Annotated in this window: 101 protein-coding genes and 3 pseudogenes (1 of these 104 only partly in view); 69 read left to right on the top strand and 35 right to left on the bottom strand. The window is 69.3% G+C overall.

Annotated elements, in window-relative coordinates; translation table 11 throughout:
• Positions 1-466: 466 nt before the first annotated feature.
• Together WFG93_RS10370 and WFG93_RS10365 are read right to left on the bottom strand one after the other, a co-directional pair.
• A complete protein-coding gene (locus WFG93_RS10370; RefSeq protein WP_336646269.1) occupies positions 467-1,192 on the bottom strand; it encodes a hypothetical protein in 726 nt (241 codons plus the stop codon).
• Positions 1,193-1,230: 38 nt separating this feature from the next.
• Positions 1,231-1,797 carry a hypothetical protein gene (locus tag WFG93_RS10365; RefSeq protein ID WP_336646268.1) on the bottom strand — a complete coding sequence of 189 codons (567 nt, stop codon included), beginning with the start codon at positions 1,795-1,797 and terminating at the stop codon, positions 1,231-1,233.
• Between the two features lie 54 nt (positions 1,798-1,851).
• On the opposite strand from WFG93_RS10365, the gene WFG93_RS10360 reads away from it, so the two are divergent.
• Positions 1,852-3,104 (top strand): IS3 family transposase gene (locus tag WFG93_RS10360; RefSeq protein ID WP_336646267.1). Its coding sequence is split into 2 segments (ribosomal slippage): positions 1,852-2,134 and positions 2,134-3,104, totalling 1,254 coding nucleotides; the frame shifts between segments, so codons are not numbered across the junction.
• Positions 3,105-3,382: 278 nt separating this feature from the next.
• Here WFG93_RS10360 and WFG93_RS10355 read toward each other — a convergent pair.
• A complete protein-coding gene (locus WFG93_RS10355) occupies positions 3,383-4,636 on the bottom strand; it encodes a hypothetical protein (protein WP_336646266.1) in 1,254 nt (417 codons plus the stop codon).
• 464 nt (positions 4,637-5,100) lie between these two features.
• Here WFG93_RS10355 and WFG93_RS10350 point away from each other — a divergent pair, with 464 nt between their 5' ends.
• A complete protein-coding gene (locus tag WFG93_RS10350; RefSeq protein WP_336646265.1) occupies positions 5,101-5,673 on the top strand; it encodes a GIY-YIG nuclease family protein in 573 nt (190 codons plus the stop codon).
• A 1-nt stretch (position 5,674) separates the two neighbouring features.
• Here the strand turns inward: WFG93_RS10350 and WFG93_RS10345 are convergent, their stop codons facing one another.
• A complete protein-coding gene (locus WFG93_RS10345) occupies positions 5,675-6,427 on the bottom strand; it encodes a hypothetical protein (RefSeq protein ID WP_336646264.1) in 753 nt (250 codons plus the stop codon).
• A gap of 93 nt (positions 6,428-6,520) precedes the next feature.
• Here WFG93_RS10345 and WFG93_RS10340 point away from each other — a divergent pair, with 93 nt between their 5' ends.
• Together WFG93_RS10340 and tcmP are read left to right on the top strand one after the other, a co-directional pair.
• Positions 6,521-7,174, top strand: a complete 654-nt coding sequence (locus WFG93_RS10340; RefSeq protein WP_336646263.1) for a hypothetical protein — start codon at positions 6,521-6,523, stop codon at positions 7,172-7,174.
• A gap of 40 nt (positions 7,175-7,214) precedes the next feature.
• Positions 7,215-7,658: pseudogene (gene tcmP / locus WFG93_RS13990) on the top strand (three-Cys-motif partner protein TcmP); the annotation flags it as partial.
• A gap of 289 nt (positions 7,659-7,947) precedes the next feature.
• Here tcmP and WFG93_RS10335 read toward each other — a convergent pair.
• Positions 7,948-8,463: a hypothetical protein gene (locus WFG93_RS10335; RefSeq protein WP_336646262.1), complete on the bottom strand. Its 516-nt coding sequence runs from the start codon at positions 8,461-8,463 to the stop codon at positions 7,948-7,950.
• Positions 8,464-8,621: 158 nt separating this feature from the next.
• Between WFG93_RS10335 and WFG93_RS10330 the strand changes: the two genes are divergently transcribed.
• Positions 8,622-9,338, top strand: a complete 717-nt coding sequence (locus WFG93_RS10330; RefSeq protein WP_336646261.1) for a hypothetical protein — start codon at positions 8,622-8,624, stop codon at positions 9,336-9,338.
• A gap of 265 nt (positions 9,339-9,603) precedes the next feature.
• Here the strand turns inward: WFG93_RS10330 and WFG93_RS10325 are convergent, their stop codons facing one another.
• Both WFG93_RS10325 and WFG93_RS10320 read right to left on the bottom strand, forming a co-directional pair.
• Positions 9,604-10,860 carry a DUF2254 domain-containing protein gene (locus tag WFG93_RS10325; RefSeq protein ID WP_336646260.1) on the bottom strand — a complete coding sequence of 419 codons (1,257 nt, stop codon included), beginning with the start codon at positions 10,858-10,860 and terminating at the stop codon, positions 9,604-9,606.
• Positions 10,861-10,922: 62 nt separating this feature from the next.
• Positions 10,923-11,912 carry a TerC/Alx family metal homeostasis membrane protein gene (locus tag WFG93_RS10320; protein WP_336646259.1) on the bottom strand — a complete coding sequence of 330 codons (990 nt, stop codon included), beginning with the start codon at positions 11,910-11,912 and terminating at the stop codon, positions 10,923-10,925.
• A gap of 231 nt (positions 11,913-12,143) precedes the next feature.
• Between WFG93_RS10320 and WFG93_RS10315 the strand changes: the two genes are divergently transcribed.
• The 4 genes and pseudogenes from WFG93_RS10315 to WFG93_RS13985 form a co-directional block, all read left to right on the top strand.
• Positions 12,144-15,278, top strand: a complete 3,135-nt coding sequence (locus WFG93_RS10315) for a chondroitinase family polysaccharide lyase (RefSeq protein ID WP_336646258.1) — start codon at positions 12,144-12,146, stop codon at positions 15,276-15,278.
• Between the two features lie 86 nt (positions 15,279-15,364).
• Positions 15,365-15,958 carry a vitamin K epoxide reductase family protein gene (locus tag WFG93_RS10310; protein WP_336646257.1) on the top strand — a complete coding sequence of 198 codons (594 nt, stop codon included), beginning with the start codon at positions 15,365-15,367 and terminating at the stop codon, positions 15,956-15,958.
• A 49-nt stretch (positions 15,959-16,007) separates the two neighbouring features.
• Positions 16,008-16,523: a metallophosphoesterase family protein gene (locus WFG93_RS10305; protein WP_336646256.1), complete on the top strand. Its 516-nt coding sequence runs from the start codon at positions 16,008-16,010 to the stop codon at positions 16,521-16,523.
• Positions 16,524-16,750: 227 nt separating this feature from the next.
• Positions 16,751-17,338, top strand: a pseudogene (locus WFG93_RS13985) (DUF998 domain-containing protein); the annotation flags it as partial.
• Between the two features lie 185 nt (positions 17,339-17,523).
• Here the strand turns inward: WFG93_RS13985 and WFG93_RS10295 are convergent.
• The 5 genes from WFG93_RS10295 to WFG93_RS10275 form a co-directional block, all read right to left on the bottom strand.
• Positions 17,524-18,219, bottom strand: a complete 696-nt coding sequence (locus tag WFG93_RS10295) for an NADPH-dependent F420 reductase (RefSeq protein ID WP_336646254.1) — start codon at positions 18,217-18,219, stop codon at positions 17,524-17,526.
• A 52-nt stretch (positions 18,220-18,271) separates the two neighbouring features.
• A complete protein-coding gene (locus tag WFG93_RS10290) occupies positions 18,272-18,532 on the bottom strand; it encodes a DUF7218 family protein (RefSeq protein WP_336646253.1) in 261 nt (86 codons plus the stop codon).
• Positions 18,533-18,646: 114 nt separating this feature from the next.
• Positions 18,647-19,072 (bottom strand): pyridoxamine 5'-phosphate oxidase family protein, encoded by a 426-nt coding sequence (locus WFG93_RS10285; protein WP_336646252.1) that lies wholly within the window; start codon positions 19,070-19,072, stop codon positions 18,647-18,649.
• Between the two features lie 63 nt (positions 19,073-19,135).
• Entirely contained in the window at positions 19,136-19,579 is a 444-nt protein-coding gene (locus WFG93_RS10280) for a pyrimidine dimer DNA glycosylase/endonuclease V (protein WP_336646251.1), read from the bottom strand.
• Entirely contained in the window at positions 19,576-21,795 is a 2,220-nt protein-coding gene (locus WFG93_RS10275) for an MMPL family transporter (RefSeq protein WP_336646250.1), read from the bottom strand. The genes WFG93_RS10280 and WFG93_RS10275 overlap by 4 nt, the downstream gene beginning before the upstream one ends.
• 77 nt (positions 21,796-21,872) lie before the next feature.
• Between WFG93_RS10275 and WFG93_RS10270 the strand changes: the two genes are divergently transcribed.
• On the top strand, positions 21,873-22,238 hold the full coding sequence (locus WFG93_RS10270; RefSeq protein WP_336646249.1) for a hypothetical protein: 366 nt from the start codon (positions 21,873-21,875) through the stop codon (positions 22,236-22,238).
• Between the two features lie 48 nt (positions 22,239-22,286).
• On the opposite strand, the gene WFG93_RS10265 is transcribed toward WFG93_RS10270, so the two are convergent.
• The 3 genes from WFG93_RS10265 to WFG93_RS10255 are packed head-to-tail and all read right to left on the bottom strand — an operon-like array spanning position 22,287 to position 28,062.
• On the bottom strand, positions 22,287-25,769 hold the full coding sequence (locus tag WFG93_RS10265) for an error-prone DNA polymerase (RefSeq protein ID WP_336646248.1): 3,483 nt from the start codon (positions 25,767-25,769) through the stop codon (positions 22,287-22,289).
• The gene (locus WFG93_RS10260; RefSeq protein ID WP_336646247.1) at positions 25,769-27,334 is read right to left on the bottom strand and encodes a DNA polymerase Y family protein; all 1,566 of its coding nucleotides are present in this window, start codon (positions 27,332-27,334) and stop codon (positions 25,769-25,771) included. Before WFG93_RS10260 ends, WFG93_RS10265 begins: the two co-directional genes overlap by 1 nt.
• Positions 27,331-28,062 carry a hypothetical protein gene (locus tag WFG93_RS10255; protein ID WP_336646246.1) on the bottom strand — a complete coding sequence of 244 codons (732 nt, stop codon included), beginning with the start codon at positions 28,060-28,062 and terminating at the stop codon, positions 27,331-27,333. The genes WFG93_RS10260 and WFG93_RS10255 overlap by 4 nt, the downstream gene beginning before the upstream one ends.
• A 142-nt stretch (positions 28,063-28,204) precedes the next feature.
• On the opposite strand from WFG93_RS10255, the gene WFG93_RS10250 reads away from it, so the two are divergent.
• The 5 genes from WFG93_RS10250 to WFG93_RS10230 are packed head-to-tail and all read left to right on the top strand — an operon-like array spanning position 28,205 to position 31,479.
• Positions 28,205-28,675 carry an A24 family peptidase gene (locus WFG93_RS10250; protein WP_336646245.1) on the top strand — a complete coding sequence of 157 codons (471 nt, stop codon included), beginning with the start codon at positions 28,205-28,207 and terminating at the stop codon, positions 28,673-28,675.
• 55 nt (positions 28,676-28,730) lie between these two features.
• On the top strand, positions 28,731-28,946 hold the full coding sequence (locus WFG93_RS10245; RefSeq protein WP_336646244.1) for a response regulator: 216 nt from the start codon (positions 28,731-28,733) through the stop codon (positions 28,944-28,946).
• Positions 28,947-28,972: 26 nt separating this feature from the next.
• The gene (locus WFG93_RS10240; RefSeq protein ID WP_336646243.1) at positions 28,973-29,614 is read left to right on the top strand and encodes a CYTH domain-containing protein; all 642 of its coding nucleotides are present in this window, start codon (positions 28,973-28,975) and stop codon (positions 29,612-29,614) included.
• 1 nt (position 29,615) lies between these two features.
• On the top strand, positions 29,616-30,773 hold the full coding sequence (locus WFG93_RS10235) for a type III polyketide synthase (protein ID WP_336646242.1): 1,158 nt from the start codon (positions 29,616-29,618) through the stop codon (positions 30,771-30,773).
• The gene (locus tag WFG93_RS10230; protein WP_336646241.1) at positions 30,763-31,479 is read left to right on the top strand and encodes a methyltransferase domain-containing protein; all 717 of its coding nucleotides are present in this window, start codon (positions 30,763-30,765) and stop codon (positions 31,477-31,479) included. The genes WFG93_RS10235 and WFG93_RS10230 overlap by 11 nt, the downstream gene beginning before the upstream one ends.
• 66 nt (positions 31,480-31,545) lie before the next feature.
• On the opposite strand, the gene lpdA is transcribed toward WFG93_RS10230, so the two are convergent.
• Complete coding sequence (lpdA, locus tag WFG93_RS10225; RefSeq protein ID WP_336646240.1) at positions 31,546-32,943, bottom strand: dihydrolipoyl dehydrogenase; 1,398 nt, start codon at positions 32,941-32,943, stop codon at positions 31,546-31,548.
• A 151-nt stretch (positions 32,944-33,094) separates the two neighbouring features.
• Between lpdA and WFG93_RS10220 the strand changes: the two genes are divergently transcribed.
• From WFG93_RS10220 to WFG93_RS10210, 3 genes are all read left to right on the top strand, one after another.
• On the top strand, positions 33,095-33,562 hold the full coding sequence (locus WFG93_RS10220) for an FHA domain-containing protein (RefSeq protein WP_442928255.1): 468 nt from the start codon (positions 33,095-33,097) through the stop codon (positions 33,560-33,562).
• On the top strand, positions 33,562-34,251 hold the full coding sequence (gene ftsR, locus WFG93_RS10215) for a transcriptional regulator FtsR (protein WP_336646238.1): 690 nt from the start codon (positions 33,562-33,564) through the stop codon (positions 34,249-34,251). Before WFG93_RS10220 ends, ftsR begins: the two co-directional genes overlap by 1 nt.
• Positions 34,252-34,350: 99 nt before the next feature.
• Positions 34,351-34,896, top strand: a complete 546-nt coding sequence (locus WFG93_RS10210) for a MerR family transcriptional regulator (protein WP_336646237.1) — start codon at positions 34,351-34,353, stop codon at positions 34,894-34,896.
• Between the two features lie 63 nt (positions 34,897-34,959).
• Here the strand turns inward: WFG93_RS10210 and WFG93_RS10205 are convergent, their stop codons facing one another.
• A complete protein-coding gene (locus WFG93_RS10205) occupies positions 34,960-35,772 on the bottom strand; it encodes a ParA family protein (protein ID WP_336646236.1) in 813 nt (270 codons plus the stop codon).
• Positions 35,773-35,865: 93 nt separating this feature from the next.
• Between WFG93_RS10205 and WFG93_RS10200 the strand changes: the two genes are divergently transcribed.
• From WFG93_RS10200 to WFG93_RS10190, 3 genes are read left to right on the top strand one after another with little or no spacing between them, the layout of a single operon-like run.
• The gene (locus tag WFG93_RS10200; RefSeq protein ID WP_336646235.1) at positions 35,866-39,273 is read left to right on the top strand and encodes a pyruvate carboxylase; all 3,408 of its coding nucleotides are present in this window, start codon (positions 35,866-35,868) and stop codon (positions 39,271-39,273) included.
• Between the two features lie 41 nt (positions 39,274-39,314).
• Positions 39,315-41,063: a MinD/ParA family ATP-binding protein gene (locus tag WFG93_RS10195; RefSeq protein ID WP_336646234.1), complete on the top strand. Its 1,749-nt coding sequence runs from the start codon at positions 39,315-39,317 to the stop codon at positions 41,061-41,063.
• Positions 41,060-41,551 carry a peptide deformylase gene (locus tag WFG93_RS10190; RefSeq protein ID WP_336646233.1) on the top strand — a complete coding sequence of 164 codons (492 nt, stop codon included), beginning with the start codon at positions 41,060-41,062 and terminating at the stop codon, positions 41,549-41,551. The genes WFG93_RS10195 and WFG93_RS10190 overlap by 4 nt, the downstream gene beginning before the upstream one ends.
• A 49-nt stretch (positions 41,552-41,600) precedes the next feature.
• Here WFG93_RS10190 and WFG93_RS10185 read toward each other — a convergent pair whose 3' ends face one another.
• Positions 41,601-43,427 carry an AMP-dependent synthetase/ligase gene (locus tag WFG93_RS10185; protein ID WP_336646232.1) on the bottom strand — a complete coding sequence of 609 codons (1,827 nt, stop codon included), beginning with the start codon at positions 43,425-43,427 and terminating at the stop codon, positions 41,601-41,603.
• A gap of 115 nt (positions 43,428-43,542) precedes the next feature.
• On the opposite strand from WFG93_RS10185, the gene WFG93_RS10180 reads away from it, so the two are divergent.
• On the top strand, positions 43,543-44,241 hold the full coding sequence (locus WFG93_RS10180; protein ID WP_336646231.1) for a lysophospholipid acyltransferase family protein: 699 nt from the start codon (positions 43,543-43,545) through the stop codon (positions 44,239-44,241).
• Positions 44,242-44,293: 52 nt separating this feature from the next.
• Positions 44,294-45,634, top strand: a complete 1,341-nt coding sequence (locus WFG93_RS10175; RefSeq protein ID WP_336646230.1) for a class II 3-deoxy-7-phosphoheptulonate synthase — start codon at positions 44,294-44,296, stop codon at positions 45,632-45,634.
• 51 nt (positions 45,635-45,685) lie between these two features.
• On the opposite strand, the gene pknB is transcribed toward WFG93_RS10175, so the two are convergent.
• Complete coding sequence (gene pknB / locus WFG93_RS10170; RefSeq protein WP_336646229.1) at positions 45,686-47,644, bottom strand: Stk1 family PASTA domain-containing Ser/Thr kinase; 1,959 nt, start codon at positions 47,642-47,644, stop codon at positions 45,686-45,688.
• Between the two features lie 82 nt (positions 47,645-47,726).
• Entirely contained in the window at positions 47,727-48,929 is a 1,203-nt protein-coding gene (locus WFG93_RS10165; protein WP_336646228.1) for a muramidase family protein, read from the bottom strand.
• A gap of 174 nt (positions 48,930-49,103) precedes the next feature.
• On the opposite strand from WFG93_RS10165, the gene WFG93_RS10160 reads away from it, so the two are divergent.
• Complete coding sequence (locus WFG93_RS10160) at positions 49,104-49,448, top strand: Rv2175c family DNA-binding protein (RefSeq protein WP_336646227.1); 345 nt, start codon at positions 49,104-49,106, stop codon at positions 49,446-49,448.
• Positions 49,449-49,456: 8 nt separating this feature from the next.
• Here the strand turns inward: WFG93_RS10160 and WFG93_RS10155 are convergent, their stop codons facing one another.
• On the bottom strand, positions 49,457-50,533 hold the full coding sequence (locus WFG93_RS10155; RefSeq protein WP_336646226.1) for a polyprenyl synthetase family protein: 1,077 nt from the start codon (positions 50,531-50,533) through the stop codon (positions 49,457-49,459).
• Between the two features lie 96 nt (positions 50,534-50,629).
• Between WFG93_RS10155 and WFG93_RS10150 the strand changes: the two genes are divergently transcribed.
• From WFG93_RS10150 to WFG93_RS10060, 19 genes are all read left to right on the top strand, one after another.
• Complete coding sequence (locus WFG93_RS10150) at positions 50,630-51,016, top strand: DUF3040 domain-containing protein (RefSeq protein WP_336646225.1); 387 nt, start codon at positions 50,630-50,632, stop codon at positions 51,014-51,016.
• Between the two features lie 330 nt (positions 51,017-51,346).
• Positions 51,347-51,778: a division/cell wall cluster transcriptional repressor MraZ gene (gene mraZ / locus WFG93_RS10145; RefSeq protein WP_336646224.1), complete on the top strand. Its 432-nt coding sequence runs from the start codon at positions 51,347-51,349 to the stop codon at positions 51,776-51,778.
• 97 nt (positions 51,779-51,875) lie between these two features.
• Positions 51,876-52,814, top strand: coding sequence for a 16S rRNA (cytosine(1402)-N(4))-methyltransferase RsmH (gene rsmH, locus WFG93_RS10140; protein ID WP_336646223.1), 939 nt, complete (start codon positions 51,876-51,878; stop codon positions 52,812-52,814).
• Positions 52,811-53,407, top strand: coding sequence for a hypothetical protein (locus WFG93_RS10135; protein ID WP_336646222.1), 597 nt, complete (start codon positions 52,811-52,813; stop codon positions 53,405-53,407). Before rsmH ends, WFG93_RS10135 begins: the two co-directional genes overlap by 4 nt.
• A gap of 20 nt (positions 53,408-53,427) precedes the next feature.
• Positions 53,428-55,227 (top strand): peptidoglycan D,D-transpeptidase FtsI family protein, encoded by a 1,800-nt coding sequence (locus tag WFG93_RS10130; protein ID WP_336646221.1) that lies wholly within the window; start codon positions 53,428-53,430, stop codon positions 55,225-55,227.
• Between the two features lie 30 nt (positions 55,228-55,257).
• Entirely contained in the window at positions 55,258-56,670 is a 1,413-nt protein-coding gene (locus tag WFG93_RS10125; RefSeq protein WP_336646220.1) for a UDP-N-acetylmuramoyl-tripeptide--D-alanyl-D-alanine ligase, read from the top strand.
• Positions 56,667-57,767, top strand: coding sequence for a phospho-N-acetylmuramoyl-pentapeptide-transferase (gene mraY / locus WFG93_RS10120; RefSeq protein WP_336646219.1), 1,101 nt, complete (start codon positions 56,667-56,669; stop codon positions 57,765-57,767). Before WFG93_RS10125 ends, mraY begins: the two co-directional genes overlap by 4 nt.
• On the top strand, positions 57,764-59,263 hold the full coding sequence (gene murD / locus WFG93_RS10115) for a UDP-N-acetylmuramoyl-L-alanine--D-glutamate ligase (RefSeq protein WP_336646218.1): 1,500 nt from the start codon (positions 57,764-57,766) through the stop codon (positions 59,261-59,263). Before mraY ends, murD begins: the two co-directional genes overlap by 4 nt.
• Positions 59,264-59,279: 16 nt before the next feature.
• The gene (locus WFG93_RS10110) at positions 59,280-60,491 is read left to right on the top strand and encodes a peptidoglycan glycosyltransferase FtsW (protein ID WP_336646217.1); all 1,212 of its coding nucleotides are present in this window, start codon (positions 59,280-59,282) and stop codon (positions 60,489-60,491) included.
• On the top strand, positions 60,488-61,561 hold the full coding sequence (locus tag WFG93_RS10105) for a UDP-N-acetylglucosamine--N-acetylmuramyl-(pentapeptide) pyrophosphoryl-undecaprenol N-acetylglucosamine transferase (RefSeq protein WP_336646216.1): 1,074 nt from the start codon (positions 60,488-60,490) through the stop codon (positions 61,559-61,561). The genes WFG93_RS10110 and WFG93_RS10105 overlap by 4 nt, the downstream gene beginning before the upstream one ends.
• A 12-nt stretch (positions 61,562-61,573) precedes the next feature.
• Positions 61,574-62,974 carry a UDP-N-acetylmuramate--L-alanine ligase gene (gene murC / locus WFG93_RS10100; protein ID WP_336646215.1) on the top strand — a complete coding sequence of 467 codons (1,401 nt, stop codon included), beginning with the start codon at positions 61,574-61,576 and terminating at the stop codon, positions 62,972-62,974.
• Position 62,975: 1 nt separating this feature from the next.
• A complete protein-coding gene (locus WFG93_RS10095) occupies positions 62,976-64,016 on the top strand; it encodes an FtsQ-type POTRA domain-containing protein (RefSeq protein ID WP_336646214.1) in 1,041 nt (346 codons plus the stop codon).
• Between the two features lie 185 nt (positions 64,017-64,201).
• A complete protein-coding gene (ftsZ, locus tag WFG93_RS10090) occupies positions 64,202-65,347 on the top strand; it encodes a cell division protein FtsZ (RefSeq protein ID WP_336646213.1) in 1,146 nt (381 codons plus the stop codon).
• Positions 65,344-66,069, top strand: coding sequence for a YggS family pyridoxal phosphate-dependent enzyme (locus WFG93_RS10085; RefSeq protein WP_336646212.1), 726 nt, complete (start codon positions 65,344-65,346; stop codon positions 66,067-66,069). The genes ftsZ and WFG93_RS10085 overlap by 4 nt, the downstream gene beginning before the upstream one ends.
• 42 nt (positions 66,070-66,111) lie before the next feature.
• Entirely contained in the window at positions 66,112-66,585 is a 474-nt protein-coding gene (locus tag WFG93_RS10080; protein ID WP_336646211.1) for a cell division protein SepF, read from the top strand.
• A gap of 3 nt (positions 66,586-66,588) precedes the next feature.
• Entirely contained in the window at positions 66,589-66,888 is a 300-nt protein-coding gene (locus WFG93_RS10075) for a YggT family protein (RefSeq protein WP_336646210.1), read from the top strand.
• A 143-nt stretch (positions 66,889-67,031) separates the two neighbouring features.
• Positions 67,032-67,586 carry a DivIVA domain-containing protein gene (locus tag WFG93_RS10070; RefSeq protein ID WP_336646209.1) on the top strand — a complete coding sequence of 185 codons (555 nt, stop codon included), beginning with the start codon at positions 67,032-67,034 and terminating at the stop codon, positions 67,584-67,586.
• A gap of 7 nt (positions 67,587-67,593) precedes the next feature.
• Positions 67,594-68,187: a signal peptidase II gene (gene lspA / locus WFG93_RS10065; protein ID WP_336646208.1), complete on the top strand. Its 594-nt coding sequence runs from the start codon at positions 67,594-67,596 to the stop codon at positions 68,185-68,187.
• 2 nt (positions 68,188-68,189) lie between these two features.
• Positions 68,190-69,122, top strand: coding sequence for an RluA family pseudouridine synthase (locus WFG93_RS10060; protein ID WP_336646207.1), 933 nt, complete (start codon positions 68,190-68,192; stop codon positions 69,120-69,122).
• A 123-nt stretch (positions 69,123-69,245) separates the two neighbouring features.
• On the opposite strand, the gene WFG93_RS10055 is transcribed toward WFG93_RS10060, so the two are convergent.
• Positions 69,246-69,728, bottom strand: a complete 483-nt coding sequence (locus WFG93_RS10055; RefSeq protein ID WP_336646206.1) for an NUDIX hydrolase — start codon at positions 69,726-69,728, stop codon at positions 69,246-69,248.
• Between the two features lie 63 nt (positions 69,729-69,791).
• Between WFG93_RS10055 and dnaE the strand changes: the two genes are divergently transcribed.
• From dnaE to WFG93_RS10030, 5 genes are all read left to right on the top strand, one after another.
• Entirely contained in the window at positions 69,792-73,307 is a 3,516-nt protein-coding gene (gene dnaE / locus WFG93_RS10050; protein ID WP_336646205.1) for a DNA polymerase III subunit alpha, read from the top strand.
• Positions 73,308-73,411: 104 nt separating this feature from the next.
• Positions 73,412-74,608 (top strand): hypothetical protein, encoded by a 1,197-nt coding sequence (locus tag WFG93_RS10045; protein ID WP_336646204.1) that lies wholly within the window; start codon positions 73,412-73,414, stop codon positions 74,606-74,608.
• A 4-nt stretch (positions 74,609-74,612) separates the two neighbouring features.
• Complete coding sequence (hisD, locus tag WFG93_RS10040) at positions 74,613-75,926, top strand: histidinol dehydrogenase (RefSeq protein WP_336646203.1); 1,314 nt, start codon at positions 74,613-74,615, stop codon at positions 75,924-75,926.
• 30 nt (positions 75,927-75,956) lie between these two features.
• A complete protein-coding gene (gene nrdR / locus WFG93_RS10035; RefSeq protein ID WP_336646202.1) occupies positions 75,957-76,433 on the top strand; it encodes a transcriptional regulator NrdR in 477 nt (158 codons plus the stop codon).
• 12 nt (positions 76,434-76,445) lie between these two features.
• Positions 76,446-77,486 carry a quinone-dependent dihydroorotate dehydrogenase gene (locus WFG93_RS10030; RefSeq protein ID WP_336646310.1) on the top strand — a complete coding sequence of 347 codons (1,041 nt, stop codon included), beginning with the start codon at positions 76,446-76,448 and terminating at the stop codon, positions 77,484-77,486.
• On the opposite strand, the gene WFG93_RS10025 is transcribed toward WFG93_RS10030, so the two are convergent.
• On the bottom strand, positions 77,471-78,031 hold the full coding sequence (locus WFG93_RS10025) for a DUF3043 domain-containing protein (RefSeq protein WP_336646201.1): 561 nt from the start codon (positions 78,029-78,031) through the stop codon (positions 77,471-77,473). The two genes, WFG93_RS10030 and WFG93_RS10025, sit on opposite strands and share 16 nt — an antisense overlap.
• Before the next feature lie 44 nt (positions 78,032-78,075).
• Here WFG93_RS10025 and WFG93_RS10020 point away from each other — a divergent pair, with 44 nt between their 5' ends.
• The 5 genes from WFG93_RS10020 (at position 78,076) to WFG93_RS10000 (ending at position 83,092) form a co-directional block, all read left to right on the top strand.
• A complete protein-coding gene (locus WFG93_RS10020; protein ID WP_336646200.1) occupies positions 78,076-79,500 on the top strand; it encodes a dipeptidase in 1,425 nt (474 codons plus the stop codon).
• Between the two features lie 80 nt (positions 79,501-79,580).
• The gene (gene erpA, locus WFG93_RS10015) at positions 79,581-79,949 is read left to right on the top strand and encodes an iron-sulfur cluster insertion protein ErpA (protein ID WP_336646199.1); all 369 of its coding nucleotides are present in this window, start codon (positions 79,581-79,583) and stop codon (positions 79,947-79,949) included.
• An 89-nt stretch (positions 79,950-80,038) separates the two neighbouring features.
• Entirely contained in the window at positions 80,039-80,938 is a 900-nt protein-coding gene (ctaC, locus tag WFG93_RS10010; RefSeq protein ID WP_336646198.1) for an aa3-type cytochrome oxidase subunit II, read from the top strand.
• Between the two features lie 3 nt (positions 80,939-80,941).
• Positions 80,942-82,666: an aa3-type cytochrome oxidase subunit I gene (gene ctaD, locus WFG93_RS10005; RefSeq protein WP_336646197.1), complete on the top strand. Its 1,725-nt coding sequence runs from the start codon at positions 80,942-80,944 to the stop codon at positions 82,664-82,666.
• A 3-nt stretch (positions 82,667-82,669) separates the two neighbouring features.
• Positions 82,670-83,092: a cytochrome c oxidase subunit 4 gene (locus WFG93_RS10000; protein ID WP_336646196.1), complete on the top strand. Its 423-nt coding sequence runs from the start codon at positions 82,670-82,672 to the stop codon at positions 83,090-83,092.
• A gap of 140 nt (positions 83,093-83,232) precedes the next feature.
• On the opposite strand, the pseudogene WFG93_RS09995 reads toward WFG93_RS10000, so the two are convergent.
• The 5 genes and pseudogenes from WFG93_RS09995 to ctaE all read right to left on the bottom strand — a co-directional run bounded on the left by WFG93_RS09995 (position 83,233) and on the right by ctaE (position 88,269).
• Positions 83,233-83,651 (bottom strand): annotated as a pseudogene (locus tag WFG93_RS09995) (rhodanese-like domain-containing protein).
• Positions 83,652-83,828: 177 nt separating this feature from the next.
• Positions 83,829-85,649, bottom strand: a complete 1,821-nt coding sequence (qcrB, locus tag WFG93_RS09990) for a cytochrome bc1 complex cytochrome b subunit (RefSeq protein ID WP_336646195.1) — start codon at positions 85,647-85,649, stop codon at positions 83,829-83,831.
• Positions 85,646-86,722 (bottom strand): cytochrome bc1 complex Rieske iron-sulfur subunit, encoded by a 1,077-nt coding sequence (gene qcrA, locus WFG93_RS09985; protein ID WP_336646194.1) that lies wholly within the window; start codon positions 86,720-86,722, stop codon positions 85,646-85,648. Before qcrA ends, qcrB begins: the two co-directional genes overlap by 4 nt.
• A 36-nt stretch (positions 86,723-86,758) precedes the next feature.
• Positions 86,759-87,592 carry a cytochrome bc1 complex diheme cytochrome c subunit gene (gene qcrC / locus WFG93_RS09980; RefSeq protein WP_336646193.1) on the bottom strand — a complete coding sequence of 278 codons (834 nt, stop codon included), beginning with the start codon at positions 87,590-87,592 and terminating at the stop codon, positions 86,759-86,761.
• A 20-nt stretch (positions 87,593-87,612) separates the two neighbouring features.
• Complete coding sequence (gene ctaE, locus WFG93_RS09975) at positions 87,613-88,269, bottom strand: aa3-type cytochrome oxidase subunit III (protein WP_336646309.1); 657 nt, start codon at positions 88,267-88,269, stop codon at positions 87,613-87,615.
• Between the two features lie 199 nt (positions 88,270-88,468).
• Here ctaE and trpD point away from each other — a divergent pair, with 199 nt between their 5' ends.
• The gene (trpD, locus tag WFG93_RS09970; RefSeq protein WP_336646192.1) at positions 88,469-89,533 is read left to right on the top strand and encodes an anthranilate phosphoribosyltransferase; all 1,065 of its coding nucleotides are present in this window, start codon (positions 88,469-88,471) and stop codon (positions 89,531-89,533) included.
• A gap of 10 nt (positions 89,534-89,543) precedes the next feature.
• Positions 89,544-90,533, top strand: a complete 990-nt coding sequence (locus WFG93_RS09965) for a PHP domain-containing protein (RefSeq protein WP_336646191.1) — start codon at positions 89,544-89,546, stop codon at positions 90,531-90,533.
• Position 90,534: 1 nt separating this feature from the next.
• Here the strand turns inward: WFG93_RS09965 and WFG93_RS09960 are convergent, their stop codons facing one another.
• Positions 90,535-91,467: a 5'-3' exonuclease gene (locus tag WFG93_RS09960; RefSeq protein WP_336646190.1), complete on the bottom strand. Its 933-nt coding sequence runs from the start codon at positions 91,465-91,467 to the stop codon at positions 90,535-90,537.
• A gap of 180 nt (positions 91,468-91,647) precedes the next feature.
• On the opposite strand from WFG93_RS09960, the gene rpsA reads away from it, so the two are divergent.
• Both rpsA and coaE read left to right on the top strand, forming a co-directional pair.
• Entirely contained in the window at positions 91,648-93,102 is a 1,455-nt protein-coding gene (rpsA, locus tag WFG93_RS09955; protein WP_336646189.1) for a 30S ribosomal protein S1, read from the top strand.
• A 101-nt stretch (positions 93,103-93,203) separates the two neighbouring features.
• A complete protein-coding gene (gene coaE, locus WFG93_RS09950) occupies positions 93,204-93,803 on the top strand; it encodes a dephospho-CoA kinase (protein ID WP_336646188.1) in 600 nt (199 codons plus the stop codon).
• Positions 93,804-93,865: 62 nt separating this feature from the next.
• On the opposite strand, the gene WFG93_RS09945 is transcribed toward coaE, so the two are convergent.
• From WFG93_RS09945 to WFG93_RS09925, 5 genes are all read right to left on the bottom strand, one after another.
• Entirely contained in the window at positions 93,866-95,329 is a 1,464-nt protein-coding gene (locus WFG93_RS09945; RefSeq protein ID WP_336646187.1) for an arylsulfatase, read from the bottom strand.
• Entirely contained in the window at positions 95,326-96,510 is a 1,185-nt protein-coding gene (locus WFG93_RS09940; RefSeq protein WP_336646186.1) for an ROK family protein, read from the bottom strand. Before WFG93_RS09940 ends, WFG93_RS09945 begins: the two co-directional genes overlap by 4 nt.
• A 35-nt stretch (positions 96,511-96,545) precedes the next feature.
• Entirely contained in the window at positions 96,546-97,463 is a 918-nt protein-coding gene (locus WFG93_RS09935) for a carbohydrate ABC transporter permease (RefSeq protein ID WP_336646185.1), read from the bottom strand.
• Positions 97,460-98,440: a carbohydrate ABC transporter permease gene (locus tag WFG93_RS09930; protein ID WP_336646184.1), complete on the bottom strand. Its 981-nt coding sequence runs from the start codon at positions 98,438-98,440 to the stop codon at positions 97,460-97,462. Before WFG93_RS09930 ends, WFG93_RS09935 begins: the two co-directional genes overlap by 4 nt.
• An 82-nt stretch (positions 98,441-98,522) precedes the next feature.
• Positions 98,523-99,818, bottom strand: coding sequence for an ABC transporter substrate-binding protein (locus tag WFG93_RS09925; protein ID WP_336646183.1), 1,296 nt, complete (start codon positions 99,816-99,818; stop codon positions 98,523-98,525).
• Between the two features lie 139 nt (positions 99,819-99,957).
• Between WFG93_RS09925 and uvrB the strand changes: the two genes are divergently transcribed.
• Positions 99,958-102,027 carry an excinuclease ABC subunit UvrB gene (gene uvrB, locus WFG93_RS09920; protein WP_336646182.1) on the top strand — a complete coding sequence of 690 codons (2,070 nt, stop codon included), beginning with the start codon at positions 99,958-99,960 and terminating at the stop codon, positions 102,025-102,027.
• A 15-nt stretch (positions 102,028-102,042) separates the two neighbouring features.
• Here the strand turns inward: uvrB and WFG93_RS09915 are convergent, their stop codons facing one another.
• Positions 102,043-102,285: a hypothetical protein gene (locus WFG93_RS09915; RefSeq protein ID WP_336646181.1), complete on the bottom strand. Its 243-nt coding sequence runs from the start codon at positions 102,283-102,285 to the stop codon at positions 102,043-102,045.
• A gap of 145 nt (positions 102,286-102,430) precedes the next feature.
• Between WFG93_RS09915 and WFG93_RS09910 the strand changes: the two genes are divergently transcribed.
• From WFG93_RS09910 to gap, 11 genes are all read left to right on the top strand, one after another.
• Positions 102,431-103,132 (top strand): DUF4129 domain-containing protein, encoded by a 702-nt coding sequence (locus WFG93_RS09910; protein WP_336646180.1) that lies wholly within the window; start codon positions 102,431-102,433, stop codon positions 103,130-103,132.
• Positions 103,129-103,656: a hypothetical protein gene (locus WFG93_RS09905; protein ID WP_336646179.1), complete on the top strand. Its 528-nt coding sequence runs from the start codon at positions 103,129-103,131 to the stop codon at positions 103,654-103,656. Before WFG93_RS09910 ends, WFG93_RS09905 begins: the two co-directional genes overlap by 4 nt.
• Positions 103,653-104,618 carry an AAA family ATPase gene (locus WFG93_RS09900; protein WP_336646178.1) on the top strand — a complete coding sequence of 322 codons (966 nt, stop codon included), beginning with the start codon at positions 103,653-103,655 and terminating at the stop codon, positions 104,616-104,618. Before WFG93_RS09905 ends, WFG93_RS09900 begins: the two co-directional genes overlap by 4 nt.
• Before the next feature lies 1 nt (position 104,619).
• Positions 104,620-105,990 (top strand): DUF58 domain-containing protein, encoded by a 1,371-nt coding sequence (locus tag WFG93_RS09895; RefSeq protein ID WP_336646177.1) that lies wholly within the window; start codon positions 104,620-104,622, stop codon positions 105,988-105,990.
• Entirely contained in the window at positions 105,987-106,592 is a 606-nt protein-coding gene (locus WFG93_RS09890; protein ID WP_336646176.1) for a hypothetical protein, read from the top strand. Before WFG93_RS09895 ends, WFG93_RS09890 begins: the two co-directional genes overlap by 4 nt.
• A gap of 9 nt (positions 106,593-106,601) precedes the next feature.
• Positions 106,602-109,487, top strand: coding sequence for an excinuclease ABC subunit UvrA (uvrA, locus tag WFG93_RS09885; RefSeq protein ID WP_336646175.1), 2,886 nt, complete (start codon positions 106,602-106,604; stop codon positions 109,485-109,487).
• Complete coding sequence (uvrC, locus tag WFG93_RS09880) at positions 109,487-111,385, top strand: excinuclease ABC subunit UvrC (RefSeq protein WP_336646174.1); 1,899 nt, start codon at positions 109,487-109,489, stop codon at positions 111,383-111,385. Before uvrA ends, uvrC begins: the two co-directional genes overlap by 1 nt.
• A gap of 27 nt (positions 111,386-111,412) precedes the next feature.
• Positions 111,413-112,285 (top strand): RNase adapter RapZ, encoded by an 873-nt coding sequence (gene rapZ / locus WFG93_RS09875; protein WP_336646173.1) that lies wholly within the window; start codon positions 111,413-111,415, stop codon positions 112,283-112,285.
• A gap of 86 nt (positions 112,286-112,371) precedes the next feature.
• Positions 112,372-113,364, top strand: a complete 993-nt coding sequence (whiA, locus tag WFG93_RS09870; protein ID WP_336646172.1) for a DNA-binding protein WhiA — start codon at positions 112,372-112,374, stop codon at positions 113,362-113,364.
• Positions 113,365-113,509: 145 nt separating this feature from the next.
• Positions 113,510-114,136 carry a superoxide dismutase gene (locus tag WFG93_RS09865; RefSeq protein ID WP_336646171.1) on the top strand — a complete coding sequence of 209 codons (627 nt, stop codon included), beginning with the start codon at positions 113,510-113,512 and terminating at the stop codon, positions 114,134-114,136.
• A gap of 90 nt (positions 114,137-114,226) precedes the next feature.
• A protein-coding gene (gene gap / locus WFG93_RS09860; RefSeq protein WP_336646170.1) for a type I glyceraldehyde-3-phosphate dehydrogenase crosses the window boundary here: on the top strand, positions 114,227-114,577 show its 5' portion. It continues 660 nt past the right edge of the window; 351 of the gene's 1,011 nt are visible here — the first part of the coding sequence; it begins with the start codon at positions 114,227-114,229; its stop codon lies off the right edge, out of view.

Here is a 114,577-nt window from a genome sequence, read left to right as displayed (position 1 = left end):
TCGCAGGTTCAAATCCTGTCAGCCCGACGTAGACGCAAACAGAAGGGTCGGTCCGTGAGGACCGGCCCTTCTTTTTTGCGTCTACTCGCGTTCGTAAAGCGGGGCCACGCGGCGCCGACAGGCTCCGCGCGCCGCTTTCGTTTTCGATGGGACCCGCTTCGTGAACGAGCGGCGCGTGGAGGGCGCCGTGGGGATGCAGCCCGACGTAGGGGCTGTTGGCAATACTGTTTGCAGAACAGCTAGAAGTAATTGAAAATCACGAAGGCCCGCTGCGATTTGCAGCGGGCCTTCGTGATTTCTGTCTCTTGGGGGAGCGGTTCCGTCGTTCTTCGCCGCGGATGTCTATGAATGCGGGCGATCTGGCTGTTTCAGCGTGATTTCGGGGTCGCCGAACACCTCTTGGTGTTGCGGGTGAGTCTGCTGCAGGGTTCCGTGCAGCGACAGCGTCAGATGGTGTTCGCGTCCGTCATGTTCGCAGGGGCTGAGGATCGGCGGACCGCTTGAGGTCTTTCGTGTTGCGGACGCGGAGGTCACCGTCGCCGGTGGTTTTCGTGTACCTGTTCAGCCATGCACGGTCGCGGCGTCGCACGGTGGCTGGCCCGCTGGGCGTGTTCTTGCGCGCGCGTCGCAGTTCGTCATCGAGGAACGCTGCGATCTTGCGGATGTTGTGGTATACCAGCAGCACGGTGATGAGGATCTGTGCTGCGCTGATTCCCCGCACCCGGCGGCGGCTGGCGGTTTCGATGTCCTCATCGCCCGCGGCCTTCAGCTGCTGGTTCTCCGACTCGACCGTGTTGCGGGCGTGGTCGTGGAACTCTTCCCATTCCTCGGTGCCGTAGTCGAACGCCTGCGCCGGCTGTTGCATCTCGGTGAGGTCGAACGCGGCGGAATGCTTCGTGCAGATCGTGTCAAGGAACTCCTGCTCGAGGGTTTCCGGCTCGACATGCGGGCGTGCCTTTTTCGCGGCTGACTTCATCATCTCGCGGAGCGGACAGGTGACGGTCGGGCTCGGGCCCAGTGCGGGACAGCGCAAGATCGCCTTCCCGCCGGGGGTCTTCGCCTTTTCCTTGACGTGCAGAGCGAACGCTTTTCGGCTTTCGATGCGCGCGCGATAGGTCGCGATGTCGATGACGTCTTTCTGCACGTCCTCTGTCGCGGTGAGGAGCGGCTTGGGCGTGGACGGACAGTACATGTCGCCTTCGACGGCGAGCGCCCCGTGCTGCCCGCCCTTTACTCCGAGTCGGTCTTCTTGTAGTCGGTGGAGGGGGTGAACCCGGTCGCGAGTGCGGGCTTGAGGAGGCGAGACGGGACACTGTTCGCCCAGTACTGTTTGTCGGCGTCGGCCACACCGGGTGTCATCCCGAGGGTTGCGGCGTTTCGGAGGAGGTCGACGGCTTCTTCGGCGACTTCACGGTTGGGGATGCTGAGGCTGGCGGCGACGACGAGCGTGGGGAAGCGCTTCGTCCCTGGGGCTTCGGAGTCCACTCGGACGGCGAGGTTCGCGACCCATCCCCATTCGAAGATCTTGCCGGCGTTGGCTTTGTCCTTCGGGTTGGTCTGGTCGACTTCGCCGCGCTTGTAGTCGGTGCGCTGGCCATTGGCGATGTGCCAGCCGATGAACGCGTCAACGGGCCCGGGGGCAAGTTGGCCAAAGTTGCTGGTACGGCGTTCGACGGCAATCTTGTCCTTGATGGTGTTGTGGGAGTATCCGCGGGTTGTCGGGGTGCCTACGTAGGTCTGGTCGAATGACACGTCGAGTTTCTGAAACTGGCGGCGGATGGTGCGCGGCTGTTCCATGACTGACTCGCCCCGGCATGTCCGGAGACAGGATTCCTTGGAAGGATCTGTCTTATGGGACGTCCCAGTAAGTATCCGCGCGAGCTTCGTGAGCGCGCTGTCCGTATGGTCGCCGAGGTGCGGGCCGATTATCCGAGCGAGTATCAGGCGATGACCGCGGTCGCGCAGATGCTCGGCATCGGGTCGCCGGAAACGATTCGCACCTGGATCCGTCGGGAGCAGGTCGACGCGGGAGACCGGCCCGGTGTGACGACCGACGCGACAGTGGAGATCAAGCGCCTGAAGCGGGAGAACGCCGAGCTGCGGCGGGCGAACGAGATCTTGAAGGCGGCTTCGGCTTTCTTCGCGGCCGAACTCGACCGGCCACACAAGCGATAGTCGCCTTCATCGACGAACATAAGGACCGCACCGAGGGCGGGCTCCGATGGGGTGTCGAGTCGATCTGCGCTGTGCTCACCCAGCACGGTGTGAAGATCGCCCCATCGACCTACTACGACGCCCGCGGGCGCGGACCGTCATCCCAGGCCGTGTCGGATGAGCGGTGGAAGCCGATCATCCTGGCCGCGTGGCAGGCGCACCGCAAGGTGCTCGGGGCGCGAAAGCTCTGGTTGCGGCTCCGCCGTGACGGTCACGATATCGCCCGGTGCACGGTCGAGCGCCTCATGCGTGAGCTGGGGATCGCCGGCGTGCTCCGTGGGAAGCGGAAGCGTCCCGTTGACACGGATCCGCGCGAGACCAGGCCCGCGGACCTCGTCGACCGCCACTTCGCTCGGTTGCGCACGAACCAGCTCTGGGTCGCCGACTTCACATACGTGTGGACGTGGTCCGGATGGGTCTACGTCGCGTTCGTCTTCGACGCGCACTCCCGCCGCATCATCGGCTGGCGCGCCGCGACGAGCATGACCACCCCGCTCGTGCTCGACTGCCTCGACATGGCCCTCTTCACCCGACGCCGCGAAGGCGTCACCGGGTTCGAGGGGCTTACGCACCACACCGACGCGGGCAGCGTCTACACGTCAATCGCCTTCACCGACCGGCTCGTCGACGAAGGCATCGACCCGTCCGTCGGGTCCGTCGGCGACGCCTACGACAACTCTCTCGCGGAGTCGCAGATCGGGCTCTACAAGTCCGAACTCATCCACCACGAGGGTCCCTGGCGGGACGTCGACCAGGTCGAGGCGGCGACCGCGTCCTGGGTGCTCTGGTTCAACTCCGAACGCACCCCCGGCTCCATCGACGACCTCACACCTCTCGAGGTCGAGCAACTCGACTACGCTCGCAACGAACCGGTTGAAAAAGCCGGCTGACACCAGCAAACAGCTCTCCGGACATGCCGGGGCGAGTCACCATGCCCACCAGCCCAGGATGATGTTCATTGTCCACACGCCCGACGTTGTCCGCGCGCTTGAGGTCGCCCCCAGACGTTGGTCGGGAGCAACTGAGGACATTCTGTTGACGAATCTGATTGAAGCCGTTGCGAATGCACTCAAGGCGAAGCAACGCAAAACGATTCGCGCTGATGGCGACATCGTTCGACCACAGATCCACGAGCTTCACGTGACCGGTCGCTCCCGCATCGAGGTAGTCAGCTGCAACTCGCGGCTGCCCGTACTCGAGCAATGGCGCGTACGGACTCGTCGACGACGTCCCTGCGAAGCAGCAATGATGACTCCCGCGCTGGAGGCCGCTCGGGCAAGCGCGGGAGCAGCGCACGCAGGACGTCGTCAACTGAGCGGATCACCCACGGCAATACAAATTCGTAGAAGAGGTGTGGATCCACGAGGTGGCCGTCATCGAACCTCTGCTCAATTCCCAGTCTCCTATCGTCCCCGAGAGCGCTCAGCGACGCCACAACCCGCGTGCCGACATTGACGTGAAAACCCAGGCCCACGTGAGTGGATCCTCGCTTTGTCCGGAACGGGACAACGACGGGCGCCACATCATGGATCTCGTTCCGCAGGACACGGAGCGCGTCATTCAAATGTTTCGCATGCCCGACCTCCGACCAAGGTTCCCTGAGCGCAGGGAAGTCCCCGACAACGCGCGCGCGCCATTCACGGTTCTGCCACTTGATCTGCCGGGGGTTTGACTCCGGTGGCGTCAGGAACTCATTGATGATCCGTGAAAGAATGTCATGGAAGGCGACCATTTCGATCAGTGAGTGCGTGAACGTGCGCGAGATTTCGTCAGCGATATCCTCGGTCGCGGGCTCACTGGTAAGAAGGGCGATGCGGTCCCGAGCCTTGAACAAGGTGCGCGCGTGATTCTGCACCGTGAGGATCCGAGCCGTCGAGACACGATCTTCCGACCGGTGCACGAATTCTTTCAGCGATGGAATGTGCACTTCCGCGACATGCTGGTGGAACTGCGTCATCGGAGCGGTGACGGTCACGTTACGCACCTTTGCCAGGACGAACTGGTCATCGCTTCGGAGGTAAAGGGCGACGAGGGCGAGAGCGTCGCCCGGTGACGCCACCTGGCAATTGCCTGCGTCCAGCAGTTGAGTGCCTAAGAGCGACACCCGTTCGGTGATGAGCAGGTCGACTCGGACCTCTTGTGCCACGGCGATCAGCAGCGCATCGGCGTCATTCGCCGACCCTTGTTCTTGTTCGAGTATCATCCTCGCGACGAAGACCTGATCAGGGAAGAGCCCGTAGGAACCGACCGAGTCATCCGTGGCGGTCACGATCTCGTAGGGAGCCATCTTGTCTTCGGGTAGCGCCTCGCCTTCAGACACCGTGACCACTGTCCAGCCGATTGCTTCGTCGCCGCCCCAGAGCGCATCCGGAGGGAGCCGCGGGGTATCAGCTGGCGGACCTTCATCGGCATAGAGACTCATGGTGATTTGGTCTCCACTCAAGAGCTCCCGAAGAACAACCTCGTCAATCCTCTCGGTTGCCTGGAGCCGTCTCCAGATCGGCGCATCAACAAGCACACGCAGCGGTCGAGCTGCGCGGCCATGGCGAAGTAGCGGTGCACTGTCGTTGTGATGTGCTCGAAACTGAAAAGGCATGTCCCTATTTGCGCGAGCCTCTCGGTTGAACCTCTTGAAGGCAAGCATCGCACGAACAAAACGCGCCAAGCGCGAAGGTCGGTTCGGCCACCCGAGGAGGCCCACAGGACTTCGACCGGCGGGTGCTGGGTGGGGATGGCGATGCCGGCGTTGCTCGATATTCGCTCGGGGGCAAGAAGCTCCGTAGGCCCTGGATGAGCTCGCCCGCGCTCACGCGCTCAGAGAACAGCGGGGCTCGCGCACACGAAGCGCACGTGAAGCGCATGTGACCCCTCGATATCGTGGGCATCATGCCCGACCACTCGCTCACCGCTGAGCGCATCCTCAACCCGCTCATGCTCCACTCAGCTGCCGACGTTCGTAACGCCCCGGCCAGTCCCGGTATCTACGGATGGTGGATGAAGAGGGGTGCGCTGGATGTTCCGGAAGCGCCGTACCAAGAACAGAATGGGCACCAGCTCCTGTACGTCGGCATCTCGCCCCGGAAGCCAAGCGCAGCAGGACGGGCATCCAACGGCAACCTGCGCAAGCGTCTGGTCACGCACGCCACTAAGAACGCGTCGCAGTCCACGCTCCGGCGCACGCTCGGCGTGCTCCTCGCTAACGACCTCGGACTTACCCTCGGTGTGCACGGTGGTCGTGAACACTACGGCGCTCAGGGTGAAGCGCTCATCAGCCGCTGGCTCATCGAGAACGCCCGCGTTGCATGGGCAGTGAACCCGCAGCCCTGGGAAGCCGAGGATGAACTGCTCGAGCACGCGACGCTGGCTCTGAACCTGGACAGGCGCTCGGATGCGTTCGCGCGTTCCATCTCGGACCGGAGGAGGGCGGCTTTGGCCGCAACTCGTGCTGCCGCGCGCTGAATCAGACTGCGTTCCAGGCGGTGAACAGAATCGGCTGGACCGCCTTCTGCGGTAGGCCCGCTTCTTTCAGCAGTTCAGCGACCAGGGTTCCCACGAGGAACGTCACCATGTGATGCGTTTTGAGGTCACCGTGCTGAGTCGGTGGCTCGTCCCGGCCGACCCGGTCATCCTCGGTCTTCGGCGCGTACGCGACCGCCAGGTGACCCGTCGCATGCGTGTACTGCGTTTCCTCACGCCAGGCCGAGAACAAGCCGAGCGTGATGGGTGCGGCCTTCGCAGCGTCGGTGACGGCCTTCACTTGCTGGCGCAGTTCCTTGTCCTCCAGGATGTTGGCAACTACGTCATCCATCGCGCTGAGGTCTATGTCGTGCTCGTAGCCCATCTCCTTCAGAGTGTCGTAGAACCCTGTAGTCAGGTTTTTCTCCCTGACTATGAATCCTTCGAGCACCGGGCCGCGCTGCTCAGCATCCAGCGTGCGGAGCCACAGCAACCGGAACGCAATCTCGACGAAGGCGCGACGGTTCGGCGCAGCCGCATGCGCCAGCCCCTGCGCTGTCAGCGTGGCGATCACCTTCGACTGCTCGTAGGCCGCACGCATCCAGCCGATGATGAACTGCGAGTCGTACGCCGCTGGGATGTACGACAGGTCCAGAGCGAGCATCCGGTCAGCCGTCGCAATGATGCGCGCGGCCTGTTCCTGCAAAGGGGTCAGCCGTGTTGCTCGTCGCTCCGCCTTGGCTCGTCGTCCGCTCATACCCCGAAGATAGCGGCCTACTCCCTTACGTCTAGACTCGCGAGAAGTGGCTGCGCTGATGGAGTGGCAGAGCCTCATCTGATAAGGAAAAGAATGACTGAGTCAAGTCCTGCGCCGAAGGGCGTCACGGTTTCACGAGGTGCACTCATAGGCGGCGGGGTGGTCGTTCTCGCGCTTCTGGTCGGTGTCGCCGTCCTCGTAGGAATCATGATTGGCGGCAAGGACGTTCCCGCTGCCGAACCCAGCAACGCACCGACCGCTAGCCCCGAGCCTGTCGCTGCCGAGCCGAAGGAAACACAACCAGCGCCGCCTCCGGCCGAGCCAGAGCCTGAAGCCTTCCGCGTCGGCGAGACCTTCACGACGGGCAACGTCACGCTTACTATCCACTCAGTCGAGGTGACTGACTCAATCGCGACGACCGACGGTTCCCCGCTGACGCCGGACTCAGGTGGGCAGCTTCTCCTCATTAAGTCCACGTACTCCAACAGCAAGACGCAGGCGGACCTATCGTGCGGGAACACCGACCTGTACATCCAGGTGTTCGACACTGAAGAGCGTGAGATGGCCCCGGTCTTCGAGACCGCCAGCATCCCCGGAAACCCCGGCTGCAACGACCACCTCCTGCAAGACACTCCCCACGAGTGGAACTTCGCATTCCAGTCCGTCGCAGGCGCATCACCGCTCGCTATCGCGGTGACCGAGACTGAGAAGTGGCTTGATCCGGTCTGGGTGGACATTCAGCAGTAGTCCTCAGCGCAGTACGACCCCTCAGCGCAGTCCGCGGGATATGCCGATGACAAGCTTGAAGGAGCGCAAGAACACGACCTCGCGCTTCCTCAAAATTAAGCGATCTGACGCTCGAGTGCGAGAACGCTCCTCTTGCTCTCTAATCCCACGAGATGGAACTGTGACCGCAAACGAGAAGTTTTTCGACGACGACAAGAAGGCCGCTGCAGTCCTGAAGCACGGCGTGCTCCGTCGCTACCTCGCTAAGTTCTCGGGAGCGACGTCCTCGACGTCTTCCGGGAAGCGCGTGGCGTACCTCGACGGGTACGCCGGCGAAGGCGAGTATGTGAATCCTCGCACCGGAGTGACTTCCGAAGGCTCTCCGGCCGGCGCTCTTAGAATCGCTGGCGACCAGGCCGCAGTGGGGATCACGTTGGCCTGTACGTTCATCGAGAAGAATCCGGACGCATTCGCATCTTTGGAATCCTTTGTGTCAGCTCACTGCAAGCAGTCTCCAGCGACCAATCCATTCACTGGTGTCTTCCGGACTACTCGCGATGCTCCCAGCGGAGCCGTCGCGTTTTCGCTACCACCAGGCCAACCGGAGTGCCGCGTGGGACTGGGTCGGCGAGCTCAAGGAGCTTGCCCAGGCGCATGCGCTGGCGACGCCTGCGCCTGTGCGGCCCTAGCTAGCGGGGTAGCGATGCGCAGCCACGGGTCCGCCGGCGCTGCGCAAAAGTTGGGTCATCAACTCGCAGGTCTGGGCGCGTGCGCAGGTCGCGACGGGCGCGAAGCTAGGAGCGGCCCTTGCCGCTGCGTGACGGCGAGTCACGCTTCGGATGCGCTGCCCAGTGGTTGGTCATCCACTTCACAAGCCCGCGAACTCCTTCCGGATCATGCACGTCAGGGGCATCAGCCATCGCCGCGATGATTCGCTCAATTGTCTTCGTCCTGGCGAGCCCGTCGCAGTACAGCGCCCTCTTTGCGACGAACATCGGCGGAAGTTGGTCCTGATAGCAGGCCAGCAGATACAGGGTGCAACATCTAGTGAGGGGCAGCTCATCGAACTGCGCAATCTCGCCGTACCGGCCTCCGGTGGAGAATCGTCGATCCCCGTTGCCATTGCCATGGGTCATTACTGCGAGGGTGTCTTCCGGCTGGATTGTGTTGAGCGCGCGGGCGAACGAGGGCCCATCGGCGACCACGTCTGGTTCCGTTCCCATCGCGGCCCGCCACTTCGACACGACGCCCTCAGCATCCTTGGCGGCGTCGAACACGATGAACCGTACGTCCGTGCGAGTCAGAGTCACCTGCATACAGTAGCGAGCTGATCGGACTGGATGAGCGTGGTGCGGTGGGACGCCGCGCCGCACCCCGGCGAGGTGACGCGAAAAGGATGCGTCCCGTTCCTCACGCCCGCTCTTGAGCGCCGGGCAGGCTGGCGTTCCAAGGCAATAGAGTGCCTGACATGGGAACTGAAGCGGACGAACTTGCTGGGGAGCCGATAAGCACCTGGGCCCGGTGGGTTATGGGCGCCGCAGGAGCGGCGATGACGGTCATCGGCGCGGTCGCAGTATTCATATCAAGTACCAACGTCGCGGGCGTGCCGCTACTGATCGTGGTGGGCGCAGGTTTCCTCTACGTCGCGCTCACCGGTCAGCCCCTCCTCAATCTCAACAAGGACGGCGTTGCCTTCGCACAGACCCGGAGGAAGTTTGAGCGCGCTGCGAAAGCTGTTCTCAGTGTTCCCGAGCTCAAGGAGGAGGCCCGAGACCAAATTGAGGACATTTTTGAAGACAATGGTGTGCTGATACAAGCGATGTCGGGGCAAGACCTCGAGCGCGAGGTTCGAAAGGTTCTCGTTGCTTTGGGCGATGATCATGGCTTCGAGGTATCCAGCTCGCTTGAGCCGCGTGATAGCGGGGTGGACATGGTGCTATCAAACGGCAGCGGACTGAAGGTGGGCGTGGAAGTTAAGGCCAACCTGAGATTGAGAGGGTGGTCCGCTGCAGTGAGGCAGCTCCGCCAGGTTGATGCCGCGCATCGGATCCTCGTGTTGGACCGTGAGATGCCTGATGCGATTGCTCGCTCGATGGCGGTCGAGGGTATTTCCGTCGCCGGTTTCGGGCCTACATTCGCGCATGACATCATCGCGATCCTGCGGCGTGTCGACTTCATCAAATAGTTGCTCGGATGCTCCGTTCCTCGCGTGGTGCCTTCAGTTCCCAGCTGGCGGGCGCTGGTACCCAACCGTGTAGCTCAGCGTTTTCTGGCGTACCTCTGCGGGTGTCACAGGAAAATCGAGCGCCGGCCACAGGAAACGCAGGTGCGAAGCACTGCAGCGATCACCACCAGGGCAGGTTGTGCCAACAGCCCACGCGACGTAGACGCAAAAAGAAGGGTCGGTCCGTGAGGACCGGCCCTTCTTTTTTGCGTCTACTCGCGCTCGCCTAGAAGCTTGGCGTGGGCCCGGCAGCGTCCCTCACGGCGGCGACCTCCCGTCTCCGCAGGGCGCCGCGAGCGCGCGCCTGCACCTCGGCACTCAGCCGGTCCAACAGCGCTCGATGCTCAGGTGCGGTTTCCGCGAGTGCAACGAGGCACTTCTGAATACGGATCAGGACTTCGACGAACCCGGCGCCGTCTCGAGCGAGGGGACGGAACGCATCGGCGAGAAGATCCTCCACCTGCGTGCGGGGCACCCAGACGCGATCATGTTCGAGCTCAGCGACGTCGTCATCCGGGATCGTGAACGCCTGGCTGAATACGCGTTGCAGGGCGGCGGTGACCTCGATGGCGGTGCCGGGATCGTTGGTGCCCGGCGAGAGCGCGCGGCTTCCGATCTCTGCGAGAGCGATGACGCCGAGGCGGGGATCCTGGTCGTAATCGCGGTGGCGCCCGAGAGTGAAGGCGGCGCGAACCTGATCGCGCAACGCGGCGGAGGGCGAGACGGTCACGTGAGCCAGGGGGTGCAGGACGTCGGCGATCGTACCGGGCGTCGCTCCGACGTACACCTCGCAGTCATGCTCATGCGCCAGCGCGTCGAGTCGCGCGACATCGACGGCGATGACGTATCGAGCGTCGGTGACGGCGATGGGGAAGCTGCTTACCGGCAGACGCGTGAGTTCGCGGGCGCCGAGGGTGGGGCGGCGCATGTACGCGGTCAGCGCGGTGCTGGCAGCATCCTCCACTCGGTCGATGACATCGGCCATCCGCCCGAATCGGGCGAGGTGACCGATCCAGCGCAGCAGGGTGATCACGATGACGCCGATGACCACAAGAGTGCCGAAGAACAGGATGGTGCGACCCTGCTCGGTGTAGTAGCCGGTGGAGAGAGCGATGATCCCGACGAGTGCGAACACGAACGCACCCGTGAACGTGGACAGCGCGGTCTGCGAGGTCGGGTCGGCGATGAGCAGCTTGGTCGATCGTGGCGTCGCGATCGTAGTCGCCGACGAGTACGCGGTCACCATCGCGGTGATCGAGAAGGTCGTCGCGGTGAGCATCGCAGTCGCGACGATCTGCAGGATCGAGTCCACGGAGTTCTGCCCCAGCTCCACCGTGATCTCGAACGGGATCCAGGCCCCGACGAATCCGGCCGCCAACGCGAACAGGACCGCGGCGCCGGTGAACGCGATCGCTCTGGCCCAGACGGTGCGCAGCGCGCGCTGCACGTGGATCAGAAGACTCCCGCCCGAGGTGTTCGCCATACGCCTCATTCAACACGGTCAGCCGGGGTGCGGTCACGACACCGCGCGGCGAAGCCGCCGTGCTATCGCCGAACATCCTCCGACGAAAGCTTCTCGACACGGGTCCGGCGCAGGCTGGCGATCGTCGCCACGGCGATCGTCGCGGCGATGAACAGCAGCGAGAGCCAGATCGGGATCTCGGGGATCAGCGTGATCTGCTTCCCGCCGTTTATGAACGGCAGCTCGTTCTTGTGCAGGGCATGGATGAGCAGCTTCACCCCGATGAAGGCAAGGATGACGGCCAGGCCCTGCGCGAGGTAGACCAGCCGCTCGAGCAGACCGCCGATCAGGAAGAAGAGCTGACGCAGCCCCATCAGCGCGAACACGTTGGCCGTGAAGACGAGGTACGCCTGCTCCGTCAGCCCGTAGATCGCAGGGATGGAGTCCACCGCGAAGATGAGGTCGACGAATCCGATCGCGATAATGGTCAGCAGCATCGGCGTCACCCAGCGCCGGCCGTCCTCCCGCACGGTGAGCTTGTCGTCGTGGTACTCATCCGTCACCGGCAGATGCCGGCGGACGAAGCGCATGAACCTGCCGTCGACGACGTTCGAGTCGCCGTGCGAGAACGCCTGGTGCCAGGCGAGCACCAGCAGCAGTGCGCCGAACAGGTAGAAGACCCAGGTGAAGTTCTCGATCAGGGCCGCGCCGACGGCGATGAACACGCCGCGCAGGATGAGGGCGATGACGATGCCGATCATCAGCACCTTCTGCTGGAACATCTTGGGCACGGCGAAGCTCGACATCACGATGAGGAATACGAACAGGTTGTCGATCGACAGCGCCTTCTCGGTCAGATAGCCCGCGAAGTACTCGCCACCGTACGTCCAGCCCGACACCAGTCCGACGCCGATGCCGAACAGCACCGCGAGCGCGATGTAGAACGCCGACCAGCGCGCCGACTCGGCGATCGTCGGCTCGTGCGGTTTGCGCACGTGCGTGAAGAACTCGTAGACGAAGAAGGCGACGGTCACTGCGACCGTGATGATCCAGACGAGCGATGTGACTTCCAAGGGAGGCTCCTGACCTGAGGCGGACGAATCGACGCCAAGGTCTTCTCCATGCCCGAATCGGGAACCGCTGGCCCGGGATGCGAATGCATCCGTGGTGACGAGCCACCGCGCGGGAGTACTCCCCTTGTGGTGGTCAGTATATGCGCTCCCACAATGCATCTTGAATGCCCTCCTCGCCCGCTGCGATCCTCGCCTTCGAGACGACAGCGAAGTTCGATAAGAGGAGTGTCAATGGAGATCTCACGACGCGGGTTCCTGGTGGCGGGCGCGGCCTTCGGCAGCGCGGCGCTGATCGCGGGCAGTGCGCAGCCGGCCCTGGCATCCGTGCCGCACTCGGCGGCGGGTGCGCTCGCCGCAGCGGATGTCGAAGCGCGCGCCCTTGCGCTGTCGCCACCGGTCTTCCTGCTCGAGACGCGCGTGCCGCGGCAGTTCGCAGCAGGCAAGGGCAGCGCGATCTCGATCAGCGCTGAGCGCGCCAAGGTCGGCGCACACAGCCTGAGATGGGATCACGCCGCTCGCGGTGTGCTCACCATCAAGGAGCCGCTGCGGTATCAGGCCAGCCGCTACACCCCGGGCATGGATCAGGCGCTGATGGGCACCGTCGACACCTTCTCGATGTGGGTGTACAACGCCGACCCCACCACCGAGCGCCTGCGCGTCGAGTTCGGCCGCGGTGCGACCACCGACACCGTCTTCGAGTTCGGGCTGGACTTCACCGGCTGGCGCACCTGCTGGGTGCGTCTGGGCTACGACACCGAGGGCACCCCGCACCACGCGATGAATCGGGTGCGCTTCGTCGCGCCCGCACGGTCGGGCACGCTGTTCATCGACCAGGTGGTGCTGAACACCGAGATGCGTCCCGACCACCCGACCCCCGACCGGCAGGCCCCGTTCGTGCAGCCGGAGATCGCCGAGGCCGACAACCGGCACTGGCTCGACCTGGTGCGCTTCGATGACGACTTCGCCGCTGCATCCCTGCCGGCAGCAGACGGGGCCGGCGATCTCGCCGGCATTCGCGCGGCCCTGCTGAAGTCGGCGACGGTCGCCGCCGACGTGACCGCCGCCGGCCTCGCGAAGGCGAAGGAGCAGGTGGCCGAACTCGGCGTTCCCGAACGGGCATCCGGTGTGCCGGTCGGTCCCGGCTCGTACATCAACGGCTACCAGTCGGCGATCCTGCCCGCCGACATCCGCGCCGACGTCATGACGCTCGCGTCCGCAGTGGCGCTGCGCGCCTACGGCACGCGCATGCGCGCGGTCGCCGCCGCCTCGACGAAGGCCCGCAGCACCGGGGCCGCCACGGCCGCAGAGTTCGATGAGCTGTACCTGCGCATGTATGCCCACCTCGAAGACCAGGGCTTCGCGAAGGGCAGCGCGCAGGGCACGATCCACCACATCGGCTACCAGTACCGCGAAGCAGCCGACTCCTTCCTCGTCGCGCAGCCCCTGCTCACCGAAGCCGGACTGTGGCGGCGCGCGATGGACAACCTCGCCTGGTTCGTCGGACTGGGCCGGCTCACGCACGACTTCAGCGACCCGGCGGAGTACGGCGGCATCATCGACGTGCAGAACACGCTGCTCAAGCCGATGGCGATCTGCGCGGTCGGCGCCGAGACCGACGACGAGCAGTGCCGACTGCTGGCCGCCCTGACTCGCTTCACCGAGCGCTCCCTGAGCACCTCGCCCGGAATCGAGGGCGGGCTCAAGCCCGACGGCACGATCTTCCACCACATGGGCCCATACCCCGACTACGGCCGCGACGCGCTGGTCGGGATGGCGCCGGTGGTCGCCCTGCTGCACGGCACCGCCTTCGCCCTCGGCGCGCCCGCGCGCTCGTCGCTGCGCCGGGCGCTGCTCACCCAGCGCCTGCACGCCAACACCACGCAGTGGCCGATCGCCCTCACCGGTCGTCACCCCGACGGTGAGCAGGGGCTCTCACTGAATCCCTTCGCCGCGCTCGCCGCGACGCCCATGCCAGGCGAGGGCGGCCCTTACGACCCGGAGGTCGGCGCGGCGTTCCTGCGGCTGCTGCCGCAGAACGCGTCCGCCGCGCAGCGCAGCCTCGCCGCCGACCTGCGTGACGCCGGCATCGAGGCCGAGCCCGCACCGAACGGACACTGGGCGCTGGGCTATGCCGCCTGCGGGCTGCACCGCCGCGATGAATGGCTGGTCGCGTTGCGCGGACACAACCGCTACCTGTGGTCGAGCGAGATCTACGCCGCCGACAACCTCTACGGTCGCTACCTCTCCTACGCCTCGGTCGAGGTGCTCGCCCGGGCCGACGAGACCGGGCGGATCACGCACCCCGCGAACGGATACGTGCACCCCGGCTGGGACTGGAACCACATCCCCGGCGCCACCACCAAGCACCTGCCGTGGGAGCTGCTGAAGGGCGATCTGAGCGACACGATCGAGATCATGCCGCTGACGAGATCAGCCTTCGGCGGCGCCGGCTCGTTCCAGGGCGAGCAGGGCATCTTCGGCATGCACCTCATCGAGCATCCGAAGTTCGACGCCACTCACACCGCGAAGGTGTCGCGCTTCAGCTTCGACGACGTCATCGTGTGTTTGGGCAGCGACATCGCCAACGACGATTCGCAGCACACCACGCAGACCACGCTGTTCCAGGTCGCCGTCCCGGCGGCCGACGACACCGACGACACCTCGCAGCTGGCCGAGCCCATCGGCATCGTCGATCCGCTCGGAAACGGCTTCCACCTGCCCGCCGGCCAGCGACTGCGCCGCATCAGCGCGGTGCAGACCGCCCCTGACGAGAAGGACACCACGACGGCATCCGTGCCCTACTCCACCGCGCTCATCGACCACGGCACGGCGCCCACGGGCGCCGGATACGAGTACGCCCTGCTCGTGGGCGCAGGCAAGCAGCGCACCGCCGACTTCACGAAGCGGATGAGCACCGACGATGCACCCTACGCGGTGGTGCGCAAGGACGCCACGGCGCACGTCGTGCGCCACCGCGACACCGGCATCACCGGCGCCGTCGTCTTCGCGAACGCGACGGGCATCGACGCCGCGATCACCGCCGTGGACGCTCCGTGTCTGCTCATGTGGCGGCAGGAGCAGCAGACCCTCGCCCTCTCGGTGACCGATCCCGACCTGCACCTGTACGAGGGGGACGACCCCGACCAGTTCGCCGCCGACGGCACCTACGTCGGAGCGAATACCAGCTACTCCCGACCCTGGCGGCGCAACGCCAGCGCCCCCTCGCGGGTGACCCTCACCCTGCAGGGGCGATGGTCGTGCGACGAGGACGGCGTGACCGTGCAGGCGGCCGGCGACGAGACCAGGATCACGGTGACCTGCCGCGACGGCGCCTCACGCGATCTCGCCCTGACCGCCACCGGATGAGACTGACCACGTCGGCTCAGAGCGGGCGGCCGGTTATCCACGGCCGCCCGCTGGGCATCCGGGCGGCCGACGGGTGACAATCGGGTATGACTGAGCGCACCCACCGCCCCGGCACCGGCATCGCGGTGCTCTGGATCGTCACCGGGACCGTGGCGTGGGTCGTGTCGTTCCTGCTGTACCTCGAGTACGTCGGCCAGCTGACCGGAGCCCAGCCGCTCGTATCGTGCTCGATCAGCCCGATCGTCACCTGCGGCCCGAACCTGCTCTCGCCGGCGGGCAACCTGCTGGGCTTCAGCAACTCGATCATCGGCGTCGTCCTGTTCACAGGCCCGGTCTTCGCCGGCATCAGTGCGCTCGCGTCACCCACCGGCATGCGCTCCTGGTACTGGCGGGTGTATGCGGTGCTCGTGCTCGGCGGGTTCCTGCTCGTGCACGTGTTCGCCTACCGCAGCGTGTTCGAGTTCGGCTCGCTGTGCCCGTGGTGCATGGTCGTGTGGCTCATGACGATCCCGCTGTTCTGGTCGGTGACCGGGTGGACGATGCGCGAGGGGGTGTGGGGAGCGTCGGCGCAGCGCGCAGGCGCGGTCGTCCTCTCGTGGATGCCGGTGATCGTCGTGGTCGACTATGCGGTCATCGCGGTCGCCGCTCAGCTGCGCTTGGATGTACTGGGCTCGCTCTGAGTGCGTGAGCAGGCGCCGGCGCGGCATCCGATCGCGCATGATGGACACCATGACGACCACCCTGCTGCTGCTCGCCGACACGCATGTGCCCGCCCGCGCGCGGAAGTTGCCGGATGCCGTGCTGCGCGCGGTCGACGAGGCCGACATCGTCGTGCACGCGGGGGACTGGGTCGACGTCGAGACCCTCGACCTCATCGAGTCGCGATCCCGGAGCTTCCACGGCGTGCACGGCAACAACGACGGGCCGCAGCTGCGCGACCGTCTGCCCGAGGTTGCGCGCTTCCAGGTCGAGGACCTGCGGTTCGCCGTGATCCACGAGACGGGTCCCGCGGCGCGGCGCGAGGAGCGCATGGATCGGGCGTTCCCCGACACCGACGTGCTCGTGTTCGGGCACTCGCACATCCCGTGGGACACGGTCACACCCGCGGGCATGCGCCTGCTCAACCCCGGTTCGCCGACCGACCGGCGGCGCCAGCCGGTGTGCACCATGATGACCGTGCGTGTAGAGAACAGGGAGCTGCACGTCGACCTGATTCCGGTCGAGCGCACGCTGACCGTCGGCTGACCGTCCGCGGCGCCGGTAGGCGCTGATCGCGCGATGAGAACCGCGCCTGATCAGGCATGGAGATCGGCCGGCGGCAACTATATCCAAGAGAATGGATGCCCGAAATCGGCCCGCGCACAATAGGCTTCGAGAAGCGGAGAGATTTCGAGGGGCTCCGCGTTCAGTTCGGCGCTTCCGGGGTGGTCAGTCCCCACTTCGGCCTTGGCGCGCGGTGATGGGGCGGATGGATGAATGCGCAGGCTCTGCTGACGGCACAGGTGATCATGGGGGGCATCCCGCCGGCACCGCAGACACAGTCGATCGATCGAGCCGAGCGCGTTCCCCGCCTGACGTGGGTGCTGTGTGCAGCCCTGCTGCTGTGCGGATGCATCCTCGTGTCGATGGCGACCACCACCGACCCGGACTGGTGGCGACTCTACTTCAGCCGGCTGGGCATGATGGGCGACTTCTCCAGCCTGACCTTCAACGGCGGTCTGATCGTGAGCGGCGCGATCATCGCCTGCTCGGCATGGATGCTGCGCGTACGCCTGCGCGACATGATGCACGCGACCCGCCGCTCGCGTGTGGCGATGCACCTCATGCCGCACGCCATCGTCGGCCTCGGCGTCAGCCTGCTCGCGATCGGCGCCTACCCGCTCTCGGTCGACCCGATCGCGCACGAGCGCGCGACGAACGGCGCCGTGCTCTCGTTCGCGTTCCTGCTGCTCTCGCACCGCGTGCTGCTCTGGCAGCTCGCGCCGGCCCTGCAGCGCGCGTCGATCATCAGCGCCGTGACCATGATCGCGGCGCTCGTGGCGCTCAAGGCCGAGGTCATCTCGCTGACCGTGTTCGAGGCGATCGCGTTCGCCATGATCCTGTGGTGGGTGCACCTTCTCGAGCGCGTCGCGCACGAGCATGCCGTCCCGTCGCAGGTCGCGCAGCCGGTTCCCGAGCAACCAGCCCCCGTGCAGCCGGCGCAGGAGCGCACCCTCTCCTGCGCTGCCGGCCGTGGCATCCGCCGCTACGGACGAGCGGTGCCGCGCGCACGTGCGACGACTCGGCCGCGCTGCGACGTCGGGAAGCGCTCGAGCATCTCGCGCAGCTCCGCAGCGTCCACGTTGGCGCCGAACGCCTCGGCGCCCGGTTCCAGCATGATCCCGGATGCCAGCGGGCCAGCCACGACCGGGTCGAAACCCAGGTCGTCGACCAGACGCGCGACGATCCGCAGGTCATCCGGCTCGTCACCGGCGATGGCGATCGCGCGACGTCCGGGCGACCCGGCGCTTCGGGCCTCATCCTCGAGGTCGTGGTAGCCCATGTGCCCCAGGCCCTTCACGACGCGGGCACCGGTGAGATGGTGCTGCACGATCTCGCTGGTCGAGGTGCGCGGGTCGTCGAGGTCGGGCCGGATGCCGTCGGCGCCCCACCAGTAGTTCATCGCGTCGATGACGAGCATCCCGCGCAGCTGCTCGACCGGCAGCGTCAGGTAGCTGCCGAGCGGCAGCGCGAGCACGACGGCATCCGCCTGCGCGACGACCTCGGAGACGGGGACCGCCTCCGCTCCGATCGCGGACATCGCCCTGATGATGGGCGCGGGGTCACCGGAGCGTGCGATGAGCACCCGGTAGCCGGCGTCGGCGGCGAGCGCGGCGATCACCCGGCCCAGGCGCCCGGCGCCGATGATGCCGAGCGTGCGCAGGGGCGAGGTGACGGTCACCCCGCCATCGTACGGGCGGGTTCCGGCTGCGCCGCCCGGTCCATCACGCGGATCAGTGATCGCGCAGCATCTTGATCAGCTCGGCCTTGCGCTTGTCAGAGTAGCCCTCGATGCCGAGCTCCTTCGCGCGCTTCTTCAGCTCGTCGACGGTCCAGTCCTCGTAGTCACCGGCCTCGCCGCCGCGTCGTCCCACCGCCGAGCGGCCGTCGCGTGCCGCGGCGTTGGAGATGCGCGCGGCCTTCTGCTTCGATGCGCCCTCGTCGCGCAGCTTCTCGTACAGCTCTTCGTCCTTGAGCTCTGGCTGGTTCGGCATGGCCGCCTCCTCGGGTCGTCGGACGTCGCCGTTCGGCGACGCTCCCGACCCTACGTACCTCCGTTACCGCGCCCGACGGGCTTGACACCCGCTGCGGCCGCGCCTATCGGCGACTCACTGCCACGTCGCCTCGTCGATGCGCGGCGGATGCTCGTCGGCATCGTGCACGCGCACCCAGCGCACCTCGACGGCGATGAGCGCGAACCCGGCGTCCAGCGCCCGCGAGCCCGGGAAGCGCTCGCTGTACACCTCGCCGAGCCGCCAGCGCTCCTCGTCGTGCGCGATGCGAGCGCTTCCCTCGAGCTGCACCGAGATGTCCGCTCCGGTGACGGCGAGAGCGACGCGAGGGCGCTCGCGGATGTTGCCGACCTTGCGCGAGTCGCTCTTCGCGTCGAAGACGAGGACGCCGTCATCCGTGGCGGTGAGCCCGACGTACGCCGCCTGCGGTGCGCCGTCGGCGCCGATGCTGGCGACCACGCCCGATCCGCACACCCGGATGAAGTGCGCGACGGCTGCGCGATCGGCGGCGGCGATGCTCATGCATCGACGGTACGCCTCGCACGGCGTCGCCGCGAGAGCATCTCGCGTGCACGGCGGACGCGGTCATCCGGCGTCGGTGACGGCCCGCTCCCACGACTCCACCGGCCCGGGCACGACGGTGAACAGCGGATGCGCGGTCGCCGTCGCGGCCCGCCAGCGCACAGCATCCTCGGGGCTGCGCTGCGCGAGCTTGGCTCCCAGATGCGCCCATTCCAGCGCCAGCTGGCCCTGCGTCACCGGGATCCGCTGCACGTCGGCGCCGGGCAGCAGGATGCGTGTCCGATCGAAGCGGTAGCCGCGGGCATCCGCCTCATCGGCCACCGAAGACAGGTACGCGCCCACCGACGCGAGCGGATCGGCCTGCGCGCGGAAGCGCTCGAGCTGCGGATGGCGGGTGTATCCCTTCGTGCGACCGGCCAGCACCGCCTGCGCGAGCAGGGTCTCGCGCCAGCAGGCGACGAGCGCGGCGCGATCGAGATGCGCCGGGTGCAGCGACCAGATCCTCACGCGCGGTCGGTCTGCTCTGCGGCCACCGAATCCCGACGCGACGGCTCCGCCTCGCGGCGGCTCAGCTTCGACGGCCACCAGATCGTCCGGCCGATGTCGAACCCGAGGGCGGGCACCAGCAGCGAGCGCACCACGAACGTGTCGAGCAGCACGCCGAACGCGACGATGAAGGCCAGCTGCACGAGGAAGAGGATGGGGATCACCGACAGTGCCGCGAACGTCGCCGCGAGCACCAGGCCCGCCGAGGTGATCACGCCGCCGGTGACGGCGAGGCCGCGCAGGATGCCCTCGCGCGTGCCGTGCCGCTTCGACTCCTCGCGCACCCGGGTCATCAGGAAGATGTTGTAGTCGATGCCCAGCGCGACCAGGAACACGAAGCCGAACAGCGGTACGGCCGGGTCGGCGCCCGTGAACTGGAAGACGCCGTTGAACAGCAGCGCGGCCACGCCCATCGCCGACCCGAACGAGAGCACCGTGGTGAGGATCAGCAGCACCGGGGCGAGGATCGCCCGCAGCAGCAGCATGAGGATCACCAGGATCACCCCGAGGATCACCGGGATGATGAGGTTGCGGTCGTGGATGGATGCCGTGTTGGTGTCGACAGCGGTCGCCGTCACGCCGCCCACCAGCGCCCCGGTCGGCTCGAGATCCGCGCGCAGTCGCTCGACGGTCGCCTCCGCGTCGGCGGAGTCGGCCGCGTCGGTCAGCGTGCCCTGCAGCAGCACGCGTCCGTCGATCACGGTGGGCTCGGGTGCGGGGGTGCCGGGAGGGCCGAAGGCGGTGATGCCGTCGGCGGTGACCGGTGCGCTGCCGGAGGGGGAGTCGGATGCCGTCACGCTGACGCCGTCCACGCCGTCGTCGGCGAGCAGCACGTCGGCGGCATCCTGCAGCCGATCCTCGTCGACGAGCACGTAGGCGGGGCTGCCGGAGCCGCCCGGGAAGTGCTCGCCGAGCACCTGCTGGCCGTCGCGCGCCTCGGAGGCGCCGAGCACGAGGTCGGACTGCGGCACGCCCTTGGCATCCAGCTGCACCACCCCGACTGCGGCGACCGCCAGCACGATGGCGGTCGCGATCCAGATGATGCGGGGGCGGTGCCGGATGCCGCGCGCCAGCCGCTGCCACAGACCGCGGCCCTCGAGCGGGCTGACCTCGGCCGAGCGCTCGGGCTCGTACGCCGGGCGCCGCGGCCAGAACGCCGCACGCCCGAACAGCCCCAGCAGCGCCGGCAGCAGGGTGAGCGCGGCGAGCATGGCGAACACGATGCCGACCGCGGCCACCGGGCCGAGCGTGCTGTTGGACTTCAGGTCGCTGAGCAGCAGGCACAGCAGGCCGGCGATCACCGTGCCGCCGGAGGCGAGGATCGGCTCGAACGAGCCGCGCCAGGCCGCCCCGATCGCGCTCCAGCGGTTCTCGGTGACGTGCAGCTCCTCGCGGAAGCGCGCGACCATGAGCAGCGAGTAGTCGGTCGCCGCGCCGATCACGAGGATGAACAGGATGCCCTGCGTCTGCCCGCTCAGCAGCAGGATGCCGAACTTCGCCGCCCACCACACCACCAGCAGCGCCACGCACAGCGCGAACAGGCTGGTGCTCAGCACGACCAGCGGCAGCAGCAGCGAGCGGTACACGATCACGAGGATCACCAGCACCGCCAGCAGCGCCACCAGCAGCAGGATGCCGTCGATGCCGGCGAAACCGGCGATGAGGTCGGCGGTGAAACCGGCCGGGCCGGTGATGTACACCTGCACGCCGTCGGGCACGGCCGCACGCAGATCGGCCGACAGCGCCGCCGAGACGTCGCCGACGTCGGCATCCGTGTCGATGGGCACGAAGGCCTGCGCGGCGAGCCCGTCCTCTGAGACCAGCACAGGAGAGGAGCCGTCCTTGACGCCCTCCGCCGAGGTGGCGTCCTCGAGCGCCGTCGTCAGCTGCTCTTTGACAGCGTCGTCGATCTCGGCGTCGGCGGCGAACACGACGACGGCCGGGATGGCATCGGTGCCGAGGAACTCGTCGAGCGCGCGCTGCACCTCGGTGGCATCCGCCGAGTCGGGCAGGTACGCGGTGCGGTCGTTGGAGGAGACCTCGTCGATCTTGCCGAACAGCGGCCCGCCGAGACCCGCGCCGGTGAGCCAGAGCAGGATGAGCGCGGCGGAGAGGATCGCACGCCACAGGGTCCGCGGTTCGGGTCGATGCCGCCGAAGCTGCGCGCGTGTGGTCATGTCCGTCCTCTCTCTGACATAGCAACGCTACACGCGAGGTCGAGCCACCCCGCTCGCGGCAGGCCTAGCATGAGGGCATGCAGAGGACACTCGTCATCGCGGCATCCGCGCCGGTGCCGAGGGGAAACCACATCGAGATCGCCCAGACCGCGGACGGCACGGTGATCGCGGTGCGCGACCTCGATCGGGGCATCCAGTACGAGGTGCGCGACGTCTCGCGCGAGCGGATCGAGGTGTGGCGGGCGGTGGTGCGCGACTGCCGCGTGACGGAGTCGCCGTCCGATGGGCGCACGACGCTCGTAGTCGGCTTCTCGGACGCCGTGTCGGCGGCCGAGGAAGCGCTCAGCGAGGCGGATGCCGCGGCCGCGGCGGCCAAGGCCGAATCCGACCGGTGGGGCGGGGCCGACAAACGTCCCGCGGAGTTCCCCGACCGCTTCTGGTGACCGGAACGGCACGCGGGCCTCGGATCGGGGGCGGGCTGGCGAGGGCGCTCAGCGGAAGTCGCGCGAGCGGTGCAGGACGCCGGTACGCAGGTCCTCGAAGGCGTCCGCGAGCACGTTCGTCACGCCCTCCGGCGAGCGCTCCAGCAGCCCGCGCACGATGAGCGCCGGTGAATCGCGGGCGACCCGGCGGTAGCGCGCCCACACTCCCGTCGAGCAGATGATGTTCATCAGGCCGTGCTCGTCCTCGAGGTTGAGGAAGGTGACGCCGCTGGCGGTCGCCGGCCGCTGGCGATGCGTGACCACCCCGGCCACCTCGATGCGCCGGCCGGACTCGTGCACGCGCAGCGCGGCGGAGGGCAGCACGCCCCGCTCGTCCAGCGCCGCACGCAGGTGCGCCATGGGGTGATCGTCGGTCGACACACCGGTGGCCCACAGGTCGGCGGCCAGCCGCTCGTAGCCGGACTGATCGGCGAACAGCGGCGGCTGCACCGCGACGGCGGTGCCCGGCAGGAATCGCGCCCGATCTTCGGCGGCCGTGCCGGCGAGCCAGATGCCCTCGCGCCGGGTCAGGCCCAGGCACTCGAAGGCTCCCGCGGTGGCCAGCGCCTCGACCTGCGCCGTGGTGGCATCCGTGCGTCGCACCAGATCGTGCAGATCGCGGAACGGGCCGTGCTCGTCGCGCGAGGCGACGATGCGCTCCGCGAGCTTCACGCCGATGCCGCGCACGCCGCTGAGACCCAGTCGCACCGCGAAGCCGCCGTCGCGGCGGTGCGCCGCGGACTCGTCAGGGCCCTGCGGGTCGTAGCGGGTCGGCGCCGGCTGATCCGGATCCAGGCAGTCGTCCCGACCGGTGGGCACGGGCCGGGTGACGTCGTCGATCGGCTCCAGACCGTCCGAGACCGCCGACGCGTGCAGATCCGGCCGGCGCACCTGCACGCCGTGATGACGGGCGTCCGCGGTCAGCGAGGCTGCCGAGTAGAAGCCCATCGGCTGCGCACGCAGCAGCCCGGCCAGGAACGCGGCCGGATAGTGCAGCTTCACCCAGCTGCTGGCGTAGACCAGCAGCGCGAACGACAGCGAATGCGACTCGGCGAAGCCGAAGTTCGCGAACGCCTGGATCTGCGCATAGATGCGATCGCAGGTCTGCTCGCTCAGCCCGCGCCGGTGCATGCCGGCGTACAGCTTCTCCCTGACCTTCTCGATCCGCTCCAGCCCGCGCTTGGAGCCCATCGCGCGGCGCAGCAGATCGGCTTCGTCGGCCGTGCAGTCGCCCACCGCGGTGGCCATCTGGATGAGCTGCTCCTGGAAGATCGGCACGCCCAGCGTGCGCTCGAGGATCGGCTCCAGATCGCGGTGCGGGTAGGGGATCGGAAACGGCAGCGTGGCCTCGCCCCGGCGGCGGCGCTCGCGGTTCTCGGCGTCGTGCCTGTCCTTCTCGAGCTTGCGGCGCACGAACGGATGCACGGCGCCTCCCTGGATGGGGCCGGGGCGGATCAGCGCGATCTGGATCGCCAGGTCGTAGAAGCGCCGCGGCTGCAGACGCGGCAGCAGTCCCATCTGCGCCCGGGACTCCACCTGGAACACCCCGATCGAGTCGGCCCGGCAGAGCATGTCGTAGACCCCCGGCTCCTCCTTCGGGATGCTCTCGAGTGTCCAGTGCTCGCCGGTGGACGCCCGGATGATGTCGAAGCAGTGCTGCAGCGCCGCCAGCATCCCCAGCCCCAGCAGGTCGAACTTCACCAGCCCCATCGCGGCGGCGTCGTCCTTGTCCCACTGGATGACCGTGCGCTTCTCCATGCGGGCGTGCTCGACCGGCACCACCTCGCCCACCGGACGGTCGGTGAGCACCATGCCACCGGAGTGGATGCCCAGGTGCCGTGGCGCCTTCAGCAGGGCGCCGGCGTAGTCGAGCACGTCGGCGGGGATGTCGTGCCCCTCCACCGGCTCCAGCCCCGCGCCCCACCCGTCGACCTGCTTCGACCAGGCGTCCTGCTGGCCGGGGGAGTGCCCGAGCGCGCGGGCCATGTCGCGCACGGCGTTCTTCGGCCGGTACTGGATGACGTTCGCGACCTGCGCCGCGCGCTCGCGGCCGTAGGTGTCGTACACCCACTGGATGATCTCCTCGCGACGGTCGGAGTCGAAGTCCACATCGATGTCGGGCTCCTCGGTGCGCGTGGTGGCGAGGAAGCGCTCGAAAGGCAGCCCGTACAGGATCGGGTCGACCGCGGTGATGCCCAGCAGATAGCAGACCGCGCTCGCCGCGGCTGATCCCCGTCCCTGGCACAGGATGCCGCGGCGCCGGGCCTCCTGCACGATGCCGTGCACGATGAGGAAGTAGCCGGGGAAGTCCTTCTCGTCGATGACGTCCAGCTCCCGCGCGATCCGCGCGCGCCCGGCCTCGTCGAGACGGGGATAGCGCACGGGCACGGCCTCCCACACCAGCCGGCGCAGCCAGCTCATCGGCGTGTGGCCCTCGGGCACCTCCTGCTTCGGCAGCGCCGGACGCGCGGAGCGCAGCGGGAAGGCGCATTCGGCGGCGAGCCGCAGCCCGTGCGCGATCGCCCCCGGATAGCGGCGGAACCGGGCGGCCATCTCGGCGCCGCTGCGCAGGTGCGCCCCGCCGTGCGCGGGCAGCCAGCCGTCGAGATCGTCCATGCTGCGCACCGCCCGCACCGCGGCCACCGCCTCGGCCAGCCGTGCGGTCTCGGGCGAGGCGTAGTGCGCGTTGCTCGTCGCCACCAGCGGCAGACCCATGCGCGCGGCGAGCTCGGCGAGGGCGTCGTTGCGACGGGTGTCGAGCGGATCGCCGTGATCGAACAGCTCGACGGCCACCCGGTCGGGCCCGAACAGGTCGACGAGGCGCTGCAGCGGGGTGTGCGCATCGCCGGCGTCCAGACCGCGGCGCACGGCGCCCTTGCGGCATCCGGTCAGCACCGTCCAGTGCCCATCCGCCCGCGCGGCGAGCTCATCGAGGTCGTAGACCGGGCGGCCCTTCTCGCCGCCGCGCAGCTGGGCGGCCGAGATGGCGCCGGACAGGCGATGGTAGCCCTCGGTGCCGCGGGCCAGCACGAGCAGATGATCGCCCTCGGGATCGGCGGCGCCGGCTCGTGAACGGGGCCGCTGCACCGGGGATTCGTCGACCACGCCCAGGGACAGCTCGGCGCCGTAGACGGTCTGCACGCCGGCATCCATCGACTCCGCCACCTCGGCGAAGCGCGACGCCCCGTAGAAGCCGTCATGGTCGGTGATCGCGAGCGCGGTGAGGCCGAGTCGCTCGGCCTCGGCCAGCAGCTCCTCGGGCGAGGAGGCGCCGTCGAGGAACGAGTACCACGAGTGCGCGTGCAGCTCGGCGTAGGGCACCGCATCGGCGGGGCGGGCGACCGCGGTGGGCGCAGCCGTGCGCCGCCGCCGGCTCACCGGGCCGGGGTCGGCACGCGGACGCACCGGCTCGGCGTGCACCGGCGCGGCGCCGTCGCCGCTGAGCGTGCGCTGCAGCTCGTGCCAGGTCTGCGGCGGGTTGTGGAAGCCCATCAGCGGTACCGCCCCTCCGCCCACCACGCGCCTGCGGAATGGAACACCAGCCAGGCGCGGTGGCCCGCGTCGAGCAGCTGGAAGCGGTGTCCCGAGACGGCGCGTTCGGCATCCCAGCGGTGCTCGTGCACCGGCCAGGGCCCCGCCCAGCCGACCACCGCGGTGCCCTCGATCAGCGCGGGAGCGGCCGAGAGCCCGCCGCGCTCGTCGATGCGGATCTCACTGTCGTCGGCACCGCTGACCCGCACCGGCCGCATCGGCGCGAACACCTCGGCCGGCAGCGGGTCGGGCAGGCTGCCCGGCCACGGCTGGGAGGGGTCGCGCGGCACGAGCGGACGCTCACCCCACGGGGTGAGCACCTGCCGGTCGGCCAGCATGCGCCCGCCGGCCATCGCGGCGGTGCTCACCCCGCGGTGACCGAGCAGCGTCTGCACGCGCGAGACGGCGTGATGCAGGCGCTCGTCGGTGCCCGAGCCGAACAGCCCGGGCTGGTGATGGGCGGCGTCGTCGACCGCGACGGGGGCGAGCCGCACCCCGACGATGCCGCGGAAGGCGTGCGCGGCGTCGTCGGGGGCGTCGTCGACGATGGTCTCGAGCTGCCAGCGCACCCGGTCGACCAGGTCGCCGGCGTCGAAGCAGGTGGGGTGCAGCCAGGTGCGCGAGAAGACCGCGCCGTCGTCGTCGGTGAGGTCGATGCGCACCTCGGTGCACACCGCCGAGACCTCGGCGAGGGCCAGCAGCACGGCATCCGCCGTCTGCCGCACGGCGAAGGCGATCTGATCGGACTGACCCAGCGGGGTCTCGAACAGCACCTCTCTCGCCAGCTGCGGGTCGGGAGCGCGCGGGGTGAGCGGTCGCGAGTCGGCGCCGGATGCCAGGTCGTGCAGCCGCGCGCCGTGCTCGCCGAACCGCTCGCGCACCGATCCGACATCCAGTGCGGCGAACTCGCCGAGGGTGGACACGCCCAGCCGCCGCAGCAGGTCGGCCAGCTCGGGTTCGCCGAGCACCGCGAGGGGGAGCGGGGCGAGGAACTCCCGGGCGCGCCCCGGGGGGATCACCGCCCAGGGTTCGGCGTCATCGGCCGCCGGCGGCGCCGCCCGGGCGGCGAGCTCGGCGGTGAACATCCCGTCGGCCACGCCGATGCGCGCCTCGGCGTAGCCGGCCTCGGCCAGCATCCGCACCAGCGCCGCCGCCGCGCCCTCCTCCCCGCCGTGGTAGCGCGAGACACCGCGCGAGCGCAGCGCCGCGAGTCCGGGACGCAGCAGATGCACGCCGGGCGCGTGCGCCTCGATCAGGCGCAGCACCGGCAGGAAGGCGCGCTCGTCGGCGGTGGTGTCGTGCGGCAGCAGGCGCAGCGACGGCAGCCTGCTCTGCGCCGAGCGTCGTCGCTGCCCCACGCGCACCCCGTGCGCGCGGGCCGACTCGGTGCACGCCGACACGGTCCCGGCCTGCACGAGGGCGGTCGGCGGATGCGGGGGCGCGGCGCCCAGCGCCGCGCGCAGCGGCCAGTCGGGGAACCACAGCACATGCACGCGCAGCGCCCCGCCCGTCGTCGTGGCGCTCATGAGGCCACCGCCCAGCTCGGGTGCGTGGGCAGGGTCTCCCGGCGGTCGGGAGCGGCCTCGGCGGGCGCCGCGCCGATGCGGCCGAGGTCGTCGGGCAGACGCACGCGCACGCTGCGGGGCACCGGCGTCGCCCGCGTCTGCGCGGTGAGCGTGACCGTGCGATCCGACAGCAGGCCCCACCCTTCGCCCAGGCCCTCCCAGTGCGGGTCGTGCAGGGTGATCAGGCCCTCGCCCTGCGGCCAGGGCGAGGTGGTCAGCAGCGTGCAGCCGCGGTCGCGCAGCCGGGCGGTGAGCCGCGCGGCATCCGCATCCGCCACCCGCGAACCGGGACTCATCGCGATCAGCGGCACCACCTCGGCCAGTGCCGAGACGGCGGCCAGCCACCGCTCACCCGGTTCGGGAACGAGGATCAGCCGGGAGAGGTCGATGCCGAAGGCGGCGGCCGCCTCGAGGCCGAGGGTGGGCATGCCGATGGCGGCGCACCAGCCGCCGCGCTGCGAGACCGCGCTCATCAGCGCGAAGAGCAGACTCGGCGAGGGTGAGATCGAGTAGACCGTGCCGGTCTGCAGCCCGCCCTGCGGCAGCAGATCCTGCAGGGCGGCGGGCACCGGAAGGTGCGTGTCGTCGCTGCGTCGGCGCTGCATGCGCCCGATCTCGCGGCGCAGGCGCAGAATGTCCCCTGCGCGGTCATCTGCGGGGGAGAGTGCCGCTGTCGTTCCGATCCCCATACATCCATCCTCGAATAGAGCTTCGAACACTGCAAGTCCACTTCGCACAGTAGTTCGCACATCCGACATCCGCTTCGATGCCGGACAAGCGCTCTTTCCACAGCCCGCCCCGCGCGAGAGCACGGCTCGCTAACCTGCCGGGATGAGCGTGCACTCCGTGGCCGTGCTGATCGTGCACGTGCTGCTGGCGGCGGTCGGACTGGGCCTGATCGTCATCGACGCGCGCACGCACCGCCTGCCCAACCGCATCGTGCTGCCCACCCTGGCCGCGCTGGTCGTGCTCGTCGCGGTCGAGGCGCTCGCGCTCGGTGACGGCGGGCGTCTGCTGCGGGCGCTGCTGGGCGGCCTCGCGCTCGGCGCCTTCTACGCGCTCCTGCATCTGTCCTCGCGCCAGGGCATGGGCGGCGGTGACGTGAAGCTCGCCGCGGTGATCGGCCTGGTGCTCGCCTGGCACGGCTGGGGCAGCCTCGTGCTCGGCGCCGCGGGGGCATTCGTGCTCGGTGCGCTGCACGCGCTCGTGCTGATGTCGCAGGGCCGCGCCGACCGGCGCACCCGCATCGCGTTCGGCCCGTGGATGATCCTCGCCGCGGCCCTTGCGATCGTCCTGGGCTGACGCGGGAGCTCGCCGACTGGGGACCGCTCGTCGGCAGGGGGACTAGGGTGAGCACATGGCAATCGCACGACTTCACGGCGGCCCGCTCGACGGGCAGATCATCCCGCTCGACGACCACGACCAGGACTCCCTGATCCTGCCCTACAGCGAGACCCAGCTGACCTACCGGCGCGATGGCGAGGCCACGCACACGGGCGAGCACGACGGCCCGACCGAGACGGTGTTCCGCTTCGTCGAGGCCGGCGACGACATCAGTCCGGACGCCGACTGACCGGCGCGGTCGAGCCGCACACAGCCATGCAGAGCGAGGGACCCGTCGGCGCGTCCGCCGAGCCGCAGCGCACCTTCGAGGTCGAGCGCAAGTACGACGCCGACGCCGACACCGCCCTGCCCGAGTGGACGGCGGTGCCCGGGGTGATCTCGGTGAGCGAGGGCGAGGCCCGCGAACTCGACGCGCGCTACCTCGACACCGCCGACGCCGCGCTGGCGCGGCAGGGCGTGGCGCTGCGGCGCCGCACCGGCGGTCCCGATGCGGGCTGGCACATCAAGGGCCCGCGCCAGGGCGACGGCCGCCTCGAACTCGGCTGGCCGCTCGACGACGACGGCCGGATCCCGGATGCCGTGCTCAAGACGGTGGCGCAGTGGACGGATGCCGACCTGCAGCCGATCGCGCGCATCGAGAACTCCCGCACCGCCTACCTGCTGCGCGATGCGGACGGGGTCGTCGCGGAGTTCGTCGACGATCATGTCCGCGCCACCGACCTGCGCAGCGGGACACGGCGCGAGTGGCGCGAGTGGGAGATGGAGCTGGGACCTGCCGCACCGGCCGATGACGCCGGACGCGCGCAGTTCTTCGCCGCCGTCGAGCGCGCCGTGCACGTCGCCGGTGGCCGTCCGCCGTCGTCGGGCTCGAAACTCGCCCGAGCGCTCGGACACTGACATGAGCGTGCACCTGCGCTCGATCCAGACCCTCGTGCCCGGGACCTCGCTCGAGCAGAGCGCCGTGCGCGACATCTTCGCCGCACAGCCCGACCTGTCACGGCTCGCGCGCAGGCTGGTGGCGACATCGTTCGATGGTGCGGGGGTGCAGACCCGGCACACCGTGCTCGACGAGCTCGACCTGACCGCCACCGTGCCCGAGCCCAAGTTCTACGACCGCACTGCCGGCACGCTGCTGGCCCCCGGCACGGGGCTGCGCAACGATGTGTACGCGCGCGAGGCCGACCGGCTGTTCACCGGCGTCGCGCAGCGCAGCCTCGACGCGGATCCGGACATCTCGGCATCCGACATCACGCACGTCGTCACCGTCTCGTGCACGGGGTTCCACGCGCCGGGCCCGGACTACGCCATCGTGCGCGCGCTGGGGCTCTCCCCGGACGTGCAGCGCTACCACCTGGGATTCATGGGGTGCTACGCGGCCATGCCGGCGCTGCGCGCCGCGGCACAGTTCTGCCGCGCCGATCCGGATGCGGTCGTGCTCGTGGCGAGCGTCGAGCTGTGCACGCTGCACCTGCGCTCCTCCGACGACCCCGACACGATCATCGCCTCCTCGCTGTTCGCCGACGGCGCCGCGGCAGCGCTGGTCACCTCGCGCGAGCTCCCATCGGGCGTCGCCGGCTTCACCCTGGACGGCTTCCACACCGGCCTCATCCCGCAGGGCGAGCAGGCCATGGCGTGGACCATCGGCGACTCGGGCTTCGAGATGGTGCTCTCCACGCGCGTGCCGCAGCTGATCGGCGAGAACATCGAGGCAGGGCTGGACGGACTGTGGTCCGGCGACGCCGAGGTGGCGCAGTCGCGGCCGAGCCGGCCCCTGGCCGAGATCGTGCAGCACTGGGCGATCCACCCCGGCGGGCGCAGCATCCTCGACCGCGTGCAGGAGCGGCTGGGTCTCACCGACCGTCAGCTGCACCCGGCGCGGGAGGTGCTGCGCACCTGCGGCAACATGTCCAGCGCGACGGTGCTGTTCGTGCTCAAGCGCATCCTCGAGCACGAGGGCGCCCGGGCGGGGGAGCGCGTCGCCGCCATGGCGTTCGGACCGGGCCTCACCGCCGAGAGCGCGCTGCTGACCGTCGCGGGGAGCGGCGATGCGGGTTGATCTGAGCCGGCGCGCCGTCGATCTGCCCGAGCGGATGGATGCCGACGACGCCGACCCGGAGATGCTCGCGCGCACCTACGCGCGCTTCACCTACCTGAACGCGATCCTGTCGGGGCGCAGGGGCGTGCACAGCCGGGAGATCGACCCGCGCGCGCGGCACGGCTGGATCCGCGTGCTCGACATCGGCTGCGGCGGCGGGGATATCGCCCGGTACGTGGCCCGCGGGCTGCGCAGAGACGGCATCCGCGCCGAGGTGGTCGGCGCCGACATCGACCCGCGCGCGGTGCGCTGGGCCTCGGATGCCGATGCCGACGGTCTCGTGCAGTGGCGTTGCGCGTCGAGCTCCGACCTCGTCGCCGAGGGGGAGCAGTTCGACGTCGTCCTCTCAAATCATGTGCTGCACCATCTCAGCGCCGCGCAGCTGACGGGCCTGCTCGACGACTCCGCGCAGCTCACCGCTCTCGGCGGCATCGCAGTGCACAGCGACATCGCCCGCAGCCGCACGGCCTACGCGCTCTACGACGCGCTCACCTGGCCGATCGCCGGCACTCTGCTGCGCAGATCGTTCATCCGTGAGGACGGGCTGCTCAGCATCCGCCGCTCGTACACCGCCGCCGAGCTGGCGGCCGTGGCGCCACCGCAGTGGCGGGTCCAGCGGCGCTTCCCCGCGCGTCTGCTGCTCGTGCACGCCGGGCACCTGGTCTGAGCGCGGCACCGGATGCGCAAGAAGGCCCGGTCCGAACGGACCGGGCCTCCTTCACGAGACGGGATGTCACATGTTGATCATGTGACCGGCGAGACCGTGGAAGGCCTCCTGCAGGGCCTCCGACAGGGTCGGGTGGGTGTGCACGTTGCGTGCGGCCTCGAGCGCGGTGAGGTCCCACTTCTGCGCGAGGGTGAGCTCGGGCAGCAGCTCGGATACGTCCGGTCCGATGAGGTGGCCGCCGATGAGCTCGAGGTGCTCGGCGTCGGCGATCAGCTTGACGAAGCCGACCGGCTCGCCCAGGCCGTTGGCCTTGCCGTTCGCGCTGAACGGGAACTTCGCGACCTTGATCTCGCGGCCCTCGGCCTTCGCCTGCTCCTCGGTGAGGCCGAAGCTGGCCACCTGCGGCTGGCAGAACGTGGCGCGCGGCATCATGCGGTAGTCGCCCAGCGTCATGGTCTCGGCCTTGCCGATGGTCTCGGCGGCGACGACGGCCTGCGCCTCGGCCACGTGAGCCAGCTGCAGCTTCGCGGTGACGTCGCCGATCGCGTAGACGCCCTCGACGTTGGTGCGCATGTGGTCGTCGATGTCGATCGCGCCGCGCTCGGTGAGCTTCACACCGGTGTTCTCCAGACCGAAGCCCTCGGTGCGCGGAGCGAAGCCGACCGATATGAGCACCTTGCCGGCGGTGATCTCGCCCGGCTTTCCGTCGCGGGTCTCGTAGGTCACGACGACCTCGGAGCCCTTGTCGGTGACGGTCTTCACCGCGGTCGAGGTGAGGATGTCGATGCCGAGCTTCTTGTACTGACGCTGGATCTCCTTCGAGACCTCGACGTCCTCATTGGGCAGGGCGCGGTCGAGGAACTCGATGATGGTGACCTTCACGCCGTAGTTCGTCATCACGTAGCCGAACTCCATGCCGATGGCGCCGGCGCCGACGATCACGATCGACTCGGGCAGCTCGCGCGAGAGGATCTGCTCCTCGTACGTGACGACGTTGTCGCTGAGCTGCACACCCGGCAGCAGGCGCACGGTCGAGCCGGTGGAGATGATGACATTGTCGAAGGTGATCTCCTCGGTCGAGCCGTCGCTCTTGGCGACCGAGATGGCCTTCGGGCCGGTGAAGGTGCCGTGTCCCTCGTACTCGGTCACCTTGTTCTTCTTCATGAGGAAGTGGATGCCCTTGACGTGCGTCTCGGCCACCTTGCGGCTGCGGTCGAACGCGGCGCCGAAGTCGAAGCTCACATCCCCGGAGATGCCGAAGAACTCGGCCTTGTGGGTGAAGGTGTGCGCCACCTCGGCGTTCTTCAGGAGGGACTTCGAGGGGATGCATCCGACGTTCAGACACACACCGCCCCAGTACTTCTCCTCGATGATCGCGGTGGACAGACCGAGCTGGGAGCTGCGGACGGCGGCGACGTATCCGCCCGGGCCCGCGCCGAGGATGACGACATCGTAGTGTGGCATGCCCACAGCCTAATCCCTGCGCGCGGACCGACGCGGGTGCGGGACGGCACAGAAAAGTGCGGGCAGAGGTGTACATCGGCCTCCGCGCCACCGGGCGCATCAGATAGTCTGGAGAGCCGGAGGAGGGAGAACCGTGACAGACGACAGCACGATCGGCGCCGGAGGCGCGATCCACCGCAGCGGCGGCGAGCGGCGGCACGATGTGACGCAGACGTTCGGACACGACTCCGATCTCTCTTTCGTGCCCTTCGGAGCCGACCTCACCGAGGCCGAGGCCGCGGCGATCGCGGCGCTGCCCTCCGGTTCGGCGCTGCTGCTCGTGCGCGCCGGTGCACTGGCCGGCGCACGCTACCTCCTCGACGCCGACGTCACCACGGTCGGACGTCACCCCGAGGCGGACATCTTCTTCGACGACGTGACCGTTTCGCGCCGTCACGCCGAGATCACCCGCTCCGCCACCGCGTTCGAGATCGTCGACCAGCGCTCGCTCAACGGCACCTACGTCAACGGCGAGCGCGTGGATCGCAGCGAGCTGGCCAACGGCTACGAACTGCGCATCGGCAAGTTCCGGATGAACTTCTTCGCCTCACCGATCGATCTCGCGGCGGCGAACGACTGATGGCGGCGGCCGCCGCCGCCCGGGAGCGCTCTGCGCCTGCGCGCCTTCTCAGCATCGGTCAGGTCCTGGCTCGTCTCACGCCCGAGTTCCCGCAGCTCACCTCCAGCAAGCTGCGCTTCCTCGAGGTGCAGGGCATCGTGACCCCGTCGCGGACGGAGTCCGGGTACCGCAAGTTCTCCGCGCATGACGTCGAGCGCCTGCGCGCCGCGCTGACCCTGCAGCGCGACCACTACCTGCCGCTCAGCGTGATCCGCGAGCAGCTCGACGAGACCGAGGCGAAGGGCGAGGGCTGGGGCGCGATCGCGCCGCCGTCGATCACCCCGCCGCCGCGCCGGCACCGGCGCGACGAGCTGCTGATGCGCACCGGCGCGACCGCGCAGCTGCTCAACGACGCGATCAGCGCCGGCCTCATCGTCGCCGCCGAGCACTACCCCGAGCACGTCGCGACGCTGCTGTCGGGTCTGGTGACGCTGGCCAGGCACGGCATCGAGCCGCGTCACCTGCGCAGCATGCGCCAGAACGCCGAGCGGGAGGCGGCCCTCATCGAGTCGGCGCTGTCGACCCTGCTGCGCCGCACCGACGCGGCTTCGCGCGGGCGCGCCGCGGAACTCGCGCCGGAGCTCGCCGCGCACATCGACGAGGTGCGCCGTCAGCTGGTGCGCCAGTCGCTGGACCGTGTGATTTCGTAACGAACGGATTGCGACACACCTTCCCCGGGGTGCGGATGTCGTTGCCGGGGCAGGGGTCCTGCTCTACCGTGGGGATAAGCCGTCGAGGAAGGACAGAGTATGAGTGCGGATGGGCCTGCAGGCGACCCGCGGTTCGTGACCGAGCTCCTGTTCACCGACGGTCTTCCGGCGATGGACGATGAGGTCGGCTATCGCGGTGCGGTCGCCGCGCGCGCTGCCGGGATCACCTACCGTCAGCTGGACTACTGGGCGCGCACCGAACTGGTGGTCCCCACCGTGCGCGGCGCGTCCGGCTCGGGATCGCAGCGCCTCTACGGCTTCCGCGACATCCTCGTGCTCAAGCTGGTCAAGCGTCTGCTCGACACCGGCATCTCGCTGCAGCAGATCCGCACCGCCGTCGAGCAGCTGCGCGCCGCCGGCATCCGCGACCTCGCCGGCACCACGCTGATGAGCGACGGCGCGTCGGTGTACCTGTGCACCTCGAACGACGAGGTCATCGACCTCGTCAGCCGCGGACAGGGCGTCTTCGGCATCGCCGTGGGCAAGGTGCTGCGCGAGGTGGAGTCGACGCTGGTCGAGTTCGACCCGACCCTGCCCGACCCCGTCGACGAGCTGGCAGCGCGCCGCTCCCAGCGAACCGCCTGATCACTCGATATGTGAGAGAAGCCGCCCCGAGGGGCGGCTTCCGGCGTATCAGAGGGCTGCGGGTCAGACCGCGGCGCCGCTCTCGGGCACGGGCACGCGACCGGTGCGGATGACGCGGTCCAGCAGCAGATCGAAGTCGGCCGCGAGCTCCTGCGCGGAGTCGCCCGGCCAGATGTGCAGCGGCTTGGCTGCGCCCTGGGCCTGCTGCAGGGAGGTGCGCTCGGGCAGCTGCGGCGAGAGCACGAGCGGACCGAACATGTCGCGCAGCTCCTTGATGCGGAACTGGTGCTCGATCGACTGCGGACGCACGCGGTTGACCACGATGCCCAGCGGCTGCAGGCGGGGGGAGAGGCCGCGGCGGATCTCCTCGATCGCGCGCAGGGCCCGGTCGGCGGCGGCGACCGAGAACAGCCCCGGCTCGGTGACGACCATGACGCGGTCGCTGGCGGCCCACGCGGTGCGGGTGAGGGCGTTCAGTGAGGGGGCGCAGTCGATCAGCACGAGGTCGTACTCGCCCTCGACGGTCGCGAGGGCCTCTTCGAGCTTCCATACGTCGCGCACGCTGGGGTGCGGGCCGTCGAAGTTGATCGCCGACGGGCTGCCGATGAGCACGTCGATCGTGCCGGGGTGCACTTTCGCCCAGCCGCTCGTGGTGATCGCCTGACGGACGATCTTCTCCTTGGGGTTGCCGAGCACGTCGGCGATGTTCAGTCGTCCGGCGATCTGGAGGTCCATGCCCGTGGACACGTCCGACTGCGGGTCGAGGTCGACCACCAGGGTGCGGATGCCGCGGGCGAAGGCGGCGGAGGCGAGACCGAGAGTCACGGTCGTCTTTCCGACGCCTCCCTTGAGGGAGCTGACGCTGAGTACGTGCACGATCTACACGTTACCGTGCCCTAGTCTGGACAGACACTCAGCCCCCGCCCAGCGTGCGTCGTCTTCGCGCGCTTGACCTCTGCAGAGGTGTGCATGTTCCAGAAGATCCTGGTGGCCAACCGCGGTGAGATCGCGATCCGAGCGTTTCGCGCAGCGTACGAGGTGGGTGCCCGCACCGTGGCGGTGTTCCCCTGGGAGGACCGCGGATCGCTGCACCGGTTGAAGGCCGATGAGGCGTACGAGATCGGCGAGCGCGGTCATCCCGTGCAGGCGTACCTCGACGTGGACGCCATCATCGCCGTCGCCGAGCAGGCCGGCGCCGACGCCATCTACCCCGGCTACGGATTCCTCTCCGAGAACCCGGAGCTCGCCGAGAAGGCAGCCGCCGCCGGCATCGCCTTCATCGGCCCGCCCGCTGCCGTGCTGCAGATGGCGGGGAACAAGGTCGAGGCCAAGCGGCACGCGATGAACGCCGGCGTGCCGGTGCTGCGCTCGACCGAGGCCTCCGACGACGTGGAGGCGCTCGTCGCTCAGGCGGAGGAGATCGGCTTCCCGCTGTTCGCGAAGGCCGTCGCCGGCGGCGGCGGGCGGGGCATGCGGCGCGTGGAGCATGCAGAGGAGCTGGCGCCCGCGCTGGCCGAGGCCATGCGCGAAGCCGGCGCCGCGTTCGGCGACCCCCGGATGTTCCTCGAGCAGGCCGTGCTGCGTCCGCGCCACATCGAAGTGCAGATCCTCGCCGACGCGCACGGGCACACCGTGCATCTGTTCGAGCGGGACTGCTCGGTGCAGCGCCGGCACCAGAAGGTCATCGAGATCGCGCCGGCCCCCAATCTCGACGACACCACGCGTACCGCGCTGCACCGGCACGCCATCGCCTTCGCCGAGTCGATCGGCTACCAGAACGCCGGCACCGTCGAGTTCCTGCTGGAGACGGCCGGCCCGCGCGCGGGCGAGATCGTCTTCATCGAGATGAACCCGCGCATCCAGGTCGAGCACACCGTCACCGAGGAGGTCACCGACGTCGACCTCGTGCGCGCCCAGATGCGCATCGCCGACGGCGCTACGCTCACCGAGCTGCGGCTCGAGCAGCACGACATCCAGCTGCGCGGCGCAGCACTGCAGTGCCGCATCACGACCGAGGATCCCGCGCAGGGTTTCCGGCCGGACACCGGCAAGATCACCACCTACCGCTCGCCCGGCGGCGCCGGCATCCGTCTGGACGGCGGGACGACGGCGGCCGGCGCGCAGATCAGCCCCTACTTCGACTCGATGCTCTCGAAGCTCACCTGCCGCGGCCGCACGTTCGACACCGCGGTGTCGCGGGCGCGGCGCGCGCTGGCCGAGTTCCGCATCCGCGGCGTCTCGACGAACATCCCGTTCCTGCAGGCGGTGCTCGACGACCCCGCCTTCGCCGCCGGCGACCTGTCGACCTCTTTCATCGACGAGCGACCCGAGCTGCTGCGCGGGCGGGTGTCGAAGGACCGCGGCTCGAAGATCCTCAGCTGGCTCGTCGACGTGACGGTCAACAAGCCCAACGGCGACAGCCCGCTCGCCCTCCCGCCGGCGCACAAGCTGCCGCCGATCGATCTGCAGAGCCCACCGCCGTCCGGTTCACGCGACGCGCTGCGCCGCCTGGGCCCCACGGGATTCGCGGCCGCGCTGCGCGCCCAGACGCCGCTCGCGGTCACCGAGACGACTTTCCGCGACGCGCACCAGTCGCTGCTGGCCACCCGGGTGCGCACCCGCGATCTCGTCGCGGTCGCCCCGCACGTGGCCCGGCTCACTCCGCAGCTGCTCTCGGTCGAGGCGTGGGGCGGGGCGACCTACGACGTGGCGCTGCGTTTCCTCGGCGAGGATCCGTGGGAGCGGCTCGCGGCGCTGCGCGAGGCGCTGCCGAACATCGCGATCCAGATGCTGCTGCGTGGACGCAACACGGTCGGCTACACCCCGTATCCCACCGCGGTGACCGACGCGTTCGTGCACGAGGCGGCCGCGACCGGCGTGGACATCTTCCGCATCTTCGACGCGCTCAACGACGTCACGCAGATGCGTCCCGCGATCGATGCGGTGCTCGAGACGGGCACCGCGGTGGCCGAGGCGGCGCTCTGCTACACAGGGGATCTGCTGAACCCGAGTGAGGATCTGTACACGCTGGACTACTATCTGCGCCTGGCGGAGCAGATCGTCGAGGCGGGCGCGCACGTGATCGGCATCAAGGACATGGCGGGACTGCTGCGACCGGCCGCCGCGGCCACGCTCGTGCGCGCACTGCGCGAGCGCTTCGATCAGCGGGTGCACGTGCACACCCACGACACTGCCGGCGGTCAGCTGGCGACCCTGCTCGCCGCGGCGGATGCCGGAGCGGACGCGGTCGATGCGGCATCCGCCCCGATGTCGGGAACCACGAGCCAGCCCTCGCTGTCGGCGCTCGTCGCCGCGCTCGCGCACACCGAACGTGACACCGGCATCGATCTGCAGGCCGCGGCCGACCTCGAGCCGTACTGGGAGGCCACCCGGCACATGTACCGGCCGTTCGAGTCGGGTCTGCCCGGTCCCACCGGTCGCGTCTACCACCACGAGATCCCCGGGGGACAGCTGTCGAACCTGCGTCAGCAGGCGATCGCGCTCGGCCTCGCCGACGACTTCGAGCTGATCGAGGACATGTACGCCGCGGCGAACCGCATCCTCGGGCGGGTGCCGAAGGTGACCCCGTCGTCGAAGGTCGTGGGCGATCTCGCGCTGCACCTCGCAGCGGTGAAAGCCGACCCGGCGGACTTCGAGGCGCATCCGGAGAAGTACGACATCCCCGACTCGGTGATCGGGTTCATGGCCGGTGAGCTCGGGGATCTGCCCGGCGGCTGGCCCGAGCCGTTCCGCAGCAGGGTGCTCGCCGGACGGCCGGTCAAGGGCGGGATCACCCCGCTCACCGACGCGCAGCGCGACGGGCTGCAGGGCGACTCGGCTCAGCGGCGCGGGATGCTCAACGAGCTGCTGTTCCCCGGGCCCACGAAGACGTTCTTGCAGAATCGCGAGGAGTACGGTGACCTGTCGGCGCTGGACACCGCGGACTACCTCTACGGGCTGGTGCCCGGCGCCGAGCACGCCGTCGACATCGAGCGCGGAGTGCGGCTGTACGTCGGACTCGAGGCGGTCGGCGAGCCGGATGCCAAGGGAATGCGCACCGTCATGACGACCCTGAACGGGCAGCTGCGGCCGGTCTCGGTGCGCGACCGCTCGGTCGAGGTGGACGTGCGTGAGGCGGAGAAGGCCGACACGTCGCGGCCCGGACAGATCGCCGCCCCGTTCTCGGGTGCGGTCACGCTGAAGGTGCAGGAGGGCGCCGAGGTGCGCGCCGGTGATCCGGTCGCCTCCATCGAGGCGATGAAGATGGAAGCCGCGATCACGACTCCGGTGGCGGGGGTGGTGACACGTCTCGCGGTGGGATCGGCGCAGCAGGTGGACGCCGGAGATCTTTTGGTCGTGGTCAGCACCGCGCACTAACCTTGTCCGGGCGCCCACTGCGCCTGACCTGGGAGTGAACAGTGAACCCGAAGAACCCCGTCGATCCCGAGGACGACGACCTGGGCGTGCTCGATGAGACGCCCTCGTCGGACACCACCGGGATCGGTCTGATAGGCGGTACCGCACACGTGGATGTCGTGCTGCCCACCGGCGGCCAGGACGACGAGAGCGACGACGAGGTGGTCGACGACGAGCTCGTCGACGACGCCGTGGCCGCCGAGGTCGTCTCGGATCTCGTCATCGACACCTCCTCGGTCGCCGATGCCGAGGTCATCGCGCGCATGCAGCAGGACGCGCCCGATGTGATCATCGAGCTGCCCGCCGAGGACCTGCCCGCGGCATCCGCGAGCGAGAGCGAGGATGCGGCGACCGGTGCGGAGCTCGTGGTGGAGGTCGTCGAGGACGAGGCTCACGAGGACACGGCGGACGAGGACGTCGCCGAGGACGAGGACGAGTACGTCGCCTACGCCGACGAGTACGAGGACGACGATGTCGCCGACGAGTACGAGGACGACGAGGACGAGGATGTGGACCCCGCCGACGCGGTCTTCAACGGAGAGGACGAGTCTGCCGACAGCATGACCGAGGAGGTCGTCGCCGAGGAGGACCCGCTCGTCGAGGTCCTGGCGGACGAGGACACCGGCGACGAGGATCCGACGGACGAGGATCCGACGGACGCCGACCGCACCGGCACTGCCGCCGCACCGCTCGTCGACGCGGGCGGTCCGGCATCCCCGGCGACCGCTCCGCGCTCCACCGAGCCGGCACCGGCGGAGGTCGAGCTCAGCGCGAAGCGCTTCGATGACCTCGACGTCGTCGCCGGCAGCGAGAGCGCCGACCTGCTCACCCCTGATCGACTGCTCGACCCCGCCCGCATCGGCCGGCCCGAACCCGAGGGAACCTGGAGCCACCTGCTGTACTCCCTCACCGGTGGGCGCATCAACGTCGGCGACAGCCGCCATGCCCGCGAGCGCAAGCAGCTCACCGCGCGCATCGCCGCGCCGCTGGCCGGCAGCGCGCGCTTCGTGCCGGTGCTCTCGCGCAAGGGCGGCGTCGGCAAGACGACGGTCACCGCGCTGCTGGGGATGGCCCTGGCCGACGCCCGCGAGGACCGCGTGATCGCCGTGGACGCGAACCCCGACCGCGGCACACTCGCCGAGCGCGTCGTCGGCGGGCATTCCCGTTCAGTGCGAGACCTGGTGCGCGCGCAGCACGACATCCGCGGCTTCCACGACCTCTCGGCGCTGGTCGGCCGTGACGAGACTCGGCTCGACGTGCTGGCCTCGGATGCCGACCCGCGGGTCTCCGAGGCCTTCGGCGACGGCGACTACCGTGACGTCGCCACCGTCGCCGCCCAGTACTACTCGCTCGTGCTCACCGACTCCGGCACCGGCATCGTGCACTCCGTGATGGGCGCCACACTCGACCTGGCCGATCAGATCATCATCGTCTCGGGCCTCAGCGTCGACGAGGCGCGGCTGGCATCCGAGACGCTCACCTGGCTGGAGAGCAACGGCTACGCCGCCCTGGCCCGCGAGGCGATCGTCGTGCTCGACCAGGCCGCACCCGGCGCGCCGCTCGTGCGGCTGAGCGAGCTGGAGGCGCATTTCTCCACGCGTGCCCGGCACGTGCTGCGCATCCCGTACGACCCGCAGATCGCCGGCGGCGGCCCGATCGACTTCGCCCGCCTGCAGCCGGCCACACGCCGCGCCGCCCGCGAGATCGCCGCGACCCTCATCGAGGGCCTGCGCGCCGGAGCGGCCTCATGACCGTCCGCGAGATCCGCCTGTACGGCGATCCGGTGCTGCGCACCGTCTGCGCGCCCGTCGACGAGATCGACGACGGCGTGCGCGCCCTGATCGCCGACCTCGTCGACACCGTCGAGCTGCCCGGCCGGGCCGGCGTGGCCGCGAACCAGATCGGCTTCGCGGTGCGCGCGTTCAGCTACAACATCGACGGCGACATCGGCTACGTGATCAACCCCGTGCTCACCGAGGTGCGCGGCGAGCCGGTGCCCACCGGCGAGGGCTGCCTGTCGGTGCCGGGCCTCTGGCACGACACCCCTCGCCACCCCTGGGCGCGCGTGGAGGGCATCGACCTCGACGGCCGCCCGGTCGTGCTCGAGGGGGAGGGGCTGCTCGCGCAGGCCCTGCAGCACGAGACCGATCACCTCGACGGGCGGGTGTACCTCAGCCGTCTCGAGGGCGAGACGCGCAAGCTCGCGATGCGCCAGGTGCGCGAGAGCGACTGGTTTTGACACGGACCGGATCAATGCGGCGAAGCCGCGTTGATCCGGCCTTGACGCGTCAGCCCAGCGGCGTGGTCGTGGTCTGCACCGGCGCGTCGTAGATCTCGGACACCGCGTCGGCGAAGTCGTCGAGGATCACGTTGCGCTTGATCGACATCTTCGGGGTCAGGTGCCCGCTCGCCTCGGTCCACTCCACGGGCAGGATCGTGAACTTGCGGATCGACTCAGCACGCGAGACGGACTTGTTCGCGCGGTCGATCGCGCGCTGCACCTCCTCACGCACGGCCGGGTTGCGGCTCGCCTCGCTCAGCGACATGTCGGCAGGCAGGCCGTTGTTGGCGAGCCAGGTGGGCAGCATCTCGGTGTCGAGGGTGATCAGCGCGGAGATGAACGGACGCTGATCGCCCACCACGACCACCTGGCCGACGATCGGGTTCGAGCGGATGGGATCCTCGAGCGCCGCTGGTGCGACGTTCTTGCCGCCCGCGGTGACGATGATCTCCTTCTTGCGGCCGGTGATGGTCAAGAAGCCCTCGGCGTCGAAGCTGCCGAGGTCGCCGGTGCGGAACCAGCCGTCGTCGAAGGCGGCGGCCGTCGCATCGGGGTTGTTCCAGTACTCCTTGAACACGTTGATGCCGCGCACCTCGATCTCGCCGTCCTCGGCGAGACGCACCCCGACCCCGGGCAGCGCGGGACCCACGGTGCCGATCTTGGACTTGTGCGCGAGGTTCACCGTCGCCGGTGCGGTGGTCTCGGTCAGGCCGTAGCCCTCGAGGATCACCACGCCCAGGCTGTGGAAGAAGTGCCCGAGCCGCGCGCCGAGCGGCGCCGAACCCGACACGGCGTACGAGACGTTCCCGCCCATCGCCTCGCGGAGCTTGGCGTAGACGAGCTTGTCGAACAGCGCGAACTTCAGGCGCAGACCGAACGGGACCGGCTTGCCCTCCTCGAGCAGCGTCGAGTGCTCGATCGCGGCGGCGGCGGCGGCACGGAAGATCTTGCCCTTGCCTCCGGCCTCGGCCTTCTGCTCGGCGGAGTTGTACACCTTCTCGAACACGCGCGGCACGGCGAGCAGGAAGGTCGGCTTGAACGACCCCAGCGCGGGCAGCAGCTGCTTCGTGTCGGGCTGGTGCCCGGTGCGCACCCCGGAGTGCACGGCGAGGATGGAGATGAAGCGCGCGAACACATGCGCGGTGGTGATGAACAGCAGCGTGGACGCACCGGGCGCCGAGACGACCTCGTCGAGGGCCTTCGCGGAGTTGCGCGAGAGCTCGACGAAGTTGCTGTGCGTGAGCACGCACCCCTTGGGGCGACCGGTCGAGCCGGAGGTGTAGATGAGGGTGGCGATATCGGAGCCGATCGCGATGCTGCGCCGGCGCTCGATCTCGGCATCCGTCACCTCCGCTCCCTGGGCGGTGAGGGTGTCGATCGCGCCGAGGTGCAGCTGCCAGATCTGCCGCACCAGCGGCAGTTCGCTGCGCACCTCGTCGGCGCGGGTGTAGTGCTCCGCCGACTCGACGATGAGCGCCGTGCCACCGGAGTCCTCCATGATCCACTGGATCTGCGCGGGGGAGCTGGTCTCGTAGATCGGCACCATCACGGCGCCGGCATAGAACAGCGCGAAGTCGATCAGCGTCCACTCGTACGTCGTGCGGGCGATGAACCCGACCTTCTCGCCGGGCTGGATGCCGGCCGCCACGAGACCCTTGGCCAGGGCGATGACCGCGGTCTCGAAGTCCCGCGCAGACACGTCGCGCCATCCGCTGCCTTCGGGCACGCTGAACAGGGCGAGATCCGGGGTCTTCCGCACCCGCTCCACGAGCAGGTCGCTGACGTTCCCCTCCGGGTCTGCGGGGACGATTGCGGGGACTTCGAACTGGGCCACGGCAGCTCCTTCGGTACCGGTTGAGCGGGTATCTCCCGAGTCTATGCCATGGGATTCAGTCGCACGGATAGTGAAACTGGGTCGCCGCGGTGGTCGCGGCGCTAGACTGCGATCGATGTTCTACTGGCTGATGAAGTACATCGCGATCGGTCCGCTGGTCAAAGCGATCTTCCGACCCTGGATCGTGGGGCGCGACAACGTCCCCACCAGCGGCGCGGCCATCCTGGCGAGCAATCATCTCTCCTTCGCCGACTCCATCTTCCTGCCGCTGCTGATCGACCGGCCGATGTCGTTCCTCGCCAAGAGCGACTACTTCACCGGGCGCGGGCTCAAGGGGTGGGCCACCCGACTGTTCATGAAGGGCACCGGCCAGATCCCCATCGATCGCTCCGGCGGCAAGGCCTCGGAGGCCTCGCTGAACACCGGCCTGCAGATCCTCGGCCGCGGCGACCTCCTCGGCATCTATCCCGAGGGCACACGCAGCCCCGACGGCCGCCTCTACCGGGGGCGCACCGGAATCGCCCGCATGGCGCTCGAGGCGAAGGTGCCGGTGATCCCCGTGGTGATGGTCGACACCGACACCGCCATGCCGATCGGTCAGCGCATCCCGCGGGTGATGCGCGTGGGCGTGCTGATCGGCGAGCCGCTGGACTTCTCGCGGTACGAGGGCATGGAGAACGACCGCTACATCCTGCGGGCGGTCACCGACGAGATCATGATCGCGCTGCAGCGTCTGGGCGCCCAGCGCTACGACGACGTGTACGCCTCCACCGTGAAGGATCGGCTGCCACCGGGTGCGCCCGGGCGTCCCTGATCGCCGCCGTCACAGGGCCGGCGGGGCCATGCGCGAACACTAAGCTGGGGGGATGCTCTCCCCCTCGCACCCTGACCTCGACGCGTGGCGATCCCTTCCCATCAAGCAGCAGCCGCAGTGGCCGGATGCCGAGCGCACTGCGGAGGTGTCGAGCCAGATCGCGGCGCTGCCGCCGCTCGTGTTCGCCGGTGAGGTCGACAACCTGCGCGCACGCCTCGCGCGGGCGGCATCCGGCAACGCCTTCCTGCTGCAGGGCGGCGACTGCGCCGAGACCTTCGCCGCGGCCACGGCCGATCAGATCCGCAACCGCATCAAGACCGTGCTGCAGATGGCCGTGGTGCTCACCTACGGCGCCTCGATGCCGGTCGTGAAGATGGGCCGCATGGCCGGGCAGTTCGCCAAGCCGCGCTCCAGCGACACCGAGACCCGGGGCGACGTCACCCTGCCGGCGTACCGCGGTGACATCGTCAACGGCTACGACTTCACCGAGAAGTCCCGCCAGGCCGACCCCGGCCGGCTGCTGCAGGGGTACCACACCGCGGCGTCGACGCTGAACCTCATCCGCGCGTTCACGCAGGGCGGGTTCGCCGACCTGCGCGAGGTGCACTCGTGGAACAAGGGCTTCGCGCAGAACCCGGCCAATCAGCGCTACGAGCGGATGGCGGCCGAGATCGACCGCGCGATCAAGTTCATGGAGGCCGCCGGCGCGGACTTCGAGGAGCTCAAGCGCGTGGAGTTCTTCACCGGTCACGAGGGCCTGCTCATGGACTACGAGCGGCCGATGACGCGCATCGACTCGCGCACCGAGACGCCCTACAACACCTCGGCACACTTCCTCTGGATCGGCGAGCGCACCCGCGAGCTCGACGGCGCACACGTCGACTACTTCTCGCGCATCCGCAACCCGATCGGCGTCAAACTCGGCCCGACCACCACGCCCGAGACGGCACTCGCGCTGATCGACAAGCTCGACCCGCACCGCGAGCCCGGACGCCTGACGTTCATCACCCGCATGGGGGCGGAGAAGATCCGCGACGCGCTGCCTCCGCTGCTCGAAGCGGTGAAGGACTCCGGCGCCACCCCGCTGTGGGTCACCGACCCCATGCACGGCAACGGCATCACGACGCCCAGCGGGTACAAGACCCGGCGTTTCGACGACGTGGTCGACGAGGTGCGCGGCTTCTTCGCAGCGCACCGCGGTGCCGGCACGTTCCCCGGCGGCATCCACGTCGAGCTGACCGGTGATGACGTCACCGAGTGCCTGGGCGGATCCGAGCAGATCGACGAAGCCGGTCTCGCCACTCGCTACGAGAGCCTGTGCGACCCGCGCCTGAACCACATGCAGAGCCTGGAGCTCGCGTTCCTTGTCGCCGAGGAGCTCGAGAAGCGCTGAACCGCTCAGCAGCGCAGCGGCCGTCCGGCTCCCCCGGGCGGCCGCTGGCGTTCAGTCCCGGCAGAAGATTCCGGGAGTGAGAGTGATGGTGGTGCCGCGCGCGGCGCTGCCGGTGGGATCGTAGCCGCACACGCTGTAGATGTCCCAGTACTTGCCGCCCAGGGGGATCTCGACGTCCTCGATCGTCGCGTTGACCTTGAAGCCGGCGTTCTGCAGCTTCTCGACCGCGACGCGCACGGTGTCGCCCTTCACATCCGGGATCGGCAGGGGCTGCGGACCCTTCGAGACGGTGAGGGTGACGGTGTCGCCGGGGCGCCACGCACCGCCGTCCGGACGCTCCGCACTCTGCGAGATCACCGAGCCCTTGGGCACCGATTCGCTCCACTCCTCGGGACGGTCGCCGGACACCTTCAGCCCCGCCTCCTCGAGCGTGCGGACGGCGTCGTCGACCGGCTTGCCGGCGACATCCGGCACGGCGCCCAGCGAGAGCTGCAGCAGCGCGGTGTCGTCCTCGAACACCTGGCATCCGTCGGCGCAGCCATACGCATCGCCGCCCGCGCGCGGCGTGATGCGCACGTTGATGACGAGTCCCTTCTCGAGCGCGTCGAAGTACTCCTCGACCTCGTCGGCGGTCTTCACGCCGTTCGCGCGGAGGATCTCGCGCACCTCGTCGGCGCTCTGGCCCCGCAACGCGGGGAGGGCGTGCTCGGCGGGTCCGGTGGAGACGATCAGCGAGACGGTGCTGTCCTTCTCGACGCGCTCGCCCGCACCGGGTGCGGATTCGATGATCAGGCCGGCGTCGACGTCGATCGACGACCGCTCCTGCTTCTTCGGCACGAGCCCCTCCGCCGTGACGGCGGCAGCGCCGGCCTCGTAGGTCTTCCCCGCCACCGCGGGCACCGGGATCAGCGAGCCCGGTCCGGAGCCGAACCACCAGCCCACCCCGCCGGCGAGGACAGCCAGCAGCAGCACGAGCACCAGCAGCACGACGCCCCGGGAGCGGCGACGCGCGGTGCGCCTGCGCAGCCGCGTGGCGTTGTCGGCGCCGTCCGACTCGTCGTCGGCAGCGGCATCCGGCAGCACGGCCGTGCCGGCGAGCACCTTGGTGACCGATCCGGAGTCGTAGCTGCGCGTCGTCGACTCCGTGCGCGTGGTGACCGGGGCGACGCCGATCTCGCGCTCGATCTCGCGCAGCCGCTCGAGCATCGCCCTCGCGTCCAGCGGACGCTCGTCGGGAGACTTCTCGGTCGCCCAGAGCACGAGCTCGTCGAGCTGCTCCGGCACGGCAGGATTGCGCACGCTGGGCCGGGGGACCTGCTCGGTGGCGTGCTGGAAGGCGATCTGCATCGGCTGCTCGCCCTGGTACGGCTGCTCGCCGACGAGCATCTCGTACAGCATGATGCCCAGAGCATAGATGTCGCTGCGGGCGTCGGCCGTGCCGCGGGTGACCAACTCGGGGGCGAGATACGCGATGGTGCCGAGCAGGTGCGCGCCGGTGGCGGTGTTCGCGGTCGTCGCACGGGCCAGGCCGAAGTCGCCGATCTTGATGCGGCCGTCCTCGGCGAGCAGCACGTTCTCGGGTTTGACGTCGCGGTGCACGATCCCCGCGGCGTGCGCTGCCGAGAGACCAGAGAGGATCGCGTCCATGATCGTGATGGTCTGCGTGATGGTGAGCCGCTTCTGCTCGCGCATCAGCTCGCGCAGCGTGATGCCGGGCAGGTACTCCATGACCAGGTACGCCAGCTCGCCGTCCTGACCCTGGTCGAAGACGTTGACGACGTGCGGGTCGGCGAGGCGGGCGGCAGCGCGCGCTTCCTGGATGAACCGGCTCTGGAAGGCGGAGTCGTCGCTGAGGTGCGCGTGCATGACCTTCAGCGCGATGCGCCGCTCCAGGCGCATGTCGGTCGCGACGTACACGGTCGCCATGCCGCCGCGCGCTATGCGGGCGCGGACCCGGTAGCGACCGTCGACAAGCCGCCCGATGAGGGGGTCGGCCTGCGGGATGCTCACAGGTCGAGTCTATGAAGAAGTGAGCCGCGCGAACCGCAGCGGCGCACCATGAGCGGGTTTCGATCCGGTGACGATGGGCGTGTCATCGCAGCGTGGCGAGCCAGCGGTTCGCCTGCTGCTCCCACTGTCCGTAGCGCTCCGGGAAGGCGGAGATCTGCACGGCCTGTGCGGCAGTGGTGAACGCCATGCTCTGCCATCCGCGGATGTCCAGCAGGCCGCGGGTGGCGCGCCCGTTCGGGTTGTTCGGCCCTCCGTAGAACACGCGGGTGCTGCGGTCGGGGTCGATGATCTGCGCCCGCGTGCCCCAGCCCTGGCTGGGACGCTGCTGGAACAGTCCCAGCGAGTCGCGGTCGCCGTAGTCGAGGTTGCGCAGGGACGATTCGACCATCGCCGTCGCGAGCGCGATCGCGATGCCCCGCTCGGGCACGCCCAGCTCGCGGCCGATGCGGATGATCCGCACGGCGTGCGCCTTCTGCGTCGCATCGAGGGTCGCCCAGCGCTGACTCGGATCGGCGGAAGCGAGTCGCAGCGACTGCCCCGGGTAGATGATGCTGCCGGTGGTGAGGCCGTTGGCCTGCAGCAGCGCGGCGACGGTCAGGCCGTAGCGCCCGGCGATGCCGTACAGCGTGTCGCCGGCGACCACGGTGTGCGCGGCGGGCCGTGCGGTGGCGGAGGGCGTGGCGGGGGTGGCAGGCCGGGGCGCGGTCGCGGCAGGGGCGGACGCCGTGCCGGCCGGCGCGGCGATCTGCAGGACCTGCCCCGGACGGATCAGCGCGGATGCGCCGAGGCGGTTGAGTGACATGATCGTCGAGACCGTGGTGCGGTACCGCTTCGCGATCGCGTAGACGGTGTCCCCGCGCACGACGGTGTGGCTGGTGGCGGCGGCCGGGCGCGGTGCGCTGCTGTGCGCAGCGGGAGCGGCCGGCGCTGCGCCGGCCGGCCCGAGGCGCAGCTGCTGACCGGGGTAGATCACCGACCGCCAGTTCAGCCCGTTCCAGGCGAGCAGATCGGCGGTGGACAGGCGCTGGGCGGCGGCGATCGACCAGACGCTGTCGCCGGGGCGGACCGTGTGCATCCGTGGGCCCTTCGCGGCGAGCGGCACGAGGACGGGCGTGCTCGTGGCGGGCGCCGGCGGCACGGCGTGCGGGCGCGGGTGGGTCGGCGTGCGCGTCGCGACCGGGGCGGCCTCGGCGGGTGCTGCGGTGAGGACGGCGGCCAGAGTGCCGACCACCGCGGCGGGTGCGCTGATGCGCACCGCAGCGGTGCGATGGATGCCGATGCTCATAGTCGTCCTTTTCGCCGCAGCCGGATGGGGGGAGGCACGACACGCTGCGCGCCCATAGAGAACGCTGGCACGCGTGTGCACTGAAGTCAACCAATGGGGCGGGAGTGACGGGATGCCACGGTGCGTCGATCAGGATGCGCCGGTCGGCTCGGCGCCGGATGAGATAGTGGAGGGGTGTCCGAGAACGCTGCTGCTTCCTCCGCCTGGTTGACGATCCCCGAGCTGGCTGAGGCGCTCGACGAGACCCCCGGCCGTGTGCGCCGCCTGCTCGACGAGCACTACCTGATCGGCTCGCGCCGCTCGGGTGTGTTCGCCGTGCCCGCGGTGTTCATCGACGATGCCCGGCCGCTGCCGTCGCTGCGCGGCACCATCATGGCGCTGCAGGACGCCGCCTTCTCGGATGACGAGATCATCGACTGGCTGCTCAGCGAGGAGGAGACGCTCGGCCGCACGCCGATCGCGGCGCTGCTCGCCGGCCACAAGAGCGAGGTGCGCCGGGTCGCCCGCACGCTGGCCTGACCGCTCGCTCAGGCCGAACGCGTGATGGCGGCCTCGGCGAGTGCGCGCAGCGCACCCTCGGCGCCTGCCGGCAGGCCGGCGTCCGCGAGCGCCGCGGCGGCGGCATCGGTGTACTGCGCGATCATGTGCTCGATGCGCGCCGGCGCCGACGTGCCGAGGATGAGGCGCTGTGCGGCGGTGGCATCCGTGTCGCTGAGCTGCGGATCGCCCATCGCGCCGTCGAGAGCGGCGCGGTCGGCGTCGGACAGTTCCGCGCGCGCGAGCGCGATCAGCGCCGTGCGCTTGCCTTCGCGGATGTCGTCGCCCGCGGGCTTGCCGGTGACCGCGGGATCGCCGAAGACGCCGAGCATGTCGTCGCGCAGCTGGAACGCCATCCCCACCGGATGACCGAATGCGCGCAGCGCCGCCAGCAGACCGGCATCCGCTCCGGCGAGGGTGGCGCCCAGGAGGATCGGCTGCTGCACGCTGTAGCGCGCCGATTTCAGCGCGGCGACCCGCAGCGCGCGCTCGAGCAGCGATTCGGGCGGCTGCACCACCCAGGCGGACTCCTCGGTGATGTCGAGCATCTGCCCGATCGTCACATCGCGTCGCATCCGGGCGTACTCGGCTCGAGTCGAGTCGGCGTGCGGGTGTCCGACGAGGGACTGCTCGAGCAGGTCGTCGCTCCACGCGACGAGCAGATCGCCGAGCAGCACCGCGGAGGAGCGTCCGAACGCCGCCGAGTCGCCGTGCCAGCCCGCGTCGCGGTGCGCGGACTCCAGAGCGCGGTGCGACGCGGGTCGGCCGCGGCGGGTATCGGAGTTGTCGATCAGGTCGTCGTGCACGAGCGCGGCGGATTGGAAGACCTCCAGCGCCGCACCCAGGCCCCACAGGGCCTCGTCGACAGAACGTGCGTCGCCGGCCGCGGCGAGCCAGCCGGCGTGGGCGAAGCGCGCTCGCAGCCGCTTGCCGCCGATCAGCGTCGCGGCCGCCGCGTCGAGGAACAGCGTCGCATCGGGGCCGTACTCCTCGGCCGAACAGCGGATCTCGTTCAGGAAGCGGTCCAGTCGCTGCGCGACGGCGTCGGTCACAGGGGAGGAGGGCACGATTCTCAGCCTAGATGCAGGGAATCCGCGATTGCGCGGCTAGCCGACCGCCCCGGACGCGGGTAGACTGAACAGACCGAACCGAGGGGGTTGGACATGCCTCTTTCCGAACAAGAGCAGCGCATGCTCGACGAGATGGAACGCCATCTTCTCCAGCACGACGCGGACGTCGTCACGGCGCCGTCAGGGGATCGTGCGCTCAGCTACCGCAACCTCGTCTACGGCGCTCTGCTGCTGCTCGCCGGCATCGGCGGCCTCGTCGCCGCTGTCGCCGCCGGCGACTCCCTCGGTGTGATCGGCAGCATCATCGTCGGCGTCATCGCCTTCCTCGCGATGCTGGGCGGCGCCATCCTCGCGTTCACCCCGGTGCGGCGCACCCCCGGCCCCAGCGCCCCCCACAAGGCGCGTGGCCCCAGGTCGCCGGACTCCTCCTTCATGGACCGCATGAACCACCGGTGGGACCGTCGCCAGGAAGAGCGCTGACAGCGCCTCGACCCGCACTGACCCCGCGCCTGCAGGCAGGCGAGAACTGATCCGCTGAGAAGCCCGGATGCCGAGCATCCGGGCTTTCTTCATGCTCGGAAGTCGGCGCGGCACCCGGCCGCCGGCGCTGGGCAGCGCCGAACCGCCGCCGATCCTCCACTTCTCCTCCACCGTCCTCCACCGGATGTTCTCCCCGCAATCACGCGGTTCCTCGTCCGTCAGCGCGGAGAGTGCAGCGATACGAACGCTCATGACCGTAGGAATGTGGAGGGAAGTGGAGTAAAGTGGTGCGCACCTCGGTTTGGCCGGACGCAGAGGGGGTGATGACCGGTGCTCTTGGGTACGCACACGCCGAAGCTGGACGACAAGGGCAGGGTGATCCTCCCCGCGAAGTTCCGCGAGGATCTCGCCGGCGGCATCGTCGTCACCCGTGGTCAGGAGCGCTGCCTCTACGTGTTCAGCACCGCCGAGTTCGAGGCCATGCACGAGCGGATCCGTCAGGCGCCGCTGAGCAACAAGCAGGCCCGTGATTTTCTGCGCATGTTCCTCTCCGGGGCGAGCGCGGAGATGCCCGACAGCCAGAACCGCATCACCCTTCCGGCCCACCTGCGCCAGTACGCGGGCCTGGAGAAGGAGCTGGTCGTCACCGGCGTCGGCGCCCACGCGGAGATCTGGGATGCCACGGCCTGGAACAGCTACCTGGAGAGCAACGAAGAGTCCTACGCAGATCTGGAACAGGAGGTGATTCCCGGCTTGTTCTGACCACGGCTGTGATGCCTCGCCGCTCCGCCCCGACACACTTCCCCGGTGCCGGGTCGAGCGGAGAGGAATCAGAGCCGGAGGTCACGGGAGGAAGACCATGAGCATTCGCGACATCCACACCCCGGTGCTCCTCGAGCGCTGCGTCGAGCTGCTCGCCCCGGCGCTCGCGCGCGACGGCGCGGTGCTCGTCGACGCCACCCTCGGCATGGGCGGGCACTCCGAGGCGTTCCTCGAGCGCTTCGCGCACATCCGCCTGATCGGGCTCGACCGCGACACCGACGCGCTGCGCATCGCCGGGGAGCGCCTCGCCCGATTCGGCGACCGCGTCACGCTCGTGCACACCGTGTACGACGAGATCGGGCTGCACGCGCAGGGCGCCTCGGCCATCCTGTTCGATCTCGGCGTCTCCTCACTTCAGCTGGACGAGGCCGAGCGCGGATTCGCGTACTCCAAGGACGCACCGCTGGACATGCGGATGGACCAGACCCGCGGCCGCACCGCGGCGAGCATCCTCGCGGAGTACAGCGAGGGGCAGCTGCGGCGCATCTTCGAGCGCTTCGGCGAGGAGAAGCTGGCCGGCCGGTACGCCCGCTTCATCGTCGAGGCGCGCGCCCAGCATCCGCTCACCCGCTCCGGCGAGCTCGTCGACCTGCTCGTGGCCGCCACCCCCGCTGCCGCGCAGCGCGCCGGCCACCCGGCCAAGCGCGTGTTCCAGGCGCTGCGCATCGAGGTGAACTCCGAGCTCAGCGTGCTCGCCGACGCCATCCCGGCGGCGATGGACGCGCTCGAGGTCGGCGGACGCATCGCCGTCATGGCGTACCAGTCGCTCGAGGATCGCCTCGTCAAGCAGGCGTTCGCGGCGGCATCCTCCTCGACGGCTCCGGCGGGCCTGCCCGTGGAGCTTCCCGAGCACGCACCGCGGTTCCGCGTGCTCACCAAGGGCGCCGAGCTGGCCGGGGACGACGAGAAGGCGCGCAACCCGCGCGCGATACCCGTGCGGCTGCGCGCCGCGCAGAAGCTGAGGGAGTCGGCATGAGCCTCCAGACCGCACGCATCCAGCCGCGGCCCGAGCCGCAGCCGTCGCCGAGCGCACCGCGCCGGCTCGCGCCGGTGACCGCGCCCGCCCCGCGCCGCCGCCCCAAGCTCGCCTACGCCGCTCTCGCCCTGGGCGGCGCCCTGGCGATCGGCGCGGCCCAGATGGCGGTGTCGCTGGCGACAACTCAGGATGCCTTCGTGCTCGCGCAGCTGAGCAGTCAGCAGCACGAGCTCGACCTGCAGAAGCAGGCCGTGCACGAGAACATCGTCGGCATCAGCTCGCCGCAGGCCCTGGCGGCCAAGGCGGATGCCCTGGGACTCGTGGTCGCCGGATCGGCCTCGTACCTGCGCCTCAGCGACGGAAAGGTGCTCGGTGCCGGGGACGGGGCCAGCTGGGACTCGACCGTGAACCCGAACAGCGGCACGAAGGTCGCCAACGCTCTTCTCGTCCCGCCGCCGGCACCGCCCGCGGATGAGGCCGACACGCCCAGCGATGCGGGCATGACGGATGGCGTCGTCCCGGCGACGCCCGAGGTCGCGCCCGATCTGCCGCCGACCGTCTCCGACGGACTGCCCTCGCCCACCACCCGATAGCCGACCGGACGGAGACGCGCATGACCACCCGAGCCACCCGTGCCCAGCGCCGGCGCACCGTCGCGGCGCTCGCCGTGATCCTCGCCGTGCTGTGCGCCTTCGTCCTCCGCCTCATCGACATCCAGGTCGTGCACGCCGACGACCACGTCGCGGAGGGCGTGAACGCCGGCAACCTGGGAACCACCCAGGTGCTCGCGGGCGCGCGCGGCGACATCACCGACGCGCGCGGGACCGTGCTGGCGTCGAGCGTCATGGTGTACGACTCGCAACTCGACCCCAAGCTGATCCAGGACTTCGAGGACGAGCCCGATCCGAAGAAGAAGCCGAAGATGGACTGGGCGGAGGCGAGCACGCGCATCGCCCGCATCGTCGGCGTCACCGGCGACGAGGTGCGCGAGTCGGTCGCCACCGCGCTCGCCGCCAACCGGGAGTCGCGCTACGCCAAGCTCGTCAACGGTCTCTCCACCGAGCAGTACCTCGCGCTGCGCGACCTCAAGGTCGACGAGGGCCTTGCCTACATCGCCACCGTGCCGCGAGCGGTGCGCGTCTACCCGAACGGCGCCGTGGCCGGCAGCGCCCTGGGATTCCTCGACGGATCCGGCAAGGCGCGCTATGGCGTGGAGCGCATCGAGGACAAGTGCCTGTCGCCGCAGAACGGCGAGATCACCTACCTCCGCGGCCTCGGCGGGGTCAAGATCCCCGGCAGCGAGCAGATCACCCCCGCTGTGGACGGCGGCACGGTGCAGCTCACCCTCGACAGCGACTTGAACTGGTACCTGCAGCAGATGATCTCGGAGGAGGCGCAGCACCAGGGCGCGAAGAGCGGGACGGTGACCGTGGTCGAGGTGAAGACCGGGAAGATCCGTGCGATGGCGGAGTGGCCCGCACTCGACCCGAACAACGTCGACGGCGTGCCCGTCGATCTGTGGAAGTCGCAGATCTTCACTCACACCTACGAGCCGGGATCCACCTTCAAGCCGATCACCGCCGCGACCCTGCTCGAGGAGAAGGCCGCGACGCCCGACACCGTGGTCTCGGCGGAGACCCGGGAGCGCTTCCCCAACGGCGCGAACGTCGGCGATGCGTTCTCGCACCCCCGCTACGACTACACCCTCGCCGGCGCGCTCATCGACTCCTCCAACGTCGCGCTGTCGAAGTTCGGCACGATGGTCTCGCCAGAGACCCGCTACGAGTACCTGAAGAAGTTCGGGGTGGGCGAGAAGACCGATGTCGGTTGGCCCGGGGAGGAGCCCGGCGGAGTCGCGCAGCCGCAGGACTGGGACAACCAGACGCTGTACACGACCACCTTCGGGCAGGCGTTCACTGTGACGCCCGCGCAGGTGGTGCGCGCCTACCAGACCCTCGCGAATGACGGCGAGCGGATCGGCCTGAGCCTGGTCGAGTCCTGCACCGACAGCGACGGCACAGTGCACAAGACGCGCACCGAGCGCGAGCGCGTCGTGTCGGCCGAGACCGCATCGCAGGTGCGCCGCATGCTCGAGAACGTCGCCGTGCAGGGCGGGCTGGCCGACGCGATCGCCGTTCCCGGCTACCGGATCGGCACCAAGACGGGCACGGCCCAGACGCCCGACGGTCACGGCGGGTACAAGGCCGGGGTGTACGAGACGAGCATCATCGGGGTGGCTCCGATCGAGGATCCGCAGTACGTCGTGATGGTCACCCTCGACGAGCCGACTAGAATCACATCATCCGCGGCCACCGCGTCGGCGCTGCAGAAGGCGCTCACCCAGGTGCTCAAGACCTACCGCGTCGCTCCCTCTTCGCAGCCCATGGACGAGCTGCTTCCCAAATTCGACTAGCCGGCATTCCGCCGCGCAAGGAGATGCCACATGATCGCCCTTCCGCTCGGCGAGATCGCCGAGATCCTCCGCGGCGAGCTGCGCCTGCACGCCCCGGACACGGCCGACACCGTCGTCGACGGGGTCGTCGACACCGACTCCCGGGAGATGGTCCCGGGCGCGATCTTCGTCGCGAAGCCCGGTGAGACCACCGACGGGCACCGGTTCGTGCCCGCCGCCGCCGCCGCGGGCGCCGTGCTCGCGATCGTGGAGCACCAGGTCGAGGCGCCGATCACCCAGATCGTCGTCGCGGACGCCGTCGCCGCGCTGGCCGACCTCGCGCGCGAGGTGGTCGCCCGCGTGCGGGCCGACGGCCGGCTGCGGATCGTGGGCATCACCGGCTCGAACGGCAAGACGACGACCAAGAACTTCCTCGCGCGCATCCTCTCCGACGAGGGGGAGACGGTCGCACCTGTGCGCTCGTACAACAACGAGGTCGGCGCCCCGCTGACGATGCTGCGGGTGACGCCGGACACGCGCTACCTGGTCAGCGAGTTCGGCGCCGCCGGTCGCGGCAGCATCGCCCGCCTCGCCGGCCTGGTCGAGCCGGACGTCTCGGTCGTGCTGATGGTCGGGCTCGCGCACGCCGGGGGATTCGGCGGCATCGAGCAGACCGCGCTGGCGAAATCCGAGCTGGTCTCCGCAGCGCGCGCCGACGGGACCGCCGTGCTGAACGTCGACGACCCGCGGGTCTGGGCGATGCGCCGCATCGCCGAGGAGCGGGGCATGTCGGTGGTCGGGTTCGGCCGGCATCCGGATGCCGACGTCCGCGCCGAGGACGTCGAGGTGTCCGCCTCGGGCACCGCCGCCGTCATCCACGCCGCCGGCGAGCGGATCACGATGCGCCTGCAGGTGCTCGGCGCACACCACGTGCACAACGCCCTCGCCGCCATCGCCGCCGCCGGCGTGCTCGGCGTGGCGACGGCCGATGCCGTGCGCCGCCTCGAGACCGTGGAGATCGCTGAACGCTGGCGCATGCAGCCGATGGGCGGGGAGCGGGTGCGCATCATCAACGACGCCTATAACGCCAGCCCCGACTCGATGGCGGCCGCGCTGCGCACCCTCGCGCAGATCACCGGGCCGGCCGAGCGCACCGTCGCCGTCCTCGGTGCCATGAGCGAGCTCGGCGAGACCGCCGGCGAGGAGCACGACCGCATCGGCCTGCTCGCCGTGCGACTGAACATCCAGCGCATCGTCGTCGTCGGCGCCGAGGCGCGCCGGCTCTACCTCGCCGCGGTCGGCGAGGGCTCCTGGGACGGTGAGGCGGTGCACCTGCCCGATCAGGACGCCGCGTTCGAGTACCTGCAGGGCGAGCTGCGCGACGGCGACCGCGTGCTGGTCAAGTCGTCCAACGCGGCGGGGCTGCGGCACCTCGGCGATCGTCTGGGAGAATCGTTCTCGTGAGGTCCTTGCTAATGGCGACGGCGATTTCGCTCGCCTTCTCGCTCTTCCTGACCCCCGTCTTCCTGAAGGTGTTCCGCCGGATCGGCTGGGGGCAGGTGATCCGCACCCCCGAGGACATCGCCAACCCGAGTCACGAGGCCAAGCGCGGCACGCCCACCATGGGCGGGGTGATCTTCATCCTGGGGACCGTCGTGGGCTACTTCGCCGGCAGCCTCTTCGGCGGCACCACCCCCGCCCTGTCCGCGATCCTCGTGCTGTGGCTGATGATCGGCTTCGGCGCGGTCGGCTTCGTCGACGACTACATGAAGGTGCGCAGTCAGCGCAGCCTCGGTCTCTCGGGCTGGCGCAAGATCGTCGGTCAGCTGATCGTCATGGTGCCGTTCGGAATCGTGGCGCTGAACTTCCCGAACCGGCTCGGGCAGTACCCGGCAAGCGGCTTCGTCTCGCTCTTCCGCGACATCTCCTGGCTCAACCTCTTCGCCTTCGGGGCGGTGCTGGGATGGGCGCTCTATCTGATCTGGATCTCGATCATCGGCGTCGCCACCTCGAACAGCGTCAATCTCACCGACGGTCTGGACGGTCTCGCCGCCGGTGCCGGTGTCGTGGTCGTCGGGGCCTACAGCCTCATCGCCTTCTGGCAGTTCAAGCAGTCCTGCGTCGCCTCCGCGATCGTGGAGGCCGGCTGCTACGAGGTGCGCGAGCCGCTGAACCTCGCCACCGTGTCCGCCGCGTTCGCCGGCGGCCTGGTCGGCTTCCTGTGGTGGAACGCTCCCAAGGCGAAGGTGTTCATGGGCGACGTCGGTTCCATGGCGATCGGCGGAGTCGTGACGGCCATGGCCATCCTCACCCGCACCGAGCTGCTGCTGCTCGTGATCGCGGGAATCTTCGTGCTCTCGTCGGGATCGGTGATCCTGCAGCGGCTGTACTTCAAGGCCACTCGCGGAAAGCGACTGTTCCTGATGAGCCCGTTCCACCACCATCTGGAGATGCGCGGCTGGGCCGAGGTGACCATCGTCGTGCGGCTGTGGATCATCGCGGGCCTGATGGCGGTGTCGGCGGTCGGACTGTTCTACGTCGACTGGCTGGTGCAGGCGTGAGCAGCCGACTGGACACCCTCACCAGCTGGCGCGCCGACTGGTCGGGGCTGCGCGTCGCGGTGCTCGGACTGTCGGTCACCGGCTTCTCGGTCGCCGACACGCTCACTGAGCTCGGCGCCGAGGTGCTCGTGCTGTCCGAGAGCGCCGCCGAGGAGTACGCGCGACTGCTCCCCGTCATCGGCGCACGCCTGGAGATCGGCGCGCTCGAGGAGGTGCCGCAGGCGCTCGTCGCCTTCGCGCCCGAGGTGGTCATCGCCTCGCCCGGCTTCCCGCCCGCGCATCCGGTGATCCGCTGGACGCAGGATGCCGGGATTGCGCTGTGGGGTGACGTCGAACTGGCCTGGCGCGTGCGCGACAAGGTGGTGCGCGCGGACGGACGGCCTGCCGACTGGGTGCTCATCACCGGCACCAACGGCAAGACCACCACCACACAGCTGACGGCGACGCTGCTGCAGGCCGGCGGACTGCGCGCGGCTCCGTGCGGCAACATCGGCGTGCCGGTGCTGGACGCGGTGCGCGACCCGGGTGGATTCGACGTGCTGGTCGTCGAGCTGTCCAGTCATCAGCTGTGGTACATCGGCGGCGCCGACGCACCCGGACGTCTGTCGCCGCACGCCGCGGTCTGCCTCAACCTCGCCGACGACCACCTGGTCTGGCACGGCGGCGCGGACGCCTATCGCGCCGCGAAGGCCGTCGTGTACCGCAACGCCCGCGTGGCCTGCGTGTACAACAAGGCTGACCTGGCCACCCGTCGCATGGTCGAGGAGGCGGATGTCGTCGAGGGCGCGCGCGCCATCGGCTTCGACCTCGGCACCCCGGGCCCCAGCGACCTCGGCGTCGTCGACGGCATCCTCGTCGACCGCGCCTTCCTCGACGACCGCCGGCACAGCGCTCTGGAGCTGACCACGGTCGCCGAGCTGGACGCAGTCGGGCTCGCGGCGCCGCACATCGTGCAGAACATCCTCGCCGCCGCCGCGCTCGCCCGTTCGATGGACGTGCCACCGGCCGCCATCCACGACGCACTCGCCACCTTCGCGCTCGACGCGCATCGCATCCAGCTGATCGCCGAGCACCGCGGCATCCGCTGGGTGGACGACTCGAAGGCGACCAACCCGCACGCGGCGGCATCGTCGCTGCGCGCCCACCCCGGCGCGGTCTGGGTGGTCGGCGGCGATCTGAAGGGCGTCGACCTCGGCGATCTCGTGCACGGCGCGGGGCGCACCGCACGCGCGGCGATCGTCATCGGCGTCGACCGGGCGCCAGTGCTCTCGGCATTCGAACGACACGCACCCGAGGTGCCGGTCTTCGAGGTCGTCCCCGGCGAGACTGGGGAGGTAATGGACCGCGTCGTGGAACTGGCGACGGGGATCATCGACGGCGAGGGAACGGTGCTGCTGGCCCCCGCCGCGGCATCCTTCGACCAGTTCTCCGGCTACGCGGAACGGGGCCGGCGCTTCGCACAGGCGGTGCGTGCGTGGATCGAACAGGTCGGATAGGCGAAGGAGGAGTCGGATGACGCAAACGGCTCACCCTCCGCGCCGCGACGACCGCGGTCTCACGGCGCGCGTCTCGCTCGGGCGGCGCTTCACACCGCCGAGCACGGACTTCGTGCTCATCGCGTCCACCGCGGTCATGCTCACCGTCTTCGGCTGGGTGATGGTGCTCTCGGCGACGAGCGCGCGGCCCGACCCGTGGGAAGGGGCGCTGAAGCAGGGGCTGTTCGCTCTCGTCGGCATCCCGCTCATGCTGCTCATCAGCCGCCTTCCGGTCGCGTTCCTGGGCCGGATCGCCTGGCCCGCCCTGATCGGCGCGACCTGCCTGCAGCTGCTGATCTTCGTGCCGGCGCTGCGGGTGACCTCCTACGGCAACACGAACTGGGTCAACATCGCCGGCTTCCAGCTGCAGCCCTCGGAGTTCATCAAGCTCGCCCTCACACTCTGGATCGCGTACGTGCTGCTGCGCAAGCGCGCCCGCCTGACCGTCTGGCATCACGTGTTCATCCCGGTGGTGCCGGTGTCGGCGCTCGTGATCGGCACGGTCATCGGCGGTGACGACCTGGGCACGGCCATGGTGATGGTGCTCATCGTGCTCGGATGCCTGTTCTTCTCCGGAGTCAAGCTGCGCCTGTTCATCCTGCCGCTGATCGGCGGGGTGGTCGCGGTGCTCTTCTACGCCCTCTCCAGCGACAACCGCCTCAAGCGCATCCTCTCCGCCCTCAACCCCGACGAGTGCGACAAGACCGGCCTGTGCTATCAGGCCGTGCACGGCATCTGGGGGATGGCCAACGGCGGAGTGTTCGGCGTCGGGCTGGGCAACTCCCAGGAGAAGTACGGATGGCTGCCGGCCGCCGAGAACGACTACATCTTCGCGATCGTCGGCGAGGAGCTCGGCCTGATCGGCTGCCTGCTGGTGCTGGCGCTGTTCGCGGTCTTCGCCTTCGGGGTGTTCCGCATCGTGCGCCGCAGCCCCGACCTCTTCGTGCGCGTCGCAGCCGGCGGCATCGGAGTGTGGATCCTCGGTCAGGCGCTCTTCAACATCGGTGTCGTGCTGCGGATCCTCCCGGTGATGGGAGTGCCGCTGCCGTTCATGTCACAGGGTGGGACGGCGCTGATCTCGGTGCTCGCCGCCTGCGGCGTGCTGCTCGCATTCGCGCGCACGCTGCCTCCCGTCGAGCGGAGCGAGTCGAAGGGCGCCGTGCTGAGCGAGCGGAGCGAGTCGAAGTGACGACCTACCTTCTCGCCGGCGGGGGCACCGCCGGCCACGTGAACCCCCTGCTCGCGGTCGCCGACCGCCTGCGCGAGCGAGACGGCGCCACGGTGCTCGTGCTGGGCACTCGCGAGGGGCTCGAGTCGCGCCTGGTGCCCGAGCGCGGCTACGAGCTGCTCGTCGTCGACAAGGTGCCCTTCCCGCGTCGCCCCAACGGCGCCGCGGTCGCCTTCCCCGCCCGCTTCTCCCGCGCTGTCGCCCAGACCCGCGCGCACATCCGCCGGCACGGTGTCGACGTCGTGGCCGGCTTCGGCGGGTACGCGGCGGCGCCGGCATACGTCGCCGCCCGGCGTGAGCGCATCCCGTTCGTGGTGCACGAGGCGAACGCGCGCCCGGGGCTGGCCAACGTCCTCGGCGCGCGACGCGCCGCCGCGGTGGGCGTAGCCTTCGAGGGCACCCCGCTCGCCCGCGGCGAGGTGGTCGGCATGCCGCTGCGCGACGAGGTCGTGCACCTGGACCGCGCCGCGCTGCGCGACGAGGCCGCCGCGTACTTCGGTCTCGACCCCGCGCGCCCCGTGCTGCTCGTGTTCGGCGGCTCGCTGGGAGCCCTGCGGCTGAACGAGGCCTTCCGCGACGCGTGGGCGGACGTGCTGGCCGCCGGCTGGCAGCTGCTGCACGCCACCGGAGAGCGCAGCGAGCAGGTCGACCCGCAGGTGCCCGGCTACGCGATGCGACGCTACATCGACCGGATGGACCTCGCGTTCGCGCTGGCCGACCTCATCGTCTCGCGGTCGGGCTCGGCCACCGTGAGCGAGGTCAGCGCCCTCGGCATCCCCGCCCTGTACGTGCCCTACGCGGTCGGCAACGGCGAACAGCGCCTGAACGCCGCCTCCGCGGTCGCCGCAGGCGCTGCGCAGCTGCTCGACGACGCGAGCTTCGATGCGACGGCCGTGCGCGAGCAGGTCATCCCGCTGCTCGGGGATCGCGCGCGCCTGGACACCATGGCCGCTGCCGCGCAGCGGATCGGCCGGCGCACCGGCACCGACGACTTCATCGCGCTCATCGATCGCGCACTGGGCGAAAACTAGACTGGGAGCGACATGATCAGACCCGACCTCTCCCTCCCCATCCCAGAGACGATCACCTCGGCGCACTTCATCGGCATCGGCGGTTCCGGCATGAGCGGACTCGCCCGGATGTTCCTCGACGCCGGCATCCGCGTCTCCGGCTCCGACCGCGCCGACAGCGACAACCTGCGCGCGCTGGCCGCGGCGGGAGCCACGGTGCACGTCGGACACGACGCGGCGCACCTCGGCGATGCCGACACAGTGGTGCACACCGGAGCGATCTGGCCGGAGAACCCCGAATTCGTCACCGCGAAGCAGCGGGGTCTGCACGTCATCCACCGCTCGCAGGCGCTGTTCTGGCTGATCGGCGGCCGCCGGCTGGTGTCCGTCGCGGGCGCGCACGGCAAGACGAGTTCGACGGGGATGCTGGTGACCGCGCTGCGGGCGCTGGGCGCCGACCCCAGCTTCGTCAACGGCGGTGTGATCGAGCAGCTGGGGATCTCCAGCGGCACCGGCTCGGACGAGCTGTTCGTCATCGAGGCCGACGAGTCCGACGGGACGTTCCTGCTGTACGACACCGCGGTCGCGCTGATCACCAATGTCGATCCCGACCACCTCGACTTCTTCGGTTCGGAGGACGCGTTCTACGACGCATTCGTGCGTTTCGCCGACCGCGCCCGCGAAGCCGTCGTGATCTCCAGCGACGATCCCGGCGCACAGCGCGTGCGTGCGGGTCTCAGCCATCGTCGTGTGGTGACGTTCGGGCGTGCGGTGGATGCCGATCTGCGCATCGACGACATCGTCAGCGGGTCCACGGTCTCGGCCACCCTGGTGCACGGGGAGCAGTCCACGCGGCTGGAGCTGGCCGTGCCCGGGGCGCACAATGCCATCAACGCCGGCGGCATCGTCGCGGTGCTGCTCACCCTCGGCTACCCGCTCGCCGACGCCGCGCGCGCCGTCGAGGGCTTCGCAGGCACCGTGCGCAGGCTCGAGCTGCACGGCATCGCGCACGGGGTGCACGTGTACGACGACTACTCGCATCACCCCACGGAGGTGCGTGCGGCGCTCGAGGCGATGCGCGGCATCGCGGACGGCGGGCGGGTGATCGCGATCCAGCAGCCGCACACGTACTCGCGCACGCAGCACATGTACCGCGAATTCGCGGAGGTGCTCGAGCAGTACGCCGATCACACCGTCATGCTCGATGTCTACGGCGCGCGCGAGGACCCGGTTCCCGGCGTCACCGGTGAGCTCGTCAGCGGCGCCTTCGCGGATGCCGCGCGCGTGCACTACGTGCCGGACTGGCAGCAGGCGGCGGACTACACGGCGTCGATCGCGCGCGAGGGCGACTACGTCGTGACCCTCGGGTGCGGGAACGTGTACCAGCTCATCCCGCAGGTGCTGGACGCGCTGCGCCGCGCCGACGAGGTCTGACGTGCGCCGCCCGGCACCGCTTCCGGCCTCTCCGGAGGAGCCCGCCGCGGAGAGCGTCGAGCACGCGCACGGCCGCGGGGGCCGCTCCGGCCGGTGGGGTGAGCTCTTCCGGCGCGCGTCCGCTTCCGCGCACCACGACGAGCTCCCCGCACCGGAGCGCGGCGATGCGACCGTGAACAGGACGGCGGAGTCCGGGCGGGACGGCGGCCTCGGCTCCCTGCACGAGTCCGCACCCGACTCGGCACCCCACTCCTCACCCGGCGGCGAGCAGGGCACCGCCCCGTACGCGGTCCGCAGCACTGAGGTCTGGCGCGCGGCCCGAGCGCGGCGCAAGGCCCTGCGCGCGGAGATCCGCCGCTTCACCCAGCGGTCGCGTCGACGCCGGATCACGCTGTGGGGCTCGGTGGGCGGCGTGGCCGCCGTCGTGCTGGCGAGTGTCATCGCGGCATACAGCCCGCTGTTCGCGGTGGAGAAGGTGACGGTGATCGGCGCGACGAGTGTCGATCCCGCGATCGTGCAGCAGGCGCTGGCCGACCAGGTGGGCGCACCCCTCGCGCTGGTGGATGCCAGCGCGGTCAAGTCGGCGCTGACCGCGTTCCCCATCATCGAGTCCTACGCGCTGGAGGCGCGGCCCCCGCACGAGCTGCGCGTGCGGATCGTGGAGCGCACGCCGGTGGGCGCGGTCCGCTCCGACGCGGGGTACTCCGTGGTGGATGCCGCCGGTGTCGTGCTCTCGACCACGCCGGAGAAGCCGGAGGGGCGCCCCGAGCTGGACATCAGCGGAGGGATCGATTCGACGGCGTTCCACAGCGCGGGTCTGGTGATGCGCTCGCTGCCGGCGGATCTGCGCGCCCGTGTCACGCAGGTGCACGCCACCTCCGGTGAGGACGTCACCCTCCGCCTCGACGACGGCACGTCGATCGTGTGGGGGAGCGAGAAGGAGTCGGTGCGCAAGGCCGCCGTGCTCGTGCGGCTCATCGCCGCCGCCCCGGATGCGCAGACCTTCGACGTCTCGTCGCCGACTGTCCCGGTTGTCGGCTGACCCCGCGCGGAGGGTCTCTCCTCGACGCGTGGAAGTCGATCGCGACGACACGCCGTGTCGGTGCGCGCACACGGGGGGCTTGCGCATACCGTCGAACTCGAGAACGCAATACCGGGAAATAGTTTAACCCTCTTCTAGAGGTTTAAGGTTTCTCCCTCGTCAGGCTCGAATAACGGAGGCCGGCCATGAGCCACAACCAGAACTACCTCGCCGTGATCAAGGTCGTCGGCGTCGGCGGTGGCGGCGTCAACGCCGTGAACCGCATGATCGAGCTCGGACTCCGCGGAGTCGAGTTCATCGCTGTCAACACGGACGCCCAGGCGCTGCTGATGAGCGACGCCGACGTCAAGCTCGACGTCGGACGCGAGCTCACCCGCGGGCTCGGCGCCGGCGCGGACCCCGAAGTCGGCCGTCGCGCTGCCGAGGACCACGCGGAGGAGATCGAACAGGCCCTCACCGGCGCCGACATGGTCTTCGTCACCGCGGGCGAGGGCGGCGGCACCGGCACCGGTGGTGCGCCGGTCGTGGCGCGCATCGCCAAGTCGATCGGCGCGCTTACCATCGGTGTGGTCACCAAGCCGTTCTCGTTCGAGGGCCGCCGGCGCCAGAGCCAGGCCGAGGCGGGTGTGGCGAAGCTGAAGGAAGAGGTCGACACCCTCATCGTGGTGCCAAACGACCGTCTGCTCGAGATCAGCGACCGCGGCATCTCGATGATCGAGGCCTTCGCCACCGCCGACCAGGTGCTCCTGGCCGGTGTGCAGGGCATCACCGACCTCATCACCACGCCCGGTCTGATCAACCTCGACTTCGCCGACGTGAAGTCGGTGATGCAGGGGGCCGGCTCCGCGCTCATGGGCATCGGCTCGGCGCGCGGCGCCGACCGCGCCATCAAGGCCGCCGAACTGGCCGTGGAGTCGCCGCTGCTGGAGGCCTCGATCGAGGGCGCCCACGGCGTGCTGCTGTCGATCCAGGGTGGATCGAACCTCGGCATCTTCGAGATCCACGACGCCGCGGATCTCGTCAAGGAGGCCGCGCACCCCGAGGCGAACATCATCTTCGGAACCGTCATCGACGACACGCTCGGCGACGAGGTGCGCGTCACGGTCATCGCGGCCGGCTTCGACGGCGGCGAGCCTGCCCCGCGCCTGGAGCCGATGGTGGTCGAGCGTCCCGCCGCCAACCCGCTGCCGGAGGTGCGTCTGGACGAGCGCACCGAGAGCGCGCAGCGCCCGGAGCCGGCGAAGCCGGTGGTCGCGCCCGCGCCGGTGGCATCCAGCATCGAGCCGGCGTTCTCGGACGACGACATCGACATCCCCGAGTTCCTGAAGTGACGCTCCGCGCGCGGCTGTCGGCGATCGACGAGCGCATCGCCGACGCCGCGCGCCGGGCAGGCCGGGATCCGGGGGAGATCACCCGGATCGTGGTGACAAAATTCCACCCCGCCTCCCTGGTGCGCGAACTGCACGAACTCGGGGTGCGCGACGTCGGCGAGAACCGCCAGCAGGAGATGTCGGCCAAGCGCGCGGCCCTTCGACAGGCTCAGGGGCCAGAACATGCCCAGGAACCGGAACAGGGTCAGCCTCTGCGCTGGCACTTCATCGGGCAGGCGCAGACGAACAAGGCCGCCGCGATCCGCCGCGATGCGGACGTGGTGCATTCCGTCGACCGCGTGAAGCTCGCCGACGCGCTGCACCGCGCCGCCGAGACCGACCAGGGTCGCGATCCGCTGGACGTGCTCGTGCAGGTCAACCTCTCCGAGGATGCCGGGCGAGGCGGCAGCACCGTGGCCGACGCGCAGGCCCTCGCCGAGCACGTGCTGAGCCTGCCGACGCTGCGCCTGCGCGGTGTGATGGCGGTGGCGCCCCTCGACGAGCAGCCCGCCGCCGCCTTCGCCCGACTCGCTGGCGTGGCCGAGCGCATCCGCGCCCTCGACCCCGCGGCGACATGGATTTCCGCCGGAATGACCGGCGACTTCGAGGAGGCGATCGACGCGGGTGCGACACACCTGCGGATCGGTTCCGCAATCACAGGACCGCGCCCCGACCGGGGTTAGCCTTTCACCAGACCAGCCCGAACGTTCGAACCGGAGGACACGATGGGTAACCCGCTGAAGAAGACCATGGTGTATCTCGGCCTCGCCGACGAGGAAGAGGTCTACGAGGAGGAGACCGCGCAGGCACCCGCGCGCGTCACCCGCGAGAAGACCGAGACCAGCGAGCACGAGGAGCCGGCTCCCGCGCCGGTCACGCCGCTGCGCCGGCCCACCGCCGTGCGCCAGCCGGCCGCAGGCGCGGTCAACGAGATCCTCACGGTGCACCCCAAGCAGTACCGTGACGCGCAGATCATCGCGGAGAACTTCCGCGAGGGCGTGCCGGTGATCATCAACCTGTCGCAGATGAGCGACGCCGACGCGCGCCGCCTGATCGACTTCGCCAGCGGGCTCTCGCTGGGCCTGTACGGTCGCATCGAACGGGTCACCAGCAAGGTCTTCCTGCTGTCGCCCGAGAACATCGCCGTGTCGGGTCAGGGTGGTATCGCGCAGGCGGAATCCGCCTCGTTCGACTCCTGATCCGTGGGAGCCATCCTCAGCATCGTCGGCGGCATCGTCGAGCTGGTGCTGACGCTGTACGTTCTCGTGCTCATCGTGCGCCTCGTGCTCGACTACATCCCGCTGTTCAACAGATCGTGGCGCCCGAAGGGCGCCGGTCTGGTCGCGGCCGAATTGGTGTACACGGTCACCGATCCGCCGATCCGGTTCTTCCGCAGGCTGGTCCCGCCGCTGCGGATCGGCACCATCGCGCTGGACTTCGGCTTCACGCTCACCATGCTGAGCGTGCTGATCCTCATGGGGATCGTCCGCGCCCTGACCTGACCGTCGCCGTTCGCGCGCATCGCGCCGTTCAGGCTGGGGGACTATGCTTGGCTCCCAGACGCGCGCCCCGGGTACGCGTCTAATGAATCACACCGCCGGCTCTCAGCGTCTGGCAACCGAACTCATCGAAAGAGGAGCCACCCATGGCACTTACCCCGGATGACGTCGTCCACAAGGAGTTCCAGCACGTCCGCTTCAAGGACGGCTTCGACCCCGAGGAGGTCGACGACTACCTCGACGAGATCGTCGTTGAGTGGCGCAAGACGATCGAGGAGAACAACGAGCTCAAGGCGAAGCTCGCGGCGTTCGAGTCCGGGGAGAGCACCCCCGCAGCCGCCACCCCCACTCCGGCTCCGGCCGCCGAGAGCTCGCCGACCGGCACCTCCGCCGGCATCATCGAGCTCGCCCAGCGTCTGCACGACGAGCACGTCGCCGAGGGTGAGGCCAAGCGCAAGCAGCTCATCGAGGAGGCCGAGTCCGAGGTGGAGCGCATCCGCACGGAGGCCGAGGCCAAGCAGCGCGAGGAGTCCGCGCGACTCGAGCGCGAGCGCAACACCCTCGAGGGTCGGATCACCGAGCTGCGCGAGTTCGAGCGCGACTACCGCGGCAAGCTGCGCGCGATGATCGAGAGCCAGCTGCGCGAGCTCGACCAGAAGTCCTCGACGGATTCGACGCCCGTCTCCGCCATCGGCCTGTAGGTCACTCTTGGCAGGACGTCGTCCCCTTCGTCGGTCGGCGGCCGGCGCGATCGTCGCGATTCTCGCGGCGATCGTGCTGGCCGCCGATCAGTATGTGAAGCACCTCACGATCGAGAACCTCCCCAAGCATGAAGCAGTGCCGGTCCTGGGAGATTTCCTGCAGCTGTACTACGTGCGCAACTCCGGTGCCGCGTTCTCGATCGGCTCGAACATGACCTGGATCTTCACGATCGCCCTGGCCGTGGTGGCCGGCGTGATCGTCTGGAAGACGCTCGCGGTGCACTCTCGCCTCTGGGCGATCGTGCTGGGCGCGCTGCTGGGCGGCGTGCTGGGAAATCTCACCGACCGTCTGCTGCGTGAGCCCGGCTTCGGTGTGGGGCACGTCGTCGACATGATCTCGATGCCGTGGATGCTGCCGGCGATCTTCAACGTGGCCGACATCTTCATCGTCACCGGCATGATCTCCGTCGCGCTGCTGGTGGTGCTCGGGCTGCGACTGGACGGCACCCGCGAGCACGACCGTGCCGAGGCCGTGTCGTCCGTCGATCCGTCCGACGACGCCCCGGGCCGAGCGGATGCCGCCGCATCCGCGGGTTCCTGACCGTGCAGTCGCGCAGTCTTCCCGTCCCGGACGGGCTCGACGGCCAACGCGTGGACGCGGCGCTGGCGAAGATGCTCGGCTTCTCGCGCACCTTCGCGGCCGAGGTGGCCGAGTCGGGCGGCGTCACGCTGGACGGCTCCCCGCTGGGCAAGTCGGACCGGCTGCGCGCGGGCGGATGGCTCGACGTGAGCTGGACGGCCCGAGAGGATCCGCAGATCGTGCCGATCGCCGTGCCGGAGCTCGGCATCGTGCACGACGACGACGACATCGTCGTCGTGGACAAGCCGACCGGCGTCGCCGCGCATCCCTCCCTCGGCTGGGAGGGCCCGACCGTCGTCGGCGCCCTCGCCGCGGCGGGCTTCCGGATCGCGACGAGCGGCGCCCCCGAGCGTCAGGGCGTCGTGCATCGACTGGATGTGGGCACCAGCGGGCTGATGGTGGTCGCCAAGACCGAGCACGCGTACACCGTGCTCAAGCGCGCGTTCAAGGAGCGCACGGTCGAGAAGATCTACCATGCCGTCGTCCAGGGGCATCCCGATCCCCTGAGCGGCACGATCGACGCGCCGATCGGTCGGCATCCGAACCACAGCTGGAAGTTCGCCGTCGTGCCGGACGGCAAGCCGTCGGTGACGCACTACGAGACGCTGGAGGCGTTCCCCGGCGCGTCACTCCTCGAGATCCATCTGGAGACCGGGCGCACGCACCAGATCCGGGTGCACATGGCCGCTCACCGTCATCCCTGCGTCGGCGACCCGCTGTACGGGGCCGACCCGGTGCTGTCCGAGCGGCTGGGACTCAGTCGGCAGTGGCTGCACGCGCACCAGCTCGCGTTCGCGCATCCGGCCACGGGAGAGTGGGTGCAGTTCTCCTCGCCCTATCCCGCTGACTTCGAGCACGCGCTCGAGGTGCTCGATCCCGGGCGTCTCGCGGACTGATCGCTTCGCTGGATCGGCGCTTCGCCCTGTGTGAGACTTCGCAGATGGGCATCGAGGTGAGACCGGCGTGATCGCCTACCTGGCCGACACGCCCGCGGGCTGGAGTACTGATGCGCCGGGACCTCAGCGCCTGACGCGCCCGCCGCGGAAGTGCGCCGGGTCGTCCTCGGCCATCGCGAGGGCGATCTTTCGCACGTGCGCGTCGTCGACATCGCCCATCGCAGCGAGGTCGTAGAACCCGACCTCGGTGAGCTCGCCGTCGGCCGGATGCGGCTCGCCCGACACCCAGGTGCAGCGGAAGACGATGTCGAGATAGTCGACCTGATCGCCGTTGGGATACGTCAGACGCGGCAGCTGCTGCACGACGGCGACGCGGTCGACGGACACGACCACGCCGGCCTCCTCGAGGCACTCGCGTGCTGCGGCATCCGCCGGCTCCTCTCCGGGCTCGACGATCCCGGCGATGCTCTGCCACGCGCCGTTGTCCGCGCGCTTGCCGAGCAGCACCTTCTCGTCGCGGAACACCACCGCGGTGGTGCCGACGAGCGCGAGCGGTGCCGTGCCGACGTGCTCGCGCAGGGCGAGCACGAACTCAGGAGTAGCCATCGGATCAGAGTATCCGGTGAGGCGCCCGGGTCAGCTGTCCGAGGTCGAAAGTAGACTCGAGGCATGGCCTCCGATTCCTTCGTGCACCTGCATGTCCACAGCGAGTACTCCATGCTGGACGGTGCGGCGAAGATCAACTCGATGACGCAGGCGGCGGCCGATTACGGGATGCCGGCCATCGCCGTCACGGATCACGGCAACACCTTCGCGGCATTCGAGTTCTACAACGCCGCGCACGCGGCCGGGGTCAAGCCGATCATCGGCCTCGAGGCGTACGTGACCCCTGGAACCCACCGCAGCGACAAGTCGCGGGTCGCCTGGGGGACGGCGGATCAGAAGAGTGATGACGTCTCGGGCTCCGGTGCGTACACGCACACCACGCTGTGGAGCGAGACCACCGCCGGGATGCACAACCTCTTCCGGCTCAGCTCGCTCTCCAGCATCGAGGGCTACTACTTCAAGCCGCGCATGGACCGCGAGCTGCTGCAGACCTACGGCAAGGGCCTGATCGCCACGACCGGATGCCCCTCGGGTGAGATCCAGACCCGCCTGCGACTGGGGCAGTACGACGCGGCGCGGGCTGCGGCTGCCGAGTTCCAGGACATCTTCGGCAAGGAGAACTACTTCGCCGAGATCATGGACCACGGCCTCTCCATCGAACGCCGTGTGATCAGCGACCTGCTGCGGCTGTCGAAGGATCTGAACATCCCGCTGGTCGCGACGAACGACTCGCACTACACCCACCAGCACGAGGCCGATGCGCACGAGGCGCTGCTGTGCGTGCAGTCCGGTTCGACGATGGACGACCCGAACCGCTTCAGATTCGACGGCGACGGCTACTACATCAAGACGGCGCAGGAGATGCGCCAGCTGTTCCGCGACCACCCCGAGGCGTGCGACAACACGCTGCTGATCGCCGAGCGGTGCCAGGTGGAGTTCGACACCAAGGCGAACTACATGCCCCGGTTCCCGGTGCCCGAAGGCGAGACCGAGGACAGCTGGCTGGTGAAGGAGGTCGAGAAGGGGCTGCACTACCGCTACCCGAACGGCATCCCGGACCGCGTGCGCAAGCAGGCGGAGTACGAGACCGGCATCATCCTGCAGATGGGCTTCCCCGGCTACTTCCTCGTCGTCGCCGACTTCATCAACTGGGCCAAGGACAACGGCATCCGCGTGGGGCCCGGGCGCGGATCCGGCGCGGGCTCGATGGTCGCCTACGCGATGAAGATCACCGACCTCGACCCGCTCGAGCACGGCCTGATCTTCGAGCGCTTCCTCAACCCCGACCGCGTCTCGATGCCCGACTTCGACGTGGACTTCGACGACCGCCGCCGTGGCGAGGTGATCGAGTACGTCACCGAGAAGTACGGCTCGGAGCGCGTGGCGCAGATCGTCACCTACGGCACCATCAAGTCGAAGCAGGCGCTCAAGGACGCCGGTCGCGTGCTGGGCTACCCGTTCAGCATGGGCGATCGGCTCACCAAGGCGATGCCTCCGGCTGTGATGGGCAAGGACATGCCGCTCAGCGGCATGTACGACAGCGCGCATCCGCGGTTCAAGGAGGCGACGGAGTTCCGCGCTCTCATCGACACCGACCCCGATGCGAAGCGGGTGTTCGATCGTGCCCTCGGTCTGGAGGGGCTGAAGCGGCAGTGGGGCGTGCACGCCGCCGGCGTGATCATGTCATCGCACCCGCTGCTCGACATCATCCCGATCATGAAGCGCGAGCAGGACGGCCAGATCGTCACGCAGTTCGACTATCCGTCCTGCGAGTCGCTCGGTCTGATCAAGATGGACTTCCTCGGGCTGCGCAACCTCACCATCATCTCCGACACGCTCGACAACATCCGCCTGAACCGGGGGGAGGAGCTCGACCTCGAGCACCTCGCGCTCGAGGACCGCGGCGTGTACGACCTGCTCGCCCGCGGCGACACCCTCGGCGTCTTCCAGCTCGACAGCCCTCCGCTGCGCTCGCTGATGCGCCTGATGAAGCCCGACAACTTCGGCGACATCTCCGCGCTCATCGCGCTGTACCGGCCGGGGCCGATGGGCGCCAACTCGCACACCAACTACGCGCTGCGCAAGAACAGGCTGCAGGAGATCACGCCGATCCACCCCGAGCTCGAGGAGCCGCTCGCCGACATCCTGCAGGAGTCGTACGGTCTGATCATCTACCAGGAGCAGGTGATGGCCATCGCGCAGAAGGTGGCCGGCTTCAGCCTCGGTCAGGCCGACATCCTGCGCCGCGCGATGGGCAAGAAGAAGAAGTCCGAGCTCGACAAGCAGTACGAGGGCTTCTCGGGCGGAATGAAGGAGCGCGGCTTCGGCGAAGGCGCGGTCAAAGCGCTGTGGGACATCCTGCTGCCGTTCTCGGACTACGCGTTCAACAAAGCGCATTCCGCCGCCTACGGCCTCGTCTCCTACTGGACCGCGTACCTGAAGGCGCACTACCCGGCGGAGTACATGGCCGCTCTGCTGACCAGCGTCGGCGACTCCAAGGACAAGATGGCGCTGTACCTCAACGAGTGCCGGCGCATGGGCATCCGGGTCCTGCCGCCCGACGTCTCGGAGTCCATCAACTTCTTCGCCGCCGTCGGCGAGGACATCCGCTTCGGGCTCGGCGCCGTGCGCAACGTCGGCGGGAACGTCGTGGACGGCATCATCGAGGCTCGCAAGGACGAGAAGTTCACCTCGTTCCACGACTTCCTCGGCAAGGTCCCGCTGCATGTGGCGAACAAGCGCACCGTGGAATCGCTGATCAAAGCCGGGGCGTTCGACTCGATGGGTGACACACGCCGCGCACTCATGGAGATCCATGAGGATGCCGTCGAGGCCGCCGTCGACCGCAAGCGGAACGAGGCGCAGGGCGCGATCGGCTTCGACTTCGACAGCCTGTACGACGAGCCGGAGCACATCCCCGCCAAGGTCCCCGACCGGCCGGAGTGGATCAAGAAGGACAAGCTCGCGTTCGAACGCGAGATGCTCGGCCTGTACGTCTCCGATCACCCGCTGGCCGGGCTCGAGGTGCCGCTCGCGAAGCACGCATCGATCTCGATCAGCGATCTGCTCACCTCGGAGGAGCTCCAGGACGGCGATCAGGTCACCGTGGCGGGTCTGGTGACCAGCGTGCAGCATCGCGTGGCGAAGGCGAGCGGCAACCCCTACGGCATGATCACCGTCGAGGACTTCAACGGCGAGGTGACGATCATGTTCATGGGCAAGACCTACACCGAGTTCCAGCACACGCTGCAGCAGGACGCCATTCTCGCGGTGCGCGGTCGTGTGTCGCGGCGCGACGACGGACTGAATCTGCACGCCCAATCGGCCTTCGCGCCCGACATCGGCTCGTTCGACGCGGCGGGACCGCTGTCGCTGCTGGTCGCCGAGCAGCGCGCCACCGAGCGGATCATGCTCGACCTCGCGGATGTGCTGCGCCGCCACACCGGCGACACCGAGGTGCTGCTGCGCGTGCACCGGGGTGGGTCGGCGAAGGTGTTCGAGGTGCCGATGCCCGTCAAGGTCTCCGCTGACCTGTTCGGCGACTTGAAGTCCCTGCTCGGCCCCACCTGCCTCGGCTGATCGGCACGCGGCGGGCAGCAGGGAAACGACACATGGAACACGCGGATGACGTCGGTAGGATCGGGTCTCGCGTGGCGACTGCGCACGATGAAAGGACAGGGCCGATGAGCTTCGACAAGCCCCACCCCTCAGACGACGACAGCGCTCTCGGCGTCGGGTCCGCGGCCGTGCCGCAGACCGAGGACGCCCGGGATGCCGACGACGACGGCGTGCTCTACGAGGACCAGGTCCAGCCCGAGTACGGGATCGTGGGCTTCACGCTGCGCGAGCTTCTCATCGTGGGCGCCTGGCTGGTGCTCTTCATCGTCTCGTTCTTCCCGGTGAGCACCATCGGCGGCTCCGTCTGGACGACCGGGATCAGCTGGATCCTCATGGTCGGCGTGCCCACGGTGGCGGTGTTCCTCGTCCTGCTGCGCCGCTTCTCGCCGGCGGGGATCCGGCGGGTCGGCTCGCTGGGGATCGATCAGTTCGCCTCGGTGGCGGCCGCGGTGGCGGCTGTGTCGTGGGCGCAGGTGCTCTGGCAGCAGATCGCCGGGAGCGTGGAGACCGGGGTCCTGCTGGTCGGCTGGGTCGCGGTGCTCGCCCAGCTCGCGACGCTCGCGCTCGTGGCCACGACCGTCGCGGCCCCGCTGCTTCCGCGCCTGCGCGAGGACTTCCACGGGCGTCTGGAGACTCTGGCGCACCGCAACGCCAATCCGGTGCGTCCCGTGATCTCCCGGCCGCGCGCAGAGCGCCCCGTGAAGCCGGCCGGCAGGCCGGCAGCGCCCGCTCCCGACGACGCAGGCACCGCAGGCACTGACGCGCCGACGACCCGCGGCGTGGAGGTGCTGCACAACACCGCCGCCGTCGAGGCGCTGCAGCAGATCTTCACCGTCGACGACGAGCGCGCCCACGCGCTGGCCGCGGCTCAGCACAACACCGCCGCCGACGGGCTCGCGGGAGAGGAGGTCGGGGCGGAGGCCGCACCGCGCGGACACTACACCGACGTCGATCCCGGCGGATCCGACCCCGAGGATGGCCCCGAGACCAGGGCCCACGTCGTCGTTCAGCCCGCCGACCCCGGCCAGTACACCGACACGGAGGCGGAGCACGCCGCTGATGGACCGGCCCGCCCCGAGCCGTTCTGGATCCTCGCGCCCACCGAGCGCGACGTGCTGGACGAACACGGCCAGCCCCTGTTCCGGGTGGGGCCGACGGCCTGGGCGCTCGCCCTCGAGGATCGCGGCGGAGCTTTCGTCGTGCGACATGAGGACGGCCGCATCGGCTACCTCCACGACATCTCCGACATCACGAAAGGCTGAGTGCGTGCGCACCATCGATCTCCGCGGGCGAAGCCTCACCCCCGCAGAAATGCTCGCCGCCGTCCCGCGCGCGACCCAGGCACGCGCCGAGGCCCTCGACGCCGCGACTCGCATCGTCGAGGCGGTGCGCACCGGCGGCGAGGAAGCACTGCGCGACCAGGCCGAACGCTTCGACGGCGTCACCGGTCACGCCATCCGCGTGCCGGCCGCGCACATCGCCGAAGCCGCACAGAGCGTCGAGCCGAAGGTGCGGGCGGCGCTCGAGGAAGCGATCGAGCGGGTGCGTCGCGCCTCCGCCGCGCAGGTCCCCGCAGGGCAGACCACCGCGATCGGACCGGGGGCGCACATCGTGCAGCGCTGGCAGCCCGTGGGGCGCGCCGGCGTGTACATCCCGGGTGGCAAGGCGGTCTATCCGTCGAGTGTCATCATGAACGTCGTCCCCGCCCAGGTGGCCGGTGTCTCCTCCATCGCCCTCGCCTCCCCGCCGCAGCGCGATCACGACGGTCGGGTCCACCCCAGCATCCTCGCCGCCGCGGCGCTGCTCGGTGTCGACGAGGTCTACGCGATGGGCGGAGCGGGCGCCGTCGGCGCCCTCGCCCACGGCGTGGCCGCGCTCGGCCTCGACCCCGTCGACGTCGTCTCCGGCCCCGGCAACAACTACGTCGCGTCCGCCAAGCGCGCGGTGGCCGGTGTGGTGGGCACCGACTCCGAGGCGGGCGCCACCGAGATCCTCGTCGTCGCCGATTCCTCGGCCGATCCGGTCCTGGTCGCCGCCGACCTGATAAGCCAGGCGGAGCACGACGAGCAGGCCTCCGCGGTGCTGGTCACCGACTCCGCCGAGCTCGCCGCGCGCGTCGCCGACGAGGTGACGCGGCAGGCCGCATCCACGACTCACGTGGCGCGGGTCGCGGCCGCGCTCGAGGGCCCGCAGTCCGCGATCGTGCTCGTCGACGACCGGGCGATGGCGGAGCGCTTCAGCAATGCCTACGCACCCGAGCACCTCGAACTGCACCTGGTGGACGCAGCCGCTGCATCCGACCGCTTCACCAGCGCCGGCGCCGTGTTCGTCGGCGATCAGACCCCGGTGAGCCTGGGCGACTACATGGCGGGCAGCAATCACGTGCTGCCCACCGGCGGGCAGGCGCGCTACGCGGCCGGGCTCGGGGCGTACACGTTCCTGCGTCCGCAGCAGGTCATCGAATACGACCACGCCGCACTGGCCGAGGTGCGCGAGGGCATCGTCGCGCTGGCCGAGGCGGAGGTGCTGCCCGCGCACGGCGACGCCGTGCAGGCGCGATTCGCCGATGCTCCCCGGTGACGTCGGCTCGAGCGACTACGCTGAAGCACCATGCACTGCCCCTTCTGCCGGCATCCGGACTCCCGGGTCATCGACTCGCGCACCAGTGACGACGGACTCTCCATCCGCCGTCGCCGACAGTGTCCGGAGTGCGGAGGACGCTTCTCCACCACCGAGACCGCGAGTCTGTCGGTCATCAAGCGCTCCGGCGTCGTGGAGGCGTTCAGCCGCGACAAGGTGATCTCCGGGGTGCGCAAGGCATGCCAGGGGCGCCCGGTCACCGAGGCCAACCTCGCCCTGCTCGCGCAGAAGGTCGAGGAGGCCGTGCGCCAGACCGGCGTCTCGCAGCTGGACACCAACGAGATCGGCCTCGCCATCCTGGGTCCGCTGCGTGAGCTCGACGAGGTCGCCTACCTGCGCTTCGCGAGCGTCTACCAGGAGTTCGACTCCCTCGACGACTTCGAGCGCGCCATCGGAGACCTGCGCGCCGATCACATCGCGTCAGAGACGGATTCCCCCGACCGGTAACCTTGGGCGGTGATGTACTCGCTGCTCTTCCGCCACGTCCTCACGCGCTTCGATCCCGAGGTCGCGCACCACGCCGCGATGGCCGTCATCCGTGTGCTGGGCGTGCGACCGCTGTCGTGGGCGGCGCGCGCGCTGACCGCGCCCGGCGCGGACCAGCAGGTGCACGCCCTCGGTCTCACCTTCCCGTCCCCGTTCGGGGTGGCCGCCGGCTTCGACAAGAACGCGGTCGGCGTGCGCGGACTGGATGCGCTGGGGTTCGGTCACATCGAGATCGGCACGATCACGGCGATCCCGCAGGAGGGCAACCCGAAGCCGCGCCTGTTCCGCCTGGTCGAGGACCGCGCTGTCATCAACCGGATGGGATTCAACAACGAGGGAGCGGATGCCGCCGCCCGTCGCCTGGGCGGCCTGCGTCGACGCGCCCCGCGCGCGGTGATCGGGGTGAACATCGGCAAGAGCCGGGTGGTCGACGTGGAGGACGCGATCGGCGATTACGTCGTCTCGGCGACCCGCCTCGCACCCCTGGCCGATTACCTGGCCGTGAACGTGTCCTCGCCGAACACGCCGGGACTGCGCGGCCTGCAGGCCGTGGACACTCTCGCCCCGCTGCTGCGCGCGGTGCGAGAGGCAGCCGCCGGGACGCCCCTGCTGGTGAAGATCGCTCCCGACCTGCCCGACGAGGAGATCGAGGCGATCGCGCGTCTCGCCGTCGCGGAGGGTCTCGCCGGCATCATCGCGCACAACACCACGATCTCCCGTGAGGGACTGCGCACCGACCCCGCTGTCGTCGAGGCCGCCGGTGCCGGCGGACTGTCGGGCGCACCTCTGAAGGAGCGGTCGCTGCAGGTGCTGGCGGTCGTGCGCGCGGCCGTACCGGACGACTTCTGCGTCATCGCCGTCGGGGGAGTGGAGACGGCGGAGGATGTGCAGCGGCGCCTGGATGCCGGCGCCACCCTCGTGCAGGGGTACACCGCGTTCCTCTACCGCGGACCCTTGTGGGCACGGCAGATCAACAGAGGCCTGCGCCTGTCGAAGGGTCAGGCCGGGTACTGACCGCGCTTGACCTGCGGCTTGGGAAGACGCATGAAGCGCATCTGCAGCGAGCGCATCGCCGCGTACCAGCCCAGACCGCGCTCCCGTCGCTCCGCGCCGAATCTCGCGGCGGCCTTCTTCTTCACGCGCATGCTCAGCAGCACCATGTCGGCGACGGCGAGCAGCATGAACGCCCACAGCCCGACCATCGCCCACAGCTGCACGGCGGGGATGTTGACCAGGCTCAGCAGGATGACCAGCAGCATCGAGGCCATCAGCCATTCCGAGATGAGCCAGCCGGCATCCACGTAGTCCCGCACCCAGCGACGCTGCGGACCGCGGTCGCGGGCGGGCAGGTAGCGGTCGTCGCCGTTCTCCATGCCGACTCGCGCCCGTTCGCGCCGGGCCTGCAGGTCGGCCTTGGCGGCCGCCCTGGCCTCCTTGGTGTCGGCGACCAGCGGTCGGCGGTTCGCCGCCTCGCGTTCGGCGCGCGTCGGGGTGGCGCGGCCCTTGCCCACGACGGGCGTCTTGGGGGCGTCGTCAGCGGCGGGGGAGGAGTGGGGCACGGTCGACCTCAGTTCGCAATCGGGTTCACCTTAAGATTACTCGCATGACGTCGACCTCATCCCCCTCCGCCTCGTCCGCCTCGCCCGCCGAGGACGCGCTGCTCGAGGCGGTCTCCCTCGGCATCCCGTCCGCGCTGTCCGACCTCGGCGCACTCGTGCGCATCCCGGGCATCGCCTGGCCCTCGTTCGACCAGACCCAGCTGGAGCGCTCGGCCGAGGCCGTCGCCGAACTCGCCCGTGAGACGGGCGTCTTCGACGAGGTGCGCGTGCTGCGCGCACACGTCGACGACACCGAGGAGCTCGGCCAGCCCGCGGTGCTCGCCACGCGCGCGGCCCGCAACGGTCGACCCACCATCCTGCTCTACGCGCACCACGACGTGCAGCCCCCGGGTGACGACGCGCTGTGGCAGACCCCGCCGTTCGAGCCGACCGTGCGCGACGGGCGGCTGTACGGCCGCGGCGCCGCCGACGACAAGGCCGGCATCATGGCGCACATCGCCGCACTGCGCGCCGTGGCCGAGGTGATCGGCGACGACTTCGACCTGGGCGTCGCACTGTTCATCGAGGGGGAGGAGGAGTACGGCTCGCGTTCGTTCGCGCGGTTCCTGCGCGACAACGCGGATTCGCTGCGCGCCGACGCGATCGTCGTGGCCGACTCCGGCAACCTCGACTCGCACACCCCCGGCCTCACCGTGTCCCTGCGCGGCAACGCGCGCTTCACGCTCACCGTGCGCACTCTCGCGCACGCCTCGCACTCGGGGATGTTCGGCGGAGCGGTGCCGGATGCCATGATGGCCGCGGTCACCCTGCTGGCGACGCTCTGGGATGCCGACGGCGCGGTCGCCGTGGAGGGGATGACGCAGCGCGACGCGGCCACACCGCCCTACGACGAGCAGACGCTGCGTGCCGAGACCGGCCTGCTCGACGGCGTCTCGCCCATCGGCCGCGACGACATCTACGGCCGGATCTGGAACAGGCCCGCCATCACGCTGATCGGCATCGACGCGACCAGCGTCGACGCCGCCTCGAACACCCTGCTGCCCGAGGTGCGGGTCGTGCTCAGCGCGCGCGTCGCGCCCGGTCAGAGCTCCGCCGAGGCGTACGCCGCTCTGGAACGGCATCTGCGCGCGCACGCCCCCTTCGGGGCCCAGCTGACCTTCTCGGATGTCGATCTCGGCGACGGCTTCCTGGTCGATCCGTCCGGCTGGGCGCTCGAGCTGACCCGCGATGCGATGGCCGACGGCTACGGGGTCGCGCCGGTGGATCTGGGCATCGGCGGCTCGATCCCGTTCATCGCCGACCTCGTCCGCGAGTTCCCGCACGCGCAGATCCTCGTCACCGGCGTGGAGGACCCGCACTCCCGTGCGCACAGCCCGAACGAATCGCTGCACCTCGACACGTTCCGCAACGCTGTGCGCACCGAGGCGCTGCTGCTGGCGCGCATGAACGCGCGATCGGGCGCCGACTGAGCATCCGGCCCGAACGGGGTGGGCGGCGGTAGAATCGAGCACGAGCAGCGAGACCGCGCTGCCCGTTGCAAGGAGTTGAGATGAGCGACACCACCCTGACCTCGGAGTCCACCGCGGCTCCCGCCCACGGGGTCTCCCTGACCGAAGCCGCCGCCCTGAAGGTGAAGAGCCTGCTCGAGCAGGAGGGACGCGACGACCTGCGCCTGCGCGTCGCCGTCCAGCCGGGTGGCTGCTCAGGCCTGATCTACCAGCTGTACTTCGACGAGCGCTACCTCGAGGGCGACGAGACCGTCGACTTCGACGGTGTCGAGGTCATCATCGACAACATGAGCGTGCCCTATCTCGATGGTGCCTCGATCGACTTCAAGGACACGATCTCGGAGCAGGGGTTCACCATCGACAACCCCAACGCGGCGGGCAGCTGCGCCTGCGGCGACAGCTTCCACTGAGTCGCGCCAACCTGCATGGTTGGCATGAATCGCGTGTGAGGTTGCCCTAGACTTGATTCTGCTCCTGTCCAAGATCTGAAAGGTGCACCGTGCCTTCGAAACGCCGCCTTCGTTGGGCCGCACTCCCGCTGGGAGCAGCGGCAGCTGTGGCCCTGGCGGGATGTACTCCCACCGAACTCCATGGCTTCCTCCCGGGCTTCGTCGAAGACGGCACCCCTGCGACCAACCAGACGGACACCGTCGCCGGTCTGTGGGTCACGTCGTGGATCGTCCTGCTGGCCGTCGGCGTGATCACGTGGGCGCTCATGGCGTGGGCGCTGGTGATGTACCGCCGGCGCAGCGGCCAGACCGGGCTGCCCGTGCAGCTGCGCTACAACATGCCGATCGAGATCCTCTACACGGTGATCCCGCTGATCCTCGTGCTCGGCATGTTCTTCTTCACCGCGCGCGATCAGGCCGACATCGAGACGCAGTGGAAGGACCCCGACGTCCACATCACCGCGATCGCCAAGCAGTGGGCCTGGGACTTCCAGTACGACGGCGAGGACAGCGACAACTCGGACGCCGTGTGGACCATGGGCGTGCAGGCCGACCCCGACGAGAACGGCGACATCGAGCGCGAGAAGCTGCCCACGCTGGTGCTCCCGGTCGACCAGAAGGTCACCATCGAGCTGCAGTCGCGTGACGTGATCCACTCCTTCTGGATCATCGACTTCCTCTACAAGAAGGACATGTACATCGGCAAGGACAATTCGTGGTCCTTCGTGCCGACGCGTGTCGGAGAGTACGACGGCAAGTGCGCCGAGCTCTGCGGCGAGTACCACTCGATGATGCTCTTCAACGTGAAGGTCGTCGAGCAGGACGAATACGACGCGTACCTCGACACCCTGCGCGAGCAGGGCAACACGGGCGACATCGCGGACGCCTACGACCGACTCAGCAATCTCCCCGGGAACGGCACGAGCACGCATCCCGAGGAAGAGGAGTAAGCCATGACCACCACAGCTGAACCCACCACGGTGCCGGGCGGACGTCCGTCCACGCTCCCACCGCGTCAGGCCGCTCTTCTCACCTCCTCGCGTGTGGAGCAGAAGGGCAACATCGTCGTCAAGTGGATGACCTCCACCGACCACAAGACGATCGGGTACATGTACCTCATCGCGTCGGTGCTGTTCTTCCTCCTCGGCGGTGTGATGGCCCTCATCATCCGCGCCGAGCTGTTCTCCCCCGGCATGCAGATCGTGCCGACCAAGGAGCAGTACAACCAGCTGTTCACGATGCACGGCACGATCATGCTGCTGATGTTCGCGACGCCGCTGTTCGCCGGGTTCGCCAACGCGATCCTGCCGCTGCAGATCGGTGCGCCGGACGTCGCCTTCCCGCGTCTGAACGCGTTCGCCTTCTGGCTGTTCACGTTCGGCTCCGTGATGGCCGTCGCCGGCTTCCTCACCCCACAGGGCGCCGCGGCGTTCGGCTGGTTCGCGTACCAGCCGCTGGCCAACTCGTCGTTCTCCCCTGGCGTGGGCGGCAACCTCTGGATGCTGGGTCTGGGCATGTCGGGCTTCGGCACGATCCTCGGTGCGGTGAACTTCATCACCACGATCATCACCATGCGCGCGCCCGGAATGACCATGTGGCGCATGCCGATCTTCTCGTGGAACACCCTGATCACGAGCCTGCTGATCCTCATGGCGTTCCCGGTGCTCGCCGCGGCGATGCTCGCCGCCGCTTCGGACCGCGTCCTCGGCTCGCACGTCTACGACGTCGCCAACGGCGGCGTGCTGCTGTGGCAGCACCTGTTCTGGTTCTTCGGTCACCCCGAGGTGTACATCATCGCGCTGCCGTTCTTCGGCATCGTCTCCGAGGTGTTCCCGGTGTTCAGCCGCAAGCCGATCTTCGGATACAAGACGCTGGTGTACGCGACCATCGCGATCGCCTCGCTGTCGGTGGCCGTCTGGGCGCACCACATGTACGTCACCGGCGGTGTGCTGCTGCCGTTCTTCTCGCTGATGACCATGCTCATCGCGGTGCCGACGGGTGTGAAGATCTTCAACTGGATCGGCACGATGTGGCGGGGCTCCATCACCTTCGAGACGCCCATGGTGTTCTCGCTCGGCTTCCTGGTGTCGTTCGTCTTCGGCGGTCTGACCGGCGTCATCCTCGCGTCGCCGCCGCTGGACTTCCACCTCAGCGACTCGTACTTCGTCGTCGCCCACTTCCACTACGTCGTCTTCGGCACCGTGGTGTTCGCGATGTTCGCCGGCTTCTACTTCTGGTGGCCGAAGTGGACGGGGCGGATGCTGAACGAGACCCTCGGGTACATCCACTTCTGGATGCTGTTCATCGGCTTCCACATGACCTTCCTCGTGCAGCACTGGCTGGGCGTCGACGGCATGCCGCGCCGCTACGCGGACTACTCCGCGTACGACAACTGGGAGTGGGGCAACCAGGTCTCCACGATCGGCGCCGTCATCCTCGGTGCGTCGATGCTGCCCTTCTTCCTCAACGTGTGGATCACTGCACGCAAGGCGCCGAAGGTCACCGTCAACGACCCGTGGGGCTATGGGGCCTCGCTCGAGTGGGCGACCTCCTGCCCGCCCCCGCGTCATAACTTCACGTCGATCCCGCGCATCCGCAGCGAGCGTCCGGCATTCGACCTGAACCACCCGGAGGCCGCCGAGCACCCGGTCGGCGTCGCAGCGGGAGAGGTCAAGTAAGACATGCGCAGCAATATCGTCCTGTGGTGGATCATCACCGCGTTCTTCCTCGCCGCTTCGGTGATCTACACGATCTGGAACCTCGTCGATCCCTTCCACGGCTACGTGGAGTGGGTCGGCACGGTGGCCCTGCTGTTCGTGGCCTTCATGGGCGCCATGATCGCCGTCTACCTGCGTCGCACCTACCGTGCCCAGGGCGGCGAGCTGCCCGAGGACGTGCTCACCGCCGACATCGACGACGGTGACCCCGAGCTCGGCGAGTTCTCGCCGTGGTCGTGGTGGCCGCTCGTCCTCGCGGGCTCAGCAGGGGTGTTCCTGCTCGGCCTCGCGGTCGGTCAATTCCTGCTGCCGATCGGCCTGGCGATCTTCGTCGTCGCGATCGTCGGCTGGGTCTACGAGTACTACCGCGGTCACTTCGCGCGCTGACGACTCCCGTCTCACCACGAAGGCCCCCTGGATGCGTCCAGGGGGCCTTTTCGTCTCGTCTGCCGTGCACGCCGCTCCTGCTGGTGCCCTGCCGGGCTGCTGATGGTGCCGTGCCTGCACGGGCGACCGGGAACGATGCGTCAGGGCCGGGTACGCACGCGGGGGACACCGGTCAGCGGATCCACCGGACGCCGGTGCACGCCGTCGTGGTCCTCCACCGGGTAGCCGCCGCGCACCCAGTACTCGAAGCCGCCGATGAGCTCACGCACCGCGAAACCCAGCCGGGCGAACTCCAGCGCGCCCTTGGCGCCGGCGTTGCATCCGGGGCTCCAGCAGTACACCACCACTTGCGCGTCGGATGCGATCTCCACCGGGCGCGGGTCGCGATCTGCGCGTAGTGCATGTGCACGGCGCCGGGAATGCGCCCCTGGGCCCACGCCTCGTCCGAGCGCACATCCACCACCACGATGTCCTCGCCGGCGGTCCGTGCCGCGTGCAGATCGCTGGCGTCGGTCTCGTACTGCAGCTTGGCGGCGAAGAAGTCCTGACGATCCATCATGCGCTCAGGCTACTCGCGTCCGGACTCTAAGCACGCGGATATGACCGTCGTGACCGCGCGGGTCGCAACGCATCGGGTGTCACGAGGTCGGGGAGATCAGCCGGGTACAGGGGAGCGCACAACGCAGAAGGTCCCGTCCATTGCGGACGGGACCTTCTGTGCAATGGAGGAGTGCGCTTACGCGTCCTCCGCCTTGTCGTCGTGGCTCTTCGGGCGCGGCTTCTCAGCCGGGTCCTGAGCGATGACCGAACTCGGGGTGTTCGGCGTCTCGCCGACGTGAGCGTCCATTGGAGCGATCTGGTCTTCCGAGGTGACACCGGCGCGGGCGTGCGCCCCGGCGATCTCCTCGGCCTCCAGCGCCTCGTCGACGGCCAGCGTGTGGTGCTGATGCGCGTCCGCTGCCGCGATCTCGGCCTGCGTCAGCGGCTGCAGGCGGTCCTCGTAGAACCAGCGCGAGATCGAGCTGCGCAGGTTCTCGTGCCACGGGATGCGGCCCTTGGCGTTGGGACGGACGACCAGCGGCTCGTAAGTGGCGTAGTCGATGAGCTTCCAGCGGTCGTACACGTCGACCGGCTGGTGCACCTCGATGTACTCGCCGCCGGGGAGTCGGACGATACGCCCGGACTCGTATCCGTGCAGCACGATCTCGCGGTCCTTCTTCTGCAGCGCGATGCAGATGCGCTTGGTGATGAAGTAGCCGAGCACCGGTCCGACGAACAGCAGCGCCTGCAGGGTGTGGATCACACCCTCCATGGTGAGCATGAAGTGCGTGGCCATCAGGTCGGACGAGGCGCCCGCCCACAGCACGGCGTAGAAGATCATGCCGGCCACGCCGATGGCGGTGCGGGTGGGGGCGTTGCGCGGACGGTCGGCGAGGTGGTGCTCACGCTTGTCGCCGGTGACCCACGCCTCGATGAACGGGTAGAGGGCGACGACGACGATGAACAGTCCGAGCACGAGCACGGGGATCACGATGCCGAGCGACAGCGTGAACGGTCCGATCGGCACATCGAGGTGCGGAGGCGCCAGACGCAGCGCGCCGTCGGCGAAGCCGATGTACCAGTCCGGCTGCGTGCCGGCCGAGATGGGGGACGGGTCGTAGGGCCCGTAATCCCAGAACGGCAGGATCTGGAAGAACGACGCGATCAGCACGATCACACCGAAGACGATGAAGAAGAAGCCGCCCATCTTGGACATGTAGACCGGCATCATCGGGTAGCCGACCACGTTGTCGTTCGTGCGGCCCGGGCCGGCGAACTGGGTGTGCTTGTTGATCACCATCAGCATGAGGTGCAGCGCCACGAAGGCGATCACCAGCAGCGGCAGCAGCAGGATGTGCATGGTGTAGAGCCGGCCGACGATGTCGTCACCCGGGAACTCGCCGCCGAAGATCAGGAACGAGGTCCAGGTGCCGATCAGGGGAAGACCCTTGATCATGCCGTCGATGATGCGCAGACCGTTGCCGGAGAGCAGGTCGTCCGGCAGGGAGTAGCCCGTGAAGCCCTCGGCGAGGGCGAGGATGAACAGCACGAAGCCGATCACCCAGTTCAGCTCACGCGGCTTGCGGAAAGCACCGGTGAAGAACACGCGGAGCATGTGGATGCCGATGCCGGCGATGAACACCAGGGCCGCCCAGTGGTGGATCTGGCGCACCAGCAGGCCACCGCGCAGATCCCACGAGATCCGCAGCGCGGACTCGAACGCCGCGGTCATCTCCACGCCGCGCAGCGGCGCGTACGCGCCGGTGTAGTGGGTCGGAGCCATCGAGGCCTGGAAGAAGAACGTCAGGAACGATCCCGACAGGAACACGGCGACGAAGGCCCACAGCGCGACCTCGCCCAGCATGAACGACCAGTGGTCGGGGAAGATCTTGCGTCCGAGCTCCTTGACGAGGCCAGACAGGCTGGTGCGCTCGTCGAGGTAGTTCGCCGTCGCGCCGATGAAGCGTCCGCCCAGGGGCTTCTGCTTGGTGTCCTCTTTAAGAGTTGCGGTGCTCAATGACGCTCCCAGAAGCTCGGGCCGACGGGTTCGGTGAAGTCGCGCTGCGCGATGAGGTAGCCCTCATCGTCGACGGCGATGGGCAGCTGCGGCAGCGGGCGCGCTGCCGGGCCGAAGATGACCTTGGCGTGGTCCGTGACGTCGAACTGCGACTGGTGGCACGGGCACAGCAGGTGGTGCGTCTGCTGCTCGTACAGCGCCACCGGGCAGCCGACGTGCGTGCAGACCTTGGAGTACGCCACGATGCCGTCGTACGACCAGTCCTTGCGCTCCTCGGACTCGATGAGCTGCTCGGGCCGCAGGCGCATGAGCAGGACGATGGCCTTCGCCTTCTCCTCCATGTAGCCCTCGCCGTGGCTGAGGTCCGCCAGCGGCTCGGGGATCACGTGGAACGCGGAGCCGAGGGTGACGTCGGCGGCGCGGATTGGCGTGCCCTCCGGGTCGCGCGCCAGGCGCATGCCCGAGTCCCACATCGTGTGCTTGAGCAGCGCGACCGGGTCGCCGGCGATGGGGTTCTCCGGCGTGTTGTGCGGCGCGAGCCCGCGGAAAAGCGTGATCCCCGGCAGCACGGATGCCACCACGGCGGCGATCAGGGAGTTGCGGATGACGGTTCGACGGCCGAACCCGGACTCCTCGTTCGCGACTGCGAAGGAGTCGACGACCGCCTCGCGGGTGCTGTCACGACCGCGGGTGCGGTGGCGCAGCTCGATGTGCTCCTGGTCGGCCATCAGGGCCTTGGCCCAGTGGATCGCGCCGATGCCCAGCGCCAGCAGCGCGAAGGCGATGCCGATGCCGATGTACATGTTGTTGTGGCGGATGTCGATCGCCAGGCCGCTCTCGATCGGGAACAGCATGTACGCCGCAACCGCCCAGATGCTGCCGGCCAGCGACAGGTAGAACAGCGTGTACACCGTGCGGACCGCGGCCTTCTCGGCGCGGGGGTCCTTGTCGGTCATCCGCTGGCGGTGGGGAGGCAGTCCCGGGTTCTCCGCAGGATCGCTGACTGCGACGCCCAGCCCCGGTGAGGGCTGGTAGGCCCTGTCCAGAGCCTGCGTGTCGTCGTCGTGTGCCATGGTGCTCCTCGTACGTAACTCTTCGATGAAAGTGCGTCAGTTGGACTTCGCCGTGATCCACACGGTGAGCGCGACGAGGGCGCCGATGCCGAAGATCCAGATGAACAGGCCCTCGGACACAGGACCGAGCGATCCGAGCGTGAAGCCGCCGATCTGCACGGCCTCCTGCTGGTAGACGAGGGCGGCGATGATGTCGCGCTTGTCTTCGGTGCTCAGGTTCATGTTGCCGAACACGGGCATGTTCTGGGGGCCGGTGACCATGGCCGCGTAGATGTGCAGGGGGCTCGTCGAGGTCAGCGCAGGGGCGTACTTGCCCTCCGTCAGCGCTCCACCGGCAGCGGCCACGTTGTGGCACATCGCGCAGTTGATGCGGAAGAGCTCGGCGCCGTGGGAGACGTCGACCTCGTCGGTCGCGTCGTCCGGGTTCTTCTCGCCCGCGGTGATCCACTCGTCCGGGTACTTCGGGCCGGGGGCGACGCTCTGCACATAGGCGGCCATCGCGCGGATCTGCGCCTCGGTGAACTGCGGGTCCTTCTGCGGCGCCTGCGGGCCCTGCATCTGCAGCGGCATCCGCCCGGTCGACACCTGGAACTCGACCGCGAGCTCACCCACCCCGATGAGGCTCGGACCCTCGGAGGTGCCCTGCATCTCTCGGCCGTGACAGGTGGCGCAGTTCGCGGTGAACAGCTTCTCGCCGTCCTGGACCGTCAGCTCGGTGGCCGCGCTGGACTGCACGTCGCTGGTCGAGGCCATCGCCGCCGATGCGCCGGCGTAGGCGCCGCCGGTGAGCAGCAGGCCGGCGCCGATCAGGGCGGCAGCGGCGAGGGGACTGCGGCGACCGCGTGAGCGGTGCTTCTTCTCTCGTGCCATTTCGAAAAATCGCTCCGCTCTTATTTCAGGAAGTAGATGACGGCGAACAGGGCGACCCAGACGACGTCGACGAAGTGCCAGTAGTACGACACGACGATCGAGGAGGTCGCCTCCTTGTGGCCGAAGTTCTTGACGGCGTAGGCGCGCCCGATCACGAGCACGAAGGCGATCAGACCGCCGGTGACGTGCAGGGCGTGGAAGCCGGTGGTGATGTAGAACGCCGAGGCGTACGAGTCGGCGGTGATAGGCAGACCCTCGGTGACCAGCTGGGCGTACTCCCACACCTGTCCGCTGACGAAGATCGCGCCCAGGATGAAGGTGAGCCAGAACCACTCCACCATGCCCCAGCCGAACAGGCGGCGGCGGCCGAATGCGTTCAGCTTGCCCTTGTCGATGCGGTAGGGCTGCAGGTCCTCGGCGGCGAAGACGCCCATCTGGCAGGTGAACGACGAGGCGACCAGGATCGCGGTGTTGACGCCGGCGTAGACGACGTTGAGCAGCTGTGTGCGGTCGGCCCACAGCTCGGGGGAGGTGCTGCGCAGCGTGAAGTAGATCGCGAAGAGTCCCGCGAAGAACATGACTTCGCTGCCGAGCCACACGATGGTGCCGACAGCGACCGGATTGGGGCGCTTGATGGTTCTTGCCGCCGGGGCATACGTCGCTGAGGTGGTCACCAGACCATTATGGCCGATTCGCCGGCGGGATTCTCGCACCCCGCTCGCCTGTCCGCCTGTCGGAGAACTAAGGAGAACCTAAGAAGCACCTGCGAATCCGCGGTAATGTCCCGGTGAGGCCGGTCCGGCACTGCTGCCGACGGGTGCGCCGGCCGTGTCATCTCGAATCGGCATCGTTCTGCGCGCGATTAGGATCGCAGTCATGCTCGACACCCCGACCTGGCCCGACCTGCTCTCCACCCTGTTGAGTCGCCGCGACCTCAGCGTCTGGGAGTCGACGTGGGCCATGCGCCAGGTCATGCAGGGCCGCGTGTCGGATGCGCAGCTCGCCGGCTTCCTGGTGGCGCTGCGCGCCAAGGGCGAGACCATCGACGAGATCGTCGGGTTTCGCGATGCCATCCTCGAGGCCGCCGTGCCCCTTCCGGTCTCGTCCGACGTGCTCGACATCGTCGGCACCGGTGGCGATCGGATCGGCACGGTGAACGTGTCGACCACCGCCGCGGTGATCATCGGCGCGATGGGCATCCCCGTCGTCAAGCACGGCAACCGCGCCGCGAGCTCCTCGTCGGGCTCATCCGACGTGCTCGCCGCGCTCGGCCTGGACATCTCTCTCGATCCGCAGCGCGTCGCGGCGGCGCTGGAGCGCACGGGCATCACGTTCGCCTGGGCGGCGGCCTTCCACCCCGGCTTCCAGCATGCGGGTGTCGCCCGTTCGGAGCTGGCCGTCCCGACCGTGTTCAACATGCTGGGCCCCCTGTGCAACCCCGCGCGCGCCGAGGCGAACGCCGTCGGCGTGGCGCAGCTGGATCGCGTGCCCCTCATCACCGGGGTGTTCCGCACCCGTGGAGCGACCGCCCTGGTCTTCCGCGGTGACGACGGTCTGGACGAGCTCACCACCACCGGGCACAGTCGGATCTGGGAGGTCACCCGCGGAGACATCCACGAGCACGACCTCGATCCGCGTGATCTCGGCATCCCGCTGGCAGAGCTTTCCGACCTGGTCGGCGGTCCGCCCGAGCACAACGCCGCCGTGCTGCGGCGCACGCTCGGCGGCGAGACCGGCGCCGTGCGCGACATCGTGCTGCTCAACGCGGCCGCCGGCGTCGTCGCCTACGAGCTCTCGCACGACGCGGCCCTGACGCAGGTGCCGATCGTCGAGCGGCTGCGCGACGCGTACCACCGCGCGGCCGCCGCAGTGGACGACGGTCGGGCTGCGGCCAAACTCGACGAGTGGGTCAGCGTGACCCGGGAACCCGCCGCCGGCTGAGCGGATGCCCATGGACGCCGCCGAAGCCCTCCTTGAGATAGCGTCGCTGCTCGAGCGCGAGCGTGCGTCCCGCTACCGGGCGAAGGCGTTCCGGCAGGCGGCGGACGTCGTGGCATCCCTGCCCGCCGACGTCCTCGACGACCCCGCCCGCCTGCAGGCGCAGAAGGGCATCGGCGCGTCCACCTTCGCCGTGATCCGCCAGGCGCGGGAGGGGCGGGTGCCCGACTACCTCGTCGAGCTGCGCGGCGAGGTGGAGCCCGAGCGCACCTCCGCGCTGCGCGCGCAGCTGCGCGGGGATCTGCACAGCCACACGGACTGGTCCGACGGCACCACACCGATCGACACCATGGTCGCGGCAGCGCGGGCCCTCGGGCACGAGTACCTCGCCATCACAGACCACTCGCCTCGGCTGAAGGTGGCCAGGGGGCTGTCGGCCGAGCGGCTGCGCGAGCAGATCCCGCTCGTGCGAGCGCAGTCCGGCGACGGGCTGACGGTGCTGGCCGGCATCGAGGTGGACATCCTCGAGGACGGCGGCCTGGACCAGACGCCGGAGATGCTCGACGCACTCGACATCGTCGTCGCGTCGGTGCACTCGAAGCTTCGGATGGATCCCGGCACGATGACCAGGCGGATGCTGGCCGCTGTCGCCGACCCGCACGTCAACGTGCTCGGGCACTGCACCGGACGCCTCGTGGAGGGCTCGCGCGGTACGCGGCCGCAGTCGCAGTTCGACGCCAGGGCGGTGTTCGCGGCCTGCGCCGAGTACGGCGTCGCCGTGGAGATCAACGCTCGGCCCGAACGGCAGGACCCGCCGGACGACCTGATCGAGATCGCGCTCGACGAGGGCTGCCTGTTCAGCATCGACTCCGACGCGCACGCTCCGGGCCAGCTCTCGCTGCTCGACTACGGCGCCGAGCGCGCTGAGGCGGCCGGTGTGCCGGCGGAGCGGATCGTCAGCACGTGGGGGCTGGAGCGGCTGCGCGCATGGGCCCGGGGCTGAGTCAGCCCGCTTCCTCCGCGGATGCCAGCGCGGTCAGCGCGCGGCTCATCGACGAGCCCAGGTTCCACCGCTCGGCGAGAGCCTCCGCGGCTTGGCGTGCGGCGCCATCGAGGGTGCCGAGCGCGATGCCGGGGGCGCTGATGTCGAGGTCGGTCGCGACGCGCACGACGCGCGGTGCGACGTCGAGGTAATCCGACGCCTCCGTGACGCGAGCGGCGGCGGCTCCGGTCAGGCCGCCGGCCTGCGCCGCGTCGCGAATGGCCGCGAGATCACCGTGCATGCGCAGCAGACTGGCCGCCGTCTTCTCTCCGATCCCCTTGACTCCAGGCAGGCCGTCCGAGGCATCGCCGCGGAGGGTGGCGAAGTCCGCGTACTGGGTCGGACGGATCCCATACCGCTCGAGCACGGTCTCATCGGTGACGACATCGAGGTTGCTCATGCCGCGCGCGGTGTAGATCACGCGGACGTCGCGGACGTCGTCGACCAGCTGGAACAGGTCGCGATCGCCGGTGACGATGTCGACCGGCAGCGTCGCCCGCGTCGCGAGCGTGCCGATCACGTCGTCCGCCTCGTGCTCGGGGACGCCGATGATCGGGATGCCGAGCGCGTCGAGCGCTTCGCGGATCAGCGGGACCTGCTGCTGCAGGGCGTCGGGCACCTCCTCGACGTCGGGGGCTGCGGCGACCTCGGCCACCACCCGATGCGCCTTGTAGCTCGGGATCAGATCGACGCGCCACTGCGGCCGCCAGTCGTCGTCCCAGCAGGCGACCAGCTGCGATGGCCGATAGACGGTCACGAGCTTGGCGATGATGTCGAGCAGGCCGCGGGTCGCGTTCACGGACGTGCCGTCGGGTGCCTTGACCTTGTCGGGAACTCCGAAGTAGGCCCGGAAGTAGAGGCTGGCGGTGTCGAGCAGCATCAGGCGTTCGGTCACCGCTCCAGCATAGGAGGAGGGGAGCGCGAGCCGCTGGGATCTGATAATCTGAAGTGTCACTCGTGGCGGGCATCCGTCTGCCCTCGTGGCATCGCAATCCACATCCAACCGCTTCGCAGCTCCCGGCGTGCGCGTCGATCGTCGAAGCCTGATCTTCCATTCACAAGGACAACCCACTACATGACTAGCGCAACGACCGCCCCGGCCACCAAGCAGGTCGCGATCAACGACATCGGCTCTGCTGAGGACTTCCTGGCCGCGGTCGAGAAGACCCTGAAGTTCTTCAACGACGGCGACATCATCGAGGGCACGATCGTCAAGATCGACCGCGATGAGGTTCTGCTCGACGTGGGCTACAAGACCGAGGGTGTCATCCCCTCGCGCGAGCTCTCCATCAAGCACGACGTCGACCCCAACGAGGTCGTCGCCGTCGGCGACCAGGTCGAGGCCCTCGTTCTCCAGAAGGAGGACAAGGAAGGCCGTCTGATCCTCTCCAAGAAGCGCGCCCAGTACGAGCGCGCCTGGGGCGACGTCGAGAAGATCAAGGAGAACGACGGGGTCGTCACCGGCACCGTCATCGAGGTCGTCAAGGGTGGCCTCATCGTCGACATCGGACTGCGTGGCTTCCTGCCCGCGTCGCTCATCGAGCTGCGCCGCGTCCGCGACCTCACCCCGTACCTCGGTCAGGAGCTCGAGGCGAAGATCCTCGAACTCGACAAGAACCGCAACAACGTGGTGCTCAGCCGCCGGGCCCTGCTCGAGCAGACCCAGTCGGAGTCGCGCACCACGTTCCTGAACAACCTGCACAAGGGTCAGGTCCGCAAGGGCGTCGTCTCGTCGATCGTCAACTTCGGTGCGTTCGTCGACCTGGGCGGCGTGGACGGTCTCGTGCACGTCTCCGAGCTGTCGTGGAAGCACATCGAGCACGCGTCCGAGGTCGTCGAGGTCGGCCAGGAGGTCACCGTCGAGATCCTCGAGGTCGACCTGGACCGCGAGCGCGTCTCGCTGTCGCTGAAGGCGACCCAGGAGGACCCGTGGCAGGTCTTCGCCCGCACCCACGCGATCGGCCAGATCGCACCGGGCAAGGTCACCAAGCTCGTTCCGTTCGGCGCGTTCGTGCGCGTCGCGGACGGCATCGAGGGCCTCGTGCACATCTCCGAGCTCTCCAGCAAGCACGTCGAGCTGGCTGAGCAGGTCGTCTCGGTCGGCGAAGAGGTCTTCGTCAAGGTCATCGACATCGACCTCGAGCGCCGCCGCATCTCGCTGTCGCTCAAGCAGGCCAACGAGTCGGTCGACCCCAACGGCACCGAGTTCGACCCGGCTCTGTACGGCATGCTCGCCGAGTACGACGAGAACGGCGAGTACAAGTACCCGGAGGGCTTCGACGCCGAGACCGGCGCCTGGAAGGAAGGCTTCGACGCCCAGCGCGAGGCCTGGGAGCAGGAGTACGCCGCTGCCCAGTCCCGCTGGGAGGCGCACAAGGCTCAGGTCGCGAAGGCCGCCGAGGCCGAGGCCGCGGCCGGAGACGACTTCGGTGCGCAGTCGTTCTCGAGCGACTCGACCGGTGCCGGCACCCTGGCCGACGACGAGGCTCTCGCCGCTCTGCGCGAGAAGCTCTCGGGCGGCAACAGCTGATCACCGAGCACGTCCGGACGGGCCGTCATCTCACCCTCGGGTGAGTGTGGCGGCCCGTTCCGCGTTCCGGGGGCGCATGCACGGCGTGCCAGGATGGGGGGATGCCACTCATCGCGCTCACCGGCGGCATCGCCTCGGGCAAGTCGACCATCGCCGCCCGGCTCGCCGAGCACGGCGCGGTGATCATCGACGCCGACCGGATCGTGCGCGACGTTCAGCAGCCGGGCAGCCCGGTGCTCGAGGCGATCGCCGAGACGTTCGGCGAGAACATGATCGCCGCGGACGGGGCCCTCGAGCGCGCGGCGCTCGGCGCCCGGGTCTTCGGTGATGACGAGGCGCTGCAGCGGCTGAATGCGATCGTGCATCCGGCGGTGCGCGCCGAGTCGCAGCGGCGCTTCGACGCGGCCTTCTCCGCAGATCCGGCGGCCGTCGTCGTGTACGACGTGCCGCTGCTCGTCGAGGCGCGGGTCGAGGACCCGTGGGATCTCATCGTGGTGGCGGATGCGCCCGCCGAGCTGCGCGTGCAGCGGATGGTGCAGCTGCGGGGGATGACCGAGGAGGACGCCCGGCGTCGCATCGGCGCCCAGGTGTCGGATGACGCGCGCCGGGCGATCGCGGACGTGGTGATCGACGCCTCGCAAACCGTCGAGCACACGCTCGAGCAGGTCGACGCGCTGTGGCGCACGCTCAGAGCGGGATGAACCCACCCGTCAGCGATGCCCCGCCGCCGTGCTGATGCCGCTCGGCGACAGTGCCGCTGCGATCACCGCAGCATCGCGCGAGCGCGCCGTCCGCCCACGAGGGCACCGTGCGCCACGTACCCCTCCGGTCGCCCGGCCAGCTCGGCCACCAGCAGCCGCCGACACTCCGCGAGCGCCTCTCCGGCGGCTGTCGTCTCGTCGAGCGCCGAGCCGTCGAGCACGAGATCGTGCAGCTCGTCAGGATCGGCGGAGAGGTCGAACAGCTGCTCCGCCCCCGTGGCCGACCACCAGACGTACTTCACGTCTGCTCGGATGATCCACTGCAGGGACTGACCGAGGATGGCGTGCTCGCCGTGCAGGAAGCAGCGCCCGGCATCCGCATCCGCAGCCGGTGCCGGCGCCCGCAGAGCGGTCGCCAGGCTGCGCGAGTCCATCTCGCCCGGAACGGGGAGCCCCGCCAGATCGAGCAGGGTCGCGGGTACGTCGGTGAGATCCATGAGCGCCTCGCAGCGCCGCCCCGCGGCGATACCCGGCCCTGCGAAGATCATTGGCACGGCCGCCGAGCCCTCGTAGGGATACCCCTTCCGCCACATACCGTGGTCACCCATCATGTCGCCGTGATCGGAGGTGAAGCAGATCACCGTGTCGTCGCCGAGCCCGAAGTCGGACAGCGCCTCCGTGAACCGCCTGAGCTGCACATCGATGTGGGTCATGTTGCCGTAGTACCCGGCCAGGGCGCGACGACGCGTCTCCTCGTCGTACCTCGCGACATGCGCTTCGGGCGAGTGATCGGCGCGGAACGATTCGAGGTGGTGGTCTTCCCAGTCGCCGATGGGCGCGGGTGGGAACTCGCTGTCCCGGTACATGTCGAACGCCCACGCGGGCGGGTTGTACGGTGCATGCGGGCGGTGGTACGACAGGAACAGAAAGAACGGCCGATCCGGGTCTCGTCGGTAGAGCCAGTCGATCGCCTCGCTCGTGGCCCAGTTCGTCGGATGCTGGTACTCGGGCCGGTCCCAGGGCATCGCGATCGCCGCATTGCAGTGTGCGCCGTTCTCGTATTCGTCGGTGTAGGCGCCGCGGTCCGACACGCGGGCTAGCCAGGCCGCGTAGTCGTCGTAGAACCGCGGATCCGGACGCCCCTGCCGGCTGGCGTGCAGATAGCCATCGTGGAGGATGACGTTGTCGAACCCGGCGCGGTTGCGCGGCGGGTGCACGTGCATCTTGCCGATCGCCTGCGTCTGGTAGCCGGCATCACGGAAAGAACCCGCCATCGTCACGGCTGCGTCGAAGTCGAGGCCCTCCTGGTAGCCCACCCGGCCGTGCGACGACGGAGCCAGTCCGCTGAGCAGCGACATCCGCGCCGGCACGCATGTCGGCGCGGGGGAGTACGCCCGCGTCGCGATGGTGCCTGAGGCCGCCAGCTGGTCGAGGAAGGGTGTCTTCAGAACCGGCTTGCCGAGCAGCGAGAGACTGTCGGCACGCCACTGATCGGTGCACACCAGCACGACGTTGGGGGCGCTCATGCTCCGGCCTCCGCGAACAGCGTCTCGAAGTAGCCGCAGGCTCCGGAGCGCGGGTTCACGATCTCGACCGGACCGCCTGAGAGGATGTCGGGCGGCGTGCGGGCGTCATCGCCGGCGGCGATGCGTTCGCGCACGATGTCGAGCGCGTCGGACTGGCGGGCCATGGAGGCCGACATCACGACCGCGGGCAGTGCGATGACCTCCTGCAGCTGGGTGACGAGGTCGCCCACCAGCTCCGCGCGGTGGTGGAGCAGACCCTTGAGGGCTGCTCTCTCTCGTGGATCGTCGGTCGAGGGATCGAGCACGGCATCGAGGTCGACGTCGCCGACGATCAGCCCGGCGGTGTGCGCCTGGGCGAGGATCCCGTCGTCGCTCACGAGCTCCTGCACGGTTCCGCACCGCCCGTCATCGGTGCGCAGCAGGAGGGAATCGATCGCTCCGCCGTAGCGCTGCTCCGGCGCCCACACCTCGCCGCCGATCACCACGCAGTACTCCACGATGTAGCCGACGTAGAGGTGGCCGAACGTCGCCTTCGCGCTCACCTGCCCGTACACGACGTTCGCCTGCGCCTGCGCCTGTGCCATGGAGCGCACCGTGCACGGCAGGCCCGTCGCCCTGGCGATCTCGTCTGCGAGCGGGACGTCGGTCCACCCGAGGCGGGGCATCTCCACGATCCGCCCGCAGCGTGAGTCGACGCGCCCGCCCACCGCGACACCGATCCCCATCGGCTGCGTTCGCATCGACTCGCGCACCGCGGCGGTGCCCTGCAGACAGGCATCCAATGCCGATTCGACCGATCCGTCGTGGCGTCGTGCGACTCGCGCCAGACTCGAGCCGCCCAAGCCCACGGCCGACGCGGTGATATCGCGCACCCCGATGTGCAGGCCGACAGCCCAGAACTCCTCCTCCGCGACGTGCAGCGGACGACTGGGGCGTCCACGACCGGGTCGAGAGGTGACGGCACCGGTCGACTCTGTGAGCACCTGAGCCTCTATGAGCGCGGTCACGGCACGTGTGACGGTGCCGGTGTCCAGGCCGCTCTCACGAGCGATCTCGGCGCGCGAGCGCACACCGGCGATGACCATCCGCAGCGCCGTGCGCTGGGCAGGGGGACCGCCTAGGGCGCCGAGCAGCCGAGCGCGCGGGGATGAGCCGATCGATTCCGTCGATGACTGATGCATCTTCGCCTTCCGAACTGATGGTGCAGCGTCTCTCACTATGCCTTGACCGCGCCCTGGGTGAGTCCGGCGCGCCAGTAGCGCTGCAGGCCGAGGAACAGCACGATCACCGGGATGACGCTGAGCATCGAACCGGTCAGCACCTGCAGCGTGAGCATCTCGGTGTCGTAGTTCTGCCAGGTGTACAGCCCGAGTGTCACAGGCAGCATGTCCTTGCCGCGCAGCATCACCATCGGCAGCAGGAACTCGTTCCACGTGCCGATGTAGATGAAGAGGGCGACGGTCACGACCGCGGGGGAGAGCAGCCGCAGCACGATCGTGAAGAAGATCCGCACCTCCGAGGCTCCGTCCAGTCGCGCCGCTTCGATGAGCTCGTCCGGGACCGTCTGACAGTAGATGATCGACAGGAAGACTCCGAACGGGCTGACGCACGAGGGGATGATGATCGCCCAGACCGTGTTCACGATCCCCAGGGCGCTGAACACGAAGAACAGCGGGATGGTCAGCAGGGCGGCGGGCAGCAGCATCCCGGCCATGATGACGACGAGCAGATACCGGCGCCCGCGGAAGCGGAACTTCGCGAAGGCGTAGCCGCACGCCATCGACACGACGGTGCCGACCACGGCGGCCGCCCCCGCGTACAGCAAGGAATAGCCGAGCCACTGCGTGAAGTGCCCACCGTCGTACGTCAGCACACTGCGGATGTTCTCCCAGAGGTTCAGCTCGGATCCGAACCACAGCGATGGCGTGTTCACCATGTCCGGGCGGGTCTTCGTCGTCTGCACGAACAGCCACCACAGGGGAAGCAGGAAGTACAGCGCGACGGCGGTCAGCACCACCATGGTGATGGTCTTCGTGCCGGCCGACGGCTGCACCGAAGACGGCACGTTCGGCTCGTCGTCCGCGGCGCGCGCCCGCCGGCGCGTGGGCAGTGTGAGGAGGGTGGTCGAGCTCATCGTGCGCGTCCTATCCGTGTCTGCACGAGGGCGTACACGCCCGCGAGGAGGCCGGCGATGATCGCCATGATCACCGACGTGGCTGCGGCGCCGCCCATGTCGTTCTGATCGAAGGCCTGGCTGTACGCCATCATCATCGGCGTGTACGCCGTGTCGATGGCAGGCGTCATGGTGCGCAGCACCGTCGGCTCGTTGAACCACTGGATCGTGCCGACGATCGACATCAGCACGGTCATCAGGGCGGCGCTCTTGAGCATGGGCAGCTTGATCCGCAGCACGATCTGCCATTCGCTGGCCCCGTCGATCCGAGCCGCGTCGTAGAGTTCCGCCGGTATCGACTTCAGCGTCGCCATGAAGATGATCATGTTGTAGCCGATGAAGGTCCAGGCGGTCATGTTCGCCATGGATAGATTGAGCAGGGCGCCCTCGAGGAAGAGGTCGGCCGGGAGGCCCACCGACTGCAGCAGGTCGGCGAACGGCGACAGCGTCGGAGAGTAGAGGTATCCCCACACCAGCGCCGCCACCACGCCCGGAATGGCATAGGGGAGGAATGCGGTGAGACGGAAGAATCGCACGCCGCGGGCGGCCAGCGAATCCAGCAGCAGAGCCAGCACGAGTGCGAGTCCCTGCACGAGGGGGATCTTGATGGCGCCGTACTCCAGGACGTTGACGATGCCGCGCCAGAACTGATCGCTGGTGAGGACGTCGACGTAGTTGGCCAGGCCGCTGAAGACGGTCTCGGTGCCGCCGAGCCCGCCCATCGACAGCTGCCTGCGGAACAGCGAGTTCCACAGCGAGGCGATGATGGGTGCGATCATCGACAGCGCGAACAGCGCCGTGAACGGCAGGGCGAAGGCCCAGCCGATGCGGGACTCACGGCGGCTCGCGCCTCGTCTGGGACGTGCAGCAGGCGGGGCGGCATGACTTCGCCGTGCTTCGCGCACCGGGGCGGGCGCCGTGGCGTCGGCGGTGGTCATCGGCTGGATCCTTTCCAGAGGCTGTCGAACGTCCCGGTGCGGCCGCCCGGAGAGCGACCGCACCGGGGAGCGGACGGAGCGGTCACTTGACCTGAGCGCCCGCCTTGGTCAGCGCGGCGACGGCCGCATCCTGCCCGTCACGGAAGATGTCCGCCACCCGACCGCCTTCGGCGACCTTGCTCTGGGCATCCGACAGAGCCTGGAACAGCGTCGCAGACTGCGGAGCCCAGGTGACGGCGGCGACGTTCTCGTTCGCGGCGATGTACTCGTCGAAGATGTCCTGTCCCGAGAAGTACTCCTTCAGCGCCGGGGGAGTCGGCACGGAGTCGACCTTCGTCGCGGGCAGCATGCCCAGGCCAGAGACGCCTTCGGTGTTGGTTGCCCACCAGTCGATGAACTCGACCGCCTGCTCAGGGAACGCACACCCCTTCAGGACAGCGGCTACGGATCCGCCGTTCTGGCCGACGGTCTTCGTCGATGCCTTCAGGTGCGGGATCTGTGCGACCTTCCACGAACCCGCGGCGTCGGGGACCGAGTCGGCGAACATGGTGGACTCCCAGGGTGCGCCGATGTGCGTCACAAGGGTGCCGTCGGTGAGGTACTTCACGTACTCGTCGCCCCAGCGCGGCGTCGGCAGCACAGTCTTCGCGTCGATCATCGCCTGCCACTGAGCGGCGACGGCGTCTGTCTCAGGGGAGTCGACGCTGACCTCCCACGCCTGCTCATCGCTGTCGTAGGCGAAGTAGTCCGCGCCCTCGGAGGTCGCGAGAGCGCTCGTCCAGAGGATCTCGTCGGTGAGGAAGGAGCCCATGTACGCGGTGCCGCTGGACTTCTCCGTCACGATGCGGCCCATCTGCTCGTATTCGGACCACGTCTGCGGCAGCTCGAGCCCGTACTTCTCGAACAGATCGGCGCGGTAGTACATGACGATGGGGGAGGCGCCGATCGGAAGGCCGAAGATCGCATCGCCCACCTTCGCCTTGCCGAAGAAGGCCGGCTGGTAGTGGTCGCGGTACTTCTCGGCGTATTCCGTGACGTCCATGAGGGAGTCGAGCATGTCTGGGACCCGCTCGCTGCCGAGCTGAGCGACGCACGGCACATCCTTCCCTGCCTCGACGATCGACCGGATCTTGGGGTACGACTCGCCGGAGGAGCCCTGCATGGTCTCTCCGACCACGGTCGTCCCCGGATGTGAGTCGTTGAACTCCGCGATGAGTTCGTCGACCGTCTTGGCCCCCTCCTTGTCGGGCATGCGATGCAGGAACGTGAACTCCACCGGACCCTCCGCGGTCGTGTCCCCAGTGGCGGCGCATCCGCCGAGTGTCAGGCCGGCGACGGTCAGCCCCGCGATCAGGGCGGCGTTCTGGCGTACGTTCATCGATTGCTCCTCGTCGAGTGATATCGGGATGGCGTGCTCTCATGCAGCAGTCAGAGTACAAGCATTTATCTGTCATGCACAACTAATTAAACTCACCAGCTGCAGACCCCGTGTCGGACGCTGCTCGTAGGCTGGAGGGATGCAGACCACGCGCAGCGTCCGCCCCTTCGAGGTCATCAGCGAGTACATGCCCGCGGGTGATCAGCCGCAGGCCATCGCCGACCTCGCGGCGCGGATCAACGCCGGTGAGACGGACGTCGTGCTGCTCGGAGCGACCGGCACCGGCAAGTCGGCGACCACAGCGTGGCTCATCGAGCAGGTGCAGCGTCCGACTCTGGTGATGGCGCACAACAAGACGCTGGCCGCGCAGCTCGCGAACGAGTTCCGCGAGCTCATGCCCAACAACGCGATCGAGTACTTCGTCTCGTACTACGACTACTACCAGCCCGAGGCGTACGTGCCGCAGACGGACACCTTCATCGAGAAGGACTCCTCGATCAACGCCGAAGTCGAACGGCTCCGGCACTCCACCACCAACTCACTGCTCAGCCGCCGTGACGTCGTCGTCGTCTCGACCGTGTCGTGCATCTACGGTCTCGGTGCCCCCGAGGAGTACCTGCGCGCCATGGTCGCGCTGCAGGTCGGCGAGCGCTACGACCGCGACGCCCTGATCCGCCAGTTCATCGCCATGCAGTACAACCGCAACGACGTCGACTTCTCGCGCGGCAACTTCCGCGTGCGCGGCGACACGATCGAGATCATCCCGGTGTACGAGGAGCATGCGATCCGCATCGAGCTGTTCGGCGACGAGATCGAGGCGCTGTACTCCCTCCATCCGCTGACCGGCGAGGTCATCGCCCGGCTCGACTCGGTGCCGATCTTCCCCGCATCGCACTACGTCGCCGGCACCGACGTCGTGCAGCGCGCGATCGGCACCATCGAGCACGAGCTCGAGCAGCGACTGGCGGAGTTCGAGCGGCAGGGCAAGCTGCTCGAGGCGCAGCGACTGCGCATGCGCACCACGTTCGACATCGAGATGCTTCAGCAGCTCGGATTCTGCTCGGGCATCGAGAACTATTCCCGGCACATGGACGGCCGAGCCCCCGGCGAGCCGCCGCACACGCTGCTGGACTTCTTCCCCGACGATTTCCTGCTCGTCATCGACGAGTCGCACGTCACCGTCCCGCAGATCGGGGCCATGTACGAGGGCGACGCGTCACGCAAGCGCACACTCGTCGAGCACGGCTTCCGCCTGCCCAGCGCGATGGACAACCGGCCGTTGCGCTGGGACGAGTTCAAGAACAGGATCGGGCAGACCGTGTACCTCTCCGCGACGCCCGGCAAGTACGAGATGGGCATCGCCGACGGCGTGGTCGAGCAGATCATCCGGCCGACCGGGCTCGTCGACCCGGAGATCATCGTGAAGCCGTCCAAGGGGCAGATCGACGACCTGCTCGAGGAGATCCGGCTGCGCGTCGAGCGCGACGAGCGCGTGCTGGTCACCACGCTGACGAAGAAGATGGCGGAGGAGCTCACCGACTTCCTCGGCGAGCACGGGGTGCGCGTGCGCTACCTGCACTCCGACGTCGACACCCTGCGCCGCGTCGAGCTGCTCACCGAGCTGCGCGCCGGAGTGTACGACGTGCTCGTCGGCATCAACCTGCTGCGCGAAGGACTCGACCTTCCGGAGGTGTCACTGGTCGCGATCCTCGACGCCGACAAGGAGGGATTCCTGCGCTCGGGCACCTCGCTCATCCAGACGATCGGTCGTGCGGCGCGCAACGTCTCGGGTCAGGTGCACATGTATGCCGACAACATGACCGATTCGATGCGCAAGGCGATCGAGGAGACCGAGCGGCGACGCGAGAAGCAGATCGCCTACAACAAGGAGAACGGGATCGACCCGCAGCCGCTGCGCAAGCGCATCGCGGACATCACCGAGGTGCTTGCGCGCGAAGCGGCCGACACCGCCGACATGCGCGCGAGCAGGAACAAGTCCGGCAGGGGGAAGTCGCCGACGCCGAACCTGCGTCGCACGGGGATCGCCGCGGAGGGCGCGGCGCAGCTCGAGGAGACGATCGCCGATCTGTCGGACCAGATGCTCGCCGCCGCGTCCGAGTTGAAGTTCGAGCTCGCCGCCCGGCTGCGCGACGAGGTGCAGGACCTCAAGAAGGAGCTGCGGGCGATGGAGCGTGCCGGACACGCCTGAGTGGCGAGCCTGCGGTCAGGGGCAGTGCATCAGCGGTTTCGGACCGGAGCGGTCGATGCGGTGCGTGTTCATCGCGGACCCGCACAGCGGGCACGCGCGCTCTGCGCGCTCCTCCGCGCTGGGAGGCAGCGTCGGCTCGTAGGGGCCCACCGAGGCGGGGCCGGCGAAGCGGATCAGATTCGTGTTGAACCAGGCGTACAGACCGCCCGCCTCGCGGATGCGCGTGCGCAGCGGCACACCGTGCTGATCCTTCGCCATGACACCAGCCTACCGAGGGCCGGCGCCCGGGCACGTGCGCGACCGTGCGAGAACCGGCGGCGAGACGACGTCGCGTCTGCGGTGATTCCGCACATCCGCGCGCTTGGCCGCCGGTGCTCACGAGGACGCCCCTAAGGTGGTGGCCATGACGGTCGGCGCGCGGGGGAGCACACTCGCCGGCCCGGGAGTGCTGGGCCTGTTCCTCATCGCGATGCTCGCCGCCGTGCTCGCCGGACCGCCGCCGCTGCCGGCATCCGAGCCGCGCGCGCCCCGACCGCTGCCCTCCGCACAGGAGAGCCTGCTCATGGGCACCGGGCCGCCGGTGCCGCCCGAGACGCGCTCTGACGGCGTCGTGCTGCTGATCGTCGGAATCATCCTGGGACTGCTGGTGAGCGCGGTCGTCATCATCGCGGTGGCACGACTGGTGCCCCGGCTGATCGCGGTGATCGCCGAGTGGATGCGGCGTCCGGCCGAGTCCGCGCCCACGGAGGTCGCGACCGAGGAGCAGACGGGCGATCCGGCACAGATGGACGCGCCGCGCGTGCGCCAGGGGATCGCGGCCGCGCGGCGGACCGTCGGCGCGCACGGCGACGCCGGGGACGCGATCGTCGCCGCATGGCTCGCACTGGAGCAGACCGCCGCCGATTCCGGCGTGGGCCGGGGACGCAGCGAGACGCCCGCAGAGTTCGCCCTGCGACTGCTGCTGCGCCGACCGGGCATCGACGAGCCGGCGCGCGGCCTGCTGGCCCTGTACGAGCAGGTGCGCTTCGGCGGCCGGCGCGGCGACGAGAGGATGCGTGAGGACGCGACGCGTGCGCTCGACGCGATCGAGGCGGGCTGGCGATGAGGACGAAGAGCACGCTCGCGGCGCTCCGGGGCGCCACGCTGCCCGTCATCGCCGGGCTGCTCGCTGCACTCGCGCTGCACGCGGTGGCGATGCCGCCTGCCTTCGCCTGGGTGGGTGGGGTCCTCGTCGCTGCGGTTGCGCTGCTGGTCCGAATCCGGATGCCGGATGACTCGCGCATGGACGCGCCGGCGCACGGCGATCAGGGGGAGCATCGCGGCTCGCAGGTCTCCCGGCTGGCATGGGCGATCAACCCCGAGACCGGCACGGCCGGCGAGGCGGTCACGCGGCGTGTGCGGGCCATCCTGCAGCGCCGGCTCGCGCGGGCCGGCATCGACGTCGCCACCGACACCGCACGCGTCGAACGACACCTCGGCCCGGGACTGTGGGCGCGGCTGCAGGGCCGCGACGTGCGCGTCGACGACATCCGCGCGGCCCTCGAGGTGGCCGAGCGCCTGCGTCGCCTGCCGCAGCAGGACGGCGATTCGCCACAGACCCAGGATGAGCAGAAGGAGAGCACCGCATGAGGTTCGAGGACATCCGCGAGACCGGGCAGCGGATCCGTGCCGCGATCGGCACCGTGGTGGTGGGCATGGACGAGGCGCTGGAGATCGCCCTGGCCACGATCATCGCCGGAGGGCACGTGCTCTTCGAGGATGTGCCCGGCCTCGGCAAGACCGTGGCGGCGCGCAGCATGGCATCCGCTCTCGGACTGGCGTTCCGTCGCTTGCAGTGCACGCCCGACATGCTGCCGGGGGATGTCACCGGCTCCTACGTGTACGCCCCCGACTCGGGCGAGTTCGTCTTCCGGCCCGGGCCGATCTTCACCGGCCTGCTGCTGGCGGACGAGATCAACCGCACCACGCCGAAGACGCAGTCGGCCATGCTCGAGGCCATGGCCGAGCGCCAGGTCACCGTGGAGGGGAACAGCTTCCCGCTCGAGGCGCCCTTCCACGTCCTCGCCACGGCCAACCCGATCGAGTACGAGGGCACGTACGCGCTGCCGGAGGCGCAGCTGGACCGCTTCATGGTGCGCCTGTCGGTCGGGTACCTGGACGCGGCAGGCGAGACGGAGATCCTGCTCGCCCGCGTGCGACGGGGCCAGGAGGCGGCGCAGGTCTCGCCGGTGCTGGCGCCGGGCGAACTCGCCGACGTGCAGCGCGAGGTGGAGCGGATCCATGTCGACCCGGACGTCGCGGCGTACTGCGTCGCGCTCGCCGCCGCGACTCGCCAGACGCCGCACGTCGCCGTGGGGGCGTCACCGCGCGGCTCGCAGTCGTTGCTGTTGCTCGGCCGGGCACTGGCGGCTCTCGACGGACGCGACTTCCTGCGCCCCGACGACGTCAAGCGGGTCGCCGTGCCCGTCCTCGCGCACCGGCTCACGCTGACGCCGCAGGCCTGGGCGCAGGGCGTCGACCCCGCCGATGTGGTGCGGCAGATCGTCGGCGCGGTCCCGGTGCCGCCCAGTGTGGCTGCGGGAAGGGGCTGACATGACGGGTCCCTCAGCCGTGCGTGTCCGAGCAAGTCCGCCTCTGTTCCTCGCCGTCATCGGCGCGGTCGCGGTGCCGGCCGTCGGCGTCGCGCTGTCCCGGCCGGACGTCATCGCGGTGGCCCTCCCGATCGCGCTCTGGGCCGTCCACGCCGGCACCGTCATGGCGCGCAATCGCGACACAGCACCCAGCCCGGGGGCGCCGGCGGGCGAAGCGCCGCAGAACGCGACACGCCTCGTCATCAACCGCGAGACCGATGCCGCGCCGGGGTGGGCGCGGGACAGCATCCGCGTGGAATCGGGCGCGGAGATCGTGGAGGTCGCCATCGTGCAGGCCGAGCGCCGCCGCCGACGGGTCTTCGTATCAGGCAGTGCACGCCTGCGCGCGCGCAGTCGGGTACGCCATTCCGGGCCGCTGCGGACCGTCGAGGCGTGCGCGCGCGGCCTGCACGCGGACGCCGCGCTGCTCGACGCACCCAGCCCCGCCGTCGTGGTCACTCACGCACTCGCTCCGATCGCGCACCCTCTCGGGCGGATGCCGCTGGCGCCGCGGCTCACGGGTCTGCACGGCTCGCACGAGGGGATCCGCCCCGGTCAAGGCGGGGACTTCCGCGACATCCACCCGTTCGCGCCGGGAGACGAGCTGCGACGCGTGGACTGGAAGGCGACCGCTCGCGCAGCCCGCCGTCCCGGCGAACTGCTCATCCGCCGCACGAACACGCTCAGCGACGCATCGACGGTCATCGTCATGGACACCGCCGATGATCTCGGTGAGATGGTGTCGACCTGGGGCACCGCTGACTTGCAGCGCTGCGGTGTCACCTCGCTGGACCTGGCGCGTGCGGCCGCCCGCTCGATCGCCGAGGCGACTGTGGCGAAGGGCGATCCGATCGCCTTCCACACGCTCGCGCAGGGCGGGCGCTCGGTGCGCAGCGGCGGCGGACGACGCCAGCTGGCGCGGGTGGTGGCCGAGATCGCCGCGAGCGGGCGCGCCGGCGACGACTCCCGGTTCCGGCGCACGCCGCCGGTGCCGCACGGGTCGATCATCCACGTGCTCTCGACGTTCTTCGACGGTGCCGCCGCAGAGATCGCGGTGCGCTGGCGCGCGAGCGGTCATCGCGTCGTCGCCGTCGACGTGCTGCCGGCGCTGCGGCGCGACCGGCTCACGGGTGCGCGCGAGCTCGCGCTGGAAGTCCTGCTGGCAGAGCGGGAGGACATGCTGCACGGGCTGCAGGAGTCCGGTGTCGAGGTGGTGCGCTGGCAGGATGAGGGGATGACGGCCTGGACCGCGCTCGCCGACCCCCGCGTGCGCATCGCGGGCGGGGGAACGCGGGGCGCGTTCAGGCCGTCCCGCGCGGGGATGACGCGGTGAGGAGCTCGGGGCGACAGCACCGTCCGCTGCGCCGGGAGGACGAGCTGCGGATCGGACCGAGCGTGCCGGGAGTGGCCCTGCGCGCGCTCGGCGTGCTGATCGCCGTCAGCGCGGCGCTGTTGCTCGCACCGCCCTTCGGGTGGGTCGTGGTGGTCGCGGTGCTCGCGCTGATCGGCGTGCTGCCGACCGCGCAGGTGGTGACCTGGCTGGTCGCCGCGGTGCTGATCGCACTCCTGATCGTGCAGGGTCCGCAGGAGGGACGCGCGGCCGTGGTGGCAGTCGCGGTGCACGCGCTGCACGTGCTCGGCTCGCTGTCGTTCGTCGTGCCCGCGGCGGCGCGGGTCGCGCTGCGTGCGCTCGTTCCGACCGCCGTCCGCTTCGTCGCGGTGCAGGTGCTCACCCAGGCGGTGCTCGCAGGCATCCTGCTGCTGCCGCGGGGCGGGGCGGCGCCTGCGGTCGCGCTCGTCGGCGCCGCGGCCGTGCTCGTGCTGGCGCTCGGGGGATTGCGGATGCTGCACGGGCGGCGCGCCTCGGCGTTCCCGCGTCCACCCGCGCGTTCGCCCTCGGCTGACGTCCAGCCCGGTGTCGGTGGCCGATCCTAGACTTGGACGGTGCCCATCGTTCCCGTCGCCTCCTCCGCCAAGCTCAGTGTCCGCGGTGCCCGCGTGCACAACCTCAAGAACGTCGACATCGACATCCCGCGCGACTCGCTGGTGGTCTTCACCGGGCTGTCCGGCTCGGGCAAGTCCAGCCTCGCGTTCGACACGATCTTCGCCGAGGGCCAGCGCCGCTACGTCGAATCCCTCAGCGCATACGCACGCCAGTTCCTGGGCCAGGTCGACCGCCCTGACGTCGACTTCATCGAGGGCCTGAGCCCGGCGGTCTCGATCGATCAGAAGTCGACGAACCGCAACCCGCGCTCGACCGTGGGCACGATCACCGAGATCCACGACTACATGCGTCTGCTGTGGGCGCGCATCGGCATCCCGCACTGCCCCGAGTGCGGCGAGCGCATCCAGCGCCAGACCGTGCAGCAGATCGCCGACCAGCTGGTCGCGCTGCCCGAGCGCACCCGCTATCAGATCGTCGCCCCGGTGGTCACCCAGAAGAAGGGCGAGTTCGTCGACCTCTTCAAGGAGCTGGGCGCGAAGGGCTACTCCCGTGCCATCGTCGATGGCGAGCTCATCCAGCTGGCCGAGCCGCCGAGGCTGAAGAAGAGCTACAAGCACGACATCGCCGTGGTCGTCGACCGCCTGGTGGCATCCGGGGACATCCTCGGCCGCGTGACCGATTCCGTCGAGACGGCGCTGGGCCTGGCGGGCGGCATCATGCAGGTCAACTTCGTCGACGAGGACGGCGACGACGCCTGGCAGTCCTTCTCCGAGAAGCTCGCCTGCCCGAACGGCCACCCGATCGCGCTCACCGAGATCGAGCCGCGCACCTTCTCGTTCAACGCGCCGTTCGGCGCGTGCCCCGCGTGCGCCGGCCTCGGCACGCGGATGTCGGTCGACGTCGACCTCATGCTCGGCGACGAGGACCTCTCGATCCGCGAGGGTGTCATCCTGCCTTGGACCACGCAGGGCAAGGGGCTGTTCCAGTACTACGAGCGGCTGCTGGAGGGTCTTGCCCGCGACCTGAACTTCTCGCTCGACACCCCCTGGAACCAGCTGCACTCCGATGTGCGCGAGGCCGTGCTGCGCGGCGACAACTACAAGGTCAGCGTCAAGTGGAAGAACCGCTACGGCCGCGAGATGCGCTACACCTCGGGTTTCGAGGGCGTCGTGCCGTACATCGAGCGGCAGTACCTGCAGGCGGAGTCCGACACGCAGCGCAGCCGCTGGGGCGAGTACCTGCGCGAGGTGCCCTGCCCGGTCTGCGACGGCGCCCGCCTGAAGCCCGAGGTGCTCGCGGTCAAGGTGCACGGGCATTCGATCGCCGAGGTGTCGAACCTCAGCCTCGTCGACGCCAGCAGGTTCATGCACGAGCTCGAGCTGACCGAGCGCGAGGCGAAGATCGCCGCGCAGGTGTTGCGCGAGATCCGGCTGCGTCTGGAGTTCCTGCTGCAGGTCGGACTCTCCTACCTCAACCTCGGTCGCTCCGCCGGCTCGCTCTCGGGTGGCGAGGCCCAGCGCATCCGGCTGGCCACCCAGATCGGCTCGGGTCTGACCGGCGTGCTCTACGTGCTCGACGAGCCCTCCATCGGCCTGCACCAGCGCGACAACCGCCGCCTCATCCAGACCCTGGTGCGGCTGCGCGACCTCGGCAACACGCTCATCGTCGTCGAGCACGACGAGGAGACCATCGAAGCCGCCGACTGGGTCGTCGACATCGGACCGGGTGCGGGCGTGGGTGGCGGAGAGGTCGTGCACTCCGGGCCGTACTCGGCGCTGCTCGCGGAGACCGGATCGATGACCGGCGACTACCTCGCCGGGCGACGTGAGATCGCGACCCCGGCGAAGCGGCGCAGGATCGACCGCAAGCGGATGCTGAGCGTGGTCGGCGCGCGCGCGAACAACCTCAAGAACGTCACCGCTGATTTCCCCCTCGGCGTGCTCACCGCGGTCACCGGTGTGAGCGGGTCCGGCAAGTCGTCGCTCGTGAACGACATCCTCTACCAGGTGCTGGCCGGGCGACTCAACGGCGCCCGCACGGTGCCGGGGAAGCACACCCGTGTCACCGGGCTCGACAACCTCGACAAGGTCGTGCACGTCGATCAGGCGCCGATCGGGCGCACTCCGCGCTCGAACCCGGCCACCTACACGGGCGTGTTCGACCGCATCCGCACGCTGTTCAGCGAGACGCCCGAGGCGAAGGTGCGTGGCTACCTGCCGGGCAGGTTCAGCTTCAACGTCAAGGGCGGGCGCTGCGACGCCTGCTCGGGTGACGGCACCATCAAGATCGAGATGAACTTCCTGCCCGACGTGTACGTGGACTGCGAGGTCTGCCACGGCAAGCGCTACAACCGCGACACCCTCGCCGTGCACTACAAGGGCAAGAACATCGCCGAGGTGCTCGAGATGCCGATCGCCGAGGCAGCGGAGTTCTTCGAGCCGATCCAGGCGATCCACCGGTACATGAAGACCCTCGTCGACGTCGGCCTGGGCTATGTGCGACTCGGCCAGTCGGCGACGACCCTGTCGGGCGGCGAGGCACAGCGCGTCAAGCTCGCCACCGAGCTGCAGCGGCGCAGCAACGGCCGCAGCATCTACGTGCTCGACGAGCCGACCACCGGACTGCACTTCGAGGACGTCCGCAAGCTGCTCGAGGTGCTGAACGGACTGGTCGACAAGGGCAACACGGTGATCGTGATCGAGCACAATCTCGACGTCATCAAGTCGGCAGACTGGGTGATCGACCTGGGGCCCGAGGGCGGATCGGGTGGCGGCGAGATCCTCGCCGCCGGCACACCCGAGCGCATCGCCGAGGTCGAGGAGAGCCACACCGGGCGCTTCCTCGCCGAGATCCTCGGCGGCGAAGGCGCGCGCAAGGCCGGCTGATGGCCGACGTGCTGCCGTACAAGCCCCGCCACGGAGAGATCCCCACCGACCCCGGCGTCTACCGCTTCCGCGACGCCGACGGTCGGGTGCTCTACGTCGGCAAGGCGAAGAACCTGCGCCAGCGGCTGTCGAACTACTTCGCTCCGCTGCGCACGCTGCACGAGCGCACCCGGCGCATGGTGACCACGGCCGCCTCGGTGGAGTGGACGGTGGTGGACACCGACGTCGACTCGCTGCAGCTGGAGTACATGTGGATCAAGGAGTTCGATCCGCCGTTCAACGTGCGCTACCGCGACGACAAGTCCTACCCGTTCATGGCGATCACCCTCGGCGACGAGGCGCCGCGGGTGATGGTGACGCGCAACCGGCACATCCCCGGTGCCCGATACTTCGGCCCGTACCCGAAGGTGTGGGCGGTGCACGAGACCATCGATCTGATGGTCAAGGCGTTCCCGATCCGCACGTGCAGCGACTCGAGCTACCGGCGCGCCATGCAGACCGGTCGGCCCTGCTTCCCCGGGCAGATCGGCAAGTGCGGTGGCCCCTGTTCGATGACCGTGACGATCGGAGAGCATCGCGCGATGGTCGACGACTTCGTCGCGTTCATGGCGGGCGGTGACGAGCGCTTCACGCGCGAGCTCACCAAGCGAATGCAGGCGGCATCCGCTGCGATGGACTACGAGAGCGCCGCGCGGCTGCGTGACAAGCTCTCGGCGATCGAGGCCGTGCTCGGCAAGAGCGCCCTGGTGCTGCCCGCAGACGAGGACGCCGACCTGTTCGGCATCGCGGAGGACGAGCTCTCTGCCGCCGTGCATCACTTCGTGATCCGCGGCGGACGTGTGCGCGGTGTGCGCTCGCTCGCGGTCGACAAGGAGCTCGACATCAGCCGCGGCGAGCTGGTCGATCAGATCCTGCAGCGCGTGTACGGCGAGTCGGACGACATCCCCCGGCGCGTGCTGGTGCCCACCCTCCCGGACGACGCCGAGGAGCTCGCGCAGTGGCTGCGCGAGCGCCGCGGACGCAAGGTGGAGATCGCCGTCGCCCAGCGCGGGCAACGCGCGGATCTCATGCGCACCGCCACCCTCAACGCACAGCAGGCGCTGCTGCGGCACAAGACCCGACGCACGAGCGACTACGTCGCGCGCACGCAGGCGCTGACCGACCTGCAGGAGGCGCTGGGAATGACCGAGGCGCCGCTGCGCGTCGAGTGCTTCGACATCTCCCATCTCGGGGGCACGAACGTCGTCGCCTCGATGGTGGTCTTCGAGGACGGGCTGCCGCGCAAGGACCAATACCGCTCGTTCAACATCGCCGAGACCACCGACGACACCGACTCGATCTACCAGGTGCTCATGCGCCGGCTCGCCCGCGTCGATGCCGCTCCCGACGCGGAGGTCGACGCGGATACGGGGGAGGAGGATGCCGGGCGCCGCCGTCCGCGCTTCGCGTACCGGCCCCAGCTGCTGATGGTCGACGGCGGCCAGCCGCAGGTGCAGGCCGCCGCCCGCGCACTGCGTGACAGTGGGCACACCGAGATCGCCCTGTGCGGCATCGCCAAGCGTCTCGAGGAGATCTGGGTCCCCGACGACGACTTCCCCGTGATCCTGCCACGCACCAGCGAGGCGCTGTACCTCGTGCAGCGCCTGCGCGATGAGGCGCACCGCTTCGCGATCACGCATCAGCGCAAGCGCCGTCGCCGCGACATCCAGACCGTGCTGCGCGAGATCCCCGGCCTCGGCGATGCGCGCATCAAGGCCCTGCTCACGCATTTCGGCTCTGTCACGGCGCTGCGCGGCTCGACCCCGGAGCAGATCAGCGAGGTGCCGGGCATCGGGCCGGTGCTCGCCACGACCATCCACGCGCACCTCGCCGGCGGTTCGCCTCCCGCGACTCGCTAGGCTGGCAGCAGCGAAGGGAGCAGTCGAATGGCGGCCGCAGAGAAGGGCGAGTTCCTCATCGTCACCGGCATGTCCGGTGCCGGACGCACCACGGCGGCGAACGCCCTGGAAGATCTCGGGTGGTACGTCGTCGACAACCTCCCCCCGCAGATCCTGCGACCGCTGCTCGAGCTCACCGACATGGGCGCCGGCAGCATGCCGAAGGTGGCCGCCGTCGTCGATGTGCGCGGACGGGGTCTGTTCGACGAGCTGCCCGAGGTGTACCGTGCGCTGCGTGCGCGCGGCGGAGTGAAGGTGCTCTACCTCGACGCCTCGGACGACGTCCTCGTGCGGCGCTACGAGGCCGTGCGCCGACCGCATCCGCTGCAGGGTGAGGGAACGCTGCTCGACGGCATCCGCATCGAGCGCGCGCGGCTGGCGACGATCCGCGAGTCCGCCGACCTCCTCATCGACACCTCGACGCTGAACATCCACCAGCTCGCCATGCAGGTGTCCGAGATGTTCTCCGAGGAGGGGGCCGCCCGCCACCGCCTGACGATCCTCAGCTTCGGGTTCAAGTACGGACTGCCCACCGACGTCGACCTCGTGGCGGACATGCGATTCCTGCCGAACCCGTTCTGGAACGAGGACCTCCGCGAGCTCACCGGCCGGGACCAGCCGGTGCGCGACTACGTGCTCGGCCTGCCCGGTTCGGCGGAGTTCCTCGACGCGTACGCGCAGGCGCTGCGCCCGGTGCTGGAGGGGTACCAGCGCGAGAACAAGAGCCACTCCACAGTGGCGATCGGATGCACCGGAGGCAAGCACCGGTCGGTCGCGATGAGCGAGGAGCTCGCGCGGCGACTGGCGGATATCTCCGGCGTCGCCGTGAACGTGCGCCACCGGGATCTCGGTCGGGAGTGACAGCGCCCTGAGTGGGTGCGATCGTCCACCGCCTTGTAGGCTAGTCCCTTGCGTCGCGATCCGACGCGTGGATCGTGAGGAGTCCCGTGGCACTAACCACCGACGTCAAGGCCGAGCTCGTCAGCGTGCGCAACGCGCCGCCGACGGTGCGCGTCGCCGAGGTGACGACCATCCTGCGCTTCGCCGGTGGGCTGCACTCCATCGCCGGGCGCGTGGCGGTCGAGGCCGAGGTGGATGCCGAAACGCTGGCGCGTCGGGTCAGCCGCGACCTCGCCGAGATCTACGGCGTGCGCCCCGAGATCGCCCAGGTGAAGGCGAGCGTGGCCAACGCCGGCGGCATCAACGATGGAGCCCGCTGGGCGGTGCGGGTGATCGGCGCCGGCGAGACCCTCGCCCGCCAGACCGGTCTGCTCGACGCGCGCCGCAGACCCGTGCGCGGCCTGCCGAACCGACTCACCACGGGTTCGCCCGAGGAGCTCGCCGGCATCTGGCGCGGTGCGTTCCTGGCCGCGGGCACGCTGAGCGAGCCGGGCCGATCCGCCATGCTTGAGATCTCCTGCCCCTCCGGGGAAGCCGCGATGGCCCTGGTCGGAGCCGCGCACCGCCTCGGCGTCGCCGCGAAGGCACGTGAGGTGCGAGGCCTGCCGCGCGTCGTCGTGCGCGAGGGAGAGGCCATCCGCGCGATCCTCGCCGCCATGGGAGCGCGACGCACGGCCGTCGCATGGGAGGAGATGCGTCAGCGCCGCGAGGTCCGCGCCGGCGTGAACCGCCTGGTGAACTTCGACGACGCGAACCTGCGCCGCTCCGCTCAGGCCGCCGTCGCCGCGTGCGCCCGCGTCGAGCGAGCCCTCGAGATCCTCGGCGACGATGTGCCCGATCACCTGCGCACGGCGGGCAACCTGCGCCTCGCGCACCGTGATGCCAGCCTGGACGAGCTCGGCCATCACGCCGACCCGCCGCTCACTAAGGATGCGGTCGCCGGCCGCATCCGTCGTCTGCTCGCGATGGCCGACAAGCGCGCTCAGCAGGACGGCGTGCCCGGCACCGAGGCCGCGGTGCCGGCCGGCTTCGAGGACTGAGCGCGACGGATCGACCGCATTCGGAACATCCCGTCGCCCGCGGCGTTGTCGTCAGTAGGATGAGAGACGTCCGCTCTGCGAGGCACTTCGGCATCGCAGAGGATCGGCAAGCGCCGCGGCGCGGCGCGGATTGGATGAATTCGACATGGCGACCTATACGCTCCCCGACCTTCCCTACGATTTCGCAGCGCTGGAACCGCACATCAGCGGCAAGATCATGGAACTGCACCATGACAAGCATCACGCCGCCTACGTGGCCGGCGCGAACACGGCCCTCGAGGGCCTGGCCGAGGCCCGCGAGAGCGGCAACCTCGCGAACGTGAACAAGCTCGAGAAGGACCTCGCGTTCAACCTCGGCGGTCACGTCAACCACTCCATCTTCTGGACGAACCTGTCGCCCGAAGGCGGCGGACAGCCCGAGGGCGAGCTGAAGTCGGCCATCGACGAGTTCTTCGGCTCCTTCGAGAAGTTCCAGGCGCACTTCGCCGCCGCAGCCGCTGGCATCCAGGGTTCGGGCTGGGCGGTGCTGAGCTGGGACCCGATCGGCTCGCGCCTGATCATCCAGCAGCTGTTCGACCAGCAGGGCAACACCGCGCAGGGCACCATCCCGCTGTTCCAGCTGGACATGTGGGAGCACGCCTTCTACCTCGACTACCTCAACGTCAAGGCCGACTACATCAAGGCCGCGTGGAACATCGCCAACTGGGAGAACGTCGCAGCGCGCTTTGACGCTGCGCGCGAGAAGACCGCAGGACTGCTGGTACTGTCGTAAAAGATGGGCGTCCTGATGGGCGTTTCGCCCGTCAGGACGCCGTTGTCCACGAATATCCGCATTTCCTTCCTTAAGAACCGGGAGACTTTCGTGTCTGTCAAGATCGGTATCAACGGCTTCGGTCGTATCGGACGTAATTTCCTCCGCGCGGCCCTCGCGCAGAACGCTGACCTCGAGATCGTCGCCGTCAACGACCTCACCGACAACGCCGCACTGGCGCACCTCCTGAAGTACGACTCGGTCGGCGGACCGCTCGGCGTCGAGGTCACCCACCAGGGCGACGTCATCACCGTCGGGGGCAAGGACATCAAGGTCTTCGAGGAGCGCGACCCCGCCGCGCTGCCCTGGGGCGAGCTGGGCGTCGACGTCGTCATCGAGTCGACCGGCCGCTTCACCAAGGCCGCCGACGCGGCCAAGCACATCGCCGGCGGCGCGAAGAAG

It is taken from the genome of Microbacterium sp. USHLN186 (assembly GCF_037145155.1).
Classification (GTDB): domain Bacteria; phylum Actinomycetota; class Actinomycetes; order Actinomycetales; family Microbacteriaceae; genus Microbacterium.
This window is presented reverse-complemented; position numbering and strand designations above follow the sequence as displayed.

Excerpts from the sequence above, each read along its gene's own strand:
- WFG93_RS10370 (WP_336646269.1), bottom strand. The coding sequence starts at position 1,192 with ATGTACTGTCCGTCCACGCCCAAGCCGCTCCTCACCGCGACAGAGGAC.
- WFG93_RS10365 (WP_336646268.1), bottom strand. The coding sequence starts at position 1,797 with ATGGAACAGCCGCGCACCATCCGCCGCCAGTTTCAGAAACTCGACGTG.
- WFG93_RS10355 (WP_336646266.1), bottom strand. The coding sequence starts at position 4,636 with ATGAGTCTCTATGCCGATGAAGGTCCGCCAGCTGATACCCCGCGGCTC.
- WFG93_RS10350 (WP_336646265.1), top strand. The coding sequence starts at position 5,101 with ATGCCCGACCACTCGCTCACCGCTGAGCGCATCCTCAACCCGCTCATG.
- WFG93_RS10345 (WP_336646264.1), bottom strand. The coding sequence starts at position 6,427 with ATGAGCGGACGACGAGCCAAGGCGGAGCGACGAGCAACACGGCTGACC.
- WFG93_RS10340 (WP_336646263.1), top strand. The coding sequence starts at position 6,521 with ATGACTGAGTCAAGTCCTGCGCCGAAGGGCGTCACGGTTTCACGAGGT.
- WFG93_RS10330 (WP_336646261.1), top strand. The coding sequence starts at position 8,622 with ATGGGAACTGAAGCGGACGAACTTGCTGGGGAGCCGATAAGCACCTGG.
- WFG93_RS10325 (WP_336646260.1), bottom strand. The coding sequence starts at position 10,860 with ATGGCGAACACCTCGGGCGGGAGTCTTCTGATCCACGTGCAGCGCGCG.
- WFG93_RS10315 (WP_336646258.1), top strand. The coding sequence starts at position 12,144 with ATGGAGATCTCACGACGCGGGTTCCTGGTGGCGGGCGCGGCCTTCGGC.
- WFG93_RS10310 (WP_336646257.1), top strand. The coding sequence starts at position 15,365 with ATGACTGAGCGCACCCACCGCCCCGGCACCGGCATCGCGGTGCTCTGG.
- WFG93_RS10305 (WP_336646256.1), top strand. The coding sequence starts at position 16,008 with ATGACGACCACCCTGCTGCTGCTCGCCGACACGCATGTGCCCGCCCGC.
- WFG93_RS10290 (WP_336646253.1), bottom strand. The coding sequence starts at position 18,532 with ATGCCGAACCAGCCAGAGCTCAAGGACGAAGAGCTGTACGAGAAGCTG.
- WFG93_RS10285 (WP_336646252.1), bottom strand. The coding sequence starts at position 19,072 with ATGAGCATCGCCGCCGCCGATCGCGCAGCCGTCGCGCACTTCATCCGG.
- WFG93_RS10275 (WP_336646250.1), bottom strand. The coding sequence starts at position 21,795 with ATGACCACACGCGCGCAGCTTCGGCGGCATCGACCCGAACCGCGGACC.
- WFG93_RS10270 (WP_336646249.1), top strand. The coding sequence starts at position 21,873 with ATGCAGAGGACACTCGTCATCGCGGCATCCGCGCCGGTGCCGAGGGGA.
- WFG93_RS10265 (WP_336646248.1), bottom strand. The coding sequence starts at position 25,769 with ATGGGCTTCCACAACCCGCCGCAGACCTGGCACGAGCTGCAGCGCACG.
- WFG93_RS10260 (WP_336646247.1), bottom strand. The coding sequence starts at position 27,334 with ATGAGCGCCACGACGACGGGCGGGGCGCTGCGCGTGCATGTGCTGTGG.
- WFG93_RS10255 (WP_336646246.1), bottom strand. The coding sequence starts at position 28,062 with ATGGGGATCGGAACGACAGCGGCACTCTCCCCCGCAGATGACCGCGCA.
- WFG93_RS10250 (WP_336646245.1), top strand. The coding sequence starts at position 28,205 with ATGAGCGTGCACTCCGTGGCCGTGCTGATCGTGCACGTGCTGCTGGCG.
- WFG93_RS10245 (WP_336646244.1), top strand. The coding sequence starts at position 28,731 with ATGGCAATCGCACGACTTCACGGCGGCCCGCTCGACGGGCAGATCATC.
- WFG93_RS10240 (WP_336646243.1), top strand. The coding sequence starts at position 28,973 with ATGCAGAGCGAGGGACCCGTCGGCGCGTCCGCCGAGCCGCAGCGCACC.
- WFG93_RS10235 (WP_336646242.1), top strand. The coding sequence starts at position 29,616 with ATGAGCGTGCACCTGCGCTCGATCCAGACCCTCGTGCCCGGGACCTCG.
- WFG93_RS10230 (WP_336646241.1), top strand. The coding sequence starts at position 30,763 with ATGCGGGTTGATCTGAGCCGGCGCGCCGTCGATCTGCCCGAGCGGATG.
- lpdA (WP_336646240.1), bottom strand. The coding sequence starts at position 32,943 with ATGCCACACTACGATGTCGTCATCCTCGGCGCGGGCCCGGGCGGATAC.
- ftsR (WP_336646238.1), top strand. The coding sequence starts at position 33,562 with ATGGCGGCGGCCGCCGCCGCCCGGGAGCGCTCTGCGCCTGCGCGCCTT.
- WFG93_RS10210 (WP_336646237.1), top strand. The coding sequence starts at position 34,351 with ATGAGTGCGGATGGGCCTGCAGGCGACCCGCGGTTCGTGACCGAGCTC.
- WFG93_RS10200 (WP_336646235.1), top strand. The coding sequence starts at position 35,866 with ATGTTCCAGAAGATCCTGGTGGCCAACCGCGGTGAGATCGCGATCCGA.
- WFG93_RS10190 (WP_336646233.1), top strand. The coding sequence starts at position 41,060 with ATGACCGTCCGCGAGATCCGCCTGTACGGCGATCCGGTGCTGCGCACC.
- WFG93_RS10180 (WP_336646231.1), top strand. The coding sequence starts at position 43,543 with ATGTTCTACTGGCTGATGAAGTACATCGCGATCGGTCCGCTGGTCAAA.
- WFG93_RS10175 (WP_336646230.1), top strand. The coding sequence starts at position 44,294 with ATGCTCTCCCCCTCGCACCCTGACCTCGACGCGTGGCGATCCCTTCCC.
- WFG93_RS10165 (WP_336646228.1), bottom strand. The coding sequence starts at position 48,929 with ATGAGCATCGGCATCCATCGCACCGCTGCGGTGCGCATCAGCGCACCC.
- WFG93_RS10150 (WP_336646225.1), top strand. The coding sequence starts at position 50,630 with ATGCCTCTTTCCGAACAAGAGCAGCGCATGCTCGACGAGATGGAACGC.
- rsmH (WP_336646223.1), top strand. The coding sequence starts at position 51,876 with ATGAGCATTCGCGACATCCACACCCCGGTGCTCCTCGAGCGCTGCGTC.
- WFG93_RS10135 (WP_336646222.1), top strand. The coding sequence starts at position 52,811 with ATGAGCCTCCAGACCGCACGCATCCAGCCGCGGCCCGAGCCGCAGCCG.
- WFG93_RS10130 (WP_336646221.1), top strand. The coding sequence starts at position 53,428 with ATGACCACCCGAGCCACCCGTGCCCAGCGCCGGCGCACCGTCGCGGCG.
- WFG93_RS10125 (WP_336646220.1), top strand. The coding sequence starts at position 55,258 with ATGATCGCCCTTCCGCTCGGCGAGATCGCCGAGATCCTCCGCGGCGAG.
- WFG93_RS10110 (WP_336646217.1), top strand. The coding sequence starts at position 59,280 with ATGACGCAAACGGCTCACCCTCCGCGCCGCGACGACCGCGGTCTCACG.
- murC (WP_336646215.1), top strand. The coding sequence starts at position 61,574 with ATGATCAGACCCGACCTCTCCCTCCCCATCCCAGAGACGATCACCTCG.
- ftsZ (WP_336646213.1), top strand. The coding sequence starts at position 64,202 with ATGAGCCACAACCAGAACTACCTCGCCGTGATCAAGGTCGTCGGCGTC.
- WFG93_RS10080 (WP_336646211.1), top strand. The coding sequence starts at position 66,112 with ATGGGTAACCCGCTGAAGAAGACCATGGTGTATCTCGGCCTCGCCGAC.
- WFG93_RS10070 (WP_336646209.1), top strand. The coding sequence starts at position 67,032 with ATGGCACTTACCCCGGATGACGTCGTCCACAAGGAGTTCCAGCACGTC.
- WFG93_RS10055 (WP_336646206.1), bottom strand. The coding sequence starts at position 69,728 with ATGGCTACTCCTGAGTTCGTGCTCGCCCTGCGCGAGCACGTCGGCACG.
- dnaE (WP_336646205.1), top strand. The coding sequence starts at position 69,792 with ATGGCCTCCGATTCCTTCGTGCACCTGCATGTCCACAGCGAGTACTCC.
- WFG93_RS10045 (WP_336646204.1), top strand. The coding sequence starts at position 73,412 with ATGAGCTTCGACAAGCCCCACCCCTCAGACGACGACAGCGCTCTCGGC.
- nrdR (WP_336646202.1), top strand. The coding sequence starts at position 75,957 with ATGCACTGCCCCTTCTGCCGGCATCCGGACTCCCGGGTCATCGACTCG.
- WFG93_RS10030 (WP_336646310.1), top strand. The coding sequence starts at position 76,446 with ATGTACTCGCTGCTCTTCCGCCACGTCCTCACGCGCTTCGATCCCGAG.
- WFG93_RS10020 (WP_336646200.1), top strand. The coding sequence starts at position 78,076 with ATGACGTCGACCTCATCCCCCTCCGCCTCGTCCGCCTCGCCCGCCGAG.
- erpA (WP_336646199.1), top strand. The coding sequence starts at position 79,581 with ATGAGCGACACCACCCTGACCTCGGAGTCCACCGCGGCTCCCGCCCAC.
- ctaD (WP_336646197.1), top strand. The coding sequence starts at position 80,942 with ATGACCACCACAGCTGAACCCACCACGGTGCCGGGCGGACGTCCGTCC.
- WFG93_RS10000 (WP_336646196.1), top strand. The coding sequence starts at position 82,670 with ATGCGCAGCAATATCGTCCTGTGGTGGATCATCACCGCGTTCTTCCTC.
- qcrA (WP_336646194.1), bottom strand. The coding sequence starts at position 86,722 with ATGGCACACGACGACGACACGCAGGCTCTGGACAGGGCCTACCAGCCC.
- qcrC (WP_336646193.1), bottom strand. The coding sequence starts at position 87,592 with ATGGCACGAGAGAAGAAGCACCGCTCACGCGGTCGCCGCAGTCCCCTC.
- trpD (WP_336646192.1), top strand. The coding sequence starts at position 88,469 with ATGCTCGACACCCCGACCTGGCCCGACCTGCTCTCCACCCTGTTGAGT.
- WFG93_RS09965 (WP_336646191.1), top strand. The coding sequence starts at position 89,544 with ATGGACGCCGCCGAAGCCCTCCTTGAGATAGCGTCGCTGCTCGAGCGC.
- rpsA (WP_336646189.1), top strand. The coding sequence starts at position 91,648 with ATGACTAGCGCAACGACCGCCCCGGCCACCAAGCAGGTCGCGATCAAC.
- coaE (WP_336646188.1), top strand. The coding sequence starts at position 93,204 with ATGCCACTCATCGCGCTCACCGGCGGCATCGCCTCGGGCAAGTCGACC.
- WFG93_RS09945 (WP_336646187.1), bottom strand. The coding sequence starts at position 95,329 with ATGAGCGCCCCCAACGTCGTGCTGGTGTGCACCGATCAGTGGCGTGCC.
- WFG93_RS09940 (WP_336646186.1), bottom strand. The coding sequence starts at position 96,510 with ATGCATCAGTCATCGACGGAATCGATCGGCTCATCCCCGCGCGCTCGG.
- WFG93_RS09935 (WP_336646185.1), bottom strand. The coding sequence starts at position 97,463 with ATGAGCTCGACCACCCTCCTCACACTGCCCACGCGCCGGCGGGCGCGC.
- WFG93_RS09930 (WP_336646184.1), bottom strand. The coding sequence starts at position 98,440 with ATGACCACCGCCGACGCCACGGCGCCCGCCCCGGTGCGCGAAGCACGG.
- WFG93_RS09925 (WP_336646183.1), bottom strand. The coding sequence starts at position 99,818 with ATGAACGTACGCCAGAACGCCGCCCTGATCGCGGGGCTGACCGTCGCC.
- uvrB (WP_336646182.1), top strand. The coding sequence starts at position 99,958 with ATGCAGACCACGCGCAGCGTCCGCCCCTTCGAGGTCATCAGCGAGTAC.
- WFG93_RS09915 (WP_336646181.1), bottom strand. The coding sequence starts at position 102,285 with ATGGCGAAGGATCAGCACGGTGTGCCGCTGCGCACGCGCATCCGCGAG.
- WFG93_RS09910 (WP_336646180.1), top strand. The coding sequence starts at position 102,431 with ATGACGGTCGGCGCGCGGGGGAGCACACTCGCCGGCCCGGGAGTGCTG.
- WFG93_RS09905 (WP_336646179.1), top strand. The coding sequence starts at position 103,129 with ATGAGGACGAAGAGCACGCTCGCGGCGCTCCGGGGCGCCACGCTGCCC.
- WFG93_RS09900 (WP_336646178.1), top strand. The coding sequence starts at position 103,653 with ATGAGGTTCGAGGACATCCGCGAGACCGGGCAGCGGATCCGTGCCGCG.
- WFG93_RS09895 (WP_336646177.1), top strand. The coding sequence starts at position 104,620 with ATGACGGGTCCCTCAGCCGTGCGTGTCCGAGCAAGTCCGCCTCTGTTC.
- uvrC (WP_336646174.1), top strand. The coding sequence starts at position 109,487 with ATGGCCGACGTGCTGCCGTACAAGCCCCGCCACGGAGAGATCCCCACC.
- rapZ (WP_336646173.1), top strand. The coding sequence starts at position 111,413 with ATGGCGGCCGCAGAGAAGGGCGAGTTCCTCATCGTCACCGGCATGTCC.
- WFG93_RS09865 (WP_336646171.1), top strand. The coding sequence starts at position 113,510 with ATGGCGACCTATACGCTCCCCGACCTTCCCTACGATTTCGCAGCGCTG.